Here is a 115,343-nt window from a genome sequence, read left to right on the forward strand (position 1 = left end):
ATTTAACCCTGGCGCTGCTTGTGACGGGGCTCAGCGCTGCAGATGACCCGAACGCTACCATTGCGACGGATAACCTTGCAGTTACGGCAAAGCTTTTTGACTGATGCAGCAACTTTCATAACGTACTCCTGAAACCCGACGACTCAGCGCAGCATGCCGCTACCGTAGCCTTTCAGGTTCGATTTCTTCATAAGAGACTCGTACTGCTGAGAAACGAGGTGCGATTGTACTTGCGACATGAAGTCCATCACAACCACCACGACGATCAACAGCGAGGTCCCACCCAGATAAAAGGGTACATTTGCCGACACCACAAGAAACTGCGGCAACAGGCAGACCGCGGTGATGTACAGCGCACCGAACATCGTCAGGCGCGTGAGCACTCCGTCGATGTAACGTGCGGATTGCTCACCCGGGCGGATGCCCGGAATGAAAGCACCGGATTTCTTCAGATTCTCGGCCACATCCTTCGGATTGAACATCAAGGCCGTGTAGAAGAAGCAGAAGAAGATGATGCCGGCGCTGAACAGGATGATGTTCAACGGCTGCCCCGGAGCGATAGCCTGAGACACAGCCTGCAACCAACCCATGTTTTCGCCCTGTCCGAACCAGGTCCCTAGCGATGCCGGGAACAACAGGATGCTGCTGGCGAAGATCGCCGGAATTACGCCCGCCATATTCACCTTGAGGGGCAAATGGCTGGTTTGCGCTGCAAAGACCTTGCGGCCTTGCTGACGCTTGGCGTAATTGACGGTGATCCGACGCTGGCCGCGCTCGACGAACACCACGAAGGCGATCAAACCTACTGCCAGGAGCGCGATAGCGATCAGAGCGAAGATGTTGATGTCACCCTGCCGGGCAGCTTCGAACGACTGACCGACAGCACTGGGCAAGCCAGCGACGATACCGGCGAAGATCAGCATGGAAATACCGTTGCCGATCCCGCGCTCGGTAATCTGCTCACCCAGCCACATCATGAACATCGCACCCGCTACGAAGGTGGTCACGGCTATGAAGTAAAAGGCGAAACCGTCCGAGAAAGCGACGCCCTGACTAGCCAGACCAACCGACATACCCACCGCCTGGACCAACGCAAGCACCAGCGTCAGATAACGGGTGTACTGGCTGATCTTGCGGCGACCGGACTCGCCCTCCTTCTTCAACTGTTCCAGCGAAGGACTGATCGCTGTCATCAATTGCATGATGATCGACGCAGAGATGTACGGCATGATGCCCAGCGCGAAGATGCTCATTCGCTCCAAAGCACCGCCCGAGAACATGTTGAACAGGTTAAGGATGGTTCCCTCGTTCTGTCGGAACAGGTCGGCCAAACGATCAGGGTTGATACCGGGAACCGGGATATGAGCCCCGATGCGGTAAACGATGATCGCCAGGAACAGGAAGCGCAGGCGCCCCCAAAGCTCGGTCAGACCGCCTTGTTTCATGCCAGAGAGAGCGCCTTGCTTAGCCATTTATTCCTCGAACTTGCCGCCAGCTGCTTCAATCGCTGCCCGCGCGCCCTTGGTCGCCATCAGACCCTTGACCGTTACAGCCTTGGTCAGGTCGCCGGACAGGACAATCTTCGCACGGGTGTACTTGTTGCCGATAATGTTGGCATCTTTCAATGCCTGCAGATCGACGACCTCCGCATCCAGCTTGTTCAGCTCGCTAGTACGAATTTCAGCAGTAACCATCGCGATTTTCGACACGAAGCCGAATTTCGGCAGGCGGCGGTGCAACGGCTGCTGGCCACCCTCGAAGCCCGGTGCAACACTGCCGCCGGAACGCGAAGTCAGACCCTTGTGGCCGCGGCCACCGGTCTTGCCGAGGCCGCTACCGATACCACGACCGGGGCGATGCTTTTCACGGCGCGCGCCCGGTGCGGAACGTAGATCATTCAGTTTCATGTTTTAGCCCTCAACCCGAACCATGTAGGCGACCTTATTGATCATCCCACGTACAGACGGGGTATCTTCGACCTCGACGGTGTGCCCGATACGGCGCAGACCCAGGCCCTTGATGCATGCCTTGTGGTTCGGCAGGCGACCGGCAACGCTTTTGAACTGCGTTACTTTGATTGTTGCTTTAGCCATGACCGATTACCCCACGATGTCTTCAACGGTCTTGCCGCGCTTGGCTGCTACAGACTCAGGAGCCTGCATAGCCTTCAGACCCTTATAGGTAGCCTGAACGACGTTGACCGGATTGGTGGAACCGTAGCACTTGGCCAGAACGTTGTGCACGCCCGCAGCTTCCAGAACGGCACGCATCGCGCCACCGGCGATTACGCCAGTACCTTCCGATGCCGGCTGCATGAATACTCGGGAAGCGCCATGGGCAGCTTTGACCGGGTACTGCAGCGTCGAACCGTTGAGGTCGACCTGGATCATGTTACGACGTGCGGCTTCCATGGCCTTCTGGATTGCAGCAGGCACTTCACGCGCCTTGCCGCGACCGAAGCCCACGCGACCCTTGCCATCACCTACAACAGTCAGTGCGGTGAAAGCGAAGATCCGGCCACCCTTAACTACTTTGGCAACGCGGTTAACCTGTACAAGCTTCTCGATATAACCTTCGTCGCGCTTCTGCTCGAAATTAGCCATAGATCTACCCTTAGAATTCCAGCCCGCCTTCACGAGCGGCGTCGGCCAGCGCTTTCACGCGGCCATGGTACTTGAAGCCGGAACGGTCGAAGGAGACCTGTGTAACACCGGCGGCCTTGGCGCGCTCAGCCACGAGAAGACCGACTTTCTTGGCGGCTTCGATATTACCGGTACCGCCATTGCGCAGACTCTCGTCGAGAGTGGAGGCGCTGGCCAGTACCTGCGAGCCGTCAGCTGAGATCACTTGTGCGTACATGTGCTGCGAAGAACGGTACACGCACAGACGTACGGCTTCCAGCTCGCGCTGCTTCAGACGCGAACGGCGAGCGCGACGGAGACGAATAACTTTTTTATCGCTCATTTGCTATGCCCTACTTCTTCTTGGCTTCTTTACGACGCACGACCTCATCGGCGTAGCGCACACCCTTGCCCTTATAAGGCTCGGGACGACGGAAATCACGAATTTCCGCGGCTACCTGACCGACCAGCTGCTTGTCGATGCCCTTGATGATGATGTCCGTCTGGCTCGGGGTTTCCGCAGAAACGCCTTCCGGCAGCTGGTAGTCGATCGGGTGCGAGTAGCCAAGCGCCAGCGAAAGGGTCTGACCCTTGGCCTGCGCCTTGTAACCAACACCTACGAGCTGTAGCTTGCGCTCGAAACCTTGAGTGACACCCAGGACCATGTTGTTGACCAGGGCACGAGTAGTGCCGGCCATCGCCATGTTCGGACTGCCAGGACGAGCGGCAAACCGCAGCTCACCGTCTTCCTGGACGACTTCAACAGTAGGATGCAGGTTCAGTTCCAGTGCGCCCTTGGCGCCCTTGACTGACAGTTCCTGACCGTTGACCTTAACTTCTACACCCTGCGGCAATTTGACAGGGTTCTTCGCGACGCGAGACATCGGTAACCCCCTATCAGAATACGGTGCAGAGCACTTCGCCGCCGATACCGGCAGCGCGAGCAGCACGATCAGTCATCACACCCTTGTTGGTGGAAACGATCGATACGCCCAGTCCACCCTTGACCTTCGGAATCTGGTCAACGGACTTGTACTGACGCAGGCCGGGACGGCTGATGCGCTTCAGTTCTTCAATTACCGGCTTGCCCTCGAAGTACTTCAGCTCGATCGACAGCACAGGCTTGGCTTCACCCTGCACTTCGTAACCGGCTACGTAACCTTCTTCTTTCAATACTTTGGCGACAGCCACCTTCAGCTTTGCCGAAGGCATGCTGACACTGGACTTTTCAGCCATCTGGGCATTACGGATACGGGTCAGCATGTCTGCCAACGGGTCCTGCATACTCATGGGCTTTCTGCTCCTGAAACTGAGTAATTAAGGTCTGGTTTACCAGCTGGCTTTGACCAGACCGGGTACATCACCACGCATTGCAGCTTCACGCAACATGATGCGCGAGAGGCCAAACTTGCGGTATACGCCGTGCGGACGGCCGGTCAGGCGGCAGCGGTTACGCTGACGGACTGGGCTCGCATCACGCGGCAGTTTTTGCAGAGCCACCTGGGCATTCCAACGGTCTTCAGCAGACGCGTTGATGTTGCCGACGATGGCTTTGAGCTCGGCACGCTTTGCAGCGTACTTGGCAACCGTGCGAGTGCGCTTGGCCTCGCGGTTCTTCATGCTAACTTTAGCCATTGCCTGACTCCTAGTTGCGGAACGGGAAGTTGAACGCACGCAGCAGCGCACGGCCTTCGTCGTCGGTCCGTGCAGTGGTGGTCAAAGTAATATCCAGACCACGCATGGCATCGATCTTGTCGTAATCGATTTCCGGGAAAATGATCTGTTCCTTGACGCCCATGCTGTAGTTACCGCGACCATCGAACGACTTGGCGTTCAGACCACGGAAGTCACGTACACGCGGCAGGGAGATGGCCAGCAGACGATCGAGAAACTCGTACATCTGCTCGCGGCGCAGGGTCACCTTGACACCAATCGGCCAGCCGTCACGGATCTTGAAACCCGCGATCGACTTGCGTGCATAGGTCACGATGCCCTTGCGACCGGTGATCTTTTCCAGATCAGCCAGGGCATTTTCGATGACTTTCTTGTCACCGACGGCCTCACCAAGACCCATGTTGAGGGTGATCTTGGTGATCTTGGGGACTTCCATTACGTTCTTCAGGCCCAGTTCTTCCTTGAGCTTGGGAACGATGTTCGTCCGATACTGCTCTTTCAATCTTGCCATGGTAAGCACCTAGATTCTCAAGCGTCGACGGCTTTTTGCGTCGACTTGAAAATACGAACCTTCTTACCGTCTTCGACCTTGAAGCCGACGCGATCGGCCTTGCTGGTCTCCGGGTTGAAGATAGCCACGTTGGAGACGTGGATTGGCGCCTCCTTCTCAACAATACCGCCTTGCGAACCAGCCATAGGATTCGGCTTGGTGTGGCGCTTGATAATGTTGACGCCGGACACGAGAAGGCGGGCATCAGCCAGGACTTTTACGACCTTGCCGCGCTTGCCTTTATCTTTACCGGCGATGACGATAACGTCGTCGTCACGTTTGATCTTTTGCATGACCGGGCTCCTTACAGCACTTCGGGCGCGAGGGAAACGATCTTCATGAACTGCTCATTACGCAGTTCGCGAGTCACTGGCCCAAAGATGCGGGTACCGATCGGCTCATTCTTGTTGTTGAGCAGAACGGCAGCGTTGCCATCGAAACGGATCAGCGAACCGTCGGTACGGCGAACGCCGTGACGAGTACGCACGATGACCGCGTTGAGCACCTGGCCTTTCTTTACTTTGCCGCGCGGAATCGCTTCCTTCACGGTCACTTTGATGATGTCGCCAATGCCGGCGTAGCGGCGGTGAGAACCGCCCAGAACCTTGATACACATCACGCGACGTGCACCACTGTTGTCAGCCACATCCAGCATGGATTGAGTCTGAATCATAACTTTCTCCGACCCTTGAAAATTCCGCTATGTGCGCGGGGCTTATACTTGCGCCGCGCGCTCGTCGATCTGCACCAGGGTCCAGTTCTTGGTTTTAGCCAAGGGACGGGTTTCCCGGATGGTGACCATATCGCCGATGCGGCAATCGTTGTTCTCGTCGTGTGCGTGCAGCTTGGTAGAGCGGGTGATGTACTTTCCGTACAACGGGTGCTTTACCTGACGCTCGATGAGCACAGTAACGGTCTTTTCCATCTTGTCGCTGACCACACGGCCAGTGACGGTACGAACTGCTTTAGTCTCGGCCATGATCAGTTACCACCCTTCTGGTTGAGCACGGTCTTGACTCGGGCGATATCGCGCTTTACCTGCTTGAGCAGGTGGCTCTGGCCGAGCTGACCGGTTGCCTTCTGCATGCGCAGGTTGAACTGATCCCGCAGCAGAGTGAGCAGCTGCTCATTGAGCTGCTCGGCAGATTTTTCACGAAGTTCTGTCGCTTTCATTACATCACCGTCCGCTTAACAAAGGTGGTAGCGAGAGGCAGCTTGGCTGCGGCCAGGGCGAAAGCCTCGCGCGCCAGCTCTTCGGAAACACCTTCAATCTCGTACAGGACCTTGCCCGGCTTGATCTGGGCAACCCAATACTCGACGTTACCCTTACCTTTACCCATCCGGACTTCCAACGGCTTCTTGGAAATCGGCTTGTCCGGGAAAACTCGGATCCAGATTTTACCGCCACGCTTAACGTGACGAGTCAAAGCACGACGGGCAGCTTCAATCTGACGCGCAGTCAGACGACCACGACCCACGGCCTTCAGTGCAAATTCGCCAAAGCTCACTTTACTGCCGCGATGCGCCAGGCCACGGTTGTGGCCGGTCATCTGCTTGCGGAACTTCGTACGCTTGGGTTGTAACATGTGCGTACCCCTTACTTAGCAGCTTTTTTCTTGGGTGCGGCAGCTTTGGTTTCCTCGGGCTGACCACCAATGATCTCGCCTTTGAAAATCCAAACCTTGACGCCAATCACACCGTAGGTGGTGTGGGCTTCAGCTGTCGCGTAATCGATATCGGCGCGCAGGGTGTGCAACGGCACACGACCTTCACGGTACCATTCGGTACGGGCAATCTCGGCGCCGCCGAGACGGCCGCTAACCTGGATCTTGATACCTTTGGCGCCAATGCGCATGGCGTTTTGTACGGCGCGCTTCATTGCACGACGGAACATCACACGACGCTCGAGCTGCTGAGCAACGCTTTGTGCAACCAGGGCACCGTCGAGCTCCGGCTTGCGGATCTCTTCGATGTTGATGTGCACGGGCACGCCCATCTGCTGAGTCAATTCCTGACGCAGCTTTTCGACGTCCTCGCCCTTCTTGCCAATCACTATGCCTGGACGGGCAGTGTGAATAGTGATGCGGGCGGTCTGTGCCGGGCGCTGAATGTCAACGCGGCTAACCGAAGCGCTCTTCAGCTTGGTCTGAATGTACTTACGTACTTTCAGATCGGTGAGCAGATAGTCAGCATAAGTGCGACCGTCTGCGTACCACACCGAAGTGTGCTGTTTAACGATACCGAGGCGGATGCCTATCGGATGTACTTTCTGACCCATGTGATCGACTCCTACTTGTCAGCAACCTTGACCGTGATATGGCAAGACCGCTTAACGATGCGATCAGCACGGCCTTTGGCACGTGGCATGATGCGCTTCAGAGAGCGACCTTCGTTGACAAACACGGTGGAGACCTTCAGGTCATCCACGTCCGCGCCATCATTGTGCTCGGCGTTGGCAATAGCCGACTCCAGAACTTTCTTGATGACGTCAGCGGCCTTCTTGTTGCTGAAACTCAGCAGGTTCAGGGCCTCATCCACCTTCTTCCCGCGGATCTGGTCTGCGACCAAGCGAGCTTTCTGGGCAGAGAGTCGGGCGCCCTTGTACGTAGCGGCTACTTCCATCTTCTAACCCCTTAGCGCTTGGCTTTCTTGTCTGCAGCGTGCCCACGATAGGTACGCGTAGCAGAGAATTCGCCCAACTTGTGGCCGACCATGTCTTCAGAGACGATGACCGGAACATGCTGGCGACCGTTATGCACGGCGATGGTCAAACCAACCATCTGCGGCAGAATCATCGAACGGCGCGACCAGGTCTTGACCGGCTTACGATCGTTCTTTTCAACTGCGACTTCGATCTTCTTTAACAGGTGAAGATCGATAAAAGGACCTTTCTTCAGAGAACGCGGCACTGTCGTATCCCCTCTAATTACTTGCTGCGCCGACGGACAATCATCTTGTCAGTGCGCTTGTTGGACCGAGTCTTGGCACCCTTGGTCGGGAAGCCCCACGGCGACACCGGATGACGACCACCAGAAGTACGACCTTCACCACCGCCATGCGGGTGGTCGACCGGGTTCATGGCAACACCACGAACAGTCGGACGTACTCCGCGCCAGCGCTTGGCACCAGCTTTACCCAGGGAGCGCAGGCTGTGCTCGCCATTGGACACTTCGCCCAATGTCGCGCGGCACTCACCGAGCACCTTGCGCATTTCACCGGAGCGCAAACGCACGGTGACATAGGCACCTTCACGCGCAACCAGCTGAACGGCTGCGCCAGCGCTACGCGCGATTTGTGCGCCCTTGCCCGGCTTGAGCTCGATACCATGGATGGTGCTACCAACCGGGATATTGCGCAGCGGAAGGGTGTTGCCAGCCTTGATCGGCGCATCGGCACCGGAAATCAGCTGATCGCCAGCACTAACGCCCTTGGGAGCGATGATGTAACGGCGCTCGCCATCGGCATATTTCAGCAGAGCAATATGAGCGGTACGGTTCGGATCATATTCGACGCGCTCTACAACGGCAGGGATGCCGTCCTTGTTGCGACGAAAATCGACCAAACGGTAATGCTGTTTATGACCGCCCCCACGATGACGCGTGGTGATGCGACCATTGTTGTTACGACCACCGGACTTGCCTTGCTTCTCGACCAGAGGCGCGAACGGTGCACCCTTGTGCAGGTTGTCGTGAACAACCTTGACTACGAAGCGGCGGCCAGCGGAAGTAGGTTTACATTTAACAATTGCCATGATGTATTCCTTTCTTATTCAGCGCTGGCGAAGTCGATGTCTTGACCGGGCTGCAGGCTGACATACGCCTTCTTCCAGTCACTACGCTTGCCCAGGCCGCGAACGGTTCGCTTGGTCTTGCCTTTAACATTCAGGGTCGACACAGACTGGACCTTGACGTTGAACAACTGCTCAATCGCCTTCTTGATTTCCAGCTTGGTCGCTGTGGTATCGACCTTGAAGACAAACTGGTTCTTGCTATCAGCCAGCATCGTAGCCTTCTCGGATACATGCGGGCCAAGCAGGACTTTGAAAATGCGCTCTTGGTTCATCCCAGCATCTCCTCGAACTTCTTAACAGCAGGTACGGTGATCAGTACCTTGTCGTAAGCGATCAGGCTGACCGGGTCCGAACCCTGCACATCACGTACGTCGACATGCGGCAGGTTGCGCGCAGCCAGGTACAGGTTTTCGTCAATGTTATCGGTAACGATCAGCACGTTATCCAGGTTCAGATCCTTGAGCTTGCCGAGCAGAGACTTGGTCTTCGGTGCGTCTACTGCAAAGCTCTCAACCACGATCAGGCGATCCAAACGGACCAGCTCGGACAGGATCGAGCGCAGGGCACCGCGATACATCTTGCGGTTCAGCTTCTGCTCATGGTTCTGCGGGCGAGCTGCAAATGTGGTACCGCCCCCACGCCAAATCGGGCTGCGGATAGTACCAGCACGAGCGCGGCCGGTACCCTTCTGACGCCAGGGCTTCTTGCCGCCGCCGGATACGTCGGAACGGTTCTTCTGCTGCTTGGTGCCCTGACGACCGCCAGCCATATAGGCGACGACAGCCTGGTGAACCAGTGTCTCGTTAAACTCGGTCGCAAAGGTCAGATCGGAAACTTCGATCGCGCTCGCGCCAGCTACATTCAAATTCATGGTAACTCCCCCTTAACCCTTGGCCTTCACTGCCGGGCGGACGACAACGTCGCTACCAGGTGCGCCAGGCACCGAGCCCTTGATGAGCAGCAGGTTGCGTTCGGCGTCAACGCGTACGACTTCGAGGGTCTGTACGGTCACTTGCTCGGCGCCCATGTGACCGGACATCTTCTTGCCCTTGAATACGCGACCCGGAGTCTGGCACTGGCCAATGGAACCGGGGACACGGTGGGATACGGAGTTGCCGTGAGTTGCATCCTGGCCGCGGAAGTTCCAGCGCTTGATGGTACCGGCGAAGCCCTTACCCTTGGACTGACCGGTGACATCGACCATCTGGCCCGCTTCAAAAATGCTGACTGTGAGTTCTGCGCCAGTCTCGTACTCGGCACCGTCTTCCAGTCGGAATTCGCATACCTGACGACCTGCGGCAGTATTTGCCTTGGCAAAGTGCCCAGCCATCGGCTTGCTGACGCGCTTCGCGCGGCGCTCGCCTACGGTGACCTGAATAGCCTGATAGCCATCCTTGTCGAGGGATTTAACCTGAGTGACACGGTTCGGCTCAACTTCCACAACCGTAACCGGGATAGAAACACCATCTTCAGTGAAAACGCGGGTCATACCGCATTTCCGGCCGACTAAACCAATAGTCATCTTGTAAACCTCATGAGTGCACGGGGCTATTACCCGCTATGGCCGCCCATTTCAGGGCGTTACACGACTTATAGCCCCCGTCGTGTGGGGCTATCAGCCGAGGCTGATCTGAACCTCAACGCCTGCTGCCAGATCCAGCTTCATCAACGCATCGACAGTCTTGTCGGTGGGCTGAACGATATCCAATACCCGCTTATGGGTACGGATCTCATACTGATCACGGGCATCTTTGTTGACGTGCGGCGAAATCAGCACGGTGAAACGCTCTTTGCGTGTCGGCAAAGGGATTGGACCACGCACCTGAGCCCCAGTACGTTTCGCGGTATCCACGATTTCCTGGGTTGATTGATCTATCAGGCGATGGTCAAAAGCCTTCAACCGAATACGAATCTGTTGGTTCTGCATTTGACCAGAAACTCCAAGCTTCAATTCTTCAGAGCCGCCGCAAATCGCGGGTAGGCCCGTCCAAGGGAGGCGCAATTCTACTGATGCACCCAGACAGTGTCAACCTAAATACAAAAGCCCCCGTATGAACGGGGGCTTTTGTTTCAGCTCAGATTATCACTCGATAATCTTGGCAACCACGCCGGCACCAACGGTACGACCGCCTTCGCGAATCGCGAAGCGCAGGCCGTCTTCCATGGCGATCGGAGCGATCAGGGTGACAACCAGCTTGACGTTGTCGCCCGGCATTACCATTTCAACGCCTTCCGGCAGCTCGCACGAACCGGTTACGTCGGTGGTACGGAAGTAGAACTGCGGACGGTAGCCCTTGAAGAACGGAGTGTGACGACCGCCTTCATCCTTGCCCAGCACGTACACTTCAGCTTCGAACTTGGTGTGCGGCTTGATGGTGCCCGGCTTGGCCAGTACCTGACCACGCTCTACGTCTTCACGCTTGGTACCACGCAGCAGAACACCAACGTTCTCACCGGCACGGCCTTCGTCAAGCAGCTTGCGGAACATTTCGACGCCAGTACAGGTAGTCTTGGTAGTCGCCTTGATACCGACGATTTCCACTTCTTCCTGAACCTTGACGATACCGCGCTCGACACGACCAGTCACAACGGTACCGCGACCGGAGATCGAGAACACGTCTTCGATCGGCATCAGGAACGGCTTGTCGATCGCACGCTCGGGCTCCGGGATGTAGCTGTCCAGAGTCTCAACCAGCTTCTGCACCGCGGAAACGCCGATACCGTTGTCGTCCTTGCCTTCCAGCGCCATCAGCGCGGAGCCGATGATGATCGGGGTGTCGTCACCCGGGAAGTCATAGGTGCTCAGCAGGTCACGAACTTCCATCTCGACCAGTTCCAGCAGCTCTTCGTCATCGACCATGTCAGCCTTGTTCAGGAACACGACGATGTAAGGAACGCCTACCTGGCGGGACAGCAGGATGTGCTCGCGAGTCTGCGGCATCGGGCCGTCAGCAGCCGAACATACCAGGATCGCGCCGTCCATCTGTGCAGCACCGGTGATCATGTTCTTGACGTAGTCAGCGTGGCCGGGGCAGTCAACGTGCGCGTAGTGACGAGTCGGAGAATCGTATTCCACGTGCGAGGTGTTGATGGTGATACCACGAGCCTTCTCTTCCGGCGCGTTGTCGATCTGGTCGAAAGCGCGGGCAGAACCGCCGTAGGATTCTGCACAGACCTTGGTCAGAGCAGCGGTCAGAGTGGTCTTGCCATGGTCAACGTGACCGATGGTGCCCACGTTCAGGTGCGGTTTGCTACGTTCAAATTTTTCTTTAGCCACGGTTGATAACCTCTTTAATTAGCTTGGGGTTCAGTTAGCTTTGCTTCTTGATAATTGCTTCGGCGATGTTCGATGGCGCTTCCGCATACTTCGCGAACTCCATGGAGTAGCTCGCACGCCCCTGGGACATGGAACGAACATCCGTGGCATAGCCGAACATTTCACCAAGCGGAACCTCAGCGCGGATAACCTTACCGGAAACAGAATCTTCCATACCCTGGATCAGACCGCGACGACGGTTCAAGTCGCCCATCACGTCACCCATGTAGTCTTCCGGGGTAACGACCTCAACCTTCATGACCGGCTCGAGCAATACAGCCCCGCCCTTCTGGGCCAACTGCTTGGTGGCCATGGAAGCGGCGATCTTGAACGCCATTTCGTTGGAGTCGACGTCGTGGTAGGAGCCGTCGAATACGGTAGCCTTCAGACCGATCAGCGGGCAGCCGGCGAGAACACCGTTCTTCATCTGCTCCTCGATACCTTTCTGAATGGCCGGGACGTATTCCTTGGGAATCACACCACCAACGACTTCGCTCTTGAACTCCAGACCTTCCTGGCCTTCTTCAGACGGCTCGAAGCGAATCCAGCAATGGCCGAACTGACCACGACCACCGGACTGCCGAACGAACTTGCCTTCGATCTCGCACTTGTTGCGGATCATTTCACGGTAGGCCACCTGTGGCTTACCGATATTGGCTTCAACGTTGAATTCGCGTCGCATGCGGTCAACGATGATGTCCAGGTGAAGTTCGCCCATACCGGAAATGATGGTCTGGCCGGACTCTTCGTCCGTGCGAACGCGGAACGAAGGATCTTCCTGAGCAAGCTTGCCCAGTGCGATGCCCATTTTCTCCTGGTCAGCCTTGGTCTTCGGCTCGACCGCAACCGAGATGACCGGCTCAGGGAATTCCATGCGCTCAAGAATGATCGGCTTATCGTGCGAGCACAGGGTGTCACCGGTCGTGACATCCTTCATACCGATGAGAGCAGCGATATCACCGGCGCGGCATTCTTTGATCTCTTCACGCGTATTGGCGTGCATCTGAACCATTCGACCCACGCGCTCTTTCTTGCCCTTGACCGAGTTTAGAACCGAGTCACCGGAAGACAGTACGCCAGAGTAAACACGAGCGAAGGTCAGCGTGCCCACGAAGGGATCGCTGGCGATCTTGAACGCCAGTGCAGAGAAGGGCTCGTCGTCGGACGCATGACGCTCGTCGATCTGCTCTTCGTTGTCCGGGTGAACGCCCTTGATGGCTTCCACCTGGTCCGGAGCCGGCAAAAAGTCGATGACCGCGTCAAGAACAAGCGGTACGCCCTTGTTCTTGAAAGACGAACCGCAGACAGCCGGAACGATCTCGTTGGCCAGGGTACGCATGCGCAGGCCTGCTTTGATCTCGTCGTTGGTCAGCTCGCCTTCTTCGAGGTACTTGTTCATCAGTTCCTCGTTGGCTTCGGCAGCGGCCTCAACCATCTTCTCGCGGTACTCCGCAGCGAGATCCGCCAACTCGGCCGGAATCTCTTCCTCGCGGAAGGTCATGCCGCTGTCGTCTTCGTTCCAGTAGATAGCCTTCATGCGCAGCAGGTCGACCTGGCCGGCGAAGTTCTCTTCCGAACCGATGGCGATCTGAATCGGCACAGGGGTATGACCCAGACGCTTCTTGATCTGATCGACAACGCGCAGAAAGTTCGCGCCCTGGCGGTCCATCTTGTTCACGTAGACGATGCGCGGAACGCGATACTTGTTGGCCTGACGCCATACGGTTTCGGACTGCGGCTCGACACCGGAGGTACCACAGAACACGACGACGGCACCGTCGAGTACGCGCAATGAACGCTCTACTTCGATGGTGAAGTCAACGTGACCGGGGGTATCGATGATGTTGACGCGATGCTTTTCGTACTGCTTCTCGGCACCCTGCCAGAACGCAGTGGTAGCAGCGGAGGTGATGGTGATACCACGCTCCTGCTCCTGCGCCATCCAGTCCATGGTGGCCGCGCCGTCATGAACTTCGCCCATCTTGTGGTTCACGCCGGTGTAAAACAGAATCCGTTCCGTGGTGGTGGTCTTGCCCGCATCGACGTGCGCGCAAATACCGATGTTACGGTACAGATTGATAGGGATTGTACGAGCCACGGTGTTCTCCTGAGTCGTTTAGAAGCGGTAGTGCGAGAAGGCCTTGTTGGCTTCGGCCATACGGTGTACGTCTTCACGCTTCTTGACCGCTGCACCCTTGCCTTCTGAGGCATCGACCAGTTCGCCGGCCAGGCGCAGAGCCATGGATTTCTCGCCACGCTTACGGGCAGCATCAACCAGCCAGCGCATCGCCAGAGCGTTGCGACGGGAAGGACGCACTTCAACCGGAACCTGATAGGTGGCGCCGCCGACACGGCGGGATTTAACTTCAACCAACGGAGCAATGGCGTCGAGCGCCTTCTCGAACAGCTCAACGGGATCTTCGGTCTTGGTACGTTCCTTGACCTTGTCCAGCGCGCCGTAAACGATGCGCTCAGCGACAGCTTTCTTGCCGCTTTCCATTACGTGGTTCATGAATTTGGCGAGAATCTGGCTGCCGTACTTAGGTTCTGGCAGGATCTCACGTTTTGCCGCTACACGACGTCTTGGCATGATAAGCCCTCAAACGGTCTTCAGGTTAGCCCAGGACTGTAACGCTTCGGTTACGCCCGACCTTACTCTTATCGACTCAGGTAAATTGAATTCAAGATTACTTTGGACGCTTCGCGCCGTACTTCGAACGACCCTGCTTACGATCCTTGACACCTGAAGTGTCGAGCGAACCGCGAACAGTGTGGTAACGCACACCCGGCAAGTCTTTTACACGGCCGCCGCGAATCAGAACGACGCTGTGCTCTTGCAGGTTGTGACCTTCACCACCGATATAGGAAGAAACTTCATAGCCGTTGGTCAGACGGACACGGCAGACCTTACGCAGAGCCGAGTTCGGCTTCTTCGGCGTGGTGGTGTACACACGAGTACACACACCGCGACGCTGCGGGCAGTTCTGCAGCGCCGGCACGTCGCTCTTTTCAGCGACGCGCTTACGCGGCTTGCGAACCAGCTGGTTGATTGTTGCCATCTAGCAAAACTCCACTGATGTCTCTGGGACACGTTAAATAAAAAATGGCGAGACAAATCGCCCCGCCAAATTTAGGGGTACGGAATTCTAAAGAAGCGACCCCTGATCGTCAAGGCGCCCGGCTTCCCAGGGGATGCCGGGCCTCCTCTCAGTTTCCGCTCGAGTTGAGCGCGTCGGACAGTGCCTGCTCGACTTCACTGGCGCTGACCTTGGCCGGCTTGCCCGCCATTTTCTGACGCTTGCGCTCAGCATGGTAGGCCAGACCGGTACCGGCCGGGATCAGACGGCCAACCACGACGTTTTCCTTGAGGCCTCGCAGATGATCGCGCTTGCCGGTGACGGCAGCCTCGGTCAGCACGCGAGTGGTCTCCTGGAACGACGCGGCGGAGATGAACGACTCGGTCGACAGCGACGCTTTGGTGATACCCAGCAGAATACGCTCGTATTTCGCCGGGAATTTGTCCTGCGCTGCCAACTGCTCGTTCTCTTCCAGCACGTGGGTGAGTTCAACCTGGTCACCCTTGATGAAGCTGGAATCACCCGACTCACTGATCTCGACCTTGCGCAGCATCTGGCGAATGGTCACTTCGATGTGCTTGTCGTTGATCTTCACACCCTGCAGGCGGTACACGTCCTGAATCTCGTTGACGATGTACTTGGCCAGCGCGCTGACACCCAGCAGACGCAGGATATCGTGCGGGTTGCTCGGACCGTCGGAGATCACTTCGCCCTTGGTCACCTGTTCGCCTTCGAAGACGTTCAGATGACGCCACTTCGGAATCAGCTCTTCGTACGGATCGCTGCCATCGGTCGGGGTGATGACCAGACGGCGCTTGCCCTTAGTCTCCTTGCCGAACGAGATGGTACCGCTGATCTCAGCCAGAATCGCAGGCTCCTTCGGACGGCGCGCCTCGAACAGGTCAGCAACACGCGGCAGACCACCGGTGATGTCACGCGTCTTCGACGTTTCCTGCGGAATACGCGCGACGATGTCACCAACGTTTACCTTGGCACCATCGGTCAGGTTGACCAGAGCGTTGGCCGGCAGGAAGTACTGCGCCGGTACGTCAGTACCAGGCAGCATCAGCTCCTTGCCGTTGTCATCGACCAACTTCACTGCCGGACGAATGTCCTTGCCCGAAGCCGGACGATCCTTCGCATCGAGGACTTCGATGTTGGTCAAACCGGTCAACTCGTCAGCCTGACGCTTGATGGTGATGCCTTCGTCCATGCCGAAGAACGCCACGGTACCGGAGATCTCGGTCACGATCGGGTGGGTGTGCGGATCCCACTTGGCCACGACCTTACCGGCTTCGACCTTGTCGCCTTCGTGAATCGAAATAACCGCACCGTAGGGCAGCTTGTAACGCTCACGCTCTCGACCAAACTCGTCCGCTACCGCCAACTCACCGGAACGCGATACCGCGATCAGTGCGCCATCGGCACGCTCAACATACTTCAGGTTATGCAGACGAATCACACCGCCGTTCTTCACCTGGACGCTGTCGGCCGCCGAGGTCCGGCTCGCCGCGCCACCGATGTGGAAGGTACGCATGGTCAGCTGGGTACCCGGCTCACCAATCGACTGCGCAGCGATAACACCTACGGCTTCGCCGATGTTGATCTTATGACCACGTGCCAGGTCACGACCGTAGCAAGTCGAGCACACCCCGTAACGGGTTTCGCAAGCGATCGGTGAACGAACAATCACCTCGTCGACGCTGTTCAGCTCAAGGAACTCGACCCATTGCTCATCGATCAGCGTACCAGCAGGAACGATGGTCTCTTCGCTGCCCGGCTTGACGACATCACGCGCGATCACACGACCCAGTACACGCTCGCCCAAAGGCTCGACGATATCGCCGCCTTCGATGTGCGGAGACATCACCAGACCCCTGTCGGTACCGCAATCGGGCTCGGTGATCACCAGATCCTGCGCCACGTCCACCAGACGACGAGTCAGGTAACCGGAGTTCGCTGTCTTCAAGGCCGTGTCGGCGAGGCCCTTACGAGCGCCGTGGGTCGAGATGAAGTACTGCAGTACGTTCAAACCTTCACGGAAGTTCGCCGTGATCGGCGTTTCGATGATCGAACCGTCCGGCTTGGCCATCAGACCACGCATACCGGCCAGCTGACGAATCTGGGCGGCGGAACCACGCGCACCAGAGTCAGCCATCATGTACATCGAGTTGAAGGATTCCTGATCAACCTCGTTGCCGTCACGGTCAAGCACGCGAGTCGACTTGAGATTGTCCATCATCGCCTTGGAGATCTCGTCGTTGGCCTTGGACCAAAGGTCGATCACCTTGTTGTACTTCTCGCCCTGGGTAACCAGACCGGAGGCGTACTGATCTTCGATCTCCTTCACTTCGTCGGTGGCCTCGTCGATGATCCGGGCCTTCTCGTCCGGGATGACGAAGTCGTTCACACCGATGGATGCACCGGAGATGGTCGAATAGGCAAAACCGGTATACATCAGCTGGTCGGCGAAGATGACGGTGTCCTTGAGGCCGACGATCCGGTAGCTGGTATTGATCAGCTTGGAAATCGCCTTCTTCTTCAGAGGCTGGTCAACCAGCTCGAACGGCAGACCCCTGGGCAGAATCTGGAACAGCAGCGCACGACCAACCGTTGTATCAACGATACGGGTCTCGGTGGTCCAGCTCTCGTCCTTGTGCTTGACGGTCTCGGTGATTCGCACCTTGACCAGCGCATGCAACTCGGCCTGACCGCTACGATAGGCCATCTCCACTTCATTGACGTCAGTGAAGCGCATCCCCTCGCCCTTCGCATTGATGCGAGTACGAGTCATGTAATACAAGCCCAGCACCACGTCCTGCGAAGGCACGATGATCGGCTCACCGGACGCCGGCGACAGGATGTTGTTGGTCGACATCATCAGCGCACGGGCTTCCAACTGGGCCTCGAGGGTCAGCGGCACGTGGACGGCCATCTGGTCACCGTCGAAGTCGGCGTTGTAGGCCGCACAGACGAGCGGGTGCAGCTGAATCGCCTTACCTTCGATCAGTACCGGCTCGAACGCCTGGATACCCAGACGGTGCAACGTTGGCGCACGGTTCAGCAGTACCGGGTGCTCGCGGATGACCTCGGCGAGGATGTCCCATACTTCCGGAAGCTCACGCTCGACCATCTTCTTGGCGGCCTTGATCGTAGTCGCCAGACCGCGGTGCTCCAGCTTGCCGAAGATGAACGGCTTGAACAGCTCGAGAGCCATCTTCTTGGGCAGACCACACTGGTGCAGACGCAGAGTTGGGCCTACCACGATCACCGAACGGCCGGAGTAGTCGACGCGCTTGCCAAGCAGGTTCTGACGGAAACGACCCTGCTTGCCCTTGATCATGTCGGCGAGCGACTTCAGCGGACGCTTGTTGGTGCCGGTGATCGCACGACCGCGACGGCCGTTATCCAGCAACGCATCAACCGATTCCTGCAGCATGCGCTTTTCGTTACGCACGATGATGTCAGGCGCAGACAGGTCGAGCAGACGCTTGAGGCGGTTGTTACGGTTGATCACCCGGCGATACAGATCGTTCAGATCGGACGTCGCAAAGCGGCCGCCGTCCAGCGGTACCAGCGGACGCAGGTCCGGCGGCAGCACAGGCAGCACTGTCATGACCATCCACTCGGGCTTGTTGCCGGAGCCGTCGAAGGCTTCCATCAACTTCAACCGCTTGGACAGCTTCTTGATCTTGGTTTCCGAAGTGGTCTGCGGAATCTCTTCGCGCAGCTTGCCAATTTCGTGAGCCAAATCCATCGCTGTCAGCAGCTGGTAGACAGCCTCAGCACCCATACGGGCGTCGAAGTCGTCACCGAACTCTTCCAGCGCTTCGAAATACTGTTCGTCGTTGAGCAACTGACCTTTTTCCAACGTGGTCATGCCCGGCTCGATTACGACGTAGCTTTCGAAATACAGCACGCGCTCGATGTCACGCAGAGTCATGTCCAGCAGCAGGCCGATACGGGACGGCAGCGACTTCAGGAACCAGATGTGGGCAACCGGCGAGGCCAGTTCAATGTGACCCATGCGCTCACGGCGGACCTTGGCCAAGGCGACTTCGACGCCGCACTTCTCGCAGATCACACCACGATGCTTGAGTCGCTTGTACTTGCCGCACAGGCACTCGTAGTCCTTGACCGGGCCAAAGATCTTGGCGCAGAACAGGCCGTCACGCTCGGGCTTGAACGTACGATAGTTGATGGTTTCCGGCTTTTTCACTTCGCCAAAGGACCAGGACCGGATCATTTCCGGTGAAGCCAGGCCGATTCGAATGGAATCGAACTCTTCAATCTGTCCCTGGGACTTGAGCAGGTTCAATAAGTCTTTCAAGGCCTATACTCCTCGAGGTGTCTCAAGGGCGGACCGATGTCCGCCCGAGACGTGGGCAGTCGTTATTCGGATTCCAGCTCGATGTCGATACCGAGCGAACGGATTTCCTTGACCAACACGTTGAAGGATTCCGGCATACCGGCTTCCATGCGATGGTCGCCATCCACGATGTTCTTGTACATCTTGGTACGGCCGTTCACGTCGTCCGACTTCACGGTGAGCATCTCCTGCAGAGTGTAGGCGGCGCCGTAAGCTTCCAGAGCCCATACCTCCATCTCCCCGAAGCGCTGACCACCGAACTGCGCCTTACCGCCCAACGGCTGCTGGGTGACCAGGCTGTAGGAACCGGTAGAACGCGCGTGCATCTTGTCGTCAACCAGGTGGTTCAGCTTGAGCATGTACATGTAGCCGACGGTAACCGGACGGTCGAACGTGTTGCCGGTACGGCCATCATACAGCCGCATCTGGCCACTCTCCGGCAGATCCGCCAAACGCAGCATGTGCTTGATCTCATGCTCCTGTGCACCGTCGAACACGGCAGTAGCCATCGGAACACCACCACGGAGGTTACCTGCCAGCTCGATGATTTCATCATCGGTCAGCGAATCGAGGTCTTCGATTCGTCCACCCATGTTGTACACCTCACCGAGGAACTTGCGCAGGTCGGCGATCTTGCGCTGTTCTTCGAGCATGCGGTTGATCTTTTCGCCAAGCCCCTTGGCCGCAAGGCCCAAGTGCGTTTCGAGGATCTGACCAACGTTCATGCGCGACGGTACGCCCAACGGGTTCAATACGATGTCGACCGGCGTGCCGTTCTCGTCGTGCGGCATATCCTCGATCGGCATGATGACCGAGATGACACCCTTGTTACCGTGACGGCCAGCCATTTTGTCACCCGGCTGGATGCGACGCTTGATAGCCAGGTAAACCTTGACGATCTTCAGAACGCCTGGTGCCAGGTCGTCGCCCTGCTGCAGCTTGCGCTTCTTGTCTTCGAACTTGTCGTCCAGCAGCTTGCGACGGTCGGTCAAATAGGCCTGGGCCATTTCCAACTGCTCGTTGTAGCTGTCTTCGGTCATGCGCAGCTTGAACCACTGGCCACGCTCGATGCCGCCGAGAATCTCCTCGGTGAGCACGGTACCCTTCTTCAGACCAGCACCGCCTTCGACACTCTGGCCGACCAGCGAAGCGCTAAGACGCTCGAAGGTGGCGGTCTCGACGATCCGGAACTCTTCCTGCAGATCCTTGCGGATTTCGTCCAGCTGCTCTTTCTCGATTGCCAGCGCGCGCGAGTCGCGCTCGACGCCGTCACGAATGAACACCTGAACGTCGATCACAGTGCCCTTGGTGCCGGTTGGCACACGCAGGGAGGTGTCTTTCACGTCGGACGCCTTCTCACCGAAGATTGCGCGCAACAGTTTCTCTTCCGGAGTCAGCTGGGTTTCGCCCTTGGGCGTGACCTTGCCGACCAGAATGTCGCCGGGGCCAACTTCAGCGCCAACGTAAACGATACCGGCCTCATCCAGCTTGCCCAGCGCGGCTTCGCCGACATTGGGAATGTCAGAGGTGATTTCCTCTGGCCCCAGCTTGGTGTCGCGCGATACGCAGGTCAGTTCCTGAATGTGAATAGTCGTGAAACGATCTTCCTGAACGACGCGCTCCGAGACCAGAATCGAGTCTTCGAAGTTGTAGCCATTCCAGGGCATGAACGCCACGCGCATGTTCTGGCCAAGCGCCAATTCGCCCATGTCGACGGAAGAACCGTCGGCGAGGATATCCTTGCGCTGAACCACGTCTCCTTTCTTCACCAGCGGACGCTGGTTGATGCAGGTGTTCTGGTTGGAACGGGTGTACTTGGTCAGGGCATAGATATCCACGCCCGCTTCACCGGCTTCAACTTCGTCATCTGCTACGCGAACCACGATACGGCTGGCATCGACCGAGTCGATAACGCCGCCACGGCGGGCAATGACGCACACGCCGGAATCGCGAGCAACGTTACGCTCCATACCGGTACCGACCAGCGGCTTCTCCGCACGCAGTGTCGGGACGGCCTGACGCTGCATGTTCGAACCCATCAGTGCGCGGTTGGCGTCGTCGTGTTCGAGGAACGGAATCAGCGACGCAGCGACCGACACGACCTGGCGCGGCGATACGTCCATCAGCGTCACTTCCTGTGGCGCCTTGACGGTGAATTCGTTCATGTGACGCACGGCAACCAGGTCGTCGGTCAGGCGACCATCTTCGACCTTGGCGCTCGCCTGGGCGATGACATGATCAGCTTCCTCGATCGCAGACAGGAATACGATGTCATCGGTGACGACCGCATCCTTCACCCGACGGTACGGGCTTTCGAGGAAGCCGTACTGGTTGGTGCGGGCATAGGTCGCCAACGAGTTGATCAGACCGATGTTCGGACCTTCCGGCGTCTCGATCGGGCACACACGACCGTAGTGAGTCGGGTGTACGTCACGGACTTCGAAACCGGCACGTTCGCGGGTCAGGCCGCCCGGCCCAAGAGCCGACACGCGGCGCTTGTGAGTGATCTCGGACAGCGGGTTGTTCTGGTCCATGAACTGGGACAGCTGGCTGGAACCGAAGAACTCCTTCACCGCTGCCGCAACTGGCTTGGCGTTGATCAGATCCTGCGGCATCAGGCCTTCGCTTTCAGCCATCGACAGACGTTCCTTGACCGCACGCTCTACGCGGACCAGACCTACACGGAACTGGTTTTCGGCCATCTCACCGACCGAACGGACACGGCGGTTACCCAGGTGATCGATGTCATCGACTACGCCTTTGCCGTTACGAATATCGACGAGCGTCTTCAGCACGTCGATGATATCTTCCTTGCTCAGTACACCGGGGCCTTCGATTTCATCGCGACCGATCCGGCGGTTGAACTTCATCCGGCCTACGGCAGACAGGTCGTAACGATCGCTGCTGAAGAAGAGGTTGGAGAACAGTGTCTCCGCGGCATCTTTGGTCGGCGGCTCCCCCGGACGCATCATGCGGTAGATCTCAACCAGAGCTTCGAGCTGGCTGCTGGTGTTGTCGATACGCAGCGTGTCGGAGATGAACGGACCGCAGTCGATGTCGTTGGTGTACAGCGTTTCCAGCCCGGAGACCTGCGCCTTGATCAGCTTGCCGACCACATCGGGAGTAATCTCCGCGTTGCACTCAACCAGGATCTCGCCGGTCGCCGGATGTACCACCGGCTTGGCAATGGTGCGGCCGATCACGTACTCAAAAGGCACTTCCAGACTGCTGATTCCGGCCTTTTCCAGCTGATTGATGTGCCGCGCAGTGACGCGACGGCCTTTCTCGACGATGACCTTGCCCTTGTCATCCTTAATATCGAACGTCGCGATCTCGCCCCGTAGGCGCTGGGGAACCAATTCGAGCTCCAGCATTTCGCCTTTCACGGCAAACTTGTTGGTGTCGTAGAAAATATCCAGCACTTCCTCGGTCTGATAACCGAGTGCACGCAGCAGGACAGTCGCCGGCAACTTGCGGCGACGGTCGATACGCACGAATACGCTGTCCTTTGGGTCGAACTCGAAGTCCAACCAGGAGCCGCGGTAAGGAATCACGCGGGCTGAGTACAGCAGCTTGCCAGAACTGTGCGTCTTACCACGGTCGTGATCGAAGAACACACCCGGGCTGCGGTGCAACTGGGAAACGATGACGCGCTCGGTACCGTTGATTACGAAGGTACCGTTCTCGGTCATGAGGGGGATTTCCCCCATGTAGACTTCCTGCTCCTTGATGTCCTTGATCGCCTTATTCGACGACTCACGATCAAAAATGATCAGGCGTACTTTCACGCGCAGCGGAACGGCGAAGGTCACGCCCCGCAGTACGCATTCCTTGACATCGAAAGCCGGCTCGCCCAACCGGTAACCGACGTATTCAAGCGCCGCATTACCGGAATAGCTGATAATGGGGAAAACAGATTTGAAGGCCGCGTGCAGACCGATATCACGAACATGATCCTTGTCCACGCCGGCTTGCAGGAATTCCCGATAGGAATCCAGCTGAATCGCCAGCAGGTAGGGCACATCCATGACATGCGGCAGTTTGCCAAAGTCCTTGCGGATACGTTTTTTCTCAGTGTATGAGTAAGCCATCAGCGTTCCCCAGCTTGGTCACCTGCTTGAGTGGCTCACCCTGACGGGTAAGCCCGAAAATGCGTGCAAGCCCTATGTCTTGCTCACTCTTGTGGAGCGGCTCCGGCAAACCGATCAAAGCCGGTTTACAACGGAAAAAGGCCGGTGGCACACGGGCCACCAGCCATCAATCTGACCGATACAATCAGATTGTCGACGCAAGGTCGCGCGAGCTTACTTGAGCTCGACCTTGGCGCCTGCTTCTTCCAGCGACTTCTTCGCGGCTTCAGCTTCGTCCTTGGAAACGCCTTCCTTGACAGTGCCAGGAGCGCCATCAACAACCGCCTTGGCTTCTTTCAGACCCAGACCGGTCAGCTCGCGAACAGCCTTGATCACGTTGACTTTCTTCTCGCCAGCTTCAAGCAGAATGACGTTGAATTCAGTCTGTTCTTCTACAGCGGCAGCGGCAGCAGCCGGACCGGCGGCGGCAGCAGCGGCGGCAGAAACGCCGAACTTCTCTTCCATTGCCTTGATCAGCTCGACAACCTGCATGACGGACATTTCGGATACGGCGTTGATGATATCTTCGTTGCTAAGAGCCATGACTCTATATTCCTATATTGGGGGACGACCTCGGGCCGTCTAAATTGGTAGCGAAGAAGCCCACCGCATTAAGCGGCTTCGGCTTCCTTCTGATCGCGAACAGCGGCCAAGGTACGAACGAACTTGCTGGTTGCGCCCTGGATGACGCTCATCAGCTGACTGATGGCCTCGTCGTAGGTCGGCAGGGATGCCAGCATGTCGATCTGTTCTGCTGCAATGAAGTTGCCTTCAAAGGCTGCGGCCTTGATCTGGAACTTGTCCTGACCTTTCGAGAAATCCTTGAACAGGCGAGCGGCTGCGCCCGGATGCTCCTTGGAAAACGCGATAAGAGTCGGGCCGACAAAGACGTCGTTCAGGCACTCGTATTGAGTACCCTCAACGGCGCGACGCATGAGCGTGTTACGTACTACACGTACGTAAACGCCGGCTTCGCGCGCATCTCTGCGCAGACCAGTCATGGCGGCAACGCTCACGCCGCGGGCATCAGCCACTACGGCAGACAGCGCACCTTGGGCAGCTTCGTTGACTTCAGCGACGATGGCCTTCTTGTCTTCGAGCTTAATTGCCACGGGTTTCACTCCTGGATTTACCATTTGCCACCGAAAAAGGCGGCGTGTTTTGGTGTCTGATCCAGCCTGCGCCGAATCGGGAGCACCATCTGCGTAGGCTGGGAGCGTGACTCCTGTTTGAGGCTTTCGCCGCCTACGGTCTTGGATAGCCCCCACATCGCAGGGACCCCAATTAGTCGGCGCGCTCGGGGAGCGCGCCTTTGTTTGTTACGAACTCAGCGAAGCCTGATCGATCTGCACGCCCGGACCCATGGTGGTGCTGAGAGTCACACGCTTCAGGTAAACGCCCTTGGAGGTAGACGGCTTGGCCTTTCTCAGATCGGCCAGCAGTGCCTCGACGTTTTCCTTCAGCTTGACAGCGTCAAAGCCGACCTTGCCAACCGAGCAATGAATGATGCCATTCTTGTCGGTGCGGTAGCGGACCTGACCGGCTTTGGCGTTCTTCACTGCAGTGCCAACGTCGGCGGCCACGGTGCCGACCTTCGGGTTCGGCATCAGACCACGCGGACCGAGCAGCTGACCCAGCTGACCAACAACACGCATCGCATCGGGCGAAGCGATGACGACGTCATAGTTGAGATCACCCGCCTTCATCTCGGCAGCCAGATCATCCATGCCGACCTTGTCAGCACCGGCAGCCAGCGCGGCTTCAGCATTGGCGCCTTGGGTAAACACAGCGACACGAACAGTCTTGCCAGTGCCGTGGGGCAACAATGTCGCGCCACGGACAACCTGGTCGGACTTACGTGGGTCAACGCCAAGATTCACGGAGACGTCAAACGACTCGGTGAATTTGACATTGGAGACTTCAGCCAGCAGCGTCGCTGCTTCTTCGAAGCCGTATACCTTGTTGGCCTGCACTTTTTCAGCGATAGCCTTCTGACGCTTGGTCAACTTAGCCATTTACACACCCTCCACGGTGAGGCCCATGCTGCGCGCAGAGCCAGCGATGGTGCGTACAGCTGCGTCCATGTCTGCAGCTGTGAGGTCAGCCTGCTTGGTCTTGGCGATCTCTTCCAGCTGGGCACGGGTAACGGTTCCGACTTTCTGGCTGTTCGGGCGCGGCGAGCCACCCTTCAGGCCTGCAGCCTTCATCAGCAGAACGGAAGCGGGCGTGCTCTTGGTTTCAAAGGTAAAGCTACGGTCGCTATATACGGTGATGATGACAGGCGTTGGCAGACCAGGCTCCATGCCCTGAGTCTTGGCATTGAATGCCTTGCAGAACTCCATGATATTCACACCGTGCTGACCCAGTGCCGGACCAACCGGCGGACTTGGGTTAGCCTGACCGGCCTTGACCTGCAGCTTGATATAAGCCTGAATCTTCTTTGCCATGTATATCTCCAGAGGGTGCTAGCGCCTTGCGGCTCCCCGGTTAAGCGAAATTCCCCGGTGACAACAAAACCCCGCATTGCCCGAGGCATTGCAGGGTTCAGGGGACGACGAAACTCAGCCCTTTTCGACCTGACTGAATTCCAGCTCCACAGGTGTGGGGCGACCAAAAATGAGAACAGCCACCTGAACACGGCTTTTCTCATAATTAACTTCTTCAACAACGCCGTTGAAGTCCGCAAACGGACCGTCGGTAACACGAACAACCTCGCCTGGCTCGAACAGAGTCTTCGGCTTGGGTTTATCGGTTCCTTCGGAAACACGGCGCAGGATAGCCTCGGCCTCACGATCGGTAATCGGAGCAGGCTTGTCGGCAGTACCGCCAATGAACCCGAGCACTCGACTGGTATCTTTAACCAGGTGCCAGGTTCCTTCATTCATTTCCATCTGGACCAGTACGTAGCCAGGGAAAAATTTACGTTCACTTTTGCGCTTCTGACCGTTGCGCATTTCCACCACTTCTTCGGTGGGCACAAGGATTTCGCCGAATTGATCTTCCATTCCGGCCAGCTTGACACGCTCCTGCAAGGAGCGCATGACATGCTTTTCAAAACCAGAATAAGCATGCACGACGTACCAACGCTTAGACACGGATCACCCTTAACCAATGAACTGAGATATGATCCAACCCAGCAGCGTGTCGAGCCCCCAGAGAATCAGGGCCATGATCAGCACCACCGCGACGACAATCAACGTCGTCTGGGTAGTTTCTTGACGGGTCGGCCAAACAACCTTGCGGATTTCAATGCGCGCTTCTTTGGTCAGCGTCCAGAAGGCTTTGCCTTTTTCGGTCTGCAGGGCAACGAAGCCTGCAACGAGACCAAGCACAACCAGCGCTACCGCGCGGTACAAAACAGGCTCTGCGGCAAAGTAGTGATTACCATATACGCCAGCAGCGACGATAATGGCCACAATAACCCACTTGATCACGTCGAAGCGGCTATCGTGCAGCTCTGCCTTAGTACTCATGAATCATCAAATCCTGTTTCGGTAGCCAGATAAATCTGGCAGGCCAGGAGGGAATCGAACCCCCAACCTGCGGTTTTGGAGACCGCCGCTCTGCCAATTGAGCTACTGGCCTGTAATCGCAGTCGAGCCGGCAAGTTTACCGACTCGACCAGTCAAGATCAAACGCTATTTACTCGATGATCTTGGCAACCACGCCGGCACCAACGGTACGACCGCCTTCGCGAATCGCGAAGCGCAGGCCGTCTTCCATGGCGATCGGAGCGATCAGGGTGACAATCAGCTTGACGTTGTCGCCCGGCATTACCATTTCAACGCCTTCCGGCAGCTCGCACGAACCGGTTACGTCGGTGGTACGGAAGTAGAACTGCGGACGGTAGCCCTTGAAGAACGGAGTGTGACGACCGCCTTCATCCTTGCCCAGCACGTACACTTCAGCTTCGAACTTGGTGTGCGGCTTGATGGTGCCCGGCTTGGCCAGTACCTGACCACGCTCTACGTCTTCACGCTTGGTACCACGCAGCAGAACACCAACGTTCTCACCGGCACGGCCTTCGTCAAGCAGCTTGCGGAACATTTCGACGCCAGTACAGGTAGTCTTGGTAGTCGCCTTGATACCGACGATTTCCACTTCTTCCTGAACCTTGACGATACCGCGCTCGACACGACCAGTCACAACGGTACCGCGACCGGAGATCGAGAACACGTCTTCGATCGGCATCAGGAACGGCTTATCGATCGCACGCTCGGGCTCCGGGATGTAGCTGTCCAGAGTCTCAACCAGCTTCTGCACCGCGGAAACGCCGATACCGTTGTCGTCCTTGCCTTCCAGCGCCATCAGCGCGGAGCCGATGATGATCGGGGTGTCGTCACCCGGGAAGTCATAGGTGCTCAGCAGGTCACGAACTTCCATCTCGACCAGTTCCAGCAGCTCTTCGTCATCGACCATGTCAGCCTTGTTCAGGAACACGACGATGTAAGGAACGCCTACCTGGCGGGACAGCAGGATGTGCTCGCGAGTCTGCGGCATCGGGCCGTCAGCAGCCGAACATACCAGGATCGCGCCGTCCATCTGCGCAGCACCGGTGATCATGTTCTTGACGTAGTCAGCGTGGCCGGGGCAGTCAACGTGCGCGTAGTGACGAGTCGGAGAATCGTATTCCACGTGCGAGGTGTTGATGGTGATACCACGAGCCTTCTCTTCCGGCGCGTTGTCGATCTGGTCGAAAGCGCGGGCAGAACCGCCGTAGGATTCTGCACAGACCTTGGTCAGAGCAGCGGTCAGAGTGGTCTTGCCATGGTCAACGTGACCGATGGTGCCCACGTTCAGGTGCGGTTTGCTACGTTCGAACTTCTCTTTGGCCATCGAGAGATCCCCTATTCCTGAGTGCAATGCGCGAGTCACGCGACCATTAAATAAAAGGCAGATATTCGCATATCTGCCTTCATACTGGAGCTCATGAGCGGATTTGAACCGCTGACCTCACCCTTACCAAGGGTGTGCTCTACCAACTGAGCTACATGAGCTTACACCGTTTGCAGAACCGAACTGGAGCGGGTAGCGGGAATCGAACCCGCACCATCAGCTTGGAAGGCTGAGGTTCTACCGTTGAACTATACCCGCCAAGTGCTCGGCTTTTATTGCGAAATCTGGTGGAGGGGGAAGGATTCGAACCTTCGAAGGCTAAGCCGTCAGATTTACAGTCTGATCCCTTTGACCGCTCGGGAACCCCTCCGTAAAAGAGGCGCCATTTTCATCACTTGGCGCCGCCCTGTCAACACTTTTATCCAGCAAAAACCGCGACTTGAAATAAAAGCTGGCACCGGCAAAGCCGGCCACCCCAGGCGGACGCCATTCTAGGGGATAGAGGTGACTGCCGCAACGGCCCGGCAAGGTAGATATTGATGCTGCAGCTGAGGAAAACTCTCCCGCAGCCTGCCCAGCAAAGCCTGGTCTACCAGGCGACGGGCATCGCTGTTCACCTGAACCAGGTACTCCCGTCCGCGCTTCGCCACTGGCTCGAGACGTACCGGGTAACCCTGATCGCGCAACTGGGCAAGCCGCGCCTGCGCATAATCCTCTCGCCCGAACACGCCGAGCGAAAGATTGTTGGCCAGCGATCCTTGGGTAATCAAAAAACTGTCGATACCACTCTCCTGCAGCTCGGAAAGCTTCGCCAGCGCTACCGAGCGCCCGCCGGACACCGGGTGTATCAACCAAAAATCTAGCGAGCCAGCCACCTCGCGCACAACCACGTCTGAACCGATACCGAGCGCGAGCATGCGTTGCCTTAGCTGCTCGGCCCGCCCACGCTCGTCAAAAGCGCCCAGACTGACGCAGAGCACCGTGCCATTAACGCTTTGCTCGAGGTTTTGTGCAGCCGCGCTTGGCTCGACTGACTTGGCGCGCTCCTGGGATACCAGTCGCTGCTCCAACGGCCGGTCCGCCTGGTCACGCAGGGCACGGTCGGCCATGCCGTCCTGGAGCTGCCACAGAGCATATAGGATGTTCAGCAGGAGAAGCAGCAGAAAGAGCGAGCGCATCAGCTCAGCTCCATAGGGCAGGCCAGAGCAAGCCCTTCGAAGACGAGGTCGCTAACTATGTGACAGCCCTCCGGAAGAAGCTCGGCCATGCGCTCAGCGTCGCCTCCGGTAAGTATGACAACGAGACTACCCCCGAGAATCTGGTGAGCGATTCGCAACTGCTCCCGCACGAAGCCGGAAAGCATCAGATCACAGCCGTACTCCACTGCCTCGGCGGTGGTACGACCCGGCCGGGGGATTTCGAGATCGCTCTTAGGCTGCTCCTCGTAACGGATCAGCCGAGTGTGTCGCTTGAGTCCGCTGCGCAACAACTTGCTACCCGGAGCGATATAGCCACCGAGGTGCTTACCATCAACAGCGACAAAGTCGACCGTGACCGCAGTACCAAGATCGATGATCACGCAAGCTTTGCGGCAAAGATGATAGCCCGCCACGAGCGCAAGCCATCGATCCATGCCCAGTCGCTGCGGATCGAGATACCCATTGCTGACTCCGACCAGCGTCTCGTTCGGACGCGCCACTTGCGGGTGCAGCTTTAGCCAACTGGTCAATTGATCTACTACGACTTGCGTTTCATCAGGCGAGCGAACGCTAACCAAGCGACACCCGCTAATTTCTCGCTCCTGGCCGCCCAGCAACCGCTGAAGCTCCACCAAATCCGGCGACATGTCACGGTCACGAACGCGATTCTCACGGTCAAGCAGTCGCCATTTTATCAGCGTATTGCCGCAATCCAGTTCAAGAAGCATCGACAAGCCTCAGGCTAACTTCACCACCATGCATCGCCACTTCGCCTGCCCCCGTAGAAAGCCTAAGCGCTCCGGAATCATTTACGCCCAAGTCGATACCTTCCGTTGCATTGTCACCGGATACGACTCTTACCATACGGCCGAGCCATGCGTCTCGCTCCGACCATACGCGGACGAACGACGAGAACCCATCGCGACGGAATATCTCCAACGCTTCATGCAAGCGCGCCAGGAAAAGTGCGATAAGCCGATTTCGATCTAGCTCAGCTGAGCGATCCGATAGAAACAGCGACGTCCATTGCTGGTCGATATGCTCGGAGCGGGACATCAATACGTTTACCCCGACACCGATGACGGCTACACACTCGGCACTAAGATCGCCGGCGATCTCGATCAGTATCCCGGCGAGCTTGCTACCATCTAGAAGCACGTCGTTAGGCCACTTTAGCTGACATCCAGCGTATCCAGCGTCTTCCAGCGCTTCAACCAGCGCCAGGCCTACTACAAGACTGAGGCCCTCAAGCGACTGCGCTCCAGCCTCGAATGGTTCAACCACGGTAAGGTAGATATTCTGCCCGTAAGGGCTGGCCCAGGACCGGCCGCGCCGGCCGCGACCGCTGCGCTGCTGCTCGCTGGTCACAACTAGTGGATGAGGACCCAACTTGCCGACCAAGCGGTGCGCTTCGGCATTGGTCGAGTCGATCTCATTAACGACCCGCCACTCCCACCTACGGCGGCAGTCTTCTGGCAACCGGTCGATTATCCGCTCAGCATCGAGGAGGGAAGCTCCTTTCGGAGCGCAGTAGCCTCTACCGCGAACGCTATACAGCGGATAGCCGTCTTCCTCCAGTTTTTTTAACGACTTCCACACTGCCGCCCTGCTTACGCCCAGCTGTTGGCCAAGCCATTCACCTGAATGAAAGTCACCATCGGACATGAGGTCGAGCAGCTTGCCTAGCATTGTGGTTCTCGGCGCGAATAGAGCACGCATGATAACGCCAGCAAACGGCAGATTGAATGGAATTGTAACGACTATTCCAAGCCGAGCCGGCGAGAAAAGCCAACGACGCGGGATTTTCTTCCGCGCACATAAGAACGCCCCGATCCTTGTGGGATCAGGGCGTTCGGTATAGGCGCTTGACGATGACCTACTCTCACATGGGGAAACCCCACACTACCATCGGCGATGCATCGTTTCACTTCTGAGTTCGGGATGGGATCAGGTGGTTCCAATGCTCTATGGTCGTCAAGCAATTTGTTGCTGACCGGTTTTGAGTCCGAGCAGCTAAAAGCTTGGGTTGGTGATAGAAGGAAGACGGATCTTGTAATCTCGTACAGTTCCAGCTTGTCGTTCATCTGTCTTGATCGTTAACACCAGATTGCTTGGGTGTTATATGGTCAAGCCACACGGGCAATTAGTACTGGTTAGCTCAACGCCTTGCAACGCTTACACACCCAGCCTATCAACGTCGTAGTCTTCGACGGCCCTTTAGGGGAGTCAAGCTCCCGGTGAGATCTCATCTTGAGGCAAGTTTCCCGCTTAGATGCTTTCAGCGGTTATCTTTTCCGAACGTAGCTACCCGGCAATGCCACTGGCGTGACAACCGGAACACCAGGGGTTCGTCCACTCCGGTCCTCTCGTACTAGGAGCAGCCCCTCTCAAATCTCAAACGTCCACGGCAGATAGGGACCGAACTGTCTCACGACGTTCTAAACCCAGCTCGCGTACCACTTTAAATGGCGAACAGCCATACCCTTGGGACCGGCTTCAGCCCCAGGATGTGATGAGCCGACATCGAGGTGCCAAACACCGCCGTCGATATGAACTCTTGGGCGGTATCAGCCTGTTATCCCCGGAGTACCTTTTATCCGTTGAGCGATGGCCCTTCCATACAGAACCACCGGATCACTAAGACCTACTTTCGTACCTGCTCGTCGTGTTGGACTCGCAGTCAAGCGCGCTTTTGCCTTTATACTCTACGCACGATTTCCGACCGTGCTGAGCGCACCTTCGTACTCCTCCGTTACTCTTTGGGAGGAGACCGCCCCAGTCAAACTACCCACCATACACTGTCCTCGATCCGGATAACGGACCAGAGTTAGAACCTCAAAGTTGCCAGGGTGGTATTTCAAGGTTGGCTCCACGCGAACTAGCGTCCACGCTTCAAAGCCTCCCACCTATCCTACACAAGCAAATTCAAAGTCCAGTGCAAAGCTATAGTAAAGGTTCACGGGGTCTTTCCGTCTAGCCGCGGATACACTGCATCTTCACAGCGATTTCAATTTCACTGAGTCTCGGGTGGAGACAGCGCCGCCATCATTACGCCATTCGTGCAGGTCGGAACTTACCCGACAAGGAATTTCGCTACCTTAGGACCGTTATAGTTACGGCCGCCGTTTACCGGGGCTTCGATCAAGAGCTTCGCCGAAGCTAACCCCATCAATTAACCTTCCGGCACCGGGCAGGCGTCACACCCTATACGTCCACTTTCGTGTTTGCAGAGTGCTGTGTTTTTAATAAACAGTTGCAGCGGCCTGGTATCTTCGACCGGCATGAGCTTACGGAGCAAGTCCTTCACCCTCACCGGCGCACCTTCTCCCGAAGTTACGGTGCCATTTTGCCTAGTTCCTTCACCCGAGTTCTCTCAAGCGCCTTGGTATTCTCTACCTGACCACCTGTGTCGGTTTGGGGTACGATTCCTAGTTACCTGAAGCTTAGAGGCTTTTCCTGGAAGCATGGCATCAACCACTTCGCTTTCTAAAAGAAAGCTCGTCATCGGTTCTCGGCCTTAGGATCCCGGATTTACCTAAGATCCCAGCCTACCGCCTTAAACAAGGACAACCAACGCCTTGCTGGCCTAGCCTTCTCCGTCCCCCCATCGCAGTAACTAGAAGTACGGGAATATTAACCCGTTTCCCATCGACTACGCCTGTCGGCCTCGCCTTAGGGATCGACTCACCCTGCGTCGATTAACGTTGCGCAGGAACCCTTGGTCTTCCGGCGTGGGAGTTTTTCACTCCCATTGTCGTTACTCATGTCAGCATTCGCACTTCTGATACCTCCAGCCAACTTCTCAATTGACCTTCACAGGCTTACAGAACGCTCCTCTACCGCTCATCCTAAGATGAACCCGTAGCTTCGGTGTATGGTTTGAGCCCCGTTACATCTTCCGCGCAGGCCGACTCGACTAGTGAGCTATTACGCTTTCTTTAAAGGATGGCTGCTTCTAAGCCAACCTCCTAGCTGTCTAAGCCTTCCCACATCGTTTCCCACTTAACCATAACTTTGGGACCTTAGCTGACGGTCTGGGTTGTTTCCCTTTTCACGACGGACGTTAGCACCCGCCGTGTGTCTCCCGTGCTGACACTCACTGGTATTCGGAGTTTGCATCGGTTTGGTAAGTCGGGATGACCCCCTAGCCGAAACAGTGCTCTACCCCCAGTGGTGATACACGAGGCGCTACCTAAATAGCTTTCGAGGAGAACCAGCTATCTCCGAGCTTGATTAGCCTTTCACTCCTATCCACAAGTCATCCGCTAACTTTTCAACGGTAGTCGGTTCGGTCCTCCAGTGCCTGTTACGGCACCTTCAACCTGCCCATGGATAGATCGCCCGGTTTCGGGTCTATACCCAGCGACTAAACGCCCTATTAAGACTCGGTTTCCCTACGCCTCCCCTAGACGGTTAAGCTCGCCACTGAATATAAGTCGCTGACCCATTATACAAAAGGTACGCAGTCACAGAACAAGTCTGCTCCCACTGCTTGTACGCATACGGTTTCAGGTTCTATTTCACTCCCCTCACAGGGGTTCTTTTCGCCTTTCCCTCACGGTACTGGTTCACTATCGGTCAGTCAGGAGTATTTAGCCTTGGAGGATGGTCCCCCCATGTTCAGACAACGTTTCACGTGCGCCGTCCTACTCGATTTCACAGCTAAGAGTCTTTCGCGTACGGGGCTATCACCCACTATGGCCGCACTTTCCAGAGCGCTCCGCTAAACTCAAAACTGCTTAAGGGCTGGTCCCCGTTCGCTCGCCACTACTTGGGGAATCTCGGTTGATTTCTTTTCCTCAGGGTACTTAGATGTTTCAGTTCCCCTGGTTCGCCTCACACACCTATGTATTCAGTGTGTGATACCTAGCTTATGCTAAGTGGGTTTCCCCATTCAGAGATCTCCGGGTCACAGGTCGTTTGCCACCTCACCGAAGCTTTTCGCAGGCTACCACGTCTTTCATCGCCTCTGACTGCCAAGGCATCCACCGTATGCGCTTATTCACTTGACCATATAACCCCAAACAATCTGCCTGTTGCCAGGCGATCGATCGGTGTTTTGATCGTTGACATGATAAACGACAATCCGGAACTTGCACTTGAGATTACAAGTTACCTTAGCCATAACGTGTGCAGTGAAACACCCGTTATGTCTTGTCTTACTTCTATCACTTTCCCAAATTTTTAAAGAGCGACTGGTTCAGAGACCAGACATCAATGATCGACTTTGCCTACCACTCAAAGTGAATCATTCATGTATGAACTCTAGCCAGTACAAGGCTATCGATGTCGGTTGCGCGGTCTGTCTTGGTGGAGCCAAGCGGGATCGAACCGCTGACCTCCTGCGTGCAAGGCAGGCGCTCTCCCAGCTGAGCTATGGCCCCTTGATAAGACCGTCACACCTCGACAATTGGTGGGTCTGGGCAGATTCGAACTGCCGACCTCACCCTTATCAGGGGTGCGCTCTAACCAACTGAGCTACAGACCCAATCGTCTCGGGCAACCCAGCAGCTATAACGCTACAACCCAATCGCCTTTCTTTCAGAATCAAGTAATTCGTGTGAGTGCTTGAAGGACCGTTGTGATCTATCGATTAAGGAGGTGATCCAGCCGCAGGTTCCCCTACGGCTACCTTGTTACGACTTCACCCCAGTCATGAATCACACCGTGGTAACCGTCCTCCCGAAGGTTAGACTAGCTACTTCTGGTGCAACCCACTCCCATGGTGTGACGGGCGGTGTGTACAAGGCCCGGGAACGTATTCACCGCGACGTTCTGATTCGCGATTACTAGCGATTCCGACTTCATGGAGTCGAGTTGCAGACTCCAATCCGGACTACGATCGGTTTTAAGGGATTAGCTCCACCTCGCGGCTTGGCGACCCTCTGTACCGACCATTGTAGCACGTGTGTAGCCCTGGCCGTAAGGGCCATGATGACTTGACGTCATCCCCACCTTCCTCCGGTTTGTCACCGGCAGTCTCCTTAGAGTGCCCACCATAATGTGCTGGTAACTAAGGACAAGGGTTGCGCTCGTTACGGGACTTAACCCAACATCTCACGACACGAGCTGACGACAGCCATGCAGCACCTGTGTCTGAGTTCCCGAAGGCACCCTTCCATCTCTGGAAGGTTCTCAGCATGTCAAGGCCAGGTAAGGTTCTTCGCGTTGCTTCGAATTAAACCACATGCTCCACCGCTTGTGCGGGCCCCCGTCAATTCATTTGAGTTTTAATCTTGCGACCGTACTCCCCAGGCGGTCAACTTATTGCGTTAGCTGCGCCACTAAAATCTCAAGGATTCCAACGGCTAGTTGACATCGTTTACGGCGTGGACTACCAGGGTATCTAATCCTGTTTGCTCCCCACGCTTTCGCACCTCAGTGTCAGTATCAGTCCAGGTAGTCGCCTTCGCCACTGGTGTTCCTTCCTATATCTACGCATTTCACCGCTACACAGGAAATTCCACTACCCTCTACCGTACTCTAGCTAAGCAGTTATGGATGCAGTTCCCAGGTTGAGCCCGGGGATTTCACACCCATCTTACTTAGCCACCTACGCGCGCTTTACGCCCAGTAATTCCGATTAACGCTTGCACCCTCTGTATTACCGCGGCTGCTGGCACAGAGTTAGCCGGTGCTTATTCTGTTGGTAACGTCAAGAAAGCAAGGTATTAGCTTACTTCCCTTCCTCCCAACTTAAAGTGCTTTACAATCCGAAGACCTTCTTCACACACGCGGCATGGCTGGATCAGGCTTGCGCCCATTGTCCAATATTCCCCACTGCTGCCTCCCGTAGGAGTCTGGACCGTGTCTCAGTTCCAGTGTGACTGATCATCCTCTCAGACCAGTTACGGATCGTCGCCTAGGTGAGCCATTACCTCACCTACTAGCTAATCCGACCTGGGCTCATCTGATAGCGCAAGGTCCGAAGATCCCCTGCTTTCTCCCGTAGGACGTATGCGGTATTAGCGTTCCTTTCGGAACGTTATCCCCCACTACCAGGCAGATTCCCAGGTGTTACTCACCCGTCCGCCGCTCTCAAGGGGAGCAAGCTCCCCTCTACCGCTCGACTTGCATGTGTTAGGCCTGCCGCCAGCGTTCAATCTGAGCCATGATCAAACTCTTCAGTTTTAATACTGATCGGGTTTTGAGAAAACCCTAAACTTGGCTCAGCCTTAGCTAAAAACTCATGAATTCACAAGAGTTACTTGCTTGGCTGATAATCTTGCGATCATCAATCGTGCCCAGCAAGCACCCACACGAATTACTTGATTCATCTTGTTAAAGAGCGATTCGGTTCGCGTTTCCGCTTAACCAAGGCCGCGCATTCTACGCTAACCTTCTATTCTGTCAAGCATTTTCGTGAAGTTTCTTACCGCTTCACTGCCTGCTTGGCCGACCCGGCAAGCTCTCGCTTCTCCGTGTCAGGGAGGCGCATTCTACAGCAGCTCTCACCACTGTCAACACCTTCCGTAAACCTCTTGATGAGTCGCCTCATCAACCCGCAAAGTCCGTTACCGCCAGCCTTCACAGAGCGGCGCATTCTACGCCGTCCTTCCAGCCTGTCAACCCCTAAATTATCGCTAACTTATTGATTGTAAAGCGCTTTATTCAAAGCAGCTCGACTGGAGAGAGGCGCATTATAGACCTCTGAGCAGGGCCGTCAAGCGGTTTTCAGCGACTTTCTCGGATCCGAAGGAAAAGCCCGGTTCCGCTGTCAGAAGCGCGCTTTCGCCTCAACCACCTCAGACCGATAAAAAGCGACTGATATAGGCCTTGTCTATCTGGTCGCCTGCTGCTTCATGGACGATCTTGCCTTTGTCCATGACCAGCATCCGATCAGCCACATTCAAAGCGAAGCTAAGGACCTGCTCGGAGACTACGATGCTAATCTTGCGCTTGACCTTGATCTCGTTGAGCGTCGTCGCTAGCTGCTTGATGATCGACGGCTGGATTCCCTCGGTCGGCTCATCCAACAACAAGACCTTCGGGTTGGCAGCCAGCGCTCGGCCAATAGCCAGCTGCTGCTGCTGTCCACCGGATAGGTTGCCAGCCTTGCGGTGGCGCATCTCCAGCAGAACAGGGAACAGCTCGTAGATATCCTCCGGCACCTTCTTGCGCCCCGAAGCCTCCAGCCCGGCCATGATGTTCTCTTCGACAGTCAGGGTCGGGAAGACCATCCGGCCCTGCGGCACGTAAGCGATGCCACTGGACACACGTTGGTACGGCTGAGCTTTGGTCAAGTCTTCACCGTGGAAGGTGATTCCACCGCTGCTGCTTGGCAGCATGCCGATCAACGATTTGAACAAGGTCGTCTTGCCCATGCCGTTTCGGCCCATGATTGCTACCGTCTCGTTCGATCCAACATCCAGGGAAACGCCGTGGATGACTTCGCTCATTCCATAGCTAACGTGCAAGTCGCGTACGTTCAACATGTCTGGCTCTCCCCTTTAGTGGCCAAGGTAGACTTCAATGACCTTTTCGTTCTTCTGGACGTCGTCCATCTTCCCTTCAGCCAGCAACTTGCCCTGATGAAGGACCGTCACCCTGTGAGCGATGTCCTTGACGAAATCCATGTCGTGTTCGATCACGATCACCGAGCGGTTTTTGCTGATGCGGCGCAGCAGATCCGCCGTCGCTTCGCGCTCGGATACACTCATGCCGGCGACTGGCTCATCCAGCATCAATAGCTCCGGGTCCTGGATAAGGAGCATGCCGATCTCCAACCACTGCTTCTGCCCATGACTAAGCAGACCAGCGCTGGTATCGAGACGGTCAGCCAGGAAAATCTCCTCCGCAATCTCCTGCACACGCGATTGCACCTTGTCGGTGACCTTGAAGAACAGGCTACCGAACACGCTGCGTCCTCCCGGATAGGACAGTTGCAGATTCTCCCGTACGGTCAGGTTCTCGTAGATGGAAGGTGTCTGGAACTTGCGTCCGACTCCGGCCTTGACGATGTTGTTTTCCGCCAGCTTGGTCAGCTCGGTGTCCCTGAACCTGATCGAGCCCGACGTCGCCTTGGTCTTCCCGCAGATGAGGTCGAGCAGCGTTGTCTTGCCAGCGCCGTTCGGCCCGATCACCACTCTCACCTCGTTGCGTTCAACGTAAAGGTTCAGCCCGTCCACCGCCTTGAAACCATCAAACGAGACAGTGAGATCTTCGATAGCCAGCAGAATCGGCGCCCTCATGACGGCATCTCCTGGACACGGTTACGGGTTGCTGTCTTGCTCTTTTCGTCTCGCTCCACCCTACGGGCGGCTGCCCTGCGCTGCAGGAAACTGTCGATGTATGGCTGTACGAAGTCCGCGTAGAGACCCGCCAGACCGCGCGGAAACAACAGCACCACGCCGATGAACAGAGCGCCCATGAAAATGATCCACAGCTGAGGGAAGCTTTCGGATAGAAGCGACTTGGCCAGGTTGACCAGCAGCGCACCGTACACCGCGCCGACCAGCGATAACCGCCCACCCACGGCACAAAATATGACCATCTCGATCGAGGCGACCGTGCCGACAAACGACGGCGACATGAACCCGACCTGGAGAGCGAACATCGCCCCGCCTATCGCCGAGAAGATGCCAGCCAGAGCAAACACGAAGATCTTGATGTTGGCCACGTCGTAACCGGAAAAGCGCACCCGGTCTTCCTGGTCGCGCATGGCGATGAGCAACTTGCCATAGCGGCTGCTCAGCACGAACTGACCGATCAACAGGCAGACGATCAACAGCGTGCAGCAGACGAAATACAGCAGATACTTGGCGCTATCCGGCCGGATGTCCCAACCGAGGAACGTCCGCAGATCGGTGATGCCATTGATACCGCCGGTGTACCCCTGCTGCCCAACGATCAGAATGGTGGCGATGGAAGCGATGGCCTGGGTAATGATGGCGAAGTACACCCCGCCGACGCGGCGCTTGAACATGGCGACACCGATGAGAAAAGCAAACAGCGCCGGCACGGTCAGGATGAACAGGATTGTCAACGTCAGACTATGGAAGGGCATCCAGAGCATCGGTAGTTCGGTGATCTGGTTCCAGTCCATGAAATCGGGGATACCGGGCGTGCTCTGGATCGCCGTGTTTTGCGGACTAGACGCTTCCAGCTTGAGAAACATGGCCATGCAGTATCCGCCCAAGCCAAAAAAGACGCCTTGCCCGAGGCTAAGTACCCCGCCATAACCCCAGCACAACACCAGTCCTACCGCAACGAAGGCGTACGTCAGGTATTTACCGATCAGGTTCAATCGGAAGATATCCAGCGTCAGCGGCAGTACCAGCATGAGCAGGACGGCGAGGGCCAGAATTTGCAGCAAACGCTGCCGTCCCCCGAATGCGCTTATCCAGTTTTGCATTTCAATAACCTCCAGCCGATACGCCGTTAACGGCGCACCTTGCTTGCGAAGAGTCCCTGGGGACGGAACATCAGGATCCCAACGACGACCAGAAGCGTGATGACTTTGGCCATGGAGCCGCTGAGGAAGAATTCGAGAATCGATTGCGACTGAGCGATACCGAAGGCCGAAACCACTGTACCGAGCAGGCTGGCTGCGCCCCCGAACACCACGATCAGGAAGGTGTCGACGATATACAGCGAACCGGTGGTCGGGCCGGTCGAGGCGATGGTCGTGAACGCCGCGCCCGCCACGCCGGCAATACCGCAGCCGAGCGCGAAGGTCAGCCGGTCGACACGTTGGGTATTGATACCCGCCGCGTTGGCCATAGCCCGGTTTTGCGTGGTTGCCCGAACCTTGATACCCCACCGCGAGCGATAGAGCAGGAACACCACGCCAAGCGTCATGATCAAGGTGACGACCATCACGAACATGCCGTTGAGTGGAATGTCGATAATGTCGGTCGGCGCCCAGGACCCCATGAGCCAGTCGGGCATCGTCACGCTCACTTCACGCGGGCCGAAGGTGGAGCGGTAGATCTGTTGGAGGATCAACCCCAGACCCCAAGTGGCCAGCAGTGTGTCCAGCGGCCGGTGATACAGGCGACTGATCATGACCCGCTCGACGATATAGCCGAGTAGAAACGCCCCGGCGAATGCCGCGCCGATGGCGAACGGGAAGTACATCTGCTGTAACCAGGGCGACGTCGAAGCCACCTCGGAAACCATCCAGGTAATGTAAGCGCCCAGGGTCAGAAACTCCCCGTGAGCCATGTTGATAACGCCCATCTGCCCGAAAATGATGGCCAATCCGAGGGCCATCAGCAGAAAGACGCAGAATAGACTCAGGCCACTGAATCCCTGCATGACAAAAATGGCCGTGAGCTCTTGTGCTGAATAACCGCCCATATTCGCTCTCCTAATCTTCGGACGATGCGGCCGCAGCCGGCCGCATCTTGTTGCTGGTACCGCCAGTGCTTACTGGTAGCCTTCCGGGAAGGGGTTGGGCTCGATCAGGTCAGACTCGTATACGACTTCGGCCTGGCCGTTGGCCTTCCACTGGCCGACGCGCAGCTTGCTCCACAGGTGATGGTTCTCATGCACCTTGACGTAGCCTTCCGGAGCGGTCTCCAGCTCGATGCCAGCCGAAGCTTCAGCGATCGCATCAACGTCGAAGCTGCCAGCCTTCTCGACAGCGGCTTTCCACAGCCACGGGCCAAGGTAGGCGGCCTGCGTCACGTCACCGATCACGCTGTCTTCACCCCAACGCGCCTTGAACGCCTTGACGAACTCCTGGTTGTTTTCGTTATCCAGCGACTGGAAGTACTTCATGGCCGAGTAATAGCCTTCCATGTTCTCGCCGCCGATACCGAGCACTTCGTCTTCGGTCACGGAAATGGTCATGATGGTCTGGCGATCAGGGGTGATACCTGCGGCCTTGAGCTGCTTCCACCAGGCCACGTTCGAGCCGCCGACGATGCTGGCGTACACCACGTCAGGCTTCTTCAAACGAATCTTGTTTATCAGCGAGCCGAAGTTGGTATTGCCCAGCGGGTAGTATTCTTCGCCGATGACTTCGCCGCCGAGCACGTTTTCAATGTGCTTGCGGGCGATCTTGTTGGAGGTACGCGGCCAGATGTAATCCGAACCGACCAGGTAGAAGCTCTTGGCACCCTTCTCCTTGGCGATCCAGTCCAGGCCAGCAATGATCTGCTGAGTCGCTTCCTGGCCGGTGTAGATCACGTTCTTCGACTGCTCGAGTCCTTCATAGAAAGTCGGGTAATAAAGCATGCCGTTCTCTTTCTCGAACACCGGCAGTACCGCCTTGCGCGATGCCGACGTCCAGCATCCGAATACTGCTGCGACCTTGTCCTGGGTCAGCAGCTTGCGCGACTTCTCGGCGAAGGTTGGCCAGTCACTGGCCCCGTCTTCCTGGACGATTTCGATCTGTCGTCCGAGAACGCCGCCCATAGCGTTGATCTGTTCGATCGCCAGCTTTTCCGCCTCGACCGAGCCGGTTTCGCTGATTGCCATGGTGCCGGTGATGGAATGCAGAATGCCGACCTTGACGGTGTCGTCGGTAACGGCCAGGCCGGTCGTGTTGACCTTTTCCGTAGGATGGTCAGCAGCGCCAGCCACGCCAGCGAAGCCCAGGCCAGTGCCCAGGGCAACCGCCATCAAGTGGCGCTTCCACGTCGGCGTCTTGCGGGTAGAGTCATGCATGAGGTACTTCTCCTTAGTGTGGATGTAACTGGTGAGCGAGTTCTCGTCCCCCCTCCACTCACCTGTCGATCCAACCCTGAGCAACCCCTGTGCCATGTGCCGCTGTGTCCGCTGGTTTTTTACCCGGGCCGCAGATAAGCCGCTGTTATGACTGGTTTTTATTTCTCCGTTGCCAACGCCGAGTGCCTATCCAAGTCGATCAGCGCGCTGCCCCCAGATCGAGCGGGATGACATTGTCATGCCAATGTCAACTCGGCGGACTGACATTGTCACAGCCAGGGCATCAGACAATCTGCCAATACCTGACCATCCATTCGTATCCAATTGTTTTACCTGATTATTTTTGATCCGTGACAAAGCTGGCACGGCATCTGCTCTAGGGGTTTCACCGGCCGAGCATACAGGCCCGATATGCCCCCACCACCAAGAGGATGCGCCGTCATGGCTGAGACACTGATCAAGATCGATCTGAACAAGAGCCCCAAGGAACACGACAATATTCATAATCGCTGGCACCCCGACGTGCCGATGGTGGCGACCGTCAAGCCGGGCGCTGACTTCATCATCGAGTGCATGGACTGGACTGGCGGGCAGATCGGCAACAACGACAGCGCCGAAGATGTGCGCGATGTCGACCTGACCAAGGTTCACTATTTGAGCGGCCCGGTCGCGGTCGAGGGCGCCGAGCCCGGCGACCTGATGGTGGTGGATATCCTCGACATCGGCGCCTTCGCCGATCAGATGTGGGGTTTCAATGGCGTCTTCGCCAAGGAAAATGGCGGCGGCTTCCTGACCGAGCACTACCCCGAGGCCCGCAAGACCATATGGGACTTCAACGGCATCTACACCAAGTCGCGCCACATTCCGGGCGTCGAGTTCATCGGTCTGATGCATCCGGGCCTGATCGGCTGCCTGCCGTCGCAAGAGCTGCTCAATGAATGGAACTCGCGTGAGCAGGCGCTGATCGACACCGACCCGGATCGCGTTCCCGGCCTGGCCAACCCGCCCTACGCACCAACCGCCCACGTCGGCCGAGCCACAGGCGATGCCGCGAACAAGATTGCTGCCGAGGGCGCGCGTACCGTCCCGCCGCGCGAGCACGGCGGCAACTGCGACATCAAGGACCTGACCAAGGGTTCCCGAGTGTTCTTCCCGGTGTATGTAAAGGGCGGCGGCCTGTCGATGGGCGACCTGCACTTCTCCCAGGGAGATGGCGAAATCACCTTCTGCGGCGCCATCGAGATGGCCGGCTGGATTCATATCCGCGTCAATCTGATCAAGGACGGCGTGAAGAAATACGGCGTGAAGAATCCGATCTTCCAGCCCAGCGACCTGGCGCCAAGCTACAAGAAGCATCTGATATTCGAAGGTATCTCGGTCGACGAGAACGGCAAGCAGCATTACCTGGACGCACACGTCGCGTACCGCCAGGCGTGCCTGAACGCCATCGAATACCTGAAGAAGTTTGGCTATAGCGGTGCACAGGCCTATTCGATCCTCGGCACTGCGCCGGTGCAAGGCCATATCAGCGGCATCGTCGATGTGCCCAACGTGTGCGCAACGGTGTGGATCCCCACCGAAATCTTCGACTTCGACATTCAGCCCAATGCCGAAGGACCCAAGATCATGGTCAGCGGAGACGAAGTCCCTACTGCCAAGTGGAACAAGTAACGCTCGCACCAGCCGGCCGCGCCAGTTCGGAGCAGCCGGCTTCCTTCATTCGCACCACCAGGGAGCATTTACATGCCTGTCTACGACTTTGATTGCCCCGATTGCGGCGCGTTCGAAGCACTGCTACCCAGCGCCGAGCGCAATCTGCCACGCAGCTGCCCCGTCTGTGAGCAACCCATGCAGCGGCTGGTTTCGGCCCCCCGTTTGCAAGTGATGAACAGCCTGCAACGCACAGCCCATGAGACCAATGAGCGCAGCGCTCACGCGCCCAAAGTCAGCCACGGGCACAGTTGTTGCAGTTCCAGTAGCTGTAGCCACAAACCCCGAGTCGATGGGCAGCCGCCTGCGCTCAAGCAACAAACCGGCCCACGCCGTCCCTGGATGATCAGCCACTAAGCGCTGCGCAGACGGTACGGGGCCACACACCTGCGTACCGGAGACTGCACAGCATGACGATTTCCCTCCCGGAACGGATGTCCCAGCAGATGAAGCGCGAACTGGTCGTGATTCTGGAAATGGCCAAGCTGATGGAAAAGCCCCTCGATGCGCCGCGCACGATTCAGGGGCTGCTCCGCCTGCTATCTCAACTGTATGGTCTGAACTGCGGCCGGGTCAGTCTGCCTGATGCCGCCACCAGTACCCTGCAGGTTCGCTATTCCTACGGACTATCACCGGAAGATCTGAAAGCCGGGCGCTTCAATCTGAATTTCAATGAGGGCGTGACCGGCTATGTCATGCGTACCGGCTCGATCGGCCTGGTGCCGGACGTAGACAAGGAGCCGCTGTTCATCCACCGCATCACCGAGCTGTCGCACCACGGCGGTGGGCGCATGGCATTCATCGCCGTACCGATCCTGGAGAGCGGCACGCCGATTGGCGTGCTGTCCGTACAGCGCGAAGGCTTGCATGAACGTCCGTTCGACAACGATATCAGTCTGCTACGCGTCGCCGCGGCGATGATTGGCCAATTGCTACGCATCCACAAGTTCGTCGTCGAGCAGACGGCACATCTGGTCAAGGAAAATCAGAACCTGCGCCATAGCATCGCGGTGGAGGGGATGCTCAAGCAGAGCCTCGCTCACGGCATCCTCGGCACCAGCCAGTCCTTGATGGATGCGGTGCGCTCGACGATTCAGGTCGCGCGCAGCGACGCGCCGGTGATGCTGCTGGGAGAGTCCGGCACCGGCAAGGAAAAATTCGCGCGGATGATCCACCAGCAGAGCGACCGTCGCGAGAAACCGTTCATCTGCATCAATTGCGCGGCGATACCCGCCGAGCTACTCGAGTCCGAACTGTTCGGGCATGTGAAAGGCGCGTTCACCGGCGCCTCGCAGAACAAGCTGGGCAAGATCATCCAGGCCGAGGGGGGCACGCTGTTCCTCGACGAAATCGGTGACATGCCATTAGCCCTGCAATCGAAATTGCTGCGTGTACTACAGGAGAAGAAAGTCGATCCGATCGGCAGCATGCAGTCGGTCCCCGTGGATTTCCGGGTGATCACCGCGACCCACGTCAATCTGCAGGAATCCGTCAATCAGGGCAGCTTCCGCCTCGATCTGTTCTACCGCTTGCATGTGGTTCCCGTGCACCTGCCGCCTCTGCGTGAACGCCAGGAAGACATCAAGCAGTTGGCGCTGCACTTTCTCAACGAACTCAACCATCACTACGAGCGCAATTGGAGCCTGGCCGGGGACGCCTTTGCGGTGCTCGAGCACTTCGACTGGCCGGGCAACATCCGCCAGTTGCAGAACGTATTGGAGCGCACCGCGCTCACCAGCGACGAAGATCTGATCACCGGCGACAAGCTTCGCCAGAGCCTGGCTAAGGAAAGCTCCATTCATATACCGCAGCGGCATGCCTCAACTACACCGGCCTCCGTCGATGTCGCGGTAAGCACCGGCGCGGAAAATCGCGCCTACGGCCGCTCGTACAACTGGGTCCAGCAGGACGAAGCGGAAACCATCCGCGCAATGCTTGCGCTGACCAACAACAACCAGTCGGAGGCTGCGCGTCGCTTGAACATCAGCCTCCGACAATTGCGCTACCGGGTCGACAAGCTGGGCATCGAACGCCCACGACCCTGACAAACCCCAACCCGATACGGAGAAAAGCCATGCGTCATGGTGATATTTCAAGCAGTCCCGATACCGTTGGTGTCGCCGTCGTCAATTACAAGATGCCTCGCCTGCATACCCGCGACGAAGTACTGGAGAATGCCCGCAAGATTGCCGACATGATCCTTGGCATGAAGAAAGGCCTTCCCGGCATGGACCTGGTGGTGTTTCCCGAGTACAGCACCATGGGCATCATGTACGACAACGACGAGATGATGGCCACCGCCACGACCATCCCTGGTGACGAGACGCGCATCTTCAGCGAAGCCTGCAAGCAGGCGAAAACCTGGGGCATCTTTTCGCTGACCGGCGAACAACACGAAGAGCACCCGCACAAGGCGCCGTACAACACGCTGATCCTGATCAACGACAAGGGCGACATCGTCCAGAAATACCGCAAGTGCATCCCCTGGTGTCCGATCGAAGGCTGGTACCCAGGCGACCGAACCTACGTCACCGAAGGCCCCAAGGGCATGAAGATCAGCCTGATCATCTGCGACGACGGCAACTATCCGGAGATCTGGCGCGATTGCGCGATGAAGGGTGCCGAGCTGATCGTGCGCTGCCAGGGCTACATGTACCCGGCCAAGGAGCAACAGGTGTTGATGTCCAAGACCATGGCCTGGGCCAACAACTGTTATGTGGCGGTGGCCAACGCGGCCGGCTTCGACGGTGTGTACTCCTACTTCGGGCACTCGGCGCTCATCGGTTTCGACGGCCGTACCCTGGGTGAATGCGGCGAAGAAGAGATGGGCATCCAGTATGCGCAGCTGTCCGTTTCGCAGATTCGCGATGCGCGGGCCAATGACCAGTCGCAGAATCATCTGTTCAAGCTGCTGCACCGCGGCTACACGGGCATGTACAACTCCGGTGATGGCGATCGCGGCGTCGCGGATTGCCCGTTCGACTTCTATCGCACCTGGGTACTGGATGCCGAAAAGGCGCGCGACGATGTCGAGAAGATGACTCGCAGCACCATCGGCGTCGCCGACTGCCCGGTGGGCGAGCTGCCCCATCCCGGCCGCGACCGCGAAGCCGGAGCCTGAGCAGTTTCGGGCGGCCCCATCCGGGCCGCCTCTTTTCCGTGCTCATCCGCTGACAGGAATCGACCCCATGCCCTTTATCAACGAAGTGCTGGAGCATAATCAACGCACCAGCGGCGCCACTGCGCCCAAGCTTACCTCGCGCTTTCGTTTCGACCCGGACCAGGTCATCGCCCGGCTGCGCTCACGCATCGTCGGTCAGGATGCTGCGCTGGATGCCATCGCGGCCAGCCTCACGGTGATCAAGGCCGAACTCGGCGACCCGCGCAAACCGCTCGCGGTCATCCTGCTGATGGGCCCAACTGGTGTCGGCAAAACCGAAACCGTGCGCCTGCTGACCGAGGCGATCCACGGCAAGGCCGATGCGCTGTGCCGCATCGATATGAACACCCTGGCGCAGGAGCATTACGCCGCCTCGCTGACCGGCGCGCCGCCCGGCTACGTTGGCAGCAAGGAAGGCACCACGCTGTTCGACAAGGCGGCCATCGAGGGCAGCTTCGGCACCCCTGGCATCGTCCTGTTCGACGAACTGGAAAAAGCCAGTGAACCCGTAGTCCGCGCCTTGATGAATATCTTCGACAACGGTCAGCTGCGGCTCAGCTCCGGCACCGCTACGCTGGATTTCCGCAACAGTTTGATCTTCATGACCAGCAACATCGGCGCCCAGGCACTGTGGGACTATCAGCAGCGCCAGAGCCGCGGCTGGCGTAAATGGTTGCCACATGGTTGGCAGGTCAGCACCGAAGCCAGACTGGTCGACGAAGCGCTGGAAAAACAGTTCTCACCCGAGTTTTTGAACCGCATCGATCACCGGGTGAGCTTTCAGCGGCTGGGCAACGACCAGGTCGGACAACTGGTTGATCTGGCTCTGGAACGATTGAACCAGCGCCTGGCGCGCCAGCAGGTGCAGCTGATGCTGGATACGCATTTGAAGTCATGGCTCGGCGAGCAAGGATTCGATCGCCGCTACGGTGCTCGTTCAATGGCACGTGCGTTCCGCCATCATGTCGAGCCTGCCGTGGCCCGTCGGCTACTGGAGGAGCCCGATGCAGCGGGGGACGTGCTGCGTGCCAGACTGGAAGGCGATCGCATCGTCATCGAACCGCTGGACACCACAGACTGCGCTGCGCAGCGCCACCGCTAGGCTCAAGCGCGGGTGCGGCGCGCAGACTCATCGGGCCAGGTCGGCCCCGCCACGAACATCGCTTCAGCAATAATGAGCAGTCCCGTGGGAAGCGCGACCCGCGGCGATCCATCAAATAAAAAACCCCGCACGAGGCGGGGTTTTTTGTTTGCCGCGAGGGTCGCTTACTTGACGTCTTCGACCGACTTCAGCGGGTAGTGCGCCGGGTAAGGCTGGGTAGCCACGCCCGAATCGATGGCGGCCTGGGCCACAGCGGCTGGCACGCGCTCGATCAGACGGACGTCCATCGGCTTGGGAATGATGTACTCGCGACCGAACTCCAGCTTGATGCCGCCGTAAGCCTCGGACACGTACTCCGGAACCGGCTCCTTGGCCAGCTCACGGATCGCGTGAACAGCGGCGATCTTCATTTCCTCGTTGATGCGAGTAGCACGAACGTCCAGCGCACCGCGGAAGATGAACGGGAAGCCCAGTACGTTGTTCACCTGGTTCGGATAGTCCGAACGACCAGTAGCCATGATCACGTCAGGACGCGAAGCCTTGGCCAGCTCCGGCTTGATTTCCGGATCAGGGTTGGAACAGGCGAAGACGATCGGGTTCTCGGCCATCAGCTTCAGGTCCGCCGGGGGCAGCAGATCCGGACCGGACAGACCAACGAAGACGTCAGCGCCCTTCAGAGCGTCGGTCAGGGTGCGCTTGTCGGTCTCGGTGGCGAAAATCGCCTTGTATTCGTTCAGGTCGTCGCGGCCGGCGTGGATCACGCCCTTGCGGTCGAGCATGTAGATATTCTCGACCTTGCAGCCCATGCTGACCAGCAGCTTCATGCAGGCAATAGCCGCAGCGCCAGCACCCAGGCAGACGATCTTGGCGTTTTCAAGGGTCTTGTCGGCCAGCTCCAGCGCGTTGATCATCGCCGCAGCGGTCACGATGGCGGTGCCGTGCTGATCGTCGTGGAAAATCGGAATATTGCACTGCTCGATCAGCGCGCGCTCGATCTCGAAGCACTCGGGTGCCTTGATGTCTTCGAGGTTGATGCCTCCGAAGGTGCAGGAGATACGCTTGACGGTGTCGATGAAGGCTTGCGGGCTTTCGGATTCAACTTCGATGTCGAACACGTCGATGCCGGCAAAACGCTTGAAAAGAACGCCCTTGCCTTCCATGACCGGCTTGCTCGCCAACGGGCCGAGGTTGCCCAGGCCGAGGATGGCGGTGCCGTCGGAAATGACCGCAACGAGGTTGCCCTTTCCGGTGTATTTGTAGGCGTTTTCCAGATCCTTGGCGATTTCGCGAACAGGCTCTGCAACACCCGGGCTATAGGCCAGCGCCAGATCACGGGCAGTGGCTGTCGGTTTGGTCAGCTCTACGCTCAGCTTGCCCGGACGCGGGTAGGCATGATACGCGAGTGCATCGGTTCTCAAATCGGACATTGTCTATTTTTCCGGTCAGGTTGCTCATGCGGGCGGTCGAGAATACCGAAAAGCACCAGTCGTAACAAGGTTATTCACGGACCGGTGTCAAGGACATATTCGTATAATGGTGCGCCATCTGAGCCGAATGCAGCATGAAGCGCGGCGATCATTCAACATTCCGCAGCATGCTGTCATGGCGTACCGGCAACATGAAGCGCTGATGACCCCGATTTACACTGCGCTGGCCGCGTCGGTCGATGACCCAGCCGCGCGCTTCGACCAGCTCGCCCTGCATTGCGGAAGGATCTCGACCGGCCAACACGTTGCGGTCATCCTGGGGGATGCGCAACACCACCTGGCCATCCAGCGCCAGCCACCAGAACCGTCCGGCCTTTTCCGCCGAGCGCACGGTACCCCGCACTATCTGGAACCCGCCGCGCTCAAGCCTGGATGCCTCGATCACCGGATGCCCCGACCAGAGCCCACGACCTGTGGTTCTCGCAGCTTTCTCGGCCGCCGCATGACACTGCACCATGTCCAGGTTAGGCGGTACGCCGATGGCGAAGCCGAGCCCTTCGGCCAGCAATTGCGCTTCGAGATTGGTGCCACCGGCATCGAACAGATGGCCTAGCGTCCGCCCGTAGCGGTCGCGTGGCTCCTCGCCGGGTACCAGGTACAAGGGCTTGCCGCGGGTCAACTGTTGCAAGCGTTGCTCGGCTGCGCGTGCAAAGGGTTCCGATGCTTTGCCCTCGCGGCCGATCTCCGGCGCATTGATGCCGATCAGCCGCACCCGGCGTCCATCAGTAAGTTCCAGCGTGTCGCCATCGAACACCGTACGGCTGTGAACCCGGACGGCGTCGTCCTCGGGCATCCGGCAGGCATCGGCCTGCGCCAGCCCGGTGAAAAGCCAGACAACAAAAAAGGCGCTCCACTGGAGCGCCTTTCTGGTCTCGAACCCTGCCATGACGGCCGGCGAGTCTTACTTCTTGGTGCTGACGGCGCCGAAACGCTGCTTGAAGCGCTCGATACGGCCGCCGGTGTCCAGTACCTTCTGCTTGCCGGTATAGAACGGATGGCACTCGGAGCACACGTCCAGGTGGATCGGCTTGCCCAGGGTGGAACGCGTGGTGATCACGTTGCCACAGCTGCAGTTAGCCTGGATTTCTTCGTACTTGGGATGCAGATCAGCTTTCATGGGGTGTTCCTCGATTGGTGTGCCGCCACCTGACCTACTTGATCTGGCACCGCACTGGATAATTCAAAGCCGATACCAGACGCGCATCCAGGTACCGGAAAATCAGGCCGGCGATGATAACAGAAACCGGCGCTTACGCAAGCATCACCGGCAAGCGCCCAGAATGCTAACATCTGCCCACTGTTCGCAAGAGTATTTCGAATCCGTGCCCATTCTTCAGGTTGCCCTACCCTCCCCGCTGCGCCGATTGTTCGACTACCGCAGCCCGGTAGGCGTGCGCGCGGAAGACTGCGGGATCGGTCAGCGGGTCCGGGTACCCTTCGGCAACCGGCAGATGGTGGGAGTAATTGCCGGCTTGAGCGATACATCCGAGCTGCCTGCCGCCAAGCTCAAGCGCGCGCTCGAACTCATCGATCTGCAGCCATTGCTGCCCGAGAGCCTTTGGCAACTATGCACCTGGACGGCGAGCTACTATCAGCACGGCTTGGGCGATACGCTGAGCAGTGCCCTGCCGGTGCTGCTGCGCCAGGGTGAACCGGCGCTGGCGCGTCAGGATCGGTTATGGAAGCTGACTACCGGCACCTACCCCGAACACCCGGCCATAGCTCGGGCGCCGAAACAGAAGGAAGCCGTGCAGATTCTCGCGCGCCACCCACACGGCCTTTCGCATGCCCTGATCGGCCAGTGGGGACTGACCCGCGATTGTCTCGAAGCACTCGAGCGCAAAGGGCTCGCCGAACGCATCAGCCAGTCGCACCACCACGTCGACGAGCCGCTTCCTTTATTACGTGAAGCGCCGCTCACCGCCAATAGCGAGCAGTCCGAGGCACTGGCGGAGATTGTCGCGAAACAGGGATTCGCCACCTGGCTGCTGGAGGGCGTGACGGGCAGCGGCAAGACCGAGGTCTACCTGCAGGCAATCGAACATGCGCTGCGCCAGCACAAGCAGGCACTGGTGCTGATCCCGGAAATCGGCCTGACGCCGCAGACGCTGGAACGCTTCCGCAAACGCTTCAGCGTGCCGGTCGTCATCCTGCATTCCGGACTCAACGACCGCGAGCGGCTGGACGCCTGGATTGCCGCGCGCGACGGCGAAGCCGGGGTGATCATCGGTACCCGTTCGGCAATTTTCACGCCTCTGGCGCGGCCCGGGCTGATCATCGTCGATGAAGAACACGATCTTTCCTATAAACAGCAGGAAGGCTTGCGCTACAACGCGCGCGATCTCGCCGTGTACCGCGGCCACCTGGAACAGACCGGCGTGCTGCTAGGCTCGGCCACCCCGTCGCTGGAAAGCCTGCACAACGTGCAACGTGGGCGCTACCAGCGCCTGCGCCTGACCCAACGCGCCGGCAACGCCAGTCCGCCGCGCTTCGAGTGTCTGGACATCCGCAGCCGACCGCTCGACGGTGGGCTGTCACGACCGCTGACGGGGCTTATCGGCGAGCACCTGCGTGCCGGCAATCAGGTCCTGGTATTCATCAACCGCCGCGGTTTTGCGCCGACCCTGATGTGTCACGACTGCGGCTGGATAGCCGAGTGCAAGCGCTGCGACGCGCGCATGACCGTGCACCAGGCGCCAGCCCACCTGCATTGTCACCACTGCGGCAGCCAGCGGGCCGTGGATCGTCACTGCCCCAAGTGCAATGGCGAAGATCTGCGACCGCTCGGCGCCGGCACCGAGCGCACCGAAGAGCAGCTGGTGCAGAGCTTCCCGGACGTACCGGTAATGCGCATCGACCGGGACAGCATGTCGCGCAAGCAGGCGATGGCGGACATGCTGCGGCGCATCCATAGCGGCGGGCGCTGCATCCTGGTGGGCACCCAGATGCTCGCCAAGGGGCACCATTTCCCGGACGTGACGCTGGTAGCGATTCTCGACGCTGACGGTGGACTGTTCTCCGCCGATTTTCGCGGGCCGGAGCGTATGGCCCAACAGATCACGCAGGTCGCCGGGCGCGCCGGGCGCGCCGACAAGCCCGGTCAGGTGCTGATTCAGACGCACATGGCCGAACACCCGCTGTTGATCGATCTGACCGAGCACGGCTACCCGGCGATTGCCGAGCGTGAGCTGGCCGCGCGCCAGTCGGCCAACCTGCCGCCGTACAGCTTTATTGCGCTGCTGCGTGCCGAAGCCAATGCCGCAGCCCTGGCCAATCAGTTTCTTGAAGAGGCCTGCAGCTGGGCCGAACAGCTCTGCACAGATAACACTCTGCAAGGCATCGAACTGCTCGGCCCGGTGCCCTCGCCCATGGAACGCCGCGCCGGTCGATTCCGTGCGCAGCTGCTGATCCAGGCGGGGCAACGGTCGGTGCTGCATCAGCTGCTGCATATCTGGCTGCCGCAGCTCGAGGTCCATCCGCTCGCCCGCAAGGTACGCTGGTCACTGGATGTCGATCCGCTGGACATGTTTTGAGCTGATCAGCGCATCCGATTTGGCAAGTGCCCACTTAAGCCGGATAATGCCGGGTTTTCCAACAGGCCCTGCCCGGACACTCGATTACCCATGAAGAACCTGATCAGCCAGCTGCTCGCCGAAGCCGTGGAGACCCTGAAAAGCCAGGGCGTGCTCCCGGCCGATCTGTCCCCGTCGATCCAGGTGGAGAATGCCCGTGACAAGGCGCATGGCGACTTCGCCAGCAATCTGGCGATGATGTTGGCCAAGCCTGCCGGCATGAAGCCGCGCGACCTTGCCGAGAAGCTCGTCGCGGCCATGCCCGCACATGAGGCGGTCGCTCAGGTCAATATTGCTGGCCCCGGTTTCATCAACATCTTCCAGGACAGCGCCTGGCTGGCTGGCCAGCTTGAGTCCGCTCTGGCCGACGAGCATCTGAGCGTCGCCCCGGCCAACCCGCCGCAGCGGGTGGTGATCGACTACTCCTCCCCGAACCTGGCCAAGGAAATGCACGTCGGCCATCTGCGCTCGACCATTATCGGTGACGCGGTTGCGCGGATACTCGAGTTCCTCGGCCACGAGGTGATCAGGCAGAATCACGTAGGCGATTGGGGCACCCAGTTCGGCATGCTCCTGGCCTATCTCGAAGAAAACCCGGTCGCTGCCGAATCCGAGCTGGGCGATCTGGAAAACTTTTATCGCCAGGCAAAGAAGCGCTTCGACGAGGATGCAACCTTCGCCGACCGCGCCCGCGAGCGCGTCGTGCAATTGCAGGCTGGTGACCAGGCCTGCCTGGACCTGTGGCACACGTTCAACGATATATCGCTCGGGCATTGCCAGGCCGTGTACGACCGGCTTGGCGTATCATTGCGCCGGGATGACGTGCGTGGCGAAAGTGCCTATAACGACGAGCTTGCCGACATCGTTCGCCAGCTCGAAGCAACCGGCCTGCTGACCGAAAGCGAAGGCGCCCGCTGCGTGTTCCTCGATCAGTTCACCAACAGCGAAGGCAAGCCGCTGCCGGTGATCGTGCAGAAGGCAGGCGGTGGCTACCTGTACGCCACGACCGACTTGGCGGCTATGCGCTATCGAAACAACGCGCTCCACGCCGACCGGGTGCTGTATTTCGTCGACCAACGCCAGGCGCTGCACTTCCAGCAGGTGTTCGCCGTGGCGCGCAAGGCTGGGTTCGTGCCGGAAAGCATGGAGCTCGAGCACATGGGCTTCGGCACCATGAACGGCGCTGATGGCAAGCCGTTCAAGACCCGCGACGGTGGCACGGTCAAGCTGGCCGACCTGCTCGAGGAAGCCGAGCAGCGCGCCTATCGTCTGGTACAGGAAAAGAATCCGGACCTGTCGGCTGACGAGCTGCGCCGTATCGCCAAGGCGGTCGGCATCGGCGCGGTCAAATACGCCGATCTGTCCAAGCATCGCAGCAGTGATTACAGCTTCAACTTCGAGTTGATGCTCAGCTTCGAAGGCAATACCGCGCCCTACCTGATGTATGCCTATACCCGAGTCGCGAGCATCTTCCGCAAGCTCGAGCGAAGCATGAACAACCTGGACGACCTGGCCCCGTTGAAACTTGAAGCAGACGCCGAGACTGAGCTGGCGGCGCATCTGGCACAGTTCGGCAATACGCTGAACTACGTCGCCCGCGAAGGAACCCCGCATGTGTTGTGCACCTATCTGTACGAACTGGCGGGCCGCTTTTCCAGCTTCTACGAACAGTGCCCGGTGCTTGCCGCGGAACGAGCGGAGCAGCGCGACAGCCGCTTGCGCCTGTCCGCCCTGACTGGACGAACGCTGCGTCAAGGCCTTAACCTGCTCGGCATCGACACATTGGAGCGCATGTAAGCAGCATGGCCAAAGGACGCAAAGCCCCTACCCGCGGAGCCAGCCGGCAACAGGCTTCCAGCCGCCCGCGGATTCCCGGCTGGCTATGGATGGTCAGCGGACTGGTTATCGGCCTGTTCGTTGCGTTTCTGTTCCAGCTGGAACCCGGCCGCGAGACCGTCAAGCGCGACGCGGTTCCACCGAAGCCGGCGCAGCAGGCATCTCGTCCGGCGAAACCGGCGGAGCAGCAGCCGCGTTACGACTTCTACACGCTACTGCCCGAGTCAGAAGTAATCGTGCCGGAGACGGCCGTGCCCGAGCAGGCGCCGACCGAGCCGCCGAAGACCGAAGACAAGGCCACAGCCCAGCCAGCGACGCGATATTTTTTGCAGGCCGGCTCCTTCCGTCAGCGCGCCGACGCTGACCGTGTGCGCGCCCAGATCATCATGCTGGGCCTGGATGTGCAGTTGGAAAATGCCAAGCTCGGCAGTGGCGAAACCTGGTACCGCGTTCAGGTAGGTCCTTTCCAGGATCGCAACAGCCTGGGCAACGCGCAAAAGACCCTGGCCGGCAACGGCTTCGACAATCTTCTGTTACAACAACGCACCACCAAGCAATGACCGCATAGCCGCGCCCAGCGCGGCTATCGAATCCCATGTGCTTCTCCCCCGCCCGGATCGACCAGGCTCACGGTTGAAATCCCCTCCCATGCCCCAACATAACCGGGATGGCAGATCACTGCCGCCCCGTTTACCCCGTCAGCCAATTGGGAGCTGCTTGTGACTACAATCGTATCCGTCCGCCGCCAGGGCAAGGTCGTCATCGGTGGCGATGGCCAGGTGTCGCTGGGCAACACCGTCATGAAGGGCAACGCGCGCAAGGTGCGCCGCCTGTACCGCGACCAGGTCATTGCCGGTTTCGCCGGTGGTACTGCCGATGCGTTCACCCTGTTCGAGCGTTTCGAGGCGCAGCTGGAAAAGCATCAGGGCAATCTGGTACGTGCCGCCGTGGAGCTGGCCAAGGACTGGCGTACCGATCGTGCCCTGCGCAAGCTCGAGGCGCTTCTCGCGGTCGCCAACAAGGATGCCTCGTTGATCATCACCGGTAATGGTGACGTGATCGAACCGGAGGAAGGGCTGATCGCCATTGGCTCCGGCGGCCCGTTCGCCCAGGCCTCCGCGCGCGCCCTGCTGATGCATACCGATCTCTCCGCACGCGAGATCGTCGAGACCAGCCTGAACATTGCCGGCGATATCTGCATCTATACCAACCGTAACCTGACGATCGAGGAGCTGGACGCCAATACCTGAGGCGCCCGGAAACATACGCATGTCCATGACACCCCGTGAAATCGTCCATGAGCTCGACCGTCACATCATCGGTCAGCAGGATGCCAAGCGCGCCGTCGCCATTGCCTTGCGCAACCGCTGGCGGCGTCAGCAGTTGCCGGAAGCGCTGCGCCAGGAAGTCACCCCCAAGAATATCCTGATGATCGGCCCAACCGGCGTAGGCAAGACCGAAATCGCCCGTCGTCTGGCCAAGCTGGCCCAGGCGCCCTTCATCAAGGTGGAAGCAACCAAGTTCACCGAGGTCGGCTATGTCGGCCGCGATGTCGAATCGATCATCCGTGACCTGATCGATGCTGCACTGAAGATGCTCCGCGAAAAGGAAATGGAAAAGGTACGCCACCGCGCCGAAGACGCCGCCGAGGATCGTATCCTGGACGCCTTGCTGCCGCCTGCCCGCGGATCGGGCGATGAGTCGGTCCGGCAGGACAACAGCACGCGCCAGCTCTTTCGCAAGCGCCTGCGCGAGGGCGAGCTGGACGACAAGGAAGTTGATATCGAGGTGGCCGAAGCACCGGTCGGCGTCGACATCATGGCGCCGCCCGGCATGGAAGAGATGACCAGCCAGCTACAGAACATGTTCTCCAGTTTCGGCAAGGGCAAGCGCAAGACCCGCACACTGAAGGTCAAGGACGCCATGCGGATGATTCGCGATGAAGAAGCCGCGCGCCTGGTCAACGAAGATGAACTCAAGACCCGCGCGATCGACGTCGTCGAGCAGAGCGGCATCGTCTTCATCGACGAGATCGACAAGGTCAGCAAGCGTGCCGACAGCGGCGGCGGTGCCGACGTGTCGCGCGAAGGCGTGCAGCGCGACCTGCTGCCGCTAATCGAAGGGTCGACCGTCAACACCAAGTTCGGCATGGTCAAGACCGATCACATCCTCTTCATCGCCTCGGGCGCCTTCCATCTGACCAAGCCGTCGGATCTGATACCCGAACTACAGGGACGTCTGCCGATCCGTGTCGAGCTGCAGTCGCTCTCACCGCAGGATTTCGAGCGTATCCTCACCGAGCCGGACGCCTCGTTGACCGAGCAGTACCGTGCATTGATGCAAACCGAAGGGCTGGAGATTCAGTTCGCTCCCGAGGCCATCTCCCGGCTTGCCGAGATCGCCTGGCAGGTCAACGAGAAAACCGAAAACATCGGCGCACGCCGCCTGCACACGGTACTCGAGCGCCTGCTCGAAGAAGTCTCGTTCAGTGCTGGCGACCTGGCCTCGTCCCAGGAGGGCAATGCACTGGTGATCGACGCGGCCTACGTCAACGAGCACCTCGGCGAGCTGGCGGTGAACGAAGATCTGTCACGCTACATTCTTTAAGCTCAGCTGCCAGCGGCAGGTGATCCCGGTCTCCGGGCCTGCCTGCCGCTTGATGGAGTCGCCATGGTCCCTACCGACATCAAGCTGCAAAAGTCCTCGCGCACACTCAGCCTGACCTATGCCGACGGGCAGACCTATGTCTTGCCCGCCGAATATCTGCGCGTGTATTCGCCCTCTGCCGAGGTGCGTGGCCACGGCAAGCCGGTGCTGCAGACCGGCAAGCTTAACGTCGGCTTTACCGGGCTGGCGCCGGTGGGCAACTATGCGCTGAAGCTGGCCTTCGATGACGGCCACGATACGGGCCTGTACAGCTGGGAGTATCTGTATGAACTGGCGACCCGGCAGGAAGAGCGCTGGCAAGCCTACCTCGACGAGCTCAAGGCAGCCGGAGCCAGCCGCGACCCGGAGGTCTCAGCGGTAAAACTGATGCTCTAGCTCGCAGTTCCACCGTTACAGTCCGGCCGGTACCGTTTCGAAGCGCGACAGAGCAGCATCTCGACAACAGACGGACTCTCCAGCGCCTTGAGGTTGTCCGCAAGGGTATGGCGGGACGAGAGAGCCGCGCTGCGGCGTCTGCGTCGAGAGGCGGCGCCAGCGCTCCCTGACCCGAGTCCGGACTCGCCTCCGAGATCAGGCGAGATATTTATCCAGAGCCTTCTCGATTTCGCCTTTGACCATGCCTGCCATGGGCGTGAACATCAGGCCCAGCTTGACGGTGACTTCGACCAGCTGATCGCTGACGCGGATCACCCCGTCCGCGCCGCTGCGTTTGAAAGTCAACTCGTCACCTTCCCAGCTGCACTCGGCGCCAAGCTTCTGCGCAAGCTTATCGGCAAGCTTTTCGGCGCGCTCCCGAGCCGTTTCCTTGCCGAGGTTGTGTTCGCGGGTGATTTCCACTGTTGCCATGACGTCGTTTTGCCTCGAAAAAAGCGCTAGCATGCCGCAAAGCCCGCAGGTCGTCATCTGCAGGCTGCGACAACCGCGCGCCGCATTGCGCGCGACGCCGCAGAAAAAGTGGGTAGAATGAGCGCTGAATTGCCAACGCGGACGCACCATGACCGAGAAGAACACTGACCGTACGACTCACTTCGGCTACCAGACAGTGGCCGAATCCGAAAAGGCGCAAAAGGTTGCCGAGGTGTTTCATTCGGTCGCAGCAAAATACGACCTGATGAACGATCTGATGTCGGGTGGCGTACACCGGCTGTGGAAACGTTTCACCATCGAACTGTCCGGCGTGCGGCAGGGCAATCGGGTCCTGGACATCGCCGGCGGCACGGGCGATCTGACGCGCAAGTTCTCCCGGCTGGTCGGCCCCGAAGGCGAGGTGGTCCTGGCTGACATCAACGCCTCGATGCTCAAGGTCGGTCGCGATCGGTTGCTGGACAAGGGCATCGCAGGCAACGTGCGCTTCGTCCAGGCCGACGCCGAAACCCTGCCGTTCCCTGACAATCACTTCGATTGCATCACCATCGCTTTCGGCCTGCGCAACGTGACGCACAAGGAAAAAGCCCTGGAATCGATGCTGCGCGTCCTCAAGCCAGGCGGGCGCCTGCTGGTGCTGGAATTTTCCAAGCCCGGCAACAAGCTGCTGTCCAAGGCCTACGACCAGTACTCGTTCACCCTGCTGCCGTTGATGGGCAAGCTGATCACCAACGATTCACAAAGCTATCGCTATCTGGCGGAGTCCATCCGCATGCACCCCGACCAGGACACGCTTAAAGCGATGATGGAACAGGCCGGCTTCGCCCGGGTGACCTACCACAACATGACCGGTGGCATTGTCGCGCTGCACAGGGGAATCAAGCCCTGATGCTGACGCAGGCTCTGTTAGCCGCCGCCGAGCGCAGCATTTCGCTGGCGGTCTCGCGTGATCCGCTGACCGGCAAGCGCCTTGGCGCGCTGGCAGGCAAGGTCATACGGATCCAGTCGCGGACGCCAGACATTACCCTGTACCTGTTACCCGGCGAGGACGGCATCGTGCTGCTCGGCCCGGATGCCGACCTGGCCGCCGATTGTTCCCTGAGCGCACCCGCGAGCATGCTTGCCCGCCTGGCGCTGAGCAGTCAGCGCAAACAACTGCTCGAAGACCCCAGCGTCGAGCTGAGCGGCGACACCCAGGTACTGGTTGATCTGCAGAACGTCTTTGCCGACCTGCGCCTGGATAGCGAAGCGGAACTGGCGCGCTGGGCCGGCCCGGTCGCTGCGCACGCCCTCGGTCAAGTGGCGCGTACCGGACGAGACTGGAGCGCGTCGACACGCCGTAGCCTGGACGCCGCCATACGCGACTACCTGACCGAAGAAACACGTCAGCTGGTCGGCCGCCGGGAAGCGGACAGCGCCGCGATGGCCATTCATGAACTGCGCCTGCGCCTGGATCGGCTCGATGCCCGCGTACTTCACCTCGAAAACCCTGCTGCGGACATCCCAGACGCATGAACTTCACCGCCCTCTGGCGCCTTCTGCGCATCCTGCACATCTTCGTCCGCTATCGTCTCGACCAGTTGCTGCTCGATCTGCCGCTGCCCTGGTACGGCCGGCTGCTGCTGAAGATAGGCCCCTGGCGGCTGCGTCCCGCCCCGCGCGACCTTACACGTGGCGCTCGCTTGCGCCGGGCCTTCGAAGATCTCGGTCCGGTCTTCATCAAGTTCGGTCAGATTCTCTCCACGCGCCGCGACCTGATGCCGGATGATATCGCCCTGGAACTGGCGTTTCTGCAGGACAAGGTGCCGCCTTTCGCTCCCGCGATAGCCCGGGCGCGGATCGAGGAGCAGCTCGGCGAACCTATCGAGCACGTGTTCTCGCGGTTTTCCGATGAGCCACTGGCCTCGGCCTCGGTCGCCCAGGTGCATGCCGCCACGCTGCATGACGGCAGCGAAGTGGTGGTGAAGGTCACCCGACCGGACATTGGCCCGGTGATTCACCAGGACATGCAGTGGCTATATCTCTGTGCCCGTACGCTGGAAAAGGTGTCCAGCGAAGGTCGGCGCCTGCGTCCGGTGGAAGTGGTCCGCGACTACGAGAGCACTATCTTCGACGAGCTGGATCTGCACCGCGAAGCGGCTAATGCTTCTCAGCTGCGACGCAATTTCGAAGGCTCCGACCTGCTGTACATTCCCAAGGTCTACTGGGAGTGGTGCAAACCGCGGGTGATGGTCATGGAACGCATCAGCGGCGTACCGGTGACCAACCTGGACGCGCTGAACGATCAGCGCACCGATATGAAAAAGCTGGCCGAGCGCGGCGTCGAAATCTTTTTCACTCAGGTATTCCGCGACAGTTTCTTTCATGCCGACATGCATCCGGGCAACATTTTCGTCTCGCGCGCCCACCCGTGGGAGCCGCAGTACATCGCCATCGACTTCGGCATCGTCGGCAGCCTGACGCCCCAGGATCAAAGCTACCTGGCGCGTAACCTGCTGGCTTTCTTCAAACGCGATTACCGTCGCGTAGCGCAGCTGCATATCGATTCGGGCTGGGTACCGGCTGACACGCGCGTGAACGAATTCGAAGCGGCCATTCGCAGCGTCTGCGAGCCGATCTTTGAACGGCCGCTGCGCGATATTTCGTTCGGCCAGCTCCTGTTACGCCTGTTCCAGACTGCCCGGCGCTTCAATATGGAAATTCAGCCGCAGCTGGTGTTGCTGCAGAAAACTCTGCTGAACATAGAAGGGCTCGGGCGCCAGCTCTATCCGGACCTGGATCTATGGTCTACTGCGCAGCCCTATCTGGAACGCTGGATGCGTGAACGAGCCATGCCGCACCAGCGCCTGCATCACTGGCAGGAATATGCGGAGCAGGTGCCGGAGTTGCTGGCCGACGCGAGACAGGCCCTGCACAATCTCGCCGAGAAACCGGAACATCCGCCGCACCGGGCGCGGCAAACCCCGGCGCCGTCGGAGGCCGCACGTCGAGACAATTCGCTGGCGTTGCGTCTGGTAGGTCTGGTGCTGGCTGTCGCGGGGGCCGGAGGCCTTGGTGCCGACTACAGTCTCTGGGCACAGGCTCAGCCACTTTACTGGCTGGTCTTGGCCAGCGGCAGCTGGCTCATACTGCGCCGCCCTTGAGTCGCTCGCACATCTGGCGCGGCCAACCCATAAACTGGCACACTTGAATACATGAAACAGACCAATGAAGAAGGCAGCTGGCTCGACGCCGTGAAGTGGGATGCCGACGGGTTGATCCCGGCCATCGCACAGGATGTGCATACCCAGCGTGTGCTGATGGTTGCCTGGATGAACCGCGAGGCGCTGTCGCTCACGGCAGAGGAAAAACGTGGCATCTATTGGTCACGTTCACGACGCAAGCTGTGGCGCAAGGGAGAGGAGTCCGGGCATGTGCAGGTATTGCATGAGCTGCGCCTGGATTGCGATGCCGACGTCGTCGTGTTGATGGTCGAACAACTGGGCGGCATCGCGTGTCACACAGGCCGTCAAAGCTGTTTTTACCGTGTGTTTCGAGACGGCCAGTGGCACGTGATCGACCCGGTTCTGAAGGATCCGAATCAGATTTATGAGCACAAGCATGAGTGATACGCTAAGCCGCCTGGCCGAAGTACTCGAGCAGCGCAAGCAGGCAGGGGCCGAGAGTTCCTATGTCGCCAGCCTTCACGCCAAGGGTCTTAACAAGATTCTCGAGAAGGTCGGCGAGGAATGCACCGAGACGCTGCTTGCCGCGAAGGATTGCCAGCACAGCGAAGACAAGTCCGAACTGATCTACGAGACGGCCGATCTGTGGTTTCACAGTCTGGTCATGCTCAGCCACCTCGGCCTCGGACCGGATGACGTACTGAAAGAACTCGAACGGCGCTTCGACCTGTCCGGCCTGGCCGAAAAGGCGTCTCGCCAGAAATAGCTAGGGCCTGAATGGCCCGGGAGAATGACATGGGTTTCGGTGGTATCAGCGTCTGGCAATTATTGATCGTATTGCTCATCGTCGTGCTGCTGTTTGGCACCAAACGCCTGAAGAGCATCGGCGGTGACCTGGGCGAAGCCATCAAGGGTTTTCGCAAGTCGGTCAACTCCGAAGAGGAAGACAAGGACAAGCCCAACGTCCAACACAAGACCGGCGATACCCTCGACGTGAACCCGGAGAAGAAGCCGGATCAGCAGCACAGGGACTGATCGTTCATGTTCGATGCCGGCTTTACCGAAATGCTCGTGGTGGCGATTATCGCCCTGCTTGTATTGGGCCCGGAGCGCCTGCCCGGAGCTGTTCGCACCGCAGGTTTGACCATCGGCCGGATCAAGCGCGGCTTTGCTGACGTGCGCAATCAGGTCGAGCGCGAGCTTGGCACGGATGAATTGCGCCAGCAGTTGCACAACGAACGCATCATGGCCGACTTGGCCAAGAAGGATAAGGAAGTCGACTCTCCCGCCGCAGCCCCCGCCGCTCGGCCTGCCTCGAATGTGAAACGTCCCGGTAACCAGACTGACACAGGCAGCTCGCAGACTACCGCGACCAGTGCTGCCGCGGTTCCAGCCGAAGCAGCCCCACCCAGCAAGCTGCCCGACGATGAACCAGACACGACTGATGAGCGATAAGCGCACTACCCAACCAGGCGACGACATGCCCCTGGTGGCCCACCTGACCGAGCTGCGTTCGCGCCTGCTGCGCATCGTCGTGGTGTGGATGCTGATTTTCGCCGGCCTGTTCTACTTCGCCAACGATCTGTATACGTTCATTTCCGAGCCGTTGCGTGCCTACATGCCTGAAGGCACCAGCATGATCGCCACGGACGTCGCGTCGCCCTTCCTGACACCGTTCAAACTGGCTCTGGTCAGTGCGCTGTTCCTGGCCATGCCGTTCGTGTTACACCAGATATGGGGTTTCATCGCGCCCGGTCTGTACAAGCACGAAAAACGCCTCGCCGTTCCGTTGCTCGCCTCCAGCATCGTGCTGTTCTATTCCGGCATGGCCTTCGCCTACTTCGTGGTGTTCCCGCTGGTGTTCGGGTTCTTTACCAGCACCGCGCCGGCCGGTGTCGCGGTGATGACCGACATCAACAAGTATCTGGATTTCGTACTCACGCTGTTCATGGCATTTGGGTTGTCGTTCGAGATTCCCGTCGCGACCGTGCTTCTGGTGCTGGCTGGCATCGTCGATGTCGCCAAACTCAAGGAAATACGTCCTTACGTAGTGGTCGGCTGCTTCGTGATCGGTATGGTCCTGACGCCGCCGGACGTGATTTCCCAGGCGTTGCTGGCGATCCCCATGTGGCTGCTCTACGAAGTTGGCATCGTCTTCAGCCAGATGGTCCGTCCGCGCAAAGACGACGCGGAGCCGGAATCCACAGCGGACAAACCGGAACAACAGCCGCCGGCATGAACCTGCTTCTGCTTGAAGAGGCGGATTTCATTGCCGACGACCTCGCGCGGCTGAGCGGCCGGCGACTGCAGCATATGCTGGCGATACAGAAAGTGGATGAAGGGGGTTCGCTGCGTGTCGGCCGGATTGGCGGCGACATGGGAAAGGGAACCATCCTCTCGCTCAGCGATAGCCATGCCGAGCTAAGCATTACACTCGACCAGCCACCGCCACCCAAGCTAGCGGTCACTCTGCTCCTGGCAATGCCGCGACCGAAGATGTTCCGGCGGATCATGCAGCACTGCGCCACGCTCGGCGTTCCACGCATCGTCCTGCTCAACAGCTATCGGGTCGAAAAGAGCTACTGGCAGACGCCCTTTCTGGAGCCTGCTTCACTACGCGAGAATCTGCTCCTGGGTCTCGAACAGGCGCGCGATACCGTCCTGCCCGAGGTGATGGTGGAAAAGCGCTTCAAGCCCTTTGTCGAAGACCGGCTGCCGGCACTCCTAGCCAATACCCTGCCCCTTCTCGCCCACCCTGGCGACTATCCGCCAGCACCCAGGGCAACCACTACAGCGGTCACCCTCGCGATCGGACCGGAAGGCGGCTGGATTCCCTACGAAGTGGAAAAGTTCGTCGAAGCAGGATTCCAGCCGGTTCAGCTTGGAGCGCGCATTCTACGGGTCGAGACCGCCGTCACGTCACTGATCGGTCGACTCTTCTAATGCACACTCCGTAGTGCGAGCCGGTCCGATGACCGACCTCGCGCCACGGGATGCTCGGTCAACGATCAGCCAAGCGAGAATCGCTCGGTCAACCCCTGCAGCTGCTGACCCAGTCGCGCCAGCTCTTCACTAGAGCGGGAAATCTCATCCGATCCGGCCGCCGACTGGTCTGCAATGGTGTTGATCCGCTGCACGCTCCGGTTGACTTCTTCGGCCACTGCACTCTGCTCGGTGGCGGCCGAGGCGATCTGCACGTTCATCGTTGCAATGGTCGCAACCGCCTCCGAAATCCGCCGTAGCGCGCGCGCCACCTGCTCACCCTCCTCGACGCTGGCTTCGGCGCGCTTTCGGTTCTGCGCCATGGAGCGGACCGTCTGCTCCACTCCCGACTGCAGGTCATCGATAAGCGCCTCGATCTCCGTTGTCGACTCCTGGGTGCGCTGGGCTAGCGAGCGAACTTCGGTCGCTACCACGGCAAAGCCGCGGCCCTGTTCGCCGGCCCGTGCCGCTTCGATGGCGGCGTTCAATGCAAGCAGATTGGTCTGCTCGGCGATACCCTTGATAACGTCGAGCACCCGGGTGACGTTGCTGCTCTTGTCCTTGACGATCGAGACCATGTTGGTCGAGGCCTGGATATCGTTCGCCAGTGCCTGGATGGATTGTTGACTGGTCGTGACCAGACGCTCGCCCTCGCTACTGGCGCGATCGGAATCCTGCGCAGCGCCGGACGCCTGCTCGGCGTTGCCTGCGACCTCGTGGAAGCTGGTACTCATCTGCTGCATGGCAGAGGCCACCTGCTCGACCTCTTGCCGCTGGCTCTGGACTCCCTGGGCGGTCTGTATCGTGACGGCGGAGAGCTGCTCGGCCGCCGCGGCCACCTCGGTAGCGCTTAGCTGCAGCCCGCCGATCAGCTCACGCAACCCCCGTATCATGTCGCCCAGCCCCTGGAGCACACCGCCGACCTCATCCTGGCTGTCCACCACGATCTCGACATCCAGTCGACCCTCGGCAACTGCTCTGGCGGCAGCCGCAGCCTGCTGCAATCTCGGGACGATGCTGCGGGCGATTGCCCAGGCGAAGACGACACCGAGGACGATCGCCGCCAGTGGCAAAACCACCGTGTTGCGGCGCACGCTATCCGAGATAGACAACATTTGCGCCTTTTGATCGGCCCGGGCAGCTTCGGCCGAGGCGATTGCTTCCTGCGCCTCCCTGACCATGCCGGCCTGGGCCTGCTGGCTCTCTGTTTCAAGTTCGACATAACGGCGGAAGGCAGTTCGGTAGTCATCAATCGACGCAGCTGCCTCGACAATGGCCGCGCTCCGTGTCGGATCCTGCACGGTTGCGTCAAGCTGACCGAGCTGCGCCTGGATTCGCTCTACGGCTGCGTCAACGGCCGCGGAGTACTCGCCCAAGCGATAGATCATGAAATTCTTCTCGTCAGTGCGGGCATCGAGCATCCAACGCATGACGGCATTGGCTTCCTCCGCCAGCTGCACATCACGCTGGATGAACTCAATGGTACCGCCCGCGGACAGCTCCCTGAGCATTTCGTCCTGCAGCAATGTTCTGAGCTGACCCAGATGATCGAGCACCGACTGTGCCTTGCTGCGCATTTCCTCGACGATCAGCGCTCGCTCACGCACCACTTCGGCGTACCGGTCGAATTGCGCCTGGTACTGCCCGGTCTGCTGGATCAGCCCTTCCATCAGTTGATCATTCTGCTGGTCGTGGAAGTGGTTGTCGCGCAGATCGCGAGCCAGCATCGAGACCTCGGCCAGGTGGCTTTGGAGCGCCTCGCTTCTCGATGCGTCAGGCGCGGCGATGTAGTTTTTTTCTGCCAGCCGCGCATCCTGTAGCCCCTTGATCAGACGGTTGGTGTCATCGGCCTTGTCTACCCGATCAACGACCGCGTTGATTCCGTCATTCGAGAGCAGCCCTACCAATGCCGTGAGCAGCAGAACGGCGCCAAATCCGATGGCCAGCTTCCATTTGACTGCAAGATCCTTGAAACGAAAATGTGACATGTGACTACTCCGAAGGGGGTCGGAACAACATCTCTATGCCCGGCATTTTGGCCGGAACCAGCCTGTATCGGCTCGGCCCTTCAGAGCTTTAATCGCCTCACCACATTCGGGTAAGCACACCCGCGATAGCTGCTCTCCCGCGAGTCCGGCCTCGGTTGTGCAGACCCGCCATCGGGAACTAAACGATGCGCAAGGCGATCAGCTTGCTTCAGCAGGCCTCGGTTGATCGAGGCCTCGGCGCTGCCCGCCAACAGACGCATCGCCGTATCCAATCGCCATTGCAGGAAGGAACCGTCGTTGCGACTCAGCCCCACCCGCCGCCCCGTCCTCCTCATTCCGCTGGCCTTTCTGGTGGTTTCTCTGATCGGCACGGGACTGCTTGCGCTGCCCATCGCGACTGCCGAGCCCGGCGGTGCACCGATGATAACGGCCTTGTTTACCGCGGTATCAGCGGTTTGCGTGACCGGTCTGATCGTGCAGGACACAGCCGTGTATTGGTCTTTCTTCGGGCAGGTGGTGATCCTGATTCTGTTTCAGATCGGCGGCCTTGGCATCATGAGCGGCGCGACACTGCTTGGCCTGGTGGTAAAAAAGCATCTGCAGCTCAGTAGCCGCCTGGTCGCTCAACAGGAGACGCAATCGCTCGGATTGGGTGATGTCGCCGGCATCCTCAAGCTCATCATACTGGTGACGATTGGCGTAGAGGCCGCGCTGGCGTTGATCCTGAGTGCGCATCTGCACCTTGTCTACGACGAGCCCCTGCGAACGGCTATCTGGAACGGCGTTTTCCACGCGGTATCGGCATTCAACAATGCCGGGTTCTCCACCTATTCGGACAGCCTCATGCGGTTCGTCACGGATCCGGTGGTGCTGTTACCCATGATGTTTGCGTTGATCCTAGGCGGTCTCGGCTTTCCGGTCCTGCATGAGCTTCGCCCCGGCCAGCGGCACAAACCCCGGACGGTTCATTTCAAGATCACTGTCTGGGGCTCCGCCTTCCTGCTCGCCAGCGGAGCATTGGCGATACTCGCCTACGAGTGGAACAACCCCTCCACCATGGGAGACCTGGAACCCGGGGGGAAGCTGCTATCGGCGCTCTTTCATTCAGCCACAGCCAGAACCGCGGGCTTCAATACGCTGGATGTCGGCGAGATGGAGCCGCAAACGCTGGCAGTGAACTACTGGCTGATGTTCATTGGCGGCGGCAGCGCGGGTACCGCTGGCGGCATCAAGGTCACGACCTTCTTTCTGCTGTTCTTTTTCATCTGGGCGGAGATTCGCGGGGATACCGACACCGTCGCTTTCGGTCGAAGAATTGCTTCTCCCCTGCAGCGCCAGGCGATGACGGTGGTCTCCCTCGGTTTTGCTACAGTCGGAGTAGGCACGATCACTTTGCTGAGCATGACCCCTTTCGAGTTCGGCGAGGTGTTATTCGAAGCCATATCTGCCTTCGCTACAGTCGGGCTAACGACAGGCATTACCGATCAGCTGCCGCCATCGGGTCAGTTGGTGATCATCGCGTTGATGTTCATCGGGAGGGTAGGCACGACGACCTTTGCCGCGTCGCTGGCCCTGCGAAGCACCACCAAACATTATCGTTATCCAGAGGAGCGCCCAATCGTTGGCTAAGTCGTCCCAGAAGAAGCTGGAAACCGAAGGCGTCGCTGTCCTCGGCCTGGGTCGCTTCGGCTCAGCCGTGGTCGAGTCGCTCACCGCGCTCGGGCATGAGGTGCTTGGAATCGATAGTGACGGCACCAAGGTTCAGCACTGGGCCGATCATCTCACGCAGGTGGCACAAGCCGACTGCACGGACATCGAAGCATTGCGTCAGTTGGGAGTCGATCAGTTCAAGCATGTCGTGGTGAGCGTCAGCCGCGACCTGGAAGCGAGCGTACTGACGGTATTGGCTCTCCAGGAGTTGGAGATCGCCAATATCTGGGCCCGGGCCACGAGCAAGCGCCATGGGTTGATTCTCGAGCGAACGGGGGCTCATCGCATCGTCTATCCAGAGACCTCGATGGGCGATCGAGTTGCGCACCTGGTGACAGGGAGAATGATCGACTTCATCAAGTTCGATGACGGATTCGCCATCGCCTCGACTGCGGCACCCGAGCATTTGCACGACAAGACGCTGGCCGACGCAGACGTGCACAAACGCTTCGGGGTCAACATAGTCGGGCTCAAACGGCACAAGGTCAAGTTCATCTACGCCAAGCCGGAGACCGTGGTCCATGCCGACGACATTCTCATCGTCGGTGGTCAGGCCGATCAGGTCGAAACCTTTGCCGCGTCGACCGGCGAGGATCGCTGATACACCCGTCGTACGGCGGGCTAACCTTCGATTGGACGCTCCGGTATGACGCCGTTTACGTCCCAGCCTGGCCCGGTCTCGACAGTCACATCCCGCGCGTGAACCGCTTCCCCACATTCCGAGCACACCATTACCGGACGCATGAGCTGCCCACAGCCAACATGGCGATGCAGCACAGGCGCGCTCCGTCCACCTAGCATGTGCTTGTCGCCCCAATGCACCAGCGCCAGCATGACCGGATGCAGATCCCGCCCGCGCTCGGTCAGCCGATATTCCTCCCGCAGGGGCTTCTGTTGATAGGCCACGCGAACCAGCACACCCGCCTCGACCAGCTTTTTCAACCGATCAGCCAGCACGTGGCGGGTTATACCGAGACGCTTCTCAAACGCTTCAAAGCGGCGAATCCCGAGAAAACAGTCGCGCAGAACAAGCAGCGTCCAGCGGTCGCCCACCACTGACAAGGTGCGCGACATGGAACAGGGCTGCTTATCGAGATCTTCCCAACGCATGAAGGACTCCCAGGGACACGAATCTGTCCATCTTACTTGACAGGTTCCAAAAAGAAACCGACTATCATATAAGTTCCAAAAAAGAACCTATAGAACAAAGGAGCAGATCATGTCCTCTAAGCCCGTAGCCTTGATAATCGGCGCCGGCGACGCGACCGGCGGCGCTATAGCCCGCCGCTTCGCCCGCGAGGGTTTCATCGTTTGCGTCACTCGGCGTCATCTGGACCCGCTTCAACCGCTGGTCGAGCAGATTCACTCAGTGGGCGGCGTTGCCCACCCCTTCGCCTGCGATGCGCGCAGCGAAGAGCAGACGGTCGAGCTGTTCACGCGGATCGAACGGGACATAGGCCCGATCGAGGTGTTGGTCTTCAACATCGGCGCCAACGTGCGCTTCTCGATCACCGAGACCACCGAGCGCGTGTACCGGAAAGTTTGGGAAATGGCCGCCCTGGCGGGCTTTCTGGCCGGACGCGAAGCAGCCAGAGTGATGCTCGAGCGTGGGCGCGGAACCATCATCTTCACCGGAGCGACGGCGTCGCTGCGCGGCGGCAAGGGGTTCGCGGCCTTTGCCAGCGCCAAGTTCGCGCTGCGCGCGTTGGCGCAGAGCATGGCGCGCGAACTGGGACCGGAGGGCATTCACGTCGCCCACCCGATCATCGACGGAGCCATCGACACTGCCTTCATTCGCGACAATTTCCCCGAGCGCTACGCATTGAAAGAACAGGACGGCATTCTCGATCCCGAGCATATTGCCGAACAGTACTGGCAGCTGCATTGCCAGCCCCGATCCGCCTGGACGCACGAACTCGACCTGCGCCCCTGGCTGGAAACGTTCTGAACGACGACAGGAGCAGCAAAGCATGAGCAAGCAGATCGAGTTTTTCTTCGACGTGGGCAGCCCCGCCAGCTACCTGGCCTGGACCCAGCTACCTGCACTGGCCGAGCGGCACGGCGCCGAGATAGTGTGGAAACCGATGCTGTTGGGCGGCGTCTTCCAGGCCACCGGCAACAGCTCGCCGGCTACCGTCGAGGCCAAGGGCCGCTACAGCCGGATCGACATGCAGCGTTTCGCCCGACACTACCGCGTGACGCTCAATCACAATCCGCATTTTCCGATCAACACCTTGATGCTGATGCGCGGCGCAGTGGGTTATCTGGACACGCCGCGTTTCCATGAGTACCTGGCCGCCATATTCAAGGCGATGTGGGTCGAGCAGCGCGACATGCACCAACCTCAGGTGATCGGCGAGGTCTTGACGGCGGCCGGATTCGATCCGCAGGAGGTCCTGGCCCGGTGCAGCGACCCCGCGATAAAGGATCGCTTGAAGGCTCTGACTACCGAGGCGGTGGAACGCGGGGTGTTCGGGGCACCGACCTTTTTTGTCGGAGAAGAGATGTTCTTCGGACAGGACCGGCTGGAGTGGGTGGAGCGGGCTCTGGCGTAGCTCGCGCCAGCGATTCAGACCTCCAGGAGGAAGGTGACCGGCCCATCATTGACCAGGTGCACCTGCATATCCGCACCGAAGCGTCCGCTGGCGACGTGCGGGTGCACCTGACGAGCCTGATCCAGAAGGTAGTCGAACAGCTGCTCGGCCTGCTGCGGTGGCGCAGCCGTAGAGAAGCCCGGACGCAGACCTTTGCGCGTGTCCGCCGCCAGGGTGAACTGAGAAACCAGCAACAAACCACCCGCGACATCCTGCAGCGACGCGTTCATGCGTCCTTCGGTATCGTTGAACACACGGTACTTCAGCAACCGCTGCAACAGTTTGTCGGCGGCAGCTCGATCGTCTTCAGGCTCTACGCCAACCAGCACCAGCAGTCCCTGATCGATCGAACCGACGACCTCACCCCGGACCTCGACTCGCGCCTGGGTAACGCGCTGGAGCAACGCCTTCATCTCACTCGGCCTGCGGAGCCAGGTCGAGCAGCTGGCGCGCCATCGCCTGCGTCGCGCGAACCAGTGCGTCGGCTATGCCCGGCTCGGAAGCGGCGTGCCCGGCGTCACGGATGATCTGCAGCTCGCTGCCCGGCCAACGCTGGTGCAGCGCAAAGGCGTTGTCGAGCGGACAGACCATATCGTAACGCCCGTGCACAAGGATCCCTGGCAGGTGCTCGATCTTCTGCATGTTTTCCAGCAGCTCATCCGGGTTGAGGAACGCCTTGTTGATGAAGTAATGACATTCGATGCGCGCAATCGAATAGGCTCGACGGGCGTCGCTGAAACGCTCGACGACCTGGGCACTGGGGCGCAGGGTGGCGCAGCGGCCTTCCCAGATCGACCAGCTTCTCGCTGCATGCATGCGACAGATCTCGTCGTCGCCCGTCAGCCGCTTGTAATAGGCAGCGACCATGTCGCCGCGTTCCTGCTCGGGTATCAGCGATAGGTAGTCTTCCCAGTAATCCGGAAAAATATGGCTGGCGCCTTCCTGATAAAACCAGCGGATGTCCTGATCGCGACACAGGAAGATCCCGCGTAGGATCAACCCGAGCACCCTGTCCGGGTGGGCCTGGGCGTAGGCCAGCGCCAGCGTCGAACCCCAGGAGCCGCCGAACAGCACCCATTTCTCCACCCCGAGATGCTCGCGCAACGCCTCGAGATCCTCGATCAGATGCGCCGTGGTGTTGTTCTCCAGCGAAGCATGCGGGGTGGAACGACCTGAGCCACGCTGATCGAAGGTGATGATGCGGTAGATCGATGGATCGAAAAACCGCCGGCTCAGTGCGTCGCACCCGGCCCCAGGCCCTCCGTGGATGAACACAACGGGCAAGCCGTCCCGCTGTCCGCTTTCATCGGCATAGAGTACGTGTGGGGGCTCAACGGGGAGTTCATGACGAGCGAAGGGTTTGATCTCCGGGTACAACAGCTGCATGGTCTGCTCCTGGGCTGGCGGCCCTAGAGGGTGGCCGCCGATGTACGCGTATGACCGTTCACATTACTGCCCGTAGCGATGCCTGTCACGCGCGGTAGTGCTGAAGAAAGGCGATCAGGCGGCACCGAAGGGTGCCACGCCGATAATCATTTCGTGAAGCCACAGTGCAAAGGCCACCCAGGCAACCACGCCGATCACCAATACGGCCACGTCGCGGCTGGCACGTCCGCTGCGCGTCATGCCAGCGAGACGATCGCGACGACGCAGAACGATGAACAGCGCTACCGCCCAGGCCAGGAAACTACCGAACAACAGCAGGTCGGCCAGGGTGCCGTTGGCGATAAGGTGCGCTATCGCCCAGAACTTCACTCCAAGCAGCATCGGGTGCCCTACCCGGGCCTTGATATGCGAGCCAGGTACGTAGGCCGCAACCAGCAGGACGAAAGCCGGTAGCGTCAGCAATGCGGCCAGATGGCGAGTCCAGACCGGCGGTACCCACAGCCAGGTCGGAGCCAGCCGCGCCTGGCCGTAACCGTAGACGATCAATACCAGGCCCAGCACCGCTACCACCGTGTACAAGCCCTTCCAGGCCAGCGGCCCGAGCCGCACGATCATCTGCCCGCGCCAGCGTGGTACGAACAGACCAACTGAGTGGATACCGAGAAACATCACCAGCCCTGCGATCAATGCAAGCATGTTCCTGTCCTTGTTGGCACATCACGGCGCCGCGGTAAGCGCGGTCGCCTGTTCCCTCGCGCGAATGCTGCGATTATCGTCGCCCTGCAACAGCAATTCACCGTCCCTGTCGAGATCGAACCAGCCGATCCCTTCAAGACTCCTCAGAAAGCGTCGCTCCTGCTCGAGTATCTCCGGCGCGCATGCCTTCATCGTCGTCAGCGCCTGCGAGAAGGTCAAGCCCTCTTCTCCAAGCTGATACTCGCCGGTGAAGTTATTGCAGGAACCTACACCGACAAGCCGGTTGTCGCTACGAAACTCCAGGGTGATTGCGGTCTGTTCCAGTATCGGCTCGCCATCGATGTGTTCCACCTGCCAGACCGCACCTTGCAGCAGCCTAAGCGGATCTCCGCCGCAGCCCTGCATACGTCGGTCGCCTTCCTGAAGTTCGACACGGTGGGGGTAAACCAGTCCGCTGGCGGGGTCTCGACAGGGTTCCTTGCGGGCTTCGATCACCAGCGAACCATCGTCGCTGCGCGCCGTGCGGTGACTGTTGTCGGTGCCGCTGATGCGGTACGGCACGGGCTCGACGCCTGCTTCGGGCTCGCCGACATGCAGGCCTTGCTGATTAATCTCCAGGTGCCAGGCGGGATCGTGACCGAAGGCTCGAAACGGCAGAGCCAGCCCGCCCGGCGCCACGCAAAGCGGGTAAGCCTGGCCATGCAGGGTCAATCTGGCCGCATCGCCCTCGGTCCAGAATGTGGTGCTCGGCTCGCCCTCGGCCTGGTACCGAGCGCCGGAAGCGCTCGGTACCGGCAGCATCACGTGGCGCTCGCCGAACGCTTCAAGCAGGAGATCATCTCCTGCGTATCCGGCACTTATCTGCAGGCGGCCACATTCCAGAATGCTGCTGAAGGCGGCTCCGCGCCGGGGCAACAGCAGCATCTCGCCCACATCCAGCTCATCGACCCGGTGGTTGATAGCCAGTGGCTCGGATAACCATGCCGGTTTGCCGCGTTCGAATATGGTGGCTCGCAATATATAGGCATTGGCGCGGCGCAAGGCCTCGGGAGGTACTTCGAGTTTGAACCCGACCGGCACCTGTCGATCGATCAGATCGATGCGCTGGCTGGCCAGAGTGCCGCTGTCATCGTTGTCCTGTGCAGCGGCGTCACGCAGCTCGATGAGCGCGTGGCTCTCGGGCGGGAGCGCGATGCGGGCGCGGTAACTCAGACTGCCAGTGATACTTCGCAGCAGCGGCTCGTTGGCCCGTGTTCGATCTTCGGCGCGCACCGATCCGGCTGGCGGGGAATTACCCGTGTCGGAGCAGCCGGCCGTCAACGCGAGTAGCGTCAACAGCACGGCGCAGGACAGCATTTTCATTATTGTTCTCCTCGGTCGTTTCCCTCAGACCGGCGCTACCATCACCCGTTCACCGCACCAAAGCGCTGGCGATGCTCAGAAGCTCGAACCAGGTTGTTCGAGAAATGCCTGTTCTTCGGGGCTGGACGCTCGGCCCAATACTGCGTTGCGGTGCGGATATCGACCGAAACGCAAGATAATGTCGCGGTGCCGTTTCTCGAAGCGCAGGTTCTCTTCCAGTCCCGGCACGTCGAACAGCTTCATGGCCAGCTGATGTACCGCCAGCGATTCACTGTGCATATACGGCATATAGAAAAACACTCGGCGCTGGGGTGGCAGCTGCTGGTCGGCGCCGGCGCCGATCGCTTCCTGCGCCAGCACCAGTGCCATACCATCCTGGGCGAAGGCCTGCGGCCGATCACGCCAGATGTTGCGCGAGAATTGGTCGAGGACGATGATTTCGGCCAGCCGCCCCTCCGGACTACGCCGCCAGTACAACAGCTCGCCCTGCACAGCCTGCTCATGCAGCATGCCGAAGCGTTCGCGGATGCTGGCGTCCAGATCGACATCCTTCTGCCACCACATGCGCGGTTCGATCTCTTCGAACCAGAACGAAAGCACCGCCTGACAGGCGTCCGAAGTCGGCTCGGTCATACCACCCCCTTATGTTGCTCGCGTCGGCATGCGGCCAGTCCGGGCGCCTAGCGACTCAGTCGCGCAATACCTGCAGCTCCTTTTCCAGCATACGGCCGAACTTGCGCTCGCCCGCCGGGCTCCAGTGATCGCCGTCGTGGAAGTAGATATTCTTGCAGTCGATCAGGTTGTCCCCATCGGTAACGTCGATCAGCTCCACCGTCGATACGTATTCGATGCGACCCCGACGCGATACAGCCCGATCGATATGTCGGTCGAGGTTTTCGAAGGACTGCAACAGATTTTCTCGTACCTCCGGCGGCGACGCGCAGCCATTGACCACGTATTCCCGCGGCATGATATGCGGCTCGACTCGCGGGCCAAGCCAGACGACGTTCGCTACTTCACTGAGCGAATCCAGGTAATCGAGTGTCTTTTCGACGTCCTCGCTGTTGGGCTTGAACACCGTATGGGCGTCTTCACTGATCCGCGCGCGGGTCATCTCGCGGCCGCGGGGCGTTTCCAGCAGATAGAACCCTGCCTGGTTGTAGATCACGTTGTCGAATATGTGAGGTCGCTCGATAGCGAAGCGATAAAAGCTATCGTAGGCGCACCACTGCGAGTCGGCGCCCGCCCGGCAGCCTTTCTGGTTGAGACTGAACAGGAACCGCCGGTCGTCCTCTTGCGCGAGGGCGTGATAAACGTTTTCGCCATGTGAATCGCCTATGACTACCAACCCTGAACCAAATGCTGCGTGACAATTCTGCAGGCGCTGCCTGGTTGCCGGGTCCAGCCGGTCGGCTTCAAAGACGCAATAGCCCTTCTCCAGCTCCGGCGTCCGTTCGGACTCTTCGATCATCGCCAAGGCTCGCTCCTGCTCCGACTCCAGTCGCGCCTCATACTGCAATACCCGGTGGTTCTGGAAGGCTGCGGCGAGCGCGAATACGAACAGAAAGGTCGAGAGCGTGGCGGCGGTCGAGAAGAGTGCGTGTCGCTCAATATTACGGCGCTGACGAAACGGGTTCTCGATGAAGCGCCAGGATAGATAGGCGAGCACGAACGTCAGGCCTACCATGCCGAGCACCAACGGCAGCGTCAGGCTGCGCATGGTGTAGATGCGGGTGAATGCGAAGAGTGGCTGGTGGATGAGGTAGGCGCTGTAGCTGACCGTCCCGATGAACACCAGTGGCCGCAACGATAGTACCCTGCCGACCAGCGTCTCACGAGTGGCGTAGGCGATGATCAGCATGGTGCCCGCTACCGGGACCAGCGCGTAGACACCCGGAAACGGCGTGCCGGCGTGAAACAGGAACACTGCCAGGCCGATGAGACCCACCCCGGCAAGCGCCGCCAGATTGCCGAACCATCGCCGATTGCTGCCGGACTCATGCATACCCAGCGCAAGCAACGAGCCGGCGAGCATTTCCCAGGCACGGGTAGGAAGCAGGAAGAAGCTCGCCGAGGCATGCGAATCCACTAGCTCTTGTGCCAGCGCCAGGCTTGCCAGCGCCACCAATGCCAGTAACGCCAGGAGCATGCGCAGTGACAGGCGACGGAAGAGGATCAGCGCGAAGGGAAATACCAGATAGAACTGCTCCTCAACGGCCAACGACCAGGTATGCAGCAGTGGGGTGAGCTCGGCAGCGGATCCGAAGTAGTCGCTTTCCTGCCAGAAGTAGAGGTTGGAGGCGAATACCTGTACCGAGGCGACGCTGAACAGAAACTCCTTGAACTCCGACGGCAACAGCAAGAGCCAGGCGAACGGCAGACAGACCAGCGTTACGGCGGTTACCGCCGGATACAGGCGACGTATCCGCCGCTCATAAAACCGCGCCACCGTGAAGGTGCCATCCTGGATCTCGCGATAGATGATCGCAGTGATCAGGTAACCGCTGATGACGAAAAACACATCCACACCAACGAAGCCACCGCTGAACAGCTCGAAGCCGGCGTGATAAAGAATGACCGGCAGTACTGCCAGCGCACGCAAACCGTCTACCTCAGGGCGATAGGCGATGGCCGGGTTGTGCACCGGTGGCTTCATTCAAGCGCGCTCCGTTATGCCCGTACGGGCGTCCGCGCAATGGCTCGCCGAACAGTGTGATTCACTTGGAAGTGGCTGCAGAGGGCAGCTCGCCCGGAGAGATTGCGGTCCGGCCCCTTGCCGAACCCTTGATTGGTCCCGATGGTGTAAAGATGGTTCCGTGCACGCACAGCGATGACATCGCCCGCCTCGTGCTGAAACGGGCAATGCAGAGCCGCCGGTGCTCAGTGCTTCTTCTTGCTTGTCACTGCGCCGTAGATCACCAGAAGAATGATCGCGCCAACCACCGCCCCGATGAATCCGGCCCCTTCGCCCGCCTCATAGAGACCGAGTGCCTGGCCACCGTAGGTTGCCAGCAACGAACCACCGATACCCAGCAGAATGGTCATGATCCAGCCCATGCTGTCATTGCCGGGCTTGAGGAAACGTGCAATCAACCCGACCAGCAAGCCGATTACGATGGTGCCAATAATACCCATACAAGTCTTCTCCTGATCTGAACGCGAAAGCCGCGTACCTCTGTGACCGGGCGAAAGGGATGCGGTTCGCGAAAGCTGCCCGTGGAGTGGGTCGTGATTGATAATCCTTCTCATTAGTATTAGAGTCGCGCTAATTTTCTGCTCGAATGCGAAGGAGAATCGCCGTGTCCCCCCTACGTACCCCGCTGATGACAGCCGGTTTCATGTTGACCTCGCTGGCCATCGCCATCCCCGCCCAGGCGGTAACGACCCTGGACAGCACCGTGGTTATCGGCGGCCGCGCGGCCACCACTATCAGCGACATTCCAGGCACCGCCTGGGTCATCGAGTCGGAGCAGCTTCATCAACAGTTTCGCTCGGGCGTGACGTTGAAAGAGGCACTGAGCCAACTGGTTCCCGGTATGGACGTGGCGTCACAGGGGCGCACAAACTACGGTCAGAACATGCGTGGCCGCGGCGTGCTGGTGATGATCGACGGCGTATCGCTCAACAGCGCGCGCAATGTCAGCCGTCAGTTCGACAGCATTGATCCGTTCAATATCGAGCGCATCGAAGTACTGTCCGGCGCCAATGCCATCTACGGCGGCGGTGCCACCGGCGGCATTATCAACATCGTCACCAAGCGCGGCACGTCGGGCGATACCCGGTACGAGCTCGAGGCCGGTGTGCGTAGCGGTTTCGAAGACAGCGATGACCGCGATATCCACGCTGGCGCGGCGGTCAGCGGCGGCGGTGAAAGTTGGGCTGGACGCCTTTCACTGGCCGGCATCGACAACGGCGGCTCGTACGATAGCGATGGCGAGCAGGTGATCTTCGACATCACCCAGACCGACCTGCAGTACAATCGCGCCATCGATCTGCTCGGCAGCCTGGATTTCAATTTGGCCAACGGACACGTACTGCGCCTCAACGCACAGCGTTACGACTCCGGCTTCGAAGGCGACAAGGGCGTGTACTTCGGCCCCAACCTGGCCGCCCTGCAACCACCCTTCCCGGACGTGGTCGAGATACGCGAGGGGTTCGAATCAGACCTTGAGCCGCGTACCGAGCGGACCGCGCTGAGTGCCAACTATTACGTGCCCGACGTGTTTGGTCATCAGCTCAACCTGCAGACGTATTTCCGCGAGGAGAAGCTCAACTTCCATCCCTTCCCCTACGTCTCCAGAAACTATTTTTCGGCCTCCGAACAGGACACCACCCAAGCCGGCTTCAAGGCCGTCCTGAGTCGTAGCGTTGGCGACTTCGCCTTCAACTACGGAGTCGATTACGAGCGGGAAAAATTCGAAGCTGACCAGACCCTGTTCGATTTCCCGACCGCCGTAAACAGCGGCGGCCTCATCCTCGATTCGACCGCCACGGTCGGTCGCTACCCATCCTTCACTACCGACGGCATCGCTGCCTTCGCCCAGGCCGACTGGCGCGCGACGGATCGACTACTGCTCACGGCAGGCGTGCGCCAGCAGCGCTACTACCTGGAAGTTGGCGATTTTGTCGATGCCAACGAGCAGGTGCGCCAGGCACTCGGCCTATCTTCCGGGGCCGATGCGATCCCAGGCGGCGAAAACGATTACGACACCACTCTGGTCAATCTGGGCGCTGTGTTCACCCTGCAACCCGGTAATCAGCTGTGGGCGAACGTCTCTCAAGGTTACGAAATCCCCGACCCCGGCAAGTATTACGGCCGCGGTGTTTATGTCACCAATGGCACCTATCGCGAGTTGCAAGAGAGCATCAACGTTGACGAAGAGCCGCTCAAGGCGATCAAGAGCAATCAGGTCGAGCTCGGCTGGCGGATGTTCCGCGGCAACTTCGATGCGCAGGTGGCCGCTTATTACCTGTGGTCGGACGAAAGCCTCTCATACAACTCCAGCAACCTGGCGGTACAGGTCGACGACGACAAGCGCCGCAACTACGGCCTCGAAGGGCAACTCAACTATCGTCTGAGCGACGCCTGGCAGGTGGGCACCAGCGCCCATTACACACGTGCAGAGCTGGAAAACGATGACGGCGACTGGGACAAGCAGGCGGTAACACTCGCCAGCCCGTCGAAGGTGTCGGCTTACATTGGTTGGGAAAACGCGCAAAACGGCGTACGCCTGCAGAGCATTACCAGCCTCGACCTGGAAGACGAAGCCGGTAACGAGCTCGATGGCTACACTACCCTGGATCTGCTGACTCGGCATCAGCTCCCGGTCGGAGAACTCAACTTCGGTATCCAGAACCTGCTGAACCGCGACTACACGACCGTTTGGGGTCAGCGCTCGCAACTGTTCTATTCCAGCTACGCACCCGCCAACACTTTTGATTACCGCGGCCGCGGCACCACCTACAGCGTCAGCTACAACGTCGCGTTCTAAGCACCGGCGATCCGAAAAGCCGCCCTGCCGGGCGGCTTTTCATGCGAATGGCCCGGGCCCGTCAGCCGGATTGGCATCCCGCGCCCGGTGCCCGATAATCGCCGTGGTCGCGCAACCGAGCCTGCCTACAGGAATAACGCCATGACCCGTTTCATCGCCCTTCTCGCCATAGTGTTTGGCGCGCACGTTCATGCCGCAACCGTGCTGGTCCATGAAACGGGCGAAATTCGCTTTGAAGGCCCCCCGCAGCGCATTGTCGCGTTGAACTGGGCAATGGTCGAAACGCTGCTCGGTCTGGGCGTGATGCCTGCCGCAGTAGCCGAGCCGGAAGGCTATCGCACCTGGGCCAATCACCCGCCGCTGCCCGACGGAGCGCTGGATGTCGGCAATCGGCGCGAGCCAAACCTTGAGGCAATCAGCCAGGCGCGGCCTGACCTGATTCTGGTCAGCGGCGATCTGCACGGCATGCTTCCGGCATTCGAGGCCATCGCACCGACCGCGGTATACACGTTGTTCAAGCCGGGGCAGGACCCTGCGCATCGGGCAGCCGAAGTCGTGCAACAGATTGCCATCGGCCTCGGCCGCGAAGAACAGGGCACGGCCCTGCTCGATCGCGTTGCCGAACTGCAGGCGCAGAACGCCGAGCGGCTACGCGCTGCCGGTCGTACTGACACGCCGGTCCTGCTGATGAGCTTTCTGGATGAGCGCAGCCTGCGCGTCCATGCGCCCAATGCGCTCTTGTCCACCGCTCTGGAAGAACTGGGATTGGACAACGCCTGGGAAGGCGAGAGTAATTTCTGGGGCTTTGCCACCATCAATCTGGCGCAGCTTGGCAAGTATCCGGGTGCTCACTTCCTGATAATCAAACCAACACCACCGGGACTGCACCAAGCGTTGGAGCGGAACCCTGTGTGGCAGGCATTGCAGCCTGTGAAAGCCGGACGGGTCACCGAGCTGCCGCCTGTCTGGACCTTCGGCAGCGTACTGACCAAAGCGCGCATGGGCCAGGTACTGACCGAGACCTGGCTTGATTAGTAATACACATGACTCACGGCTGACCGGCTTCGGGGCGCTGGCGCTGGTCGGACTGGCCGCCTTCGCCCTGAGCCTGCTGCAATTGGGTCAGTTGCTCGGCTGGCAGTCACTGCCCGAGTTACTCGATGCAGGCAGCTTCACCCGGGTGTTGGCGTGGCAGGCCTGGGCACCGCGCACGCTGATGGCCATTCTGCTTGGGGCCGGCCTGGGTATCGCCGGCTGCCTGATGCAACAAGTACTGCGTAATCCGCTGGCCTCGCCGACGACAATGGGGACGGCCGCTGGCGCACAGTTGGCGCTGACCGTTGCCATGCTGCTGATGCCCTCGACACTGGAACAGGGCCGCACACTGGTCGCCCTGGGCGGCGCCGTTCTTGCAACTGCCGTGGTACTGCTGCTGAGCATGAAGGATCGCCTGGCCCCGGTCAGCGTGGCGCTCTCCGGCATGCTGGTTACGCTTTACTGTGGCGCCCTGAGCCATGCGCTGATGTTACTCAATGAACAACGTCTGGCCAGCATGTTCCTCTGGGGCGCGGGAAATCTCGATCAGTATGGCTGGCAGGGATTGGCGCGTCTCTGGCCGCTTCTCGCCGCGTGCGGTGTGGTTGCCCTGGCTCTGCGCAGACCCTTGGCGATGCTCGAACTGGGCAGCAACGGAGCAGCCAGCCTGGGCGTACCTACTCAATGGATTCGCCTTGGCGCGCTCGGCGCCGCGGTGCTGATCACCGCGTTGGTGGTAGGCGAGGTCGGCCTGATCGGGTTCGTCGGTCTGGTCACGCCGTCACTGGTGCGTCTGCTGGGCCCGCGGACATTTCTAGCGCGCCTGCTCTGGTGCATTCCGGTCGGTGCCCTGTTGCTGCTGATCGCCGATACCGCTGCCCAGCTCCTCACCCCCTGGCTCGGGGCACGGCTGATTCCTACCGGGGCGATGACCGCTTTGATCGGCGCCCCAGTCCTGGTGTGGCTGTTGCGCCGTCACAGCAGTGCCTTCGGCGCCACCCGAGAAGGGCTGCAGCCCGGGCGACATGCCAATTGGCTGTCCTGGTCAGTGGTGCTCGTGTTGTTCGGCGCAACGGTCTGGCTAGCTCTGAGTTGGGGGCCTGCCGCGCAAGGCTGGCACTGGACACCGTGGTCTGAGCTGGAGCCGGTATGGCAATGGCGAGCGCCGCGGGTGTTCAGCGCGGCGCTCGCCGGCGCGCTGCTGGCGCTCGCCGGAACGATCATCCAGCGTCTGACCCACAACCCGATGGCCAGCCCCGAGATATTAGGCATCAGCTCAGGCGCGGCCATGTGCCTGGTCGCCCTGCTACTGTTCTGGCCGCTGGCGCCCCGGCTTGCCCAGCTCGGCGCTGCCGGAGCCGGGTCCGCGGCAGCACTAGCCTTGCTGTTGTGGTTGAGTCGCCAGCAGCATATGGGGCCCCATCGGCTGTTGTTGACGGGCATTGGCCTGGGCGCCGCTGCGGATGCCCTCGTGCGGCTATTGTTGTCGGGCGGTGATGCGCAGGCGCTGGCGCTGTTGACCTGGCTTTCGGGCTCGACCTATCAGAACATCGTGAATGAGCACCAGTGGCTACTGGCCTGGGCGCTCGCCTGCGCAATGGCCGCCGCGTTGATGCTGCGCTGGATTCGCTTGCTCGGCCTGGGCGGCGAAATGCCGCAAAGCCTGGGCGTGCCGATGGCCGCGGCTCGTGCCGGCGTACTGCTGGTGGCCTGCCTGGCTGCGGCGGGCGCAACCATGGTGGTTGGTCCGCTCAGCTTCGTCGGCCTCATGGCACCGCATATGGCTCATCGCTGGAGCGGCCGCCAGGCGGGCATGCATTTGCTTGCAGCGGGACTGTTCGGCGCCTGGTTGATGATTCTCGCGGACTGGGCAGGGCGTACGCTGATCTACCCGGACCAGCTGCCCGCTGGGCTACTGGCCGCGCTGTTGGGCGGAGTCTACTGGTTATGGCAGTGGCGGGGGCAGCGCTCGGGCCGCTGAGCGCTACACCTGATCGAGCTTTTCCAGGGCCTGGCGCGGCGACAACCGACTGCCAGTCCAGAGCACGAAACGGTGGGCGCCGGCGCCTGCGGCCAGCTCCATGAACAACCGGCTCTCGACTTGGCACAAGCCGTCTTCGATCATGTCGAGTGGATGAATCACAACAGCCGGGCTGCGTCGGAACAGTCCTGGCTTCTGCGCGCGGCGAATACCGTCGCGAAGTTGCGACTCGGCCGAGCTGAACTCACCGACCAACAGGCGCCGAGTGGTGAAGGGGTCCGCAGCGGTGACAATGGTGGACTTGCCGGTGGAGAGATTGTCGATCTCGAACTGATTGACACCCACTCTCACGTACAGCTTTTCTTCGAAAAACGATTTGAGCATTCCATTTGCCTTGTTTGCGCCAGCGGCGCGTCAGATAGAGTCCTGTCTATCGAGGTGACAACTCGACGATTCTCGGTGTCACCTGGGAGCCGTCTATGATCAACTCGCCGAGCGCAATCGGCAAGCTGAATCTACGCCGGCCGGCGCTTCCAGGGTTGACATAGATCACGCCGTCGCGCTCACGGATCAGTGGTTTGTGCGAATGCCCGCTGACTACTATCTGCACCCCTTCTGCGACCGGATCGATATCGAGCTCGGCAATGTCGTGTACCGCGTGAATCACTACGCCCTCGAATTGTAGCCGAAGGCTGTGCGGCACTCGTTCGGCCCAGCTTTCCCGATCGTTATTGCCGCGCACCACGCTTAGCGGAGCCAGCTCGCCCAGCCGCTCAAGGATGCCCTCATCGCCAATATCGCCACCGTGCAGGATGTGATCGCAGCCACGCAGGAAGTCCACAGCCTCTGGCCGCAACAGGTTATGGGTGTCCGAGATCAATCCGATGCGCAGCATGTGTCCCCCTTGCTAGTCGTCTACAGGTTGGGACTGCACCGGAGGTCGAGCATTCCCTCAGGTATGCCGTGGCCCGAACATGATGATCGCCATACCCGACAAGGCAACCACTGAACCGAGCAGGTCCCAGTACGTCGGCCGGATGCCGTCGACGCTCCACAACCAGAGAATGGCCACGCAGATGTAAACGCCGCCGTAGGCTGCATATACCCGTCCTGCAGCGGTGGGGTGCAGTGACAGCAGCCAGGCGAACAAGGCCAGGCTCAGCGCAGCCGGAAACAGCAGCCAGACGGATTTGCCTTCACGTAGCCATAGGTATGGCAGGTAGCAGCCGATTATCTCCGCAACAGCGGTGATGAAAAATAGGACAAGCGTTTTCAGTTCCGGCATCGGCAGTCCCGACCTCTTTCAATGGCTCCGGCAGTATAGCCGCAGCGTTTCGTTCTGAAGGCTATGTCAGAAATGCCAACCGCCGCACAGCGACGCCAAGCAATCCGTCGAACTCACCCAAATGAGTCATAACTCGATATTGACTCGTATCCGATACGGACTAGCTTTTAGAATTGCTACGCTCCTGTAGCGGTCTGACCTTAACAACAGGAGGACTCCCATGTCCCTGCTTACTGCGTTCAAGCGAGGCGCGCTGACCGCGCTGCTCGTCAGCCTGCTTCCCCTGCATGCCACTGCCGCCAACCCCACTCCACCGCCTACGCCCGAGCCTCCAGCGGGCAACTCCATTCCGCCTGTCAGCCGCGTGGACGCCGATGGCCCTTACGCCGTCACCATCGAGCGTAACGTCGGCCCATCACGCTCGGGCTGGGTCGTGCGTCCGACCAACCTGGGGCAGAACGGAGTGATCCATCCGGTATTCGTCTGGGGGCCGGGCGCCGGCACCGGGCCGAGCAACTACGAGTTCCACCTTCGCCGTATCGCCTCGCACGGGTTCGTCGTGTACTCGCAGACCTCCACCAGTTCCGGTGACGAGATGACTGACGCCATCGATTGGTTGATCAGCGAGAACCAGCGCTCGCGCAGCCCTTACTACCAGACCCTGGACACCGGCAACATTGGTGCTGGCGGTCACTCGCGTGGTTCGGTCGCCAGCTTCGCGATAGCCGACGATCCCCGACTGACCACAACGATCCACGTGGCCGGCGGCTCATTCGACGGCAATGGTTCGGATAACCTGCGTAATCCGGCTGCGTATATCTGCGCCGAAGAAGACCCGCTCGCCACGCCCAACTGCCGCCGCGATTACGCCAATACGGACGTACCGGTGTGGTTTACCGTGATGGATGGCGCCAGCCATACGAGCGCTGCGCGGGATGGCCTACCGATGATCGTCGCCTGGCTGCGCTGGCAGCTGGCCGGCGAAACAGAGCGCCGGACCATGTTCATTGACCCGAGCTGTGAGTTCTGCGGCCCGGGCTACGAGACGCAGTACAAGAACTGGTAGGCAGCATAGCCAGGCGGCCACTGTGGTCGCCTGGTCTGCTGCAGACCACCGCCGAGCGCGACCAGAAGACAGGGTTGCAGCCTGGCCAGGCCGACTCCCGACTTCAGCGACGCCCGCCTGGTACCGCAAAGAAGTGTTCTTGCCCCTCATGCAGTACGACCGGAATCTGCGTTTGGTAAACAGGGTTCTCCGGACCGGCATAGATAAACGTCCACGCCGGCAGCTCGGCGCTAAGCCGTTGATAGAATGCGTTATGGTCGAACCCGGGCACCAGCTGCTTTTCCATACGCCACTGTGCGCCGCGGCCGACTTCCAGATACTGAGAGGTCACCTGACTGAACGTCATGTGGGCAGCTTTGGTCTGGGTGAAGGATTCGGCCTCGCTATGCCCCGCGACAGGTGGCGTTGTCACGCGCTGCATGGGGATTTCAGCGCTCAGGTCGGGATTTTCGCGGCTGGTAAAGCCGCCTTCAAGCACGCAAGACCACTCGCTACAAAGCGGCCCATCGACCCGCAGCACGCGGTGGGTGGATTCCACCCCATCCGCCGAGGTATTGACCCACTCGAACGGCTCGGTGTGATAGCCCTGCGGCAGCGCACGGGCCACCGCCTGCTCCAGCACTTCCGACCATCGGAGCTGCGCAGCCTGCTCATCCGCAGCCTGACTCGCCGGCAGCCAGGAAATGAACCGCAGATCATCCCGCAACGGCAGCGTCGGATCGGTGCGACCCTTGAACGACATGAACGCGGCCTGCACCGGATACACCACCGGCTCGGCTCGCCCGGCGTTGGCCGGTGTCAGCTCACGAATCAGCGAAACCTCAGCGGCTGTGACCAGCGCAGCCCGATCATCCAGCGCCGAGCGGTGCACAGCCAGATCAGCCAGGCCCTCGGCCTGATTCGCGCCCTGCATGAGCTGCATCGCATGGGAAGCATGCGACTGTTTGCCGGCAGATTGCAGCTGCTCGAGGACCGAGCAGCCGGAGAGCGATAAGATAACGAAGCTCAGTAAAATGATCTGCTTCAACGGGCCTCTCCAGTCGAAATTGCGCTGGCTACCTTGAGCGTGCTAATCAGCTTGATGCGCAAAGCTCAGGATGCTCAACCAGGCCAAACGATTAGTTGGCCTGGATTCCCCGTACGTGTCGCGCGCCTATGGTAGCTTTATCTCAGTTTGAAACCCACGTGTAGTAACCAACTCCTTCATAGCGATAGGAAGGTAGATTGCTTCGTATGTGGTTTTTCTCCGCCTCGCTAGTGGTATAGAAGTGCGTACCACTGATGAGGTTGTAAAAGCGGTACAAGGGAGAAGACTCACCACCGGTAGCGATCTTGGCGTACCAAGCGGCTCCCTCATAACTGAAGTTTGGCTGGGTAGCGATTACATGATCGCGTTCGGCCTGACTGATGGTGTAAAAATGGGCATCCGCCAGCCGGTTATAGAACCGGTATACCGGGGACAAGCCAGTCGTGCCGGAGGCATAGGCGTAAAAGGCGATGCCTTCATAGCGGAAATGCGGTGCAGTCCTGATGATGGAGTCGCGTTCGAACGTGTTAGCGGTCATGAAATGAGTGCCGCTTTGCGTGTTGTAAAACCGGTAGATGGCCGATCTGGCTTGGTCAATAGGATCAGGATCCAACCAACGAGCCAGCGCGCGGTCATACGCGGTATCGAAACGACCGTAGAAGTCGACGCCGGAGGGGGTATCGCAGGAGGAAGTCCCTCCCGTTAGTTGGCCCGCGAGAAAATAGCGCCCGTCGTAAGGGAGGAACAGTCCCGATCCGCTACTGCCTGGCTCCGTGACACCCAAAGACCAGTTCGTGGCTATATGTGTAGCGATGGTGGGATCAGCCCCGAGGCACCGATTCGTCTGACAGTAGGCGTAGCCTTGAGCTTGACCGACAGAGACTTTCTGAAGATCTCCCGCTGGGTGATGAACCCCTCCGATGGTTTCGCCGATGCCAATCAAGCCGGTCGCCCAGCCCTGGTAAATCACCCCTGCAGGGGGCTGCTGGGTCAAGCGGAGTAGAGTGGTGTCGGTACTTGCGTCGGTGTAGAGGAGCGTGGAACCGAACCGCGGCTGCGCTTCAGCGCTTATGCCTCCCCCACAAGTATCCGTTTGATAAAACCAATACGTTTCTAACGTTGCAGCGACGGACTCTGTGGACAGACAGTGGTTCGCAGTCAGGAAATACGGAGTCCCAGTGCTACGAGTGTTATTGAGGAGAGTTCCGGTACATACGTATGACTGAGCGGTAGCGGTATCCGTGTACAACATCCGCGCCACTCCTTGTGCGACACTTTCCCACTCAGGGCGACAACTAACGTCGATGTTGCAGGCGCCGCTCTGTGCCTGCTTGAACAGTAGCTTTTCCTGGTAAGGGAGGACTTCCACGTGTGAAAGCCGAGGGATCGAAAACGATACCGCCTGAGGACTTACTCCAACAGGCAGAAGGATCTCAAGCGTTACCTCGTCGCCCTCGGTCAAAGGGCCCATGTACAGCGCATCCTGAGGGCTTTCGGGAGTTGCTGCGCGGGTCCTGAACAAGGTATCGATCATGCTCATGGCAAGGACGGTTCTCACCTGTTCACCGTCTGCTGAAACGAAATTGAAGCGAGCGTAAGGGTGGAGCTTTTCCGCTCTGAGGGCGAGGCGGATGCCCTTCGCCCCTGGCGAGACGATCCGAATAGCCGCAGCGAACTGTCCCGTCGGCAACTCCGACCATGTCAAAAGAGCGGAGAGATCGTCAAGGGCGTCGGTCTGCGACATTGCACGCCCCCTCCCCACTTGCAAGGGCTGCCGAACCGAGCTAACCACGCTTGTCTGGTTTTTCAGTTGCGCTTGTTCTTCCAAGACTGTTTGCGCTGGCAGCCGCACTACGGGCGCAGACAGCCGGATCGAAGAGGTGTCGACATCTACTCGCTCGATCTTATGACTAATCCGCGGCGGAGCATACGGCTCGACGTAGAGGGGGCTAGCGGATGCAAGCCCACTGAAACTTGCTAAAGCCAGAGCCCAACAAATACGGCTTGCAAAGCGAAACGTTTGACGATTGCGTCCAAGGTCGTAAAACTTCATGAGAGAGTCCATTCACACGCGGCGACGAGTTGAAAAAAAGAAACGGTAGGGTGGCCAAGCATACCCTGCGCTCCGGACATTGGCGAGATTCAGGAGGAGGACCGTCAGAAGATATATTGCGTTTCGTACGTCGGATGCAGCTTGCTTCCGGGCCTTCCCAGTGCGCCCGGTCTTTTGAACCGAGCACTGCCGGTCCGGATTATCACCGCACCAGAACTGCCGCTCCAATTCGAGCGGCAGGATTTGGGAAGAAGGTCACGAAGAGTGAATGATGCTTGCTGCTTCAGACGGGCGGCAAGGTGCAACTGGCCGCCGCTGCCGATAGTTGGCCCGCATCGCTGTTTACTCCAGCACAGCAGGACGCGAGGCTCGCTGCCGGTAATAGGCCTGCAGATCGGCCTTGTACAATCCATAGGTCTCTTCCGGTACCCAGGGGCGATATAGCGCCAGCAGGGTTTCCGGATCGCTGGCCAGTTCGCGGATGACCCGGTCCAGCTCTCCCGCGACACGTTTACCCCAGGGCGTGCGCGAGCAATAGATACCCGCTTCGACCAAGGCCCGGTGTCCTTTGATGGGGACACCGCGCAAAGGCTCGCCGCTGCGAAAGTGCTTGTTTACCGTGTTGATGAGAATCGAAAATTCGAATGCGTAGTCGATCCGTTCCAGACTGACCATGCGCAGGATATTTTCGCCACTGGGCGTACCCGTGGCTTTTTCGACGCGCCCATCCTCGCGAGCCTGCTCCAGCCAATGGGAGACCGCTGGCGGGTAGGTGCGAAAGCCTGAATAGCCACCGCGCAGGTCATCGCGCTCGGCCAGTCGTGCGAGCGAAATGGTGCCATTTTCGATGGGAAACTCGTCGGCTGCGCTACGGCGAATCACCAACTGGATGGGCGTGCTCGCCATGAACGGGACGAAATATCCGTATTCGTCGCTATCGGCGCGCCGGAATAACGGGGCAGAGCAGAAGTTCTGTCCCTGCTGCATGTCCTGTTGCTGCCGGAAACGATTCCCCAGCCGGTAGTTGGGCGCGAATGCCGGGAGCTCCGACATGATCAGGCGAAGCAGATCCATCGCGGCGCCGTCGGTAGGCTTGCCATCGCCAATGTTGATCACGCCAGGTAGCGGCCACACCGTCCATTCCAGCGTCTCGACGGAAGCCGGCTCGCTGGGCGAGGATTGTGCCTGGGCTGAAACGGCAGGTACCAGCAAGCACAGCATGGCGAAGCACCACCCGCGCAAAAGCTTGCAATTGATCCCTAAACCGCTCATCTGCATTACCGTTTTGTAGAACCATTAAACAAGCAAAAACCCGCCAGGTCGCCCGGGCGGGTTTCGCAGGTCAGCGCACGCTTAGTTCTTGCTGGCGCGCTTGCGCTCGTTTTCGTTGAGCACTTTCTTGCGCAGTCGAATCGACTTGGGCGTCACTTCCACCAGCTCGTCGTCATCGATGAACTCCAGCGCCTGCTCGAGCGTGAATTTGACCGGCGGAACCAATTGGATGGTTTCGTCCTTGCCGGAAGCGCGCATGTTATCCAGCTTCTTGCCCTTGGTAGGGTTGATCACCAGGTCATTGTCGCGGCTGTGGATACCGGCCAGCTGGCCTTCATAGATTTCCTGGCCGGGCTCGAGGAACAGCTTGCCGCGGTCCTGCAAGGTTTCCAGCGAGTAGGTCAGCGCCTTCCCGGTCGCCATCGAGACCAGTACGCCGTTCTGACGCTGGCCTACTTCACCGGCCTTGATCGGCCCATAGTGGCTGAAGGTGCTGGTCATGATGCCCGACCCGGAGGTCATGGTCAGGAACGAGTTACGGAAGCCGATCAGCCCCCGCGCCGGAATGGTGTATTCCAGGCGTACACGGCCCTTGCCGTCCGGCACCATATTCGACAGGTCACCCTTGCGCAGACCCATCTGCTCCATGATCGGACCCTGGTGGGTCTCTTCGATGTCGATGGTGACGTTCTCGTACGGCTCCTGCTTCTCGCCGTTGATTTCCTTGATCACCACTTCCGGACGGGAAATGCCCAGCTCGAAGCCTTCACGGCGCATGGTTTCGATCAGTACGGACAAATGCAGCTCGCCACGGCCGGAGACCTTGAACTTGTCCGCGCTGTCGCCTTCTTCGACGCGCAGGGCCACGTTGTGCAGCAGTTCCTTTTCCAGACGCTCCTTGATGTTGCGGCTGGTGACGAACTTGCCTTCCTTGCCCGCGAACGGCGAGTCGTTGACCTGGAAGGTCATGCTTACGGTGGGCTCGTCAACGGTCAGCGGGGTCATCGCTTCGACGTTCTGCGGATCACACAAGGTGTCGGAAATGAACAGCGGGTCGAAACCGCTGATGCAGATGATGTCGCCGGCTTGGGCGTCTGCCACTTCGACACGCTGCAGACCATGATGACCCATGATCTTGAGGATACGGCCGTTGCGCTTCTTGCCTTCGGCATCGATGGCGATGACCGGGCTGTTGGCCTTGATCTTGCCGCGACGGATACGGCCGATGCCGATCACGCCGAGGAAGCTGTTGTAGTCCAGTGCGGAGATCTGCATCTGGAATGGGCCGTCCAGATCGACTTCCGGCGTCGGAACGCGGTCAACGATGGTCTGGAACAACGGCACCAGGTCTTCTGCCATGTCTTCCGGGTCGAGGCCGGCGATACCGTTAATGGCCGAGGCGTAGACGAAGGGGAAGTCGAGCTGCTCCTCGGATGCGCCGAGGCTGTCGAACAGGTCGAACACCTGATCGATCACCCAGTCCGGACGTGCGCCCGGACGGTCAATCTTGTTGACCACGACGATCGGGCGCAAGCCGGCCTGGAAGGCCTTCTGGGTCACGAAGCGGGTCTGCGGCATCGGGCCGTCGACGGCGTCGACCAGCAGCAGTACGGAGTCGACCATGCTCATCACACGCTCTACCTCGCCACCGAAGTCGGCGTGGCCGGGGGTGTCGACGATGTTGATGTGGTAGCCGTTCCAGTTGATGGCGGTGTTCTTCGCCAGAATGGTAATGCCGCGCTCTTTTTCCTGATCGTTGGAGTCCATGATGCGCTCGGAATCGAGCTCCTTGCGATCGAGCGTGCCGGACTGGCGCAGCAATGCATCAACCAGCGTGGTCTTACCGTGGTCAACGTGGGCGATGATGGCGATGTTGCGGAGATTCTCGATCACTATGGACTTCCTGATGGCGCGGCGATAAACCGGCTAGATAAAAATGAGGGTGCATTATACAGAGGTCGGTGTGACAACACAGGGTTTTTCGCCGGACGGCGACGCAGAAGCCGATTCCAAGCATCAGGCCTATTGAAGGCGGCCTGATCAGGCGCGAGTCCTTGCCGCTTTGTTCGCGGTCATGCCCGCTCCTACAAGAGGTGCGTCATCGGCCGCGCTTGTAGGAGCGCACCTGGGCGCGAAAGCGGACTCAAAGCCAGCTCCTCGCGCGATTAAATAGCAGCCCGTGGCCGCAGGACTCTGACGTGGCCATGCCCGGCATCCGCCAGGGTCTGAGCGTGCATCTGACTCATGATGCCTTTCTGGCAATACAGCAGATAGTTGCGTGCCGGGTCGAGCTCCTTGAAGCGGATCGATAGTTCATAGAACGGTATCGGCTTGACTTCCACGCCCTCGATGACAAACGGTGCCTGCTCCCGCTCGTCCGGATGGCGAATGTCGATTACCACCTGCCCGGTCAGCGCCTGGTCAACGACTTCCACGTCACTCATACCCTCCATCGGCTGCTCCAGCTCTTCGCATTCATGATAGCCGGCCGCGGCGATCGCCGCGTCGAGTATCTCGAAGTCGAAGTTGGCTTCGGCCGTCTCGACCTGATTCGGCGTACTGCGGATCGCCGGGCTCACCGAGATGATCCCGCAATACTCGGGCATGCTGCTGGCAAAGCCTTCGGTGCCGATCTCGCGCGCGGTCCGGATGATGTCGGTCTTGCTGGTGGTAATCAGCGGTCGCAGCACCAGCAGGTCACTGGCCTTGTCAATCACGCGCAGATTGGGCAGCGTCTGGCTGGCGACCTGCGCAATGGCCTCGCCGGTCACCAGCGCATCGAGCCCCAGCCGCCAGGCGACCCGGTTCGCTGCGCGCAGCATCATGCGCTTGAGCACCACGCCCATCAACGGGTTGTCGATGTTCGTCAGCAGCTCGGCGACCACGCCTTCGAAGGGCACGCTGATAAAGCGCAAGCGATGGCTGCTCGCGTAGCGTTCCCACATGTAGTGAGCAACCTGGCGCACGCCCAGTTCGTGCGCACGGCCGCCCATATTGAAGAAGATGAAATGCGGCAGCAGGCCACGCTGAAGCATCTGATAGGCGGCGACGGTCGAGTCGAAGCCGCCAGAGAGCAGGCACAACACCGGCTCCTGCGTTCCGAGCGGAAAGCCGCCCATGCCCTCGTGCCGCTTCTGAATGAGCAACACGCGCTGGTCGCGAATCTCGACGTTAACCCATACCTGCGGATTCTTCAGCGATACGCCTGCTGCGCCGCAGCGCTCGAACAGCTCCGAGCCCAGGAAGGCAGCCGCCTCGGGCGAGCTGAATGGATGCGTACCGACGCGACGGCAGCGTACCGCAAAGGTCTTGCCTCGGATCTGCTCACCCACGTTTTCCACGCAGAGGTCGGCAAGCTGCTCCAGCGTATCCAACTCATACTCGTGCACTTCAACGAAGTGCGCGATGCCGGGCGTATTGCGCAGCCGCTCGATACAGCATTGCTGCAGCGTCGGGTCGGCACCCAGGCTGACTTCAAGGAAATCCCAATTGCCACTGACCCGCGCATCGCTGTCGATTGCCCTGAGGACGGCTTTCAGATTCCCCTTGAGCTGCTGAATGAAGCGCTTGCGCACAGGACGCGTCTTGATGGTGATTTCGGGGAAAAACTTTATGATGAGTTTCATTAGCTGATGTAAGGTGCGCAAAAGCGGCGCATTATACGCCTGCTAACGCTGGTCGGCTAAACCTTGCGCACGCTGACCATGCACTATAGTTGTGCATCTGGCACCTGAAATGCACTCATAGAGTGCACAACAATGGTGCGCCACACCCGCGGAGCCGGCGTCATAGCTGTAGAGCGGGCCTTTCAGAGCATGCTCCGAAATGGCACATCTTTTGCTCTGTTGTAATGCAAGCGGATCAACGGTAAGTCCCGCTCAAAATTTGAGGCGCCGGGCCAGAAGCCCGGCATATGATTCCTGTTGGAGGAAAACATGTCGAAAGCGATTCAACTGATCAAAGAGTTCGAAGTGAAGTGGGTTGACCTGCGCTTCACCGACACCAAGGGTAAGCAGCAGCACGTCACCATGCCTGCTCGCGACGTCAACGAAGACTTCTTCGAAGAAGGCAAGATGTTCGACGGCTCTTCGATCGCTGGCTGGAAAGGCATCGAAGCTTCCGACATGATTCTGATGCCCGATGACAGCACGTCCGTACTCGATCCGTTCACCGAAGAGCCGACACTGATTATCGTCTGCGACATCATCGAGCCCTCGACCATGCAGGGTTATGACCGCGATCCACGCGGCATCGCTCACCGCGCCGAAGAGTATCTGAAGTCCACCGGCATCGGTGATACCGTATTCGTTGGTCCAGAGCCTGAATTCTTCGTCTTTGACGAAGTGAAGTTCAAGTCCGACATCTCCGGCTCCATGTTCAAGATCTTCTCCGAGCAGGCTTCCTGGAATACCGACGCCGACATCGAAACCGGCAACAAGGGTCACCGTCCGGGCGTCAAGGGTGGCTATTTCCCGGTTCCGCCGGTCGATCACGATCACGAAATCCGTACTGCCATGTGCAACGCCCTGGAAGAAATGGGCCTGCAGGTCGAAGTTCACCACCACGAAGTGGCAACTGCCGGCCAGAACGAAATCGGCGTGCTGTTCAACACGCTGACCAAGAAGGCTGACGAAGTACAGACGCTGAAGTATTGCGTGCACAACGTTGCCGACGCGTACGGCAAGACCGCGACCTTCATGCCCAAGCCGCTTTACGGCGACAATGGTTCCGGTATGCACGTGCACATGTCCATCTCCAAGGATGGCAAGAACACCTTCGCTGGCGAAGGCTACTCCGGCCTGTCCGATACCGCTTTGTACTTCATTGGCGGCATCATCAAGCACGGCAAGGCACTGAACGGCTTCACCAACCCGTCGACCAACTCGTACAAGCGTCTGGTCCCCGGTTTCGAAGCACCGGTCATGCTGGCCTACTCTGCGCGCAACCGTTCGGCCTCGATCCGTATTCCGTACGTATCCAGCCCGAAGGCGCGCCGTATCGAAGCCCGCTTCCCGGATCCGGCTGCCAACCCCTACCTGTGCTTCGCCGCGCTGTTGATGGCTGGCCTGGATGGCATCCAGAACAAGATTCACCCTGGCGATGCTGCTGACAAGAACCTGTATGACCTGCCGCCGGAAGAAGCGGACAAGATCCCACAGGTTTGCGGCAGCCTGAAGGAAGCTCTGGAATCGCTGGACGCCGATCGCGGCTTCCTGACCAAGGGCGGCGTATTCACTGACGAGTTCATCGATGCCTACATCGAGCTGAAGGCGGCCGAGGAAATCAAGGTGCGCACCTTCGTTCACCCGCTGGAATACGACCTGTACTACAGCGTCTGAACCTGGTTCAGCCACTGCAGTCGAAAAAGGGTGCCCTTCGGGCGCCCTTTTTTTTCGCCTGTCCGACGGGCGCTGCCGTGCTCTTGCCAGTATTGCGATCCGATGCGACGCTTGGCCCATCGTCAAAGGAGTGAAACAGATGCTTTGCACAACCCGAGTTGCTGTCCTCTCGCTGATCTCAGCGTTACTCGCCCTGCCGGTCCAGGCCGAGGTCTATACTTGGACCGACGCCCAAGGTAATCGCCACTATTCGGATCAGCAGCCGGCGGATGGCCAGGGCAAGACGGTCGAGGTACCGAAGGTCAATACCATTGAACCACCCCCGGACCGGCCGGACCTGGACCGCTCTAGCTCCGACTCCGGGAACAGCGGATCGGGCTCGCAACAGGCCAGTTACCGCCGACTGGCGATCACCAGCCCATCCACTGACGAGCCCGTCCGCGCCAACGACGGGAGTGTCATGCTTACCGTCGAAACCGATCCGCCCCTGAGCAGCAATCACCTGCTACGTGTCGAGATGGATGGCGAGCCAACCGATGTCAGCACCCCGGGCATCGGACAATCGACCTATCAGCTCGTCTTGCCGAATGTAGATCGGGGCAGCCACGCAGTCTCTGTAGCGGTAGTCAACGCCCGCGGCGAGACGCTGCAGCGCAGCGAACCGGTACTGCTCCATGTACAACGCACTTCGCTCAACCAGCCCGGACGTGGCGGGGCCAATCAGGCGCCGACCGCTCCCGCAGCGCCGCGGGCCCCGAACGTACCCGCTCCGAGGGCGAGCGGTACCTGAGACGCTTCTCGGCCCAGCGATCAGGCGCACCTTTTTGGTGCGCTTTTCGTTTATGGGTGTCATTCTTTGTGCGTCCGAGCATCCTGGCGCCCTGCATCAAGGCTCGAGCCTGCGAGCGATCCGCCTTGACGCGGTGCGCCAGCCCGGAGCGATGCTCCTTGACCCTGTCCGCGTGCGCCGCACGGCGCCGTGTCTGCCCTACCGGCGTCCCGGCACCTCACATGCTAGGTGTGCCGGCGCGGCGCGGTGCAAAGTAAATCGCACAACGCCCCGTATTGGTTCGCTTCTTGCATTTCCATGCATCACACTATGGATGCCGCTATGCTGCCTGACCGTTACCTTCGACAGATTCTCGACAACCTCACCACAGCTGTGATGCTGCTCGACGGCGAGCTTTGTCTGACCTACCTGAACCCGGCCGCGGAAGTACTACTGGCGGTCAGCGGGCAACGTGTGCTACGCCAGCCGATGGGCGAGCTTTTCAGCGATACCAGTGCAACCCTGGCCTCGTTGGGCAACTCGTTGCGTACCGGAGACCCCTTTACCAAGCGCGAGGCGCAGTTGAATCTCGCCAACGGCCAGGCATTGATGGTCGATTATTCGGTGACGCCAATCACGACAGGCGAGCGCAACTGGGTGTTGATGGAACTGTATCCCCGTGACCGCCTGTTGCGTATCACCAAGGAAGAGGCGCAACTGTCCAAGCAGGAAGTCACCAAGGTTCTGGTGCGGGGGTTAGCCCACGAAATCAAGAACCCATTGGGGGGCATTCGCGGGGCAGCTCAATTACTGGCTCGCGAACTTCCTGACCAGTCGCTCAAGGATTACACCGACGTGATCATCGCCGAGGCCGACCGGTTGCGAAATCTCGTCGACCGCATGCTCGGCCCGTATCGCCCACCGAATCTTCAGCCCCTGAACGTGCATGAGATCACCGAGCGCGTGATCAGCCTGCTGCAAGCCGAAACCCAGGGTCTGCTGACGCTGCAGCGTGATTACGATCCGAGCATTCCCGACATCCTCGGCGACCGCGAACAGCTGATCCAGGCGGTGCTCAATATCGTGCGCAACGCCATGCAGGCGATCGAAGCAGCACAAGGTCTGGAAAACGGCGAGATCACTCTGGAGACCAGAGCCCTGCGCCAGTTCACCATCGGACAGGCGCGCCATCGCCTGGTCTGCCGGATTCAGGTCATCGACAACGGTCCCGGCATCCCCGACAACATCGTTGAAAGCATCTTTTATCCCATGGTCAGCGGCCGTGCCGAAGGCACCGGACTGGGTCTGTCCATCACGCAGAACATTGTCAGCCAGCACCAGGGCTTGATCGAATGCGAAAGTGCACCCGGCCGCACCCTGTTTACCCTGTTCCTGCCACTGGAACACAGCCCCGGAGAGTGAATCCATGAGCCGAGCCGAAAATGTCTGGATTGTCGATGACGATCGCTCCATCCGCTGGGTGCTGGAAAAGGCGCTACAGCAGGAAGGCATGGAACCGGTCTGCTTCGACAGTGCCGATAGCGCTCTGGCTCGCCTCCAGCGCCAGCATCCCGATGTACTGATCAGCGATATCCGCATGCCAGGGACCAGCGGGCTGGAGTTGCTGGCGCAGATTCGCGAGCAGCATCCGAAGCTGCCGGTAATCATCATGACCGCGCACTCCGATCTCGATAGCGCCGTGGCGTCCTATCAGGGCGGCGCCTTCGAGTATCTGCCCAAGCCGTTCGACGTCGACGAGGCCGTGGCGCTGGTACGTCGGGCATTGGCACACAGTCATGAACAGGAAGGTCATGCGCCGGAGAGCGCGGCGACCCGCACCCCGGAGATCATCGGCGAGGCGCCGGCGATGCAGGAAGTCTTTCGCGCGATAGGCCGCCTGTCGCACTCCAACATCACCGTGCTGATCAACGGCGAGTCCGGTACCGGCAAGGAGCTGGTTGCCCATGCCCTGCACCGCCACAGTCCGCGCGCGCGGAATCCGTTCATCGCCCTGAATATGGCTGCGATCCCGAAGGATCTGATGGAATCGGAACTCTTCGGCCATGAGAAAGGCGCTTTCACCGGTGCCGCCGTGCAGCGCCGCGGCCGGTTCGAGCAGGCCGACGGCGGCACGCTGTTTCTCGACGAGATCGGCGATATGCCGGCGGAGACCCAGACGCGTCTGCTGAGAGTATTGGCCGATGGCGAATTCTACCGCGTCGGCGGGCATACGCCGATCAAGGTCGATGTGCGGATCATTGCCGCAACGCACCAGGATCTGGAAGGGCTGGTCCAGTCAGGCAAGTTCCGCGAAGACCTGTTCCATCGGTTGAATGTCATCCGCATCCACATTCCCAAGCTGGCCGAGCGCCGCGAGGATATTCCGGCCCTGGCCCAGCACTTTCTAGCCCGCGCCGCGCAGGAGCTGGCAGTCGAGCCGAAAGTACTCAAACCGCAGACCCAGGACTATATGCGCAGCCTGCCGTGGCCGGGAAACGTGCGCCAGCTGGAAAACACCTGTCGCTGGATCACTGTGATGGCTTCGAGCCGAGAGGTGCTGGTCGAGGATTTGCCCCCGGAACTACTCACTCAGCACCAGGAAAGTGCACCGGACGGGCACTGGGAGCACAGTTTGCGCACCTGGGCTGATCAGGAACTGGCCCGCGGCGTGACCAATCTGCTGGACGTAGCAGTCCCGGCATTCGAGCGCATCATGATCGAGACAGCGCTCAAGCACACCGCTGGAAGACGCCGCGATGCCGCGCAGTTGCTGGGCTGGGGACGCAACACGCTGACCCGGAAGATCAAAGAACTGGGCATGAATATCGACGGCCACGATGAGGACGAAAGCGAGTAATCCGAGATCTTGGTCATTTGGCACGCTTGATGCTTTATCAATATCGGGTGTATTGGGGTGGCTCCGGTTCAGGCAGGCTGGAGCCGCCTTTTTTTTTGCCCGAAGCGAGGCAATGCTGCCTCGTGAGCCGGCAGCCCCGCTCTCCTCTCCCCGGGCAGCTATCCGCTTCTTGTAGCAGGCCCAACGTCTGGCTAAACTCGCAGGCCGCCCTGCCTGACGATACCCGCGCATGTTTCACGTCGCCCTGCTCGAACCTGAGATCCCTCCGAATACCGGCAACATCATCCGCTTGTGCGCGAACACCGGTTGCCAGCTCCATCTGATCGAACCGCTGGGCTTCGAACTTGACGACAAACGTCTGCGCCGAGCCGGACTCGATTATCACGAGTTCGCTGCAGTAAAGACCTACCCGTCGCTCCAATGCTGCCTGGCGGCCGTCGCGCCGCCTCGGGTGTTTGCCTTGAGCACCAAAGGCTCACGCAACTTCACCGAGGTGGCCTACCAGCCGGGTGACCTGTTCTTGTTCGGACCGGAGAGTCGCGGCCTGCCGGTCGAGGTACGTGAGAGCCTGCCGGCCGAGCAGGTACTGCGGATCCCGATGCGGCCCGATAGCCGCAGCCTGAATCTGTCGAACAGCGCAGCGATATTGATCTTCGAAGCCTGGCGCCAGCACGATTTCACAGGTGGCGGGTAGCCCTGCGAACCGTGGTTTGTGTAAGCGCACCCGGGCGCGAACTGCGGCGTAAATCCCTTCGCGGTCATGCCCGCTCCTACAGGACTTCGAATCCGCGGGGGCTTGGAGGGGTTCTGTAGGAGCGCACCTGGGCGCGAACAGCGGCTTGTCTCTCCTGCGCCGCCGTCCCGCCAATAGTCCGTGACCTTACACAACAAAGCCGGCGCGAGGCCGGCTTTGTTGGGTCTGACAGAGCGCGGTTAGCGCACCTTGACCACGACCTTGCCTACGGCCTTTCGCGAGCTCAGCACGTCGAGCGCCTGCTCGTACTCGTCGAGGTTGTAAGTCTGCGATACCAGCGGCTTGAGCTTGCCTTCGCTATACCAGGCGAACAGCTGCTGGAAGTTCTCCAGGTTGGCCTGCGGTTCGCGGGCAGCGAACGAGCCCCAGAATACGCCGACGATCGACGAACCCTTGAGCAACGCCAGGTTGACCGGGAATTCCGGAATGCGGCCGCTGGCGAAGCCGATGACCAGCAGACGGCCCTTCCAGTTGATCGAACGCACGGCCTGGTCGAACAGATCGCCACCGACCGGATCATAAATCACGTCGGCGCCCTTGCCGCCGGTGAGTTCCTTGACCTTGTCCTTGAGGCTGTCTTCGCTGTAGTTGATCAGCTCGTCGGCGCCGGCATTCTTTGCCACTTCGAGCTTCTCCGCGCTGGACGCCGCAGCAATGACTCGCGCGCCCATCGCCTTGCCAATCTCCACTGCAGCCAGACCCACACCGCCGGAAGCACCAAGCACCAGCAGGGTCTCGCCCGGCTTGAGCTCGCCGCGCTGCTTGAGCGCGTGCATGGACGTGCCATAGGTCATGCTGAAGCCCGCAGCAGTGACGTAGTCCATGTCCTGCGGCATGGGCAGTACGCGGGTGCCGTCGACAGCTATCTTCTCGGCATAGCTGCCGAAACCGGTCAGAGCCATGACGCGATCACCGGATTTCACATGCTTGACGTTCTCGCCAACGCTGGAAATGACGCCAGCCGCTTCGCCGCCCGGGGAGAATGGGAACGGTGGCTTGAGCTGATACTTGCCTTCGATGATCAGCGTGTCAGGGAAGTTGACGCCGGCTGCGTGGATGTCGATGACCACTTCGTTTTTCTTGGCAACCGGATCAGCGGTTTCCTCGAGAACCAGGCTGCTGGCTGGTCCGAATTCTTTGCACAGTACGGCTTTCATGTTCGCTCCCTTGTTGAGGTTTTGGCACAGTCTAGTCGGTCTCCCGGCAAAGCGGTCAATCACCATGCCCGGGGGTGATCGCGATCCATAACAGCGCTGCGATTTGGCTGCAACGGGGCGCTCGGCTATCCTGTGCCAAATCACTGGAGTACCCACCGTGCATCGCCCCATTCGTTTACTGCTTGCCCTGTTGTGTCTGGCCGTCATGAGTACCCCGCTGCAGGCTCAGGAGCCTGCCGCAGCCGAGCCGCAATACGTCGAACTCAAACCCGCCTTTGTTGGCACCATCGGCCCCGGCCCGAAGATCCAGTATCTGAAGGTGGACGTGGCATTACGCGTCAACGATCCGGCCGCCGTGGACAAGGTCAAGTATCACGATCCGCTGATTCGCAATGCTCTGGTCGGGCTGTTTGCCCGTCAGTCACGCGAGGCACTGGCTACGCTGGAGGGCAAGGAGCAGTTGCGTGCAGAAGCGCTGACTGCAGTTCGTACGGTGCTTGAGGAAGAGGAAGGCCAGCCGCTGGTCGATGATCTGCTGTTCACCAACCTTATTACCCAGTAACACCGCTTGAAAAACGCCGGTCCACGCGGATCTGCCCGCGCAGGCCGGCGTCCTGGTTAGCCTTCCTGGCTGAGATACCGCTCTACGAACGTATCGAAGTCCACTTCGTCCGCCGCCTCGATGGCCGCCTGCTCGGCGAGCGAGGCATCCGCCTGAATGCGGAACGCCCGCATGCTCTCGGCATCCAGCGGGCGCTCTGTGAAATGCTTGCGGTGTGCTTCGGACTGCGTGAGCGCGAAGCGGAAGAAGCTGTTGCCGTGTCGCTCGATGTCCGCCAGCACTCGCGCCGACGGCGTCAGCGCTGCGTCCTCCAGCTTGCTGCGTTGCAGCGCGAGACTCTCGCTGTAGGCGCTGGTCTGTTGCGTTTCGTCGAGCACCCGGGCGCAGCTGGCGATGTCATCAAGCAGGCTCAGCCCCCACTCCTGCAGCGACCGTTGCTGGCCCGAATCGCTCAGACTCAGGCCAGGCTCGCGCCCGCGCTTGACTGATAACGCGAAGTTCTCGGCCAGCTCCGCACAGCTTTGCGGGGTATGCGCCGGGCTATCTTCCAGCGCACAGTACAACAGGAAGCTGTCGAGAAACCGCGCTGTCTCCGGCTCGATGCCCATGGGCGAGAAGGGATCGATGTCCATGCAGCGTACTTCGATGTATTCCACGCCGCGCGAAGCCAAGGCATGTACGGGCTTCTCGCCACTGCGAGTCACCCGCTTGGGTCGAATCGGGCTGTAAAATTCGTTCTCGATCTGCAGCAGATTGGTATTGAGCTGCTGCCACTGCCCGTCGGCATCATGCGTTCCCATCGCGGCATACGGGGCGTACGGAATGCTGGTGGCTTCGCGCATGCTGGCGATGTAGTTGTCCAGGCTGTTGTAGCAGACGTTCAGACCGGACTGGGCATTGTTGTTGTAGCCCAGGTCGCTCATGCGCAGGCTGGTGGCGTACGGCAAGTAGAGACTGCGCTCGCCGAGCCGCTCGAGCTTGTGATCGCGTCCTTGCAGGAAGCTCGCGCACACCGCAGGCGAGGCACCGAACAGGTACATCAGCAGCCAGGCGTAGCGGCGGAAGTTGCGAATCAGCGCCACGTAGCGCTCGGACTGGTAGTCCTGCGCTGTTGCCGTATCCCCGCTGCGTTGCTGCAGTGTCGCCCACAGTTGCGGTGGCAGCGAGAAGTTGTAATGAATGCCGGCAATGCACTGCATGGCCTTGCCGTAGCGTATCGCCAGGCCGCGCCGGTAGACATGCTTGAGCATGCCGATGTTGGAGGTTCCGTACCAACCGATGGGAATATCCACGTCTGCTGCCGGAAGCAGGCACGGCATCGATTCGGTCCACAAACGCTCGTCACCGAGCTGGGCGTAGGTGAAACGATGAATGCGATCGAGGCTATCGAACAATCCGCCAAGATAGGCGCTCACCGGCGTGATCAACTCGAGCAGCGCTTCGGAATAGTCGGTGGTGATGGTCGGGTGGGTCAGCGCCGAGCCCAACCCCAGCGGGTGGGGCGTGTGCGCCAGCGCGCCGTCGGCGCTGATGCGCAGGCTTTCCTTTTCGATACCGTGCAGGCAACCACGTAGCAGCTCGCGGTGCTTCGGCTGATGGAGCAATTCAAGGCTGTCGCTGAGCGTTGGTGACAATTCGTCACTCCTTAGGCAATTCGCCGGCTACAGCTACGTGTGCCAGCAGTCGAGCTCGTTGAGTATAGGAGCGGTCAGATACGGGCGAAGGTTCCCAGACTTTTTGCCACCAGGGCACCGTCCTGCCAAACCTCGCCATCGACGACGACAGTGCGCGTTCCGGCATGCACCACCTTGCCGGTGCACTGCAGTTCTCCGCCAGTCACGGCGCGCGTGTAGTTGATCTTGCATTCGACCGTTGCGGTAGTCTCGTGAGCCTCGAGCACGCTGAAGGCCGCCGCGCCCATCGCCGAATCCAGCAGCGAGAATATCACTCCGCCGTGGACCCGTTGTGTGGAATTGAAATGCTCTTCTCGGATAGCCAGCTTGAGCACACAGAGACCGCGATCGAGCGAGTCGAACTCCAGCCCGAGCATCTGGGTAAAAGGACTCATACGATTGCGGGCAAACTCGGTCAGTGATGGGTGTTGGCTCATGGTCAGCGCTTCTTCAGGTCTTTGGCATTGGCAAACAGGCTGGCAAACGTACCACCGGCTTCCGCCGGCGCACCAGCCCCGGCTGGCTTGCCTCGGCCGCTATTCCGTCCTTTGGCGCGATCACCCTGTCCGGCGCCAGCGGATTCGCGGCGTGCCTGGGGCGAGCTGCCTGCGCCGGGCTCGTCGCTCATGCGCATGGTCAACCCGATGCGTTGGCGCGGAATATCCACGTCAAGCACCTTGACCTTGACGATGTCGCCAGCCTTGACGACCTCGCGGGGATCCTTGACGAACTGGTTCGACAGCATGGAGATGTGTACCAGACCATCCTGATGCACGCCAATATCGACGAAAGCGCCGAAGTTGGCCACGTTGGTGACCACGCCCTCAAGGACCATCCCGGGCTTGAGGTCACTGAGCTTCTCGACGCCTTCCTGGAAGGTGGCTGCCTTGAATTCGGGGCGCGGATCACGGCCGGGCTTGTCCAGCTCCTTGAGGATATCGCTGATCGTCGGCACACCGAAATGCTCGTCAGTGAACTTCGCCGGGTCGAGTTTTTTCAGGAACGTCGAGTCGCCGATCAGGCTGCGTATATCGCGTCCGGTCTCACCGGCAATCCGCTCTACCAGCCGATAGGCCTCGGGGTGCACGGCCGAGGCATCCAGCGGATTGTCGCCGTGCATCACCCTTAAAAAGCCCGCTGCCTGTTCGAAGGTCTTGTCACCCAGACGACTGACCTTGAGCAGCTCCCGGCGACTCTTGAACGCGCCGTGCTGGTCGCGATAGTCGACGATGTTCTGTGCTATCGAGGGATTGAGCCCGGACACCCGGGTCAACAGGGGCACCGAAGCAGTATTGAGATCCACCCCGACGGCGTTCACACAGTCCTCGACCACCGCATCGAGACTACGAGCGAGCTTCACCTGCGAGACGTCGTGCTGATACTGCCCGACCCCGATCGATTTCGGCTCGATCTTAACCAGCTCGGCGAGCGGGTCCTGCAGCCGACGCGCGATGGAGACCGCCCCGCGGTAGGTGACGTCCAGGTCGGGGAATTCGCGGGCCGCCAGTTCCGAGGCGGAATAGACCGAGGCTCCCGCCTCGGACACGACGATCTTCTGCATCTTCAGTGACGCGCAGAGCTTGAGCAGGTCGGCTGCGAGCCTGTCGCTCTCGCGCGAGGCGGTACCGTTGCCGATGGCAACCAGATTAACCTGGTGCTTGTTGCACAGCGACGCCAACACAGCGAGCGACTGGTCCCATTGATTGCGCGGCGCATGGGGGAAAATGGTGGCGGTATCCACCAGCTTGCCCGTCGCGTCCACCACGACCAGCTTGCAGCCGGTGCGCAGCCCAGGGTCCAATGCCAGGGTGACGCGCGGGCCAGCCGGGGCCGACAGCAACAGATCCTTCAGGTTGCTGGCGAAGACGCGGATCGCTTCATCTTCGGCGGCTTCACGCAGATCCCCTAGAAGCTCGGTCTCAAGATGGCCCAGCAGCTTGACGCGCCAGGTCCAGCGCACCACTTCGCCCAGCCATTTGTCTGCCGCCCGGCCCTGTTGCTCGACCCCCACCGACTTGGCGATGATCGCCTCGCAGGGATGCATACTGCCCGGCGCCGCTTCGCCGTCGCCGAGCTCGAGAGCGATGCTCAGCACCCCTTCGTTGCGCCCACGCAGAATGGCCAGCGCACGGTGTGAGGGGACCGTCTTCAACGGCTCGTCATATTCGAAATAATCGCGGAACTTGGCGCCCTCTTCCTCTTTGCCGGGCACCAGACGCGACACCACGCGACCATCCTGACGCAGCGCCTGGCGCAGCCGCTCGATCAGCGAGGCGTCTTCGCTGAAGCGCTCCATGAGGATGTACTTGGCACCATCGAGGGCGGCCTTGGTATCCGCTACGCCTTTCTCTGCATCGACGTAATCGCGGGCCAAAACCTCTGGATCGAGCTGGGGATCGGCGTACAGCTGCTCAGCCAACGGCCCAAGACCTGCTTCCAGGGCGATCTGGCCCTTGGTGCGCCGCTTGGGCTTGTATGGAAGGTAAAGATCTTCAAGCCGGGTCTTGGTATCGGCCTGATTGATGTCGCGCGCCAGTTCGGGCGTCAGCTTGCCTTGCTCGTCGATGCTGGCAAGGATCGACTTGCGTCGGTCTTCCAGCTCGCGAAGGTAGCGCAGTCGCTCTTCAAGGTAGCGCAGCTGGGTATCGTCCAGGCTGCCAGTGACTTCCTTTCGGTAGCGGGCGATGAAGGGCACGCTGGCGCCCTCGTCGAGAAGGCCTACGGTTGCAGCAACCTGCTCGGGACGAACCGCCAGTTCGCTGGCGATGCGCGAGGCAATACTATCCATGGATGAGGATCCGGTCGTTTTCACAAGCCGCGCAGTATAGCTGACTGACCAGCCTATACGGCACCCGCGGTGATCGCGCTATTGGCGCGGCGACGCATACCCTGTACAAAAGAAACCTCTTGTAACGATGGGGTCAAAGGAATAAAACCGGCATCTGCGACAATAACTGCAAGCGATAACGAGGCGGGAACGGATGAACAGCGAAGGCGAGAAGATTCTGATTGTCGATGACGACGTGAGACTGCGGCGCTTGCTCGAGCGTTTCCTGACCGAGCAGGGGTACCGCGTCCGGGCTGTCGAAAACACCGAACAAATGGACCGGCTGTTGGCTCGTGAACTGTACTCACTGATCGTGCTCGATCTCATGCTGCCGGGCGAGGACGGCCTCAGCGCCTGCAAGCGTCTACGTGAACAGCAGAACACTACGCCGATCATCATGCTGACCGCCAAGGGCGACGAAACCAGCCGGATCCAGGGCCTTGAGCTCGGCGCGGACGACTACCTGCCCAAGCCATTCAACCCACGCGAACTGGTGGCACGCATCAAGGCCGTGCTGCGCCGTCAATCGCCACAGGTGCCCGGTGCTCCCAGCGCTGAGGACGACCAGGTCACCTTCGGCGACTTCGTGCTCAATCTGGCCACTCGCGAACTCAAGCGCGGCGATGAAGTGAACATGCTCACTACCGGCGAATTTGCCGTGCTCAAAGCGCTGGTTCGTCATCCGCGCGAGCCGCTGACCCGTGACAAGCTGATGCAACTTGCCCGCGGTCGCGAGTGGGACGCGCTGGAACGCTCCATCGACGTGCAGATTTCCCGGCTGCGCCGAATGCTCGAACCCGATCCCTCCAAGCCGCGGTACATCCAGACTGTCTGGGGCGTAGGCTACGTATTCGTACCGGACGGCCAGGCGACGTGAAAGGCGGTCCGGGTTGGCACCCCCTGCTGCCGCGCAGCTTTTTTGCCCGTACCATCCTGCTGGTTCTCGTGGTGACGCTGTTTTCAAAGCTCCTAACCATGGTCTACCTGCTGAGTAACGAGGATCTGCTGGTCGATCGCCAGTACAGCCATGGCACGGCCATGCTGATCCGTGCCTACTGGGCCAGCGGTGCCGACGCGCGCCAGGATATCGAAGCCATGACCGGCGTCGAACTGGTGCCGGAGAACGAGGTTCCGCCCGGGGAAGTACACTGGCCCTATTCCGGCGTATTCACCAACCAGCTGCGCAACGAACTGGGCGATCGTACGCAGGTGCGGGTACGTATCCAGGACGAGCCTGCGCTCTGGGTGACTCAGCCAGCCTATCGCGGGCAATGGTTGAAGGTGCCTATCTACGCGCATCCGCTGCGCGGCCAGCGAATCTGGATGGTGTTCAGCTGGATGTTGCTGATCGGCATGCTCTCCACCGCGGCGGCCTGGATTTTCGTCCGCCAGCTCAACCGCCCTCTGAAAGTCCTGGAACTGGCTGCACGGCGCGTCGGTCAAGGTCACAGCATTCGCCTGCTCGACACAGGCGGGCCAGCCGAGATTGCCGAGGTGTACCGGGCATTCAACCAGATGGCGCAGGACGTAGAACAGGCCAACCGCGACCGCGCGCTCCTGCTCGCCGGTGTCTCGCACGACCTGCGCACCCCGCTCACACGCATGCGCCTGTCCACCGAACTGCTTTCCAGCGCTGAGCCTGAACTGACCGATGGGATGATTCGCGACATCGAAGACATGGACGCCATCCTTGACCAGTTCATGGCTTTCATCCGCGACGGAAGTGCCGAACCGATTCACCCGGATGACATCAACGAGCTCATTCGGGAAGTGGTGGCGCCGCTCAATACCGGAGAGGAAAAGGTGAGGCTGTGCCTGGAGCCGGTGCCGGAGATCCCGCTGCGCCGGCTATCGATCAAACGCGTCATGACCAACCTGGTGGAGAACGCCCTGAATCATGGCGGGTCGGGGGTCGAAGTCTGCACTCACGTGACCCGCGCCGCGACGAACTCATACTTGGTGGTGAGTGTGCTGGATCGCGGGCCGGGCATCGATCCTACCGAGTGTGAGGCGCTGTTCACGCCATTCACTCGGGGCGATCGCGCTCGCTCGACCAAGGGGACCGGTCTGGGGCTGGCGATCGTCAAGCGCATCGCTGACGGCCATGGGGCGACCGTGCAGCTGCTCAACCGTACCGGCGGCGGTACCGAGGCGCGGTTGAGTTTCCCCTTGTGATCAGTCGAGCAAGCCGGCGTCAGCCAGTGCTTGCTCGATTGACAGCAGATCCGGTATCAGCATGACGGTCGCCTCGTCAGCCAGCCTTACCGGCTGACTGACGTACTCGGCACCCTCGCCGGCCGGCTCGATCTCACCGCGCAGGACCTTCCGCGAGCGGGGAATACCCCAGATACGAAGCCCGATGAAGTTCAGGCCTTTGCGCCCACCCAGCGCGTTGAGCACCAGCGTTCGCGGGGCTGCATCGCCAGGCTGGCCGCTCGGCTGTCCCAGCAACCGTTCGGGGTCGATCAGCGGAACCTTCTGGTCCCGCCAGGTGGACCAGCCGAGGAACCAATCCGGGCCCTTTACTGCGGGCTGGCTCAGTCGGTAACCCACCAACTCGGCGACCGCGACGTTGGGCAGCAGCAGAGGCTGCCCGCCCAACGGCACGATGAGTCCATTCAAGCTATCCAATGCGTCTGCCATCGACCTGCCTCTCTATACGCGGCGCGCTAGGGCGCCACTGCCCACTCCTGCTCCAGCCAGTCACGTAAAGCGCCGGCGAGCTGCTCGGGAGATCCCTGCCGGCTACTGTGGCCGGCGTCCTGTACCGCCTGCGGCATGATTGCACAGGTGGCGCTTTCCGCTGTCTGCGTCCACACCTCCATGCCGCTCTGACGCATTCGCCCGCAGGCCGCAACGCCATCTTCGCCCATCCCGCTGAATATGATCGCTCCGCATGCCGGAGCGAAGCTACGCATTACCTCGTCGATCACCGACTCGATTGCCGGCTGGTAAGGGCCGGGCCATGGAGCGTCGCTCAGACGGACGTCTCCGTCCGGGCCGAACCGCATGCTGCGCTCGATCGGCGCAACCATCACTTCGCCGGGTGCTAGTCTCGCCCCCGCCACACAGTTCACCACCCGCCAATCGTTGTGGCGGCCGATGATCTGCGGCAGCTGGGCTTCGAACGCTGCATCAATGTGCTGGGCATAGACGAAGGCCACCGGCAGGGTAGTCGGCAGCAGGTCGAGGAACGCCTTCACCGCGTTCGGCCCGCCCAACGATGCGGCCAGCACCCACACGCAACCCGCCAGACCCGGCGCCTTGGCAGCCGCAAACGTAGGCGCTACACCCGTCGGAGGAGAGCCTAGCAGTGGCAGCAACTTGTTATACAGCTGCCGCTGCCAGCGCGGGTAGTCCTCACTATCGATGGCTGGCGTATCGCCCACGCCGATAAGTACCGGTACGTCGCTTTGTCCCAGAAGCCAGTCGATCGACTCGCAGTCTTCGGCGACATCGAGCAGCCATAAATCGGTCTCGACCGAAGCCAGGTCCGCCGGCACCATCGCTTGGGGACCGTCAACGAACACCAATCTGTAGCCGAACGCGGTAAGCACCTCGGCGAGGCTGTCGCGCCTGGATCGCCTGCTTGCCAGCAAGGCGATGGCAGGCGCCAGCTGATCAGTCACTGAGCGCAACCAGGCGGCCAATCACTTCCAGTAGTTGACCTTCCTGATACGGCTTGCCCAGATACTCGTTGACCCCGATACCGCGCGCCCGGTCCCGATGCTTCTCGCCGGTGCGTGAGGTGATCATGACGATTGGCAAGTCATGCAGCCGCTCGTCGTGACGCACCAGGGTTGCCACTTCGAAGCCGTCCATGCGAGGCATTTCGATATCCAGCAGCATGATATCCGGCTGGATATCCTGCAGCTTGGCGATCGCCTCGACTCCGTCTTTTGCCGTGACAACTTCCATTCCGTGCCGCTCGAGCAGGCGACTGGTCACCTTGCGCACGGTGATGGAGTCGTCCACTACCATGACCAGCGTCGGCCGCTCTTCGCTCTGTACCTGTGCAATCTGTTGGCGCTCGGCAGCCAGACGCTGTTGTGAATGCAGCGCCTGCTGCGCGCGGATAACTGCCAGCAGATCAAGAATCACCACCACCCGACCGTCGCCCAGAATGGTCGCGCCGGAAATACCGGGCACCACAGCAAACTGCTTGCCGAGACCTTTCACGACGATTTCCCGCGAGCCGGCCAGCGCATCGACCTGAACCGCGACGCTGTGCTCGGTCCCCCGTACCAGGATCACCGGCAGCGGCAGACTGTGCCCGCTCAGCTTCGGCTGCTGACCAGTGACCAGCAGGTCGCCAAGGTAGCGCAGGTCATAGGTCTTCCCTGCGTACTGGAACGCCGGAGCATCAGGCGCGTAATAGGCTTCGAGTTCGTAGCCGGAGACCCGCACGATACCCTCGATGGTATTCAACGGAATGGCGTAGAGGTCTTCACCGGAATACACCATCAGCGCGCGGTTGACCGACACGGTAAACGGCAGGCGGATGGTAAATGCCGAGCCCTGTCCAGGCTCGGTGGTCAGTGTCATGCTGCCGCCGAGCTGTTTGACCTCGGCATTGACCACGTCCATCCCGACCCCACGACCTGAGATCTGCGTGACCTTTTCCGCCGTGGAGAAACCCGCTTCCAGAATGAACTGGAGGATTTCCTGATCGGTCAGCTCGGCCGATGCGTCCATCAACCCGCGTTCGACCGCCTTGCGACGGACCGCATCCAGATTGATGCCTGCCCCGTCGTCGGCGAGCTGCAACACGATCTCTCCGCCTTCACGACGCAGGTCGAGGGTGATGTTGCCCTGCTCCGGCTTGCCGTTATCGATACGCCGTGCAGGCATCTCGATGCCGTGGTCCACGGCGTTGCGCAGCATGTGCTCCAGCGGACCGATCATGCGTTCGAGCACGCTACGATCCATTTCGCCTTCAGCATTGCCTACCGTCAGCTCGACCTGCTTGCCCAGTTCCGTAGCCACCTGCCGCACTACTCGACGCATACGCGGCAGCAGTCTTTCGAAGGGCACCATGCGTGTACGCATCAGGCCTTCCTGCAGTTCGGTATTGACCCGGGCCTGCTGAACCAGCAGCGTCTCGGCATCCCGGCTTTTTGCTGCCAGGGTTTCCTTCAGATCCAGCAAGTCAGAGGCCGACTCGAACAACGACCGCGAGAGCTGTTGCAGCTGCGAGTAACGGTCCATTTCGAGCGGGTCGAAATCCTCGTAACCCTGTTCGATCTCTTCCTGGTGGCGCGACAGAATCTGCGCCTGGGTTTCCATATCAAGCCGGCGCAACTGGTCGCGTACCCGCTCGATGGTTGTTTCGACATCGGTCAGGGTCTGGCTGAGATCGCTCACCTGCTGTTCGACCCGGCCACGGAAGATGGATGTCTCGCCTGCCAGGTTGACCAGTTCTTCAAGCAATGCGGCAGGCACCTTGACGGTTTCCTGGCCACTGGTTCGGCTGAGGCGCTGCTGGGAACCCTGACCGGCCTCCATGGCCTGCTCCAGTACCGCCTTGACGTTCGCCAGCGTCTGGCTCGGCTGGGCAGGCTCAAGCATTTCGACAGGCTCAGCATTGCGTGTCGAAGTGATCCAACTTTCCGAGAGCGTCCAGTCGGCAGCTTCCAGCTCGCCACCCGCGGCAATCTGTTCGATAGCCTGACGCAACCCATCGATCGCCGCCTGGAGCGCTTCGTCATGCTCTTCACTGGCTTCGTGCAGTGCGGACTCGAGTCGTTTCGCCTGTTCAGCCAGCACATGCTGGCTCGCCAGTCTGGCGCTGCCTTTGAGTGTCTGGATGCGGTGCAGCAGCTCGTGAGCAGCAGCTGCATCGCTGCGTCGCGCATCGAGCAGGCTGCTGCAGGGTGCGAGTAGCTCCCGCGCTTCCTCGACGAACATGCCGAGCATGCCCTTGAGCGGCTGGCTGACCAGCCGGGCCGCGGGCGAACTCGCCTCGACAGCCTCGACCAACGGCGCCACTGGGGCAGGCTGTGGCTGGCCGGGCAGAACGACCGGAGCGTCCGGATTCGCTCGATACTGACGAATGGCGGCGATGAGTCCGCGACCGTCGCGCACCGGGCGGCGGCGTACGATCCCCTCAATCATTTCCGCTAAAGCGTCATGGCAGGCGTGGAGCAGTGCAAACAGCGGTTCGCTGGGCTGGTAACGCATTTCGCCCAGACCTTCATACAAGAATTCCAGTTCATGGGCCAGATCGCCGACGGGGGTAATCTCGGCCATGCGCGCGCCGCCCTTGAGCGTATGCAGATCACGCTGAAGCGACGCCACGGCAATACCGTTGCCGGTGTCTTCCAACCACAACCGCAGGCTTTCGCTGGAGCTTTCGATAATTTCCTGTGCTTCTTCGAGGAATATATCCACCAGCTCGGCATCGGTAGCCGAAGCGGCCGGGTCCCACAGGTCGTCGGTGGCAGCCGGCGCGGGTGCCCCGGGCTCGTCCAGCTCGGCTGGTTCATCAAGCGATTCGACACCAAGCTCAGACTGCGGCTCCGCCACCTTCGGAGCATCGGCTCCGCTGTGCTGCAACACGGCTTCGAGCGCAGCGATCTCGCTCACCGGCGCTGCGACGTGCTGGTGCGCCGCGACCTGGTCCATCATGGTGATCAACCGCTCGTGGCCTGCGACCAGCGCCGAAGCCGCCGTCTCGTCCAGATCGACACGTTGCTCGGCCAGCGCTCCGTGAACGTCCTCCAATGCCTGGCACAGGGACTCGAGATCGTGCAACTCGACGTCGCCAGCTACCTCACCAAGCGCCCGCAGGCTGGAGACCAGCCCGGCGCTGTCGACTGGCTCGGGCTCGCCGGGTTGCCAGGCAAGCAGCTGATCGGCTGCGTCCAGCAGTAGATCGAGACCTTCGGTAAGGAAGATCGACAGCAGACCCGCCTCACCGGCAGCGCTATCATCCGTTTCGCTACGACGCTTGTCCCGCGCCGCGAGCGCCTTGGCATGCATCTGCTGCAGGCGATCAAGGAAGTCGTCCGTGCCTTCGATCGGCTCTTCGGCGTTGACTTCGAGCCGCGACAAGCCGCTTTCGATCATCTCCACCGCCTCGCCCAGCAGGCTGGCAAATTCACGGTCGGCAGCGATCAGATTGGTCTTCAGCTCCTTGGCCAGCCTCTCCAACGGCGTGGCGAGTGCTGCGATCGGCTTGATGCCGGCCATGTGTGCGCTGCCCTTCAGCGTGTGCAGTGCTCGCTGAAGGGAATCACTGATACTGCGCGGCACGCTTTGCTCACACAGCGTCAGGAACGCTCGGATCTCTTCGATATGTGCCTGGGTTTCGTTCCAGAAGATTTCCAGGAGAACCGGGTCCAGGCCGTTGAGTTCCGGTTCGTCGGCCTGCTCGACCGAGGCGGCTGGTGTCGGTTCGAACGCATCCGCGGCGGACCCGCTGGTTTCGCTACGCTCGTCCAGCGACTCTTCTTCCAGGCCAAACGCTTGCTCGCCATCAGAAAGCTGATCGTCACTGATGCCGGCCAGCTCAATTTCCTCTGGCGCGACCTGTTCGGGCTCGACCGGCTCGGCTTCCAGAGGGAGGCCTTCAGTCGGGAATTCAATCGTATCGGCCGGCTCGTGCTCTTCAGGCAAAGACGAGGCGTCGATCGCGAAAACTTCATCAAGCTCTTCCGGTCCCTGTTGGGGCACTGCCTCGGCAAGGATCTGCTCGGGCTCGGACGCTTCTGTTTCGTCCGACAACGCAGCATCGCCAGCGCCGTCGGCTTCATCGACCGCCTCACCGACTGCTTGCGGCTCGGCCTGGGCCTCGGCAGCGGCCACATCGTCGATCGGTTCCGGTTGCGGCAAGGGTGTATCGTCGAGGGACGCTTCGGCCGTCTCGTCAACGTCAGCCAATGGCGTCGGCAGCGGGTGGCCCTTGCCCAGCGCGTCGGCACACGCCGAGAGATATTGCACCTCAGGTAGCATCTGTTGCTGATGGGCAGCGAAGTCATCCACCAGCCGCGGCATGAGTGCCCTAACATCGTTGACGACTTCGAACAGCTCGGTGCTGGTGGCAATGTTTCCGTCTATAACGCGGTTGAGCATGTTCTCGACAGACCATGCCAGCTCCGCAAGCACCCCGGCCCGGACCATCCTGCCACTACCCTTGAGGGTATGAAAACCACGGCGAACCTCGGCACGCGCCTTGTGATCCTCTGGATTTTCCTGCCAGGCGGGCACAAATTCCTGAAGCGTTTCGAGAACCTCGCCCACCTCTTCGATGAAGATTTCGATCAGTTCTTCATCGAGCTCGTCTTCTTCGGCTACGGTCGGAGCATTTAGCGGCGTGGCATCAGCGGACGTTGTCGTGTCCGGCGCAAAGTCTTCTCCCGGCTCGGACTGGCGTTCGAGCGCGTCTTCGATAGCGGCGACCGGCTGCGGCTCGATGACCTCTTCCGGTTCGTCGACTTCGGCCAGCTCATCGTCTCCCGCGACCAGAGAAGAGTCGAGCGGCTCAAGACCTGTCGATTCGCTCGGGGTGGCATCGAGCTCAATGTCCGCTGCCGAAGCGGGCGCTTCGGCAGCAAAGCTCTGCACGGTGTCGGCATCGTAGCCGAGCGAGGCCAGACGCTCTTCGGCCACGGCGAGAATGCCATCCCCACGGTCCGCATCGTCCTCGGCCAACCGCTCGAGGTAGTAATCGGCGCTGGTAATCACGTCGGCCAACGCGTCCAGAGAATCCCAGCCGGGTACTGCACGCGGTGCCATCAACAGATCATTGACGCAGCGCCGGCACGTCCCGACGACCGCAGACGCCCGCTCCAGCCCAAGCATGGCCAGGCTGCCGCGTACGCTGTTGAGGAGGCCGTCCACGGGCTCGAGATACTGATGATCCCACTGGTGGGCAATGAATGCATTGATCGCTTCGCGGGTCAGCTCAAGATCGTTCCGGGATTCATGCACGACTTGGCGGTGAACGGCCTGCATGTCGCGAGCGGCTGCGAGCCGCTTAGCCTCTTCCGACTCCGCTTTGCGGGTACCGTCGTCGCGCTCCTGACCGGAGATGCCCTGCAAACTGGCTTCTACGAACAGCAGGCCGCCGGCGATGTCCATCAAGGCACCGTCACCAATCGGCGAATTCGCGTGAGCCAGACGGTCGACCTGCTCGATCTGCTCGAGCAGCACCCGTCTTGGCTGGCCAAGACCCAGCATGGCCAGTGTGTCGGCGATCTGTTTGAGCGTCGGCAACATATCAGCCAAGTCCTCCGGCTGACGACGGTCGCTACGCACGAAGAGATCGAGACGGTCCTTGACCTGATTAAGCTCCTCGCCCAACGCAATGACGACCGACTGCATGGCGCTACGATCGGGGCCGACCAAGCGGCTGCTGCGATCGTCTTCCTGCTCGGCCTGATCCCAGGCGCCGGTAAGTTGGTAGCGCTCTTTGAGCGCGTCGAGCCGCGGAGTGCTACCGGAACTCTTGGCAACGTAGAACAATAAATTGCGCAAAAGCTCAGGAGCGGGCTTCGCGGTAAGCGCTTCCGAACCAGCCTCGAGCAATTGCCTCAACTCGCGATCGGCTTGACGCAGCAGTTGCTTGACCGCCGCACCCGGCTCGATGCTTCCGGCCTCCAGGCCTTCGGCAATGCCTGCGAACACCGACCAGAGATTGGCCGAAGGCGCGCCCCGGAAGATCTTCTCCAGGTAACCGAAAACCCGCAACAGTTGGTGTGCGTTGGCCTGCACATTATGTTCGCGCACAATGCCAG

At 59.8% G+C, this 115,343-nt stretch carries 107 protein-coding genes, 6 tRNA genes, 3 rRNA genes and 1 pseudogene (1 of these 117 only partly in view); 36 read left to right on the plus strand and 81 right to left on the minus strand.

Annotated features, from left to right (window positions below):
* Positions 1-2: 2 nt before the first annotated feature.
* The 53 genes from rpmJ to urtA form a co-directional block, all read right to left on the minus strand.
* Positions 3-119 (minus strand): 50S ribosomal protein L36, encoded by a 117-nt coding sequence (gene rpmJ / locus BLT85_RS13085; protein WP_074781302.1) that lies wholly within the window; start codon positions 117-119, stop codon positions 3-5.
* A 24-nt stretch (positions 120-143) separates the two neighbouring features.
* Entirely contained in the window at positions 144-1,472 is a 1,329-nt protein-coding gene (gene secY, locus BLT85_RS13090; RefSeq protein ID WP_093395557.1) for a preprotein translocase subunit SecY, read from the minus strand.
* Positions 1,473-1,907: a 50S ribosomal protein L15 gene (gene rplO, locus BLT85_RS13095; RefSeq protein ID WP_093395560.1), complete on the minus strand. Its 435-nt coding sequence runs from the start codon at positions 1,905-1,907 to the stop codon at positions 1,473-1,475.
* A gap of 3 nt (positions 1,908-1,910) precedes the next feature.
* On the minus strand, positions 1,911-2,093 hold the full coding sequence (gene rpmD / locus BLT85_RS13100) for a 50S ribosomal protein L30 (protein WP_093395563.1): 183 nt from the start codon (positions 2,091-2,093) through the stop codon (positions 1,911-1,913).
* A gap of 6 nt (positions 2,094-2,099) precedes the next feature.
* On the minus strand, positions 2,100-2,603 hold the full coding sequence (gene rpsE / locus BLT85_RS13105) for a 30S ribosomal protein S5 (protein WP_093395566.1): 504 nt from the start codon (positions 2,601-2,603) through the stop codon (positions 2,100-2,102).
* A 10-nt stretch (positions 2,604-2,613) separates the two neighbouring features.
* Positions 2,614-2,964: a 50S ribosomal protein L18 gene (rplR, locus tag BLT85_RS13110; protein WP_093395569.1), complete on the minus strand. Its 351-nt coding sequence runs from the start codon at positions 2,962-2,964 to the stop codon at positions 2,614-2,616.
* A gap of 10 nt (positions 2,965-2,974) precedes the next feature.
* A complete protein-coding gene (gene rplF / locus BLT85_RS13115) occupies positions 2,975-3,505 on the minus strand; it encodes a 50S ribosomal protein L6 (protein ID WP_093395572.1) in 531 nt (176 codons plus the stop codon).
* A gap of 13 nt (positions 3,506-3,518) precedes the next feature.
* Positions 3,519-3,911: a 30S ribosomal protein S8 gene (rpsH, locus tag BLT85_RS13120; RefSeq protein ID WP_093395575.1), complete on the minus strand. Its 393-nt coding sequence runs from the start codon at positions 3,909-3,911 to the stop codon at positions 3,519-3,521.
* 39 nt (positions 3,912-3,950) lie between these two features.
* Positions 3,951-4,256: a 30S ribosomal protein S14 gene (gene rpsN / locus BLT85_RS13125; RefSeq protein WP_093395577.1), complete on the minus strand. Its 306-nt coding sequence runs from the start codon at positions 4,254-4,256 to the stop codon at positions 3,951-3,953.
* Between the two features lie 10 nt (positions 4,257-4,266).
* On the minus strand, positions 4,267-4,806 hold the full coding sequence (rplE, locus tag BLT85_RS13130) for a 50S ribosomal protein L5 (protein ID WP_093395579.1): 540 nt from the start codon (positions 4,804-4,806) through the stop codon (positions 4,267-4,269).
* A gap of 17 nt (positions 4,807-4,823) precedes the next feature.
* A complete protein-coding gene (gene rplX / locus BLT85_RS13135; RefSeq protein WP_093395581.1) occupies positions 4,824-5,138 on the minus strand; it encodes a 50S ribosomal protein L24 in 315 nt (104 codons plus the stop codon).
* A gap of 11 nt (positions 5,139-5,149) precedes the next feature.
* The gene (gene rplN / locus BLT85_RS13140; protein ID WP_088277353.1) at positions 5,150-5,518 is read right to left on the minus strand and encodes a 50S ribosomal protein L14; all 369 of its coding nucleotides are present in this window, start codon (positions 5,516-5,518) and stop codon (positions 5,150-5,152) included.
* 42 nt (positions 5,519-5,560) lie between these two features.
* Positions 5,561-5,824, minus strand: coding sequence for a 30S ribosomal protein S17 (gene rpsQ, locus BLT85_RS13145; protein ID WP_093395583.1), 264 nt, complete (start codon positions 5,822-5,824; stop codon positions 5,561-5,563).
* 2 nt (positions 5,825-5,826) lie between these two features.
* Positions 5,827-6,018, minus strand: coding sequence for a 50S ribosomal protein L29 (gene rpmC, locus BLT85_RS13150; RefSeq protein WP_080048714.1), 192 nt, complete (start codon positions 6,016-6,018; stop codon positions 5,827-5,829).
* On the minus strand, positions 6,018-6,431 hold the full coding sequence (rplP, locus tag BLT85_RS13155) for a 50S ribosomal protein L16 (RefSeq protein WP_093395585.1): 414 nt from the start codon (positions 6,429-6,431) through the stop codon (positions 6,018-6,020). The genes rpmC and rplP overlap by 1 nt, the downstream gene beginning before the upstream one ends.
* A gap of 11 nt (positions 6,432-6,442) precedes the next feature.
* Positions 6,443-7,123, minus strand: coding sequence for a 30S ribosomal protein S3 (gene rpsC, locus BLT85_RS13160; RefSeq protein WP_093395587.1), 681 nt, complete (start codon positions 7,121-7,123; stop codon positions 6,443-6,445).
* A gap of 11 nt (positions 7,124-7,134) precedes the next feature.
* Positions 7,135-7,467, minus strand: coding sequence for a 50S ribosomal protein L22 (gene rplV, locus BLT85_RS13165; RefSeq protein ID WP_093395589.1), 333 nt, complete (start codon positions 7,465-7,467; stop codon positions 7,135-7,137).
* Positions 7,468-7,478: 11 nt separating this feature from the next.
* Positions 7,479-7,754 (minus strand): 30S ribosomal protein S19, encoded by a 276-nt coding sequence (rpsS, locus tag BLT85_RS13170; RefSeq protein ID WP_093395591.1) that lies wholly within the window; start codon positions 7,752-7,754, stop codon positions 7,479-7,481.
* Between the two features lie 17 nt (positions 7,755-7,771).
* Positions 7,772-8,596, minus strand: coding sequence for a 50S ribosomal protein L2 (gene rplB, locus BLT85_RS13175; protein ID WP_093395593.1), 825 nt, complete (start codon positions 8,594-8,596; stop codon positions 7,772-7,774).
* A gap of 14 nt (positions 8,597-8,610) precedes the next feature.
* Entirely contained in the window at positions 8,611-8,907 is a 297-nt protein-coding gene (rplW, locus tag BLT85_RS13180) for a 50S ribosomal protein L23 (protein WP_093395595.1), read from the minus strand.
* Complete coding sequence (gene rplD, locus BLT85_RS13185) at positions 8,904-9,506, minus strand: 50S ribosomal protein L4 (protein WP_093395597.1); 603 nt, start codon at positions 9,504-9,506, stop codon at positions 8,904-8,906. Before rplD ends, rplW begins: the two co-directional genes overlap by 4 nt.
* A 12-nt stretch (positions 9,507-9,518) precedes the next feature.
* Entirely contained in the window at positions 9,519-10,157 is a 639-nt protein-coding gene (gene rplC, locus BLT85_RS13190; protein ID WP_093395599.1) for a 50S ribosomal protein L3, read from the minus strand.
* A 93-nt stretch (positions 10,158-10,250) separates the two neighbouring features.
* Positions 10,251-10,562, minus strand: a complete 312-nt coding sequence (gene rpsJ / locus BLT85_RS13195; protein ID WP_044501102.1) for a 30S ribosomal protein S10 — start codon at positions 10,560-10,562, stop codon at positions 10,251-10,253.
* 156 nt (positions 10,563-10,718) lie between these two features.
* Positions 10,719-11,912 carry an elongation factor Tu gene (gene tuf, locus BLT85_RS13200; protein WP_093395601.1) on the minus strand — a complete coding sequence of 398 codons (1,194 nt, stop codon included), beginning with the start codon at positions 11,910-11,912 and terminating at the stop codon, positions 10,719-10,721.
* Positions 11,913-11,946: 34 nt separating this feature from the next.
* Positions 11,947-14,049 carry an elongation factor G gene (fusA, locus tag BLT85_RS13205; protein WP_093395603.1) on the minus strand — a complete coding sequence of 701 codons (2,103 nt, stop codon included), beginning with the start codon at positions 14,047-14,049 and terminating at the stop codon, positions 11,947-11,949.
* 18 nt (positions 14,050-14,067) lie between these two features.
* The gene (rpsG, locus tag BLT85_RS13210; protein ID WP_093395605.1) at positions 14,068-14,541 is read right to left on the minus strand and encodes a 30S ribosomal protein S7; all 474 of its coding nucleotides are present in this window, start codon (positions 14,539-14,541) and stop codon (positions 14,068-14,070) included.
* Between the two features lie 97 nt (positions 14,542-14,638).
* On the minus strand, positions 14,639-15,010 hold the full coding sequence (rpsL, locus tag BLT85_RS13215; RefSeq protein WP_080048726.1) for a 30S ribosomal protein S12: 372 nt from the start codon (positions 15,008-15,010) through the stop codon (positions 14,639-14,641).
* Positions 15,011-15,158: 148 nt separating this feature from the next.
* Positions 15,159-19,358, minus strand: coding sequence for a DNA-directed RNA polymerase subunit beta' (gene rpoC / locus BLT85_RS13220; RefSeq protein ID WP_093395607.1), 4,200 nt, complete (start codon positions 19,356-19,358; stop codon positions 15,159-15,161).
* Between the two features lie 62 nt (positions 19,359-19,420).
* A complete protein-coding gene (gene rpoB, locus BLT85_RS13225) occupies positions 19,421-23,488 on the minus strand; it encodes a DNA-directed RNA polymerase subunit beta (RefSeq protein ID WP_093395609.1) in 4,068 nt (1,355 codons plus the stop codon).
* Positions 23,489-23,701: 213 nt separating this feature from the next.
* Positions 23,702-24,070 carry a 50S ribosomal protein L7/L12 gene (gene rplL, locus BLT85_RS13230; protein WP_093395611.1) on the minus strand — a complete coding sequence of 123 codons (369 nt, stop codon included), beginning with the start codon at positions 24,068-24,070 and terminating at the stop codon, positions 23,702-23,704.
* 68 nt (positions 24,071-24,138) lie between these two features.
* Positions 24,139-24,639 carry a 50S ribosomal protein L10 gene (gene rplJ / locus BLT85_RS13235; RefSeq protein WP_093395613.1) on the minus strand — a complete coding sequence of 167 codons (501 nt, stop codon included), beginning with the start codon at positions 24,637-24,639 and terminating at the stop codon, positions 24,139-24,141.
* A gap of 207 nt (positions 24,640-24,846) precedes the next feature.
* The gene (gene rplA / locus BLT85_RS13240) at positions 24,847-25,542 is read right to left on the minus strand and encodes a 50S ribosomal protein L1 (protein WP_093395615.1); all 696 of its coding nucleotides are present in this window, start codon (positions 25,540-25,542) and stop codon (positions 24,847-24,849) included.
* Complete coding sequence (gene rplK, locus BLT85_RS13245) at positions 25,543-25,974, minus strand: 50S ribosomal protein L11 (RefSeq protein WP_093395617.1); 432 nt, start codon at positions 25,972-25,974, stop codon at positions 25,543-25,545.
* Positions 25,975-26,088: 114 nt separating this feature from the next.
* The gene (nusG, locus tag BLT85_RS13250; RefSeq protein WP_093395619.1) at positions 26,089-26,622 is read right to left on the minus strand and encodes a transcription termination/antitermination protein NusG; all 534 of its coding nucleotides are present in this window, start codon (positions 26,620-26,622) and stop codon (positions 26,089-26,091) included.
* 9 nt (positions 26,623-26,631) lie between these two features.
* A complete protein-coding gene (gene secE, locus BLT85_RS13255; RefSeq protein WP_093395621.1) occupies positions 26,632-27,000 on the minus strand; it encodes a preprotein translocase subunit SecE in 369 nt (122 codons plus the stop codon).
* Between the two features lie 36 nt (positions 27,001-27,036).
* Positions 27,037-27,112, minus strand: a tRNA-Trp gene (locus BLT85_RS13260).
* 57 nt (positions 27,113-27,169) lie between these two features.
* The gene (gene tuf, locus BLT85_RS13265; RefSeq protein WP_093395623.1) at positions 27,170-28,363 is read right to left on the minus strand and encodes an elongation factor Tu; all 1,194 of its coding nucleotides are present in this window, start codon (positions 28,361-28,363) and stop codon (positions 27,170-27,172) included.
* Positions 28,364-28,448: 85 nt separating this feature from the next.
* Positions 28,449-28,524 (minus strand) — tRNA-Thr (locus BLT85_RS13270).
* A gap of 23 nt (positions 28,525-28,547) precedes the next feature.
* A tRNA-Gly gene (locus BLT85_RS13275) sits at positions 28,548-28,621 on the minus strand.
* A 27-nt stretch (positions 28,622-28,648) separates the two neighbouring features.
* Positions 28,649-28,733, minus strand: a tRNA-Tyr gene (locus tag BLT85_RS13280).
* A gap of 121 nt (positions 28,734-28,854) precedes the next feature.
* Positions 28,855-29,541 (minus strand): SPOR domain-containing protein, encoded by a 687-nt coding sequence (locus tag BLT85_RS13285; protein WP_093395625.1) that lies wholly within the window; start codon positions 29,539-29,541, stop codon positions 28,855-28,857.
* Entirely contained in the window at positions 29,541-30,290 is a 750-nt protein-coding gene (locus BLT85_RS13290) for a type III pantothenate kinase (RefSeq protein ID WP_093395627.1), read from the minus strand. The genes BLT85_RS13285 and BLT85_RS13290 overlap by 1 nt, the downstream gene beginning before the upstream one ends.
* Complete coding sequence (locus tag BLT85_RS13295; RefSeq protein WP_172829835.1) at positions 30,280-31,251, minus strand: biotin--[acetyl-CoA-carboxylase] ligase; 972 nt, start codon at positions 31,249-31,251, stop codon at positions 30,280-30,282. The genes BLT85_RS13290 and BLT85_RS13295 overlap by 11 nt, the downstream gene beginning before the upstream one ends.
* Before the next feature lie 174 nt (positions 31,252-31,425).
* Positions 31,426-31,541: ribosomal RNA gene (gene rrf / locus BLT85_RS13300) — 5S ribosomal RNA — on the minus strand.
* Between the two features lie 143 nt (positions 31,542-31,684).
* Positions 31,685-34,574, minus strand: a 23S ribosomal RNA gene (locus tag BLT85_RS13305).
* Positions 34,575-34,870: 296 nt separating this feature from the next.
* Positions 34,871-34,946, minus strand: a tRNA-Ala gene (locus BLT85_RS13310).
* Between the two features lie 27 nt (positions 34,947-34,973).
* Positions 34,974-35,050: transfer RNA gene (locus tag BLT85_RS13315), tRNA-Ile, on the minus strand.
* A 106-nt stretch (positions 35,051-35,156) separates the two neighbouring features.
* Positions 35,157-36,693, minus strand: a 16S ribosomal RNA gene (locus BLT85_RS13320).
* The 16S, 23S and 5S rRNA genes sit together here with 2 tRNA genes alongside, the layout of an rRNA operon.
* 614 nt (positions 36,694-37,307) lie before the next feature.
* The gene (urtE, locus tag BLT85_RS13325; protein ID WP_093395631.1) at positions 37,308-37,997 is read right to left on the minus strand and encodes an urea ABC transporter ATP-binding subunit UrtE; all 690 of its coding nucleotides are present in this window, start codon (positions 37,995-37,997) and stop codon (positions 37,308-37,310) included.
* A gap of 15 nt (positions 37,998-38,012) precedes the next feature.
* Positions 38,013-38,753 (minus strand): urea ABC transporter ATP-binding protein UrtD, encoded by a 741-nt coding sequence (gene urtD, locus BLT85_RS13330; protein WP_093395633.1) that lies wholly within the window; start codon positions 38,751-38,753, stop codon positions 38,013-38,015.
* Positions 38,750-39,916, minus strand: a complete 1,167-nt coding sequence (gene urtC, locus BLT85_RS13335) for an urea ABC transporter permease subunit UrtC (RefSeq protein WP_093395635.1) — start codon at positions 39,914-39,916, stop codon at positions 38,750-38,752. Before urtC ends, urtD begins: the two co-directional genes overlap by 4 nt.
* Positions 39,917-39,942: 26 nt before the next feature.
* Positions 39,943-40,863, minus strand: coding sequence for an urea ABC transporter permease subunit UrtB (gene urtB, locus BLT85_RS13340; protein ID WP_093395637.1), 921 nt, complete (start codon positions 40,861-40,863; stop codon positions 39,943-39,945).
* Between the two features lie 69 nt (positions 40,864-40,932).
* Entirely contained in the window at positions 40,933-42,132 is a 1,200-nt protein-coding gene (gene urtA / locus BLT85_RS13345) for an urea ABC transporter substrate-binding protein (protein WP_197673896.1), read from the minus strand.
* A gap of 486 nt (positions 42,133-42,618) precedes the next feature.
* Here urtA and fmdA point away from each other — a divergent pair, with 486 nt between their 5' ends.
* The 5 genes from fmdA to BLT85_RS13370 all read left to right on the plus strand — a co-directional run bounded on the left by fmdA (position 42,619) and on the right by BLT85_RS13370 (position 48,149).
* On the plus strand, positions 42,619-43,848 hold the full coding sequence (gene fmdA, locus BLT85_RS13350; RefSeq protein WP_093395641.1) for a formamidase: 1,230 nt from the start codon (positions 42,619-42,621) through the stop codon (positions 43,846-43,848).
* Between the two features lie 72 nt (positions 43,849-43,920).
* Positions 43,921-44,244 (plus strand): FmdB family zinc ribbon protein, encoded by a 324-nt coding sequence (locus BLT85_RS13355; protein ID WP_093395643.1) that lies wholly within the window; start codon positions 43,921-43,923, stop codon positions 44,242-44,244.
* A gap of 53 nt (positions 44,245-44,297) precedes the next feature.
* Positions 44,298-45,932 (plus strand): sigma-54 interaction domain-containing protein, encoded by a 1,635-nt coding sequence (locus BLT85_RS13360; RefSeq protein ID WP_093395645.1) that lies wholly within the window; start codon positions 44,298-44,300, stop codon positions 45,930-45,932.
* Between the two features lie 29 nt (positions 45,933-45,961).
* Positions 45,962-47,008 (plus strand): aliphatic amidase, encoded by a 1,047-nt coding sequence (locus BLT85_RS13365; RefSeq protein ID WP_093395646.1) that lies wholly within the window; start codon positions 45,962-45,964, stop codon positions 47,006-47,008.
* Between the two features lie 67 nt (positions 47,009-47,075).
* Positions 47,076-48,149 (plus strand): AAA family ATPase, encoded by a 1,074-nt coding sequence (locus tag BLT85_RS13370; protein ID WP_093395648.1) that lies wholly within the window; start codon positions 47,076-47,078, stop codon positions 48,147-48,149.
* Positions 48,150-48,313: 164 nt separating this feature from the next.
* Here the strand turns inward: BLT85_RS13370 and BLT85_RS13375 are convergent, their stop codons facing one another.
* The 3 genes from BLT85_RS13375 to rpmE all read right to left on the minus strand — a co-directional run bounded on the left by BLT85_RS13375 (position 48,314) and on the right by rpmE (position 50,753).
* Positions 48,314-49,576: a malic enzyme-like NAD(P)-binding protein gene (locus BLT85_RS13375; protein WP_093395650.1), complete on the minus strand. Its 1,263-nt coding sequence runs from the start codon at positions 49,574-49,576 to the stop codon at positions 48,314-48,316.
* 148 nt (positions 49,577-49,724) lie between these two features.
* Positions 49,725-50,522, minus strand: a complete 798-nt coding sequence (locus tag BLT85_RS13380; RefSeq protein ID WP_093395652.1) for a thermonuclease family protein — start codon at positions 50,520-50,522, stop codon at positions 49,725-49,727.
* 15 nt (positions 50,523-50,537) lie between these two features.
* Positions 50,538-50,753, minus strand: a complete 216-nt coding sequence (gene rpmE / locus BLT85_RS13385) for a 50S ribosomal protein L31 (protein WP_093395654.1) — start codon at positions 50,751-50,753, stop codon at positions 50,538-50,540.
* 163 nt (positions 50,754-50,916) lie between these two features.
* On the opposite strand from rpmE, the gene BLT85_RS13390 reads away from it, so the two are divergent.
* The 6 genes from BLT85_RS13390 (at position 50,917) to BLT85_RS13415 (ending at position 58,086) form a co-directional block, all read left to right on the plus strand.
* Positions 50,917-53,169: a primosomal protein N' gene (locus BLT85_RS13390; RefSeq protein WP_407920147.1), complete on the plus strand. Its 2,253-nt coding sequence runs from the start codon at positions 50,917-50,919 to the stop codon at positions 53,167-53,169.
* A gap of 90 nt (positions 53,170-53,259) precedes the next feature.
* Positions 53,260-55,005, plus strand: coding sequence for an arginine--tRNA ligase (gene argS, locus BLT85_RS13395; protein ID WP_093395659.1), 1,746 nt, complete (start codon positions 53,260-53,262; stop codon positions 55,003-55,005).
* 5 nt (positions 55,006-55,010) lie between these two features.
* Complete coding sequence (locus BLT85_RS13400) at positions 55,011-55,604, plus strand: SPOR domain-containing protein (protein ID WP_093395662.1); 594 nt, start codon at positions 55,011-55,013, stop codon at positions 55,602-55,604.
* Positions 55,605-55,763: 159 nt separating this feature from the next.
* Positions 55,764-56,294 carry an ATP-dependent protease subunit HslV gene (hslV, locus tag BLT85_RS13405; protein ID WP_093395664.1) on the plus strand — a complete coding sequence of 177 codons (531 nt, stop codon included), beginning with the start codon at positions 55,764-55,766 and terminating at the stop codon, positions 56,292-56,294.
* 19 nt (positions 56,295-56,313) lie between these two features.
* Positions 56,314-57,651, plus strand: coding sequence for an ATP-dependent protease ATPase subunit HslU (gene hslU, locus BLT85_RS13410; protein ID WP_093395666.1), 1,338 nt, complete (start codon positions 56,314-56,316; stop codon positions 57,649-57,651).
* Positions 57,652-57,714: 63 nt separating this feature from the next.
* Positions 57,715-58,086: a gamma-butyrobetaine hydroxylase-like domain-containing protein gene (locus BLT85_RS13415; RefSeq protein ID WP_093395669.1), complete on the plus strand. Its 372-nt coding sequence runs from the start codon at positions 57,715-57,717 to the stop codon at positions 58,084-58,086.
* 195 nt (positions 58,087-58,281) lie between these two features.
* Here the strand turns inward: BLT85_RS13415 and BLT85_RS13420 are convergent, their stop codons facing one another.
* Positions 58,282-58,557 (minus strand): polyhydroxyalkanoic acid system family protein, encoded by a 276-nt coding sequence (locus BLT85_RS13420; protein ID WP_093397768.1) that lies wholly within the window; start codon positions 58,555-58,557, stop codon positions 58,282-58,284.
* Between the two features lie 148 nt (positions 58,558-58,705).
* Here BLT85_RS13420 and ubiE point away from each other — a divergent pair, with 148 nt between their 5' ends.
* The 9 genes from ubiE to BLT85_RS13465 are packed head-to-tail and all read left to right on the plus strand — an operon-like array spanning position 58,706 to position 64,682.
* Positions 58,706-59,464 (plus strand): bifunctional demethylmenaquinone methyltransferase/2-methoxy-6-polyprenyl-1,4-benzoquinol methylase UbiE, encoded by a 759-nt coding sequence (ubiE, locus tag BLT85_RS13425; RefSeq protein ID WP_093395671.1) that lies wholly within the window; start codon positions 58,706-58,708, stop codon positions 59,462-59,464.
* Positions 59,464-60,090, plus strand: coding sequence for a ubiquinone biosynthesis accessory factor UbiJ (locus BLT85_RS13430; protein WP_093395674.1), 627 nt, complete (start codon positions 59,464-59,466; stop codon positions 60,088-60,090). Before ubiE ends, BLT85_RS13430 begins: the two co-directional genes overlap by 1 nt.
* Entirely contained in the window at positions 60,087-61,718 is a 1,632-nt protein-coding gene (ubiB, locus tag BLT85_RS13435; protein ID WP_093395676.1) for a ubiquinone biosynthesis regulatory protein kinase UbiB, read from the plus strand. The genes BLT85_RS13430 and ubiB overlap by 4 nt, the downstream gene beginning before the upstream one ends.
* Positions 61,719-61,769: 51 nt before the next feature.
* Positions 61,770-62,183 carry a phosphoribosyl-AMP cyclohydrolase gene (gene hisI, locus BLT85_RS13440; protein ID WP_093395678.1) on the plus strand — a complete coding sequence of 138 codons (414 nt, stop codon included), beginning with the start codon at positions 61,770-61,772 and terminating at the stop codon, positions 62,181-62,183.
* On the plus strand, positions 62,176-62,505 hold the full coding sequence (locus BLT85_RS13445; protein ID WP_093395680.1) for a phosphoribosyl-ATP diphosphatase: 330 nt from the start codon (positions 62,176-62,178) through the stop codon (positions 62,503-62,505). Before hisI ends, BLT85_RS13445 begins: the two co-directional genes overlap by 8 nt.
* Positions 62,506-62,534: 29 nt before the next feature.
* On the plus strand, positions 62,535-62,774 hold the full coding sequence (gene tatA, locus BLT85_RS13450) for a twin-arginine translocase TatA/TatE family subunit (protein WP_093395682.1): 240 nt from the start codon (positions 62,535-62,537) through the stop codon (positions 62,772-62,774).
* Positions 62,775-62,780: 6 nt separating this feature from the next.
* Positions 62,781-63,194, plus strand: coding sequence for a Sec-independent protein translocase protein TatB (gene tatB / locus BLT85_RS13455; protein ID WP_093395684.1), 414 nt, complete (start codon positions 62,781-62,783; stop codon positions 63,192-63,194).
* Positions 63,184-63,978, plus strand: coding sequence for a twin-arginine translocase subunit TatC (gene tatC, locus BLT85_RS13460; RefSeq protein ID WP_093395686.1), 795 nt, complete (start codon positions 63,184-63,186; stop codon positions 63,976-63,978). The genes tatB and tatC overlap by 11 nt, the downstream gene beginning before the upstream one ends.
* Positions 63,975-64,682: a 16S rRNA (uracil(1498)-N(3))-methyltransferase gene (locus tag BLT85_RS13465; protein ID WP_093395689.1), complete on the plus strand. Its 708-nt coding sequence runs from the start codon at positions 63,975-63,977 to the stop codon at positions 64,680-64,682. The genes tatC and BLT85_RS13465 overlap by 4 nt, the downstream gene beginning before the upstream one ends.
* A gap of 65 nt (positions 64,683-64,747) precedes the next feature.
* On the opposite strand, the gene BLT85_RS13470 is transcribed toward BLT85_RS13465, so the two are convergent.
* Positions 64,748-66,709: a methyl-accepting chemotaxis protein gene (locus BLT85_RS13470; RefSeq protein WP_093395691.1), complete on the minus strand. Its 1,962-nt coding sequence runs from the start codon at positions 66,707-66,709 to the stop codon at positions 64,748-64,750.
* A gap of 297 nt (positions 66,710-67,006) precedes the next feature.
* Between BLT85_RS13470 and BLT85_RS13475 the strand changes: the two genes are divergently transcribed.
* Both BLT85_RS13475 and BLT85_RS13480 read left to right on the plus strand, forming a co-directional pair.
* Positions 67,007-68,338: a TrkH family potassium uptake protein gene (locus tag BLT85_RS13475; protein WP_231701482.1), complete on the plus strand. Its 1,332-nt coding sequence runs from the start codon at positions 67,007-67,009 to the stop codon at positions 68,336-68,338.
* Complete coding sequence (locus BLT85_RS13480; RefSeq protein WP_093395693.1) at positions 68,331-69,020, plus strand: potassium channel family protein; 690 nt, start codon at positions 68,331-68,333, stop codon at positions 69,018-69,020. Before BLT85_RS13475 ends, BLT85_RS13480 begins: the two co-directional genes overlap by 8 nt.
* 20 nt (positions 69,021-69,040) lie before the next feature.
* Here the strand turns inward: BLT85_RS13480 and BLT85_RS13485 are convergent, their stop codons facing one another.
* Positions 69,041-69,529 (minus strand): winged helix-turn-helix transcriptional regulator, encoded by a 489-nt coding sequence (locus BLT85_RS13485; protein ID WP_093395695.1) that lies wholly within the window; start codon positions 69,527-69,529, stop codon positions 69,041-69,043.
* Positions 69,530-69,638: 109 nt separating this feature from the next.
* Between BLT85_RS13485 and BLT85_RS13490 the strand changes: the two genes are divergently transcribed.
* Complete coding sequence (locus BLT85_RS13490; protein WP_093395698.1) at positions 69,639-70,367, plus strand: SDR family oxidoreductase; 729 nt, start codon at positions 69,639-69,641, stop codon at positions 70,365-70,367.
* A 22-nt stretch (positions 70,368-70,389) separates the two neighbouring features.
* On the plus strand, positions 70,390-70,974 hold the full coding sequence (locus BLT85_RS13495; protein ID WP_093395700.1) for a 2-hydroxychromene-2-carboxylate isomerase: 585 nt from the start codon (positions 70,390-70,392) through the stop codon (positions 70,972-70,974).
* Positions 70,975-70,988: 14 nt separating this feature from the next.
* Here BLT85_RS13495 and dtd read toward each other — a convergent pair whose 3' ends face one another.
* From dtd to BLT85_RS13530, 7 genes are all read right to left on the minus strand, one after another.
* Positions 70,989-71,426, minus strand: a complete 438-nt coding sequence (dtd, locus tag BLT85_RS13500; protein WP_093395702.1) for a D-aminoacyl-tRNA deacylase — start codon at positions 71,424-71,426, stop codon at positions 70,989-70,991.
* Position 71,427: 1 nt separating this feature from the next.
* On the minus strand, positions 71,428-72,399 hold the full coding sequence (pip, locus tag BLT85_RS13505; protein WP_093395704.1) for a prolyl aminopeptidase: 972 nt from the start codon (positions 72,397-72,399) through the stop codon (positions 71,428-71,430).
* 114 nt (positions 72,400-72,513) lie between these two features.
* On the minus strand, positions 72,514-73,095 hold the full coding sequence (locus BLT85_RS13510; RefSeq protein ID WP_093395706.1) for an NnrU family protein: 582 nt from the start codon (positions 73,093-73,095) through the stop codon (positions 72,514-72,516).
* A 21-nt stretch (positions 73,096-73,116) separates the two neighbouring features.
* Positions 73,117-74,457 carry an META domain-containing protein gene (locus BLT85_RS13515; RefSeq protein WP_093395708.1) on the minus strand — a complete coding sequence of 447 codons (1,341 nt, stop codon included), beginning with the start codon at positions 74,455-74,457 and terminating at the stop codon, positions 73,117-73,119.
* Between the two features lie 75 nt (positions 74,458-74,532).
* On the minus strand, positions 74,533-75,090 hold the full coding sequence (locus BLT85_RS13520) for a DUF924 family protein (protein ID WP_093395710.1): 558 nt from the start codon (positions 75,088-75,090) through the stop codon (positions 74,533-74,535).
* 55 nt (positions 75,091-75,145) lie between these two features.
* Complete coding sequence (locus tag BLT85_RS13525) at positions 75,146-77,113, minus strand: acyltransferase family protein (protein ID WP_093395712.1); 1,968 nt, start codon at positions 77,111-77,113, stop codon at positions 75,146-75,148.
* Between the two features lie 224 nt (positions 77,114-77,337).
* Positions 77,338-77,592, minus strand: coding sequence for a GlsB/YeaQ/YmgE family stress response membrane protein (locus BLT85_RS13530; RefSeq protein WP_093395714.1), 255 nt, complete (start codon positions 77,590-77,592; stop codon positions 77,338-77,340).
* A 164-nt stretch (positions 77,593-77,756) separates the two neighbouring features.
* Between BLT85_RS13530 and BLT85_RS13535 the strand changes: the two genes are divergently transcribed.
* The 3 genes from BLT85_RS13535 to fhuB all read left to right on the plus strand — a co-directional run bounded on the left by BLT85_RS13535 (position 77,757) and on the right by fhuB (position 82,965).
* On the plus strand, positions 77,757-79,949 hold the full coding sequence (locus tag BLT85_RS13535; protein WP_231701483.1) for a TonB-dependent receptor: 2,193 nt from the start codon (positions 77,757-77,759) through the stop codon (positions 79,947-79,949).
* 141 nt (positions 79,950-80,090) lie between these two features.
* Positions 80,091-80,984 carry an ABC transporter substrate-binding protein gene (locus BLT85_RS13540; RefSeq protein ID WP_093395716.1) on the plus strand — a complete coding sequence of 298 codons (894 nt, stop codon included), beginning with the start codon at positions 80,091-80,093 and terminating at the stop codon, positions 80,982-80,984.
* Positions 80,977-82,965 (plus strand): Fe(3+)-hydroxamate ABC transporter permease FhuB, encoded by a 1,989-nt coding sequence (gene fhuB / locus BLT85_RS13545; protein ID WP_093395718.1) that lies wholly within the window; start codon positions 80,977-80,979, stop codon positions 82,963-82,965. The genes BLT85_RS13540 and fhuB overlap by 8 nt, the downstream gene beginning before the upstream one ends.
* A gap of 3 nt (positions 82,966-82,968) precedes the next feature.
* Here the strand turns inward: fhuB and BLT85_RS13550 are convergent, their stop codons facing one another.
* From BLT85_RS13550 to BLT85_RS13560, 3 genes are read right to left on the minus strand one after another with little or no spacing between them, the layout of a single operon-like run.
* Positions 82,969-83,349, minus strand: a complete 381-nt coding sequence (locus tag BLT85_RS13550; RefSeq protein ID WP_197673849.1) for a hypothetical protein — start codon at positions 83,347-83,349, stop codon at positions 82,969-82,971.
* A gap of 46 nt (positions 83,350-83,395) precedes the next feature.
* The gene (locus BLT85_RS13555) at positions 83,396-83,860 is read right to left on the minus strand and encodes a metallophosphoesterase family protein (RefSeq protein WP_093395720.1); all 465 of its coding nucleotides are present in this window, start codon (positions 83,858-83,860) and stop codon (positions 83,396-83,398) included.
* A 57-nt stretch (positions 83,861-83,917) separates the two neighbouring features.
* On the minus strand, positions 83,918-84,250 hold the full coding sequence (locus BLT85_RS13560; RefSeq protein WP_093395722.1) for a YnfA family protein: 333 nt from the start codon (positions 84,248-84,250) through the stop codon (positions 83,918-83,920).
* Positions 84,251-84,470: 220 nt separating this feature from the next.
* Here BLT85_RS13560 and BLT85_RS13565 point away from each other — a divergent pair, with 220 nt between their 5' ends.
* A complete protein-coding gene (locus BLT85_RS13565; protein ID WP_093395724.1) occupies positions 84,471-85,316 on the plus strand; it encodes a poly(ethylene terephthalate) hydrolase family protein in 846 nt (281 codons plus the stop codon).
* 103 nt (positions 85,317-85,419) lie between these two features.
* On the opposite strand, the gene BLT85_RS13570 is transcribed toward BLT85_RS13565, so the two are convergent.
* From BLT85_RS13570 to thiI, 5 genes are all read right to left on the minus strand, one after another.
* Positions 85,420-86,343 carry a hypothetical protein gene (locus tag BLT85_RS13570; RefSeq protein WP_093395726.1) on the minus strand — a complete coding sequence of 308 codons (924 nt, stop codon included), beginning with the start codon at positions 86,341-86,343 and terminating at the stop codon, positions 85,420-85,422.
* A 142-nt stretch (positions 86,344-86,485) separates the two neighbouring features.
* On the minus strand, positions 86,486-88,396 hold the full coding sequence (locus BLT85_RS13575; RefSeq protein ID WP_093395728.1) for a trypsin-like serine protease: 1,911 nt from the start codon (positions 88,394-88,396) through the stop codon (positions 86,486-86,488).
* Positions 88,397-88,738: 342 nt separating this feature from the next.
* Complete coding sequence (locus BLT85_RS13580; protein WP_157718182.1) at positions 88,739-89,668, minus strand: hypothetical protein; 930 nt, start codon at positions 89,666-89,668, stop codon at positions 88,739-88,741.
* A gap of 81 nt (positions 89,669-89,749) precedes the next feature.
* The gene (gene typA / locus BLT85_RS13585; protein ID WP_093395734.1) at positions 89,750-91,561 is read right to left on the minus strand and encodes a translational GTPase TypA; all 1,812 of its coding nucleotides are present in this window, start codon (positions 91,559-91,561) and stop codon (positions 89,750-89,752) included.
* A gap of 272 nt (positions 91,562-91,833) precedes the next feature.
* Positions 91,834-93,294: a tRNA uracil 4-sulfurtransferase ThiI gene (gene thiI / locus BLT85_RS13590; protein WP_093395737.1), complete on the minus strand. Its 1,461-nt coding sequence runs from the start codon at positions 93,292-93,294 to the stop codon at positions 91,834-91,836.
* A gap of 309 nt (positions 93,295-93,603) precedes the next feature.
* Here thiI and glnA point away from each other — a divergent pair, with 309 nt between their 5' ends.
* The 5 genes from glnA to trmL all read left to right on the plus strand — a co-directional run bounded on the left by glnA (position 93,604) and on the right by trmL (position 99,327).
* Positions 93,604-95,007, plus strand: a complete 1,404-nt coding sequence (gene glnA / locus BLT85_RS13595; protein WP_093395740.1) for a glutamate--ammonia ligase — start codon at positions 93,604-93,606, stop codon at positions 95,005-95,007.
* A gap of 139 nt (positions 95,008-95,146) precedes the next feature.
* Positions 95,147-95,797, plus strand: a complete 651-nt coding sequence (locus tag BLT85_RS13600) for a DUF4124 domain-containing protein (protein WP_093395743.1) — start codon at positions 95,147-95,149, stop codon at positions 95,795-95,797.
* A gap of 321 nt (positions 95,798-96,118) precedes the next feature.
* Complete coding sequence (glnL, locus tag BLT85_RS13605; RefSeq protein WP_093395746.1) at positions 96,119-97,198, plus strand: nitrogen regulation protein NR(II); 1,080 nt, start codon at positions 96,119-96,121, stop codon at positions 97,196-97,198.
* Between the two features lie 4 nt (positions 97,199-97,202).
* Complete coding sequence (gene ntrC, locus BLT85_RS13610; protein ID WP_093395749.1) at positions 97,203-98,633, plus strand: nitrogen regulation protein NR(I); 1,431 nt, start codon at positions 97,203-97,205, stop codon at positions 98,631-98,633.
* 229 nt (positions 98,634-98,862) lie between these two features.
* Positions 98,863-99,327, plus strand: coding sequence for a tRNA (uridine(34)/cytosine(34)/5-carboxymethylaminomethyluridine(34)-2'-O)-methyltransferase TrmL (gene trmL, locus BLT85_RS13615; protein ID WP_093395752.1), 465 nt, complete (start codon positions 98,863-98,865; stop codon positions 99,325-99,327).
* Between the two features lie 239 nt (positions 99,328-99,566).
* Here the strand turns inward: trmL and BLT85_RS13620 are convergent, their stop codons facing one another.
* Complete coding sequence (locus BLT85_RS13620; protein WP_093395755.1) at positions 99,567-100,544, minus strand: NADPH:quinone oxidoreductase family protein; 978 nt, start codon at positions 100,542-100,544, stop codon at positions 99,567-99,569.
* A gap of 157 nt (positions 100,545-100,701) precedes the next feature.
* Here BLT85_RS13620 and BLT85_RS13625 point away from each other — a divergent pair, with 157 nt between their 5' ends.
* The gene (locus BLT85_RS13625; protein ID WP_093395758.1) at positions 100,702-101,106 is read left to right on the plus strand and encodes a flagellar basal body-associated FliL family protein; all 405 of its coding nucleotides are present in this window, start codon (positions 100,702-100,704) and stop codon (positions 101,104-101,106) included.
* A gap of 56 nt (positions 101,107-101,162) precedes the next feature.
* Here BLT85_RS13625 and gshA read toward each other — a convergent pair whose 3' ends face one another.
* From gshA to BLT85_RS13640, 3 genes and pseudogenes are all read right to left on the minus strand, one after another.
* Entirely contained in the window at positions 101,163-102,740 is a 1,578-nt protein-coding gene (gshA, locus tag BLT85_RS13630) for a glutamate--cysteine ligase (protein ID WP_093395760.1), read from the minus strand.
* A gap of 74 nt (positions 102,741-102,814) precedes the next feature.
* Complete coding sequence (locus BLT85_RS13635; RefSeq protein ID WP_093395763.1) at positions 102,815-103,216, minus strand: PaaI family thioesterase; 402 nt, start codon at positions 103,214-103,216, stop codon at positions 102,815-102,817.
* Positions 103,217-103,388: 172 nt separating this feature from the next.
* A pseudogene (locus tag BLT85_RS13640) lies at positions 103,389-105,567 on the minus strand (Tex family protein); the annotation flags it as partial.
* 193 nt (positions 105,568-105,760) lie between these two features.
* On the opposite strand from BLT85_RS13640, the gene ompR reads away from it, so the two are divergent.
* Both ompR and BLT85_RS13650 read left to right on the plus strand, forming a co-directional pair.
* On the plus strand, positions 105,761-106,483 hold the full coding sequence (ompR, locus tag BLT85_RS13645; protein WP_093395768.1) for an osmolarity response regulator transcription factor OmpR: 723 nt from the start codon (positions 105,761-105,763) through the stop codon (positions 106,481-106,483).
* Positions 106,480-107,781 carry an ATP-binding protein gene (locus tag BLT85_RS13650; protein ID WP_231701484.1) on the plus strand — a complete coding sequence of 434 codons (1,302 nt, stop codon included), beginning with the start codon at positions 106,480-106,482 and terminating at the stop codon, positions 107,779-107,781. Before ompR ends, BLT85_RS13650 begins: the two co-directional genes overlap by 4 nt.
* Here the strand turns inward: BLT85_RS13650 and BLT85_RS13655 are convergent, their stop codons facing one another.
* The 3 genes in view from BLT85_RS13655 to BLT85_RS13665 are tightly spaced (at most 26 nt apart) and all read right to left on the minus strand, a layout consistent with a single transcriptional unit that may run on beyond the window.
* The gene (locus BLT85_RS13655) at positions 107,782-108,249 is read right to left on the minus strand and encodes a chemotaxis protein CheW (RefSeq protein WP_093395771.1); all 468 of its coding nucleotides are present in this window, start codon (positions 108,247-108,249) and stop codon (positions 107,782-107,784) included. It abuts the gene before it with no gap.
* Positions 108,250-108,275: 26 nt separating this feature from the next.
* Positions 108,276-109,235 carry a chemotaxis protein CheB gene (locus BLT85_RS13660; protein WP_157718183.1) on the minus strand — a complete coding sequence of 320 codons (960 nt, stop codon included), beginning with the start codon at positions 109,233-109,235 and terminating at the stop codon, positions 108,276-108,278.
* On the minus strand, positions 109,228-115,343 hold the 3' portion of the coding sequence (locus BLT85_RS13665) for an Hpt domain-containing protein (RefSeq protein WP_093395776.1). It continues 538 nt past the right edge of the window; the window shows 6,116 of its 6,654 coding nt (coding positions 539-6,654); its start codon lies off the right edge, out of view; it ends in the stop codon at positions 109,228-109,230. The genes BLT85_RS13660 and BLT85_RS13665 overlap by 8 nt, the downstream gene beginning before the upstream one ends.

This window comes from Halopseudomonas xinjiangensis, from assembly GCF_900104945.1.
GTDB lineage: Bacteria > Pseudomonadota > Gammaproteobacteria > Pseudomonadales > Pseudomonadaceae > Halopseudomonas > Halopseudomonas xinjiangensis.

Coding starts and splice junctions, on each gene's coding strand:
- rpmJ (WP_074781302.1), bottom strand. CDS start 119: ATGAAAGTTGCTGCATCAGTCAAAAAGCTTTGCCGTAACTGCAAGGTT.
- secY (WP_093395557.1), bottom strand. CDS start 1,472: ATGGCTAAGCAAGGCGCTCTCTCTGGCATGAAACAAGGCGGTCTGACC.
- rplO (WP_093395560.1), bottom strand. CDS start 1,907: ATGAAACTGAATGATCTACGTTCCGCACCGGGCGCGCGCCGTGAAAAG.
- rpmD (WP_093395563.1), bottom strand. CDS start 2,093: ATGGCTAAAGCAACAATCAAAGTAACGCAGTTCAAAAGCGTTGCCGGT.
- rpsE (WP_093395566.1), bottom strand. CDS start 2,603: ATGGCTAATTTCGAGCAGAAGCGCGACGAAGGTTATATCGAGAAGCTT.
- rplR (WP_093395569.1), bottom strand. CDS start 2,964: ATGAGCGATAAAAAAGTTATTCGTCTCCGTCGCGCTCGCCGTTCGCGT.
- rplF (WP_093395572.1), bottom strand. CDS start 3,505: ATGTCTCGCGTCGCGAAGAACCCTGTCAAATTGCCGCAGGGTGTAGAA.
- rpsH (WP_093395575.1), bottom strand. CDS start 3,911: ATGAGTATGCAGGACCCGTTGGCAGACATGCTGACCCGTATCCGTAAT.
- rpsN (WP_093395577.1), bottom strand. CDS start 4,256: ATGGCTAAAGTTAGCATGAAGAACCGCGAGGCCAAGCGCACTCGCACG.
- rplE (WP_093395579.1), bottom strand. CDS start 4,806: ATGGCAAGATTGAAAGAGCAGTATCGGACGAACATCGTTCCCAAGCTC.
- rplX (WP_093395581.1), bottom strand. CDS start 5,138: ATGCAAAAGATCAAACGTGACGACGACGTTATCGTCATCGCCGGTAAA.
- rplN (WP_088277353.1), bottom strand. CDS start 5,518: ATGATTCAGACTCAATCCATGCTGGATGTGGCTGACAACAGTGGTGCA.
- rpsQ (WP_093395583.1), bottom strand. CDS start 5,824: ATGGCCGAGACTAAAGCAGTTCGTACCGTCACTGGCCGTGTGGTCAGC.
- rpmC (WP_080048714.1), bottom strand. CDS start 6,018: ATGAAAGCGACAGAACTTCGTGAAAAATCTGCCGAGCAGCTCAATGAG.
- rplP (WP_093395585.1), bottom strand. CDS start 6,431: ATGTTACAACCCAAGCGTACGAAGTTCCGCAAGCAGATGACCGGCCAC.
- rpsC (WP_093395587.1), bottom strand. CDS start 7,123: ATGGGTCAGAAAGTACATCCGATAGGCATCCGCCTCGGTATCGTTAAA.
- rplV (WP_093395589.1), bottom strand. CDS start 7,467: ATGGAAGTAGCCGCTACGTACAAGGGCGCCCGACTCTCTGCCCAGAAA.
- rplB (WP_093395593.1), bottom strand. CDS start 8,596: ATGGCAATTGTTAAATGTAAACCTACTTCCGCTGGCCGCCGCTTCGTA.
- rplW (WP_093395595.1), bottom strand. CDS start 8,907: ATGAACCAAGAGCGCATTTTCAAAGTCCTGCTTGGCCCGCATGTATCC.
- rplD (WP_093395597.1), bottom strand. CDS start 9,506: ATGAATTTGAATGTAGCTGGCGCGAGCGCGATCGAAGTTTCCGATCTG.
- rplC (WP_093395599.1), bottom strand. CDS start 10,157: ATGACTATTGGTTTAGTCGGCCGGAAATGCGGTATGACCCGCGTTTTC.
- rpsJ (WP_044501102.1), bottom strand. CDS start 10,562: ATGCAGAACCAACAGATTCGTATTCGGTTGAAGGCTTTTGACCATCGC.
- rpsG (WP_093395605.1), bottom strand. CDS start 14,541: ATGCCAAGACGTCGTGTAGCGGCAAAACGTGAGATCCTGCCAGAACCT.
- rpsL (WP_080048726.1), bottom strand. CDS start 15,010: ATGGCAACAATCAACCAGCTGGTTCGCAAGCCGCGTAAGCGCGTCGCT.
- rpoB (WP_093395609.1), bottom strand. CDS start 23,488: ATGGCTTACTCATACACTGAGAAAAAACGTATCCGCAAGGACTTTGGC.
- rplL (WP_093395611.1), bottom strand. CDS start 24,070: ATGGCTCTTAGCAACGAAGATATCATCAACGCCGTATCCGAAATGTCC.
- rplA (WP_093395615.1), bottom strand. CDS start 25,542: ATGGCTAAGTTGACCAAGCGTCAGAAGGCTATCGCTGAAAAAGTGCAG.
- rplK (WP_093395617.1), bottom strand. CDS start 25,974: ATGGCAAAGAAGATTCAGGCTTATATCAAGCTGCAGGTCAAGGCCGGT.
- secE (WP_093395621.1), bottom strand. CDS start 27,000: ATGAGTACTAAGGCAGAGCTGCACGATAGCCGCTTCGACGTGATCAAG.
- tuf (WP_093395623.1), bottom strand. CDS start 28,363: ATGGCCAAAGAGAAGTTCGAACGTAGCAAACCGCACCTGAACGTGGGC.
- BLT85_RS13285 (WP_093395625.1), bottom strand. CDS start 29,541: ATGCGCTCGCTCTTTCTGCTGCTTCTCCTGCTGAACATCCTATATGCT.
- BLT85_RS13290 (WP_093395627.1), bottom strand. CDS start 30,290: ATGCTTCTTGAACTGGATTGCGGCAATACGCTGATAAAATGGCGACTG.
- BLT85_RS13295 (WP_172829835.1), bottom strand. CDS start 31,251: ATGCTAGGCAAGCTGCTCGACCTCATGTCCGATGGTGACTTTCATTCA.
- urtE (WP_093395631.1), bottom strand. CDS start 37,997: ATGTTGAACGTACGCGACTTGCACGTTAGCTATGGAATGAGCGAAGTC.
- urtD (WP_093395633.1), bottom strand. CDS start 38,753: ATGAGGGCGCCGATTCTGCTGGCTATCGAAGATCTCACTGTCTCGTTT.
- urtC (WP_093395635.1), bottom strand. CDS start 39,916: ATGCAAAACTGGATAAGCGCATTCGGGGGACGGCAGCGTTTGCTGCAA.
- urtB (WP_093395637.1), bottom strand. CDS start 40,863: ATGGGCGGTTATTCAGCACAAGAGCTCACGGCCATTTTTGTCATGCAG.
- urtA (WP_197673896.1), bottom strand. CDS start 42,132: ATGGCGGTTGCCCTGGGCACTGGCCTGGGCTTCGCTGGCGTGGCTGGC.
- fmdA (WP_093395641.1), top strand. CDS start 42,619: ATGGCTGAGACACTGATCAAGATCGATCTGAACAAGAGCCCCAAGGAA.
- BLT85_RS13355 (WP_093395643.1), top strand. CDS start 43,921: ATGCCTGTCTACGACTTTGATTGCCCCGATTGCGGCGCGTTCGAAGCA.
- BLT85_RS13360 (WP_093395645.1), top strand. CDS start 44,298: ATGACGATTTCCCTCCCGGAACGGATGTCCCAGCAGATGAAGCGCGAA.
- BLT85_RS13365 (WP_093395646.1), top strand. CDS start 45,962: ATGCGTCATGGTGATATTTCAAGCAGTCCCGATACCGTTGGTGTCGCC.
- BLT85_RS13370 (WP_093395648.1), top strand. CDS start 47,076: ATGCCCTTTATCAACGAAGTGCTGGAGCATAATCAACGCACCAGCGGC.
- BLT85_RS13375 (WP_093395650.1), bottom strand. CDS start 49,576: ATGTCCGATTTGAGAACCGATGCACTCGCGTATCATGCCTACCCGCGT.
- BLT85_RS13380 (WP_093395652.1), bottom strand. CDS start 50,522: ATGGCAGGGTTCGAGACCAGAAAGGCGCTCCAGTGGAGCGCCTTTTTT.
- rpmE (WP_093395654.1), bottom strand. CDS start 50,753: ATGAAAGCTGATCTGCATCCCAAGTACGAAGAAATCCAGGCTAACTGC.
- BLT85_RS13390 (WP_407920147.1), top strand. CDS start 50,917: ATGCTAACATCTGCCCACTGTTCGCAAGAGTATTTCGAATCCGTGCCC.
- argS (WP_093395659.1), top strand. CDS start 53,260: ATGAAGAACCTGATCAGCCAGCTGCTCGCCGAAGCCGTGGAGACCCTG.
- BLT85_RS13400 (WP_093395662.1), top strand. CDS start 55,011: ATGGCCAAAGGACGCAAAGCCCCTACCCGCGGAGCCAGCCGGCAACAG.
- hslU (WP_093395666.1), top strand. CDS start 56,314: ATGTCCATGACACCCCGTGAAATCGTCCATGAGCTCGACCGTCACATC.
- BLT85_RS13415 (WP_093395669.1), top strand. CDS start 57,715: ATGGTCCCTACCGACATCAAGCTGCAAAAGTCCTCGCGCACACTCAGC.
- BLT85_RS13420 (WP_093397768.1), bottom strand. CDS start 58,557: ATGGCAACAGTGGAAATCACCCGCGAACACAACCTCGGCAAGGAAACG.
- ubiE (WP_093395671.1), top strand. CDS start 58,706: ATGACCGAGAAGAACACTGACCGTACGACTCACTTCGGCTACCAGACA.
- BLT85_RS13430 (WP_093395674.1), top strand. CDS start 59,464: ATGCTGACGCAGGCTCTGTTAGCCGCCGCCGAGCGCAGCATTTCGCTG.
- ubiB (WP_093395676.1), top strand. CDS start 60,087: ATGAACTTCACCGCCCTCTGGCGCCTTCTGCGCATCCTGCACATCTTC.
- hisI (WP_093395678.1), top strand. CDS start 61,770: ATGAAACAGACCAATGAAGAAGGCAGCTGGCTCGACGCCGTGAAGTGG.
- BLT85_RS13445 (WP_093395680.1), top strand. CDS start 62,176: ATGAGTGATACGCTAAGCCGCCTGGCCGAAGTACTCGAGCAGCGCAAG.
- tatA (WP_093395682.1), top strand. CDS start 62,535: ATGGGTTTCGGTGGTATCAGCGTCTGGCAATTATTGATCGTATTGCTC.
- tatB (WP_093395684.1), top strand. CDS start 62,781: ATGTTCGATGCCGGCTTTACCGAAATGCTCGTGGTGGCGATTATCGCC.
- tatC (WP_093395686.1), top strand. CDS start 63,184: ATGAGCGATAAGCGCACTACCCAACCAGGCGACGACATGCCCCTGGTG.
- BLT85_RS13465 (WP_093395689.1), top strand. CDS start 63,975: ATGAACCTGCTTCTGCTTGAAGAGGCGGATTTCATTGCCGACGACCTC.
- BLT85_RS13470 (WP_093395691.1), bottom strand. CDS start 66,709: ATGTCACATTTTCGTTTCAAGGATCTTGCAGTCAAATGGAAGCTGGCC.
- BLT85_RS13485 (WP_093395695.1), bottom strand. CDS start 69,529: ATGCGTTGGGAAGATCTCGATAAGCAGCCCTGTTCCATGTCGCGCACC.
- BLT85_RS13490 (WP_093395698.1), top strand. CDS start 69,639: ATGTCCTCTAAGCCCGTAGCCTTGATAATCGGCGCCGGCGACGCGACC.
- BLT85_RS13495 (WP_093395700.1), top strand. CDS start 70,390: ATGAGCAAGCAGATCGAGTTTTTCTTCGACGTGGGCAGCCCCGCCAGC.
- dtd (WP_093395702.1), bottom strand. CDS start 71,426: ATGAAGGCGTTGCTCCAGCGCGTTACCCAGGCGCGAGTCGAGGTCCGG.
- pip (WP_093395704.1), bottom strand. CDS start 72,399: ATGCAGCTGTTGTACCCGGAGATCAAACCCTTCGCTCGTCATGAACTC.
- BLT85_RS13510 (WP_093395706.1), bottom strand. CDS start 73,095: ATGCTTGCATTGATCGCAGGGCTGGTGATGTTTCTCGGTATCCACTCA.
- BLT85_RS13515 (WP_093395708.1), bottom strand. CDS start 74,457: ATGAAAATGCTGTCCTGCGCCGTGCTGTTGACGCTACTCGCGTTGACG.
- BLT85_RS13520 (WP_093395710.1), bottom strand. CDS start 75,090: ATGACCGAGCCGACTTCGGACGCCTGTCAGGCGGTGCTTTCGTTCTGG.
- BLT85_RS13525 (WP_093395712.1), bottom strand. CDS start 77,113: ATGAAGCCACCGGTGCACAACCCGGCCATCGCCTATCGCCCTGAGGTA.
- BLT85_RS13530 (WP_093395714.1), bottom strand. CDS start 77,592: ATGGGTATTATTGGCACCATCGTAATCGGCTTGCTGGTCGGGTTGATT.
- BLT85_RS13540 (WP_093395716.1), top strand. CDS start 80,091: ATGACCCGTTTCATCGCCCTTCTCGCCATAGTGTTTGGCGCGCACGTT.
- BLT85_RS13550 (WP_197673849.1), bottom strand. CDS start 83,349: ATGCTCAAATCGTTTTTCGAAGAAAAGCTGTACGTGAGAGTGGGTGTC.
- BLT85_RS13555 (WP_093395720.1), bottom strand. CDS start 83,860: ATGCTGCGCATCGGATTGATCTCGGACACCCATAACCTGTTGCGGCCA.
- BLT85_RS13560 (WP_093395722.1), bottom strand. CDS start 84,250: ATGCCGGAACTGAAAACGCTTGTCCTATTTTTCATCACCGCTGTTGCG.
- BLT85_RS13565 (WP_093395724.1), top strand. CDS start 84,471: ATGTCCCTGCTTACTGCGTTCAAGCGAGGCGCGCTGACCGCGCTGCTC.
- BLT85_RS13575 (WP_093395728.1), bottom strand. CDS start 88,396: ATGAAGTTTTACGACCTTGGACGCAATCGTCAAACGTTTCGCTTTGCA.
- BLT85_RS13580 (WP_157718182.1), bottom strand. CDS start 89,668: ATGAGCGGTTTAGGGATCAATTGCAAGCTTTTGCGCGGGTGGTGCTTC.
- thiI (WP_093395737.1), bottom strand. CDS start 93,294: ATGAAACTCATCATAAAGTTTTTCCCCGAAATCACCATCAAGACGCGT.
- glnA (WP_093395740.1), top strand. CDS start 93,604: ATGTCGAAAGCGATTCAACTGATCAAAGAGTTCGAAGTGAAGTGGGTT.
- BLT85_RS13600 (WP_093395743.1), top strand. CDS start 95,147: ATGCTTTGCACAACCCGAGTTGCTGTCCTCTCGCTGATCTCAGCGTTA.
- glnL (WP_093395746.1), top strand. CDS start 96,119: ATGCTGCCTGACCGTTACCTTCGACAGATTCTCGACAACCTCACCACA.
- ntrC (WP_093395749.1), top strand. CDS start 97,203: ATGAGCCGAGCCGAAAATGTCTGGATTGTCGATGACGATCGCTCCATC.
- trmL (WP_093395752.1), top strand. CDS start 98,863: ATGTTTCACGTCGCCCTGCTCGAACCTGAGATCCCTCCGAATACCGGC.
- BLT85_RS13620 (WP_093395755.1), bottom strand. CDS start 100,544: ATGAAAGCCGTACTGTGCAAAGAATTCGGACCAGCCAGCAGCCTGGTT.
- BLT85_RS13635 (WP_093395763.1), bottom strand. CDS start 103,216: ATGAGCCAACACCCATCACTGACCGAGTTTGCCCGCAATCGTATGAGT.
- ompR (WP_093395768.1), top strand. CDS start 105,761: ATGAACAGCGAAGGCGAGAAGATTCTGATTGTCGATGACGACGTGAGA.
- BLT85_RS13655 (WP_093395771.1), bottom strand. CDS start 108,249: ATGGCAGACGCATTGGATAGCTTGAATGGACTCATCGTGCCGTTGGGC.